Below are 115,343 nucleotides of genomic sequence, written 5' to 3'. Positions count from 1 at the left end.
GTTTTCTGATGCAATTAACTCAATGTGAGCTTCTTGGCGTTCGCCTTCAGAAGCAATCGCTTGAGCTAATTCTGGATCAAATTGAGCAATAGAAATATTGGCAAACATTAGCGGGGGTCCTATAAATTAGGGCTTTTAAGCCGTGCTAAAGATTGGTGCGTATTGTAGCATGAAGTTTGCCTTTTCACAGATTGATATTTATTTAATTATTCGTGAATTTTATTCATTCTGAATGTTCCGATATCAATGAAAATGATGAAGAATCTAACAAGCTTTTAAATAATTAAAATTTGGTATAAAAAATGGACTTCGAAAATACTCTGAACAATCATGAATTCCAACTTCCAGAAAACTGGAATTACTACATGTGTCAAATTGATGAGATGCCTGCAAGCTATTTTGTTAATTTAGCCTTGACGGAAATCGCACCTATATCACAAAGATTACAATTAATTTGGCTAGAAATTAAAATGAATCAACCTCGAGAAGATGGCTTATCTTCAAGTGAAGAATTTGACCATTTAATGGTTTTCGAGGATGAAATCATACCTAGCCTAACAGATGGAAGTCAGAGCATATATGTAGGGAGATTGACACATAATAAAGTGAGAGAATTCTATTTTTATTGTGAGGATGCGACTGTCTTATAAAATAAAATTCAACTTATCATGCAAAAATTCTCTCAATATTCCTATCAAACTGGTCACCGCGATGAACCAGATTGGTCTTCATATTTTAAATGCATGTACCCCACTCCAGAAATATTACAGACTATATCTAATCGAGCTGTTGTCGAAAATCTTCTTCATCATGGTGATCGTCTACAGATAGCGCGACCTGTATGTCATTGGCTTTTCTTCCAAAATGAAACAGACTTAGCTGAATGTGTGCTCAAGACTCAAGCTTTAGGTTTTGAAGTTGTACAAATCGATCAACTTGATGATGAACATATGAAGTTTTCTCTACAAATTTCTCGGATAGATCACGTTGATCAATATTCAATAGATCGTTGTACTTTAGAATTATTAGAGTTATGCAAGCTTTACAATGCTGAATATGACGGTTGGGAAACGGAAGTAGTTATTGATTAACAGCAAGCCCAGTATTTCATTTAGCTGAAATACTGGGCGAATAAACGCGATTTTTAAATTAATTGCTAGCAGGCATCAATGTTTTCACATCGTTAACAATATTTGAGATATTTAGCACATAAGCAGTGCCATGATCCCATTCCGCATTAGTAAAATATTGAATTTGCGATCCTTTACTTCGTGCTAACAAGACAAGACCATCCGTTGCTTCACGAGGAACTGTTGTATCTTTACCACCCTGATAAATCAGCGCAGGTTGGCTCAGTTTAACTTGTGCAGGCTGTGAATCATTCTCCAAGAAAGTCTTAACCAATGGAATTGCCATAAAATTAGTTTGAGTTCGTGGATAGTTAGCTAGACTACCATTTGTGAATGCATACGTTTGCATTGCCGCACCGAACTTCTGACCAACCTGATCGTAACAATCTAATTCTGCTCGACTTGCAATCTCATCCGTTGGTGATTTAAAGACGTTAATATAATTAAAAGTAGGTTGCAGATTTCTTATCCCTGCTGTAATTAATGCAGTAAAAGTATCAAGTTGAGCATACATTTGGATTTGCTGAGCGATAGGTGCATTTTCAACAGATTGCTCACCTTTAACTAGAATTGCTCCTAAGTTCGATGCTGGAGCTACTGCGACCGTGCCTTTATATTCCAATTTAGCGCGACTCGCATATTGCGCTGCACCTAGTGCTGCCTGCCCACCTTGAGAATGCCCTACAGTCACCCATTGACGTGAAAGCACTTTCCCCTGACTCGCCAAATAAGATCTTGCTGCAACAACAGCATCTGTTATTGAGTATGCTTCACTCTTAACATTTAAAAATGGATGTAATTCTCTCCCACTTGGTTCACCTAAACCTTCGTAATCTGGAGCTACAACAACATAGCCAGCTGCAAGAAACTTATTAATCATGTCTTGTATATAGATATTCGTTGCATTTCGACTAGGCGCACATTGATCAGCAACTCCCGTTGTTCCATGTGCCCAAACGACAACTTTCCAACCACCTGATGGCATCGTTCCCTTTGGAACGAATATCAAACTAGTCGCTAATGTTTCTTTGCCATTTTGTCCCAACATTTTATATGTCATGACAGAGCTTTCAGAAGCAAATGCCGAGAAATCAGTTTTTGTGTAAGCAACGGGCATTCCAACTACTGGATTTTTAAAGTTGTTTTCAGGAATACTTGGTTTCGATGTATAGCTTGAATCGTCACTTCCACCACAAGCTGTTAGAAGAAGGCTTGAACTCAGCATAACAACCGTTAATAATTTCATTTTCATATATAGTTTTTCCTTAACTATTTTATTTTTGATGTATCTTTAGATCTTTACTAAAGCATTTCACTGTCAACAATTACGCTTATTCGAAATGCGTTTCAAGTGTTTTCATCAGCAAAATAAGATTTATTTTTAATCAAAAAATCTAATTACCAGAGGAATATAGCGATTGCGAATCGAACACATCTTGGTTGAGGCATAATTTCGAGTAAGATATCAAATCAACTCTACTTCACTTAGGTCATGACCCAATGCAAGCTATCATTTTAGATACTGAAACCCATACATTGAATGGCTTACCGATAGAAATTGCATATGCACCAATCGAGATAGAGAGTGGTAAATTAAGTTTAGATAAAACCAAAATTTTTGATCAACTCTATCAAGTCGGTCAACCGATCTCATACGCGGCTATGGCAGTTCATCATATTCTTGAATCGGATTTGATAGATCAACCTTTTTATAATGAATTCGAATTACCAGAACAAACTGCGTATATCATTGGTCACAATGTTGATTACGATATTTCAGCAATTGCGAAATGTGGTGTCGATGTTTCCAAATTAAAGCCTATTTGTACGCTAGCGCTTGCTCGTCGCGTATGGGAAAATGCAGAAGCGCATAATATTTCTGCATTAATTTATTTAATTTCGAAAGGAAGTGATAAAGCTCGTGAAATGCTGAAAGGCGCACATAGAGCTGATGCAGATATTATTTTAACAGCCAATATTTTGATGCATATCATCCATCATTTAAATATCCAAACAATTGAACAACTCTATGTAGCTTCAGAAGAAGCACGCATTCCAAAATCAATTAGCTTTGGTAAACACAAAGGCACTGCGATCTCTGATTTACCAACAGATTATGTGCAGTGGTTAATGCGACAAGATGATCTCGATCCCTACTTAAGAAAGGCGTTAGAAAATAATATCGTCTAAAAAAGCACGTTAATTTTCAATAAGTTCAATTATTTTCTATTTACTTTATGCAAATAGATGATATTTAATAATTTGTTAACATTTCTGTCACTTTTCAACTATATCTTAATCTCCATCTAGATCTTGGCTGGGGGAGATTAAGAGATGTCACATTTTTTTAAAACGGAACTTGGACAAAATGCATTGCAACAACGCAATATCGCTTTGACTGCAAAACAACGACGACTTCTATTACTTATTGATCACGAAGACTTTCAAGAACTAGACCATAACTACAAAGAAAAAATTGCACCATCTGAGCTTGTTCAACAACTGATTGACATGGGTTTACTCGCTCAACAGGCAGAGCCAACAAATATAAAAGAAACTCCTTTGGAACAAACTGCTCCTATCATTCAATCAGCAATTACAGAACCACTTGAAAATAATCATTCAACAACACCAAGCTCTGATGAAGAAACATTTGAAAATATTGAACTTGAAAAATTACCTTTTGTAGAGATTCAACAAGTGATGATCCAAACACTAACCACCTATTGCGGTTTAATGGCTCGTCCTTTAATCCAAAAGATTCAAACAATAAAAACCGTGCAACAATTAAAAGCATGTCAAATGCAGTGGATTACCTCCTTACAAGAAAGCCGCATTCCACCGACTCAACTGAATCAAACACTTAAGCTAATTAATTATTCAGTTCAACATTTATAAGTTTGACCTTATAAATAAGATCATAATTTGAATAATTGCTCTTTTAATAAGCAAGAAATCACTTGGTGGTCATGTTTATATTTACCTATATGATTTTTTTGCCTATCATGTGGCTCGCATGCGCTCATAGCTCAACAGGATAGAGTACAGGTCTCCGAAGCCTGTGGCGTGGGTTCGAGTCCCGCTGAGCGCACCACAATCTTTTCTCAAATCATTTCAAAACTATTTCAATATAACAATTTTTTGATTGAGCTTATTATTACCTCTTCTGATGCATTCTCAATAATTACCGTATAGATTACGGTAAGTGATAAGTCTTTCTCATATTTCATTCTGACCAATTAGTTATCTAACTTATATAAAAAGTTTACTATATTAAATCGCTAACTTAATTTATTTAATATAAAGATTTTACAACTAAGCAAAGAAAGTATTTAAATAGAAATGATGATTCTCTTTAGACTAAAGTATCTTTCATTTTGACGCATAAAGATAAGTTTCCAATATAAAATTCACACGATAATTAAAGTAATGATTTATTACTTTTAAAGCATTTTATTTATGTGGGTATTACATGGAAGTCAGAGGCTACAAGTTACTTGAGTTACACACCATTCTTTTATGTGCAACAAGTTACATCAATGAAAACTTTATCTTTTCTAATCAGAATCAAATTGATGACATCAATTACGGGCTTATCGTTCATGCTTTTCTCTTAAGTGTTTTCAAAGATCAAGGCTTCTCAAACTTTAAACTCATGCAAGGAAAAAATCTTAACGCCAAAGAGCATTTTTGGTTAGAAAATGAAGATACCATAATTGATTTAACAGCTCAGAAGTCTTTAAAAGTTACAACACCTTTGATTTTAATTCCTAAAAAAACTTACTATCAAAATCACCTTCTATCGATCAATGAAAAAAGACTCATGTTAAAAAGTATCCCAAAAGAAATTAATCAAGCCATTATTCCAATCAAAAAAGTCTTTTATAAAGACTATTATTAAAAGTCAGGGAAATTATTTAAATATTTTCGATATTATTTAGATATAAATATATACCTATTTGATATCTTTAATATGTAAACGTAGTATACGGCGAATCTCTAAAACTGCCTCAGGCGTTTCTTGTATTGAGTGACCTCCATGAATCACCATTTCTGAACTCGCTCCATTCAAATGAGAACTACGATAAGGCACAATACCATCTGTCGATTGTTCAATTGAATTAGAGCTTGTTGCGTTACCAATAATTGAATGATAAAGCACTGTAGATTTAGGCTGAATTTGTTTCGTTAATGTCATGAAATTTGAGCCTAAACTTAAGTCACTTGCGCCGTTCTCAATCATGCCTTTTTGAGTGGTTTTGATTTGAACTTGACGTTGCTCTACAGCCGAATAAAAATCATTCGGCAATCTGATGATTTTACGTGCGAACTTGGTGAACCAACGATCCGCATATTGAGTCCCCTGATGCGGTGCTGCAATAAATATTGCACGTGAAAACTGAGATATAGGCTTAAATTCAAATCGTTCTTTTATTGATGGTTCGCGTTGATATTGAGCCTGTTGTGCTCCATTCATTTTTTGATAAGCAATAGATGAAATGTCAGCTTCACTAACTAAAAGTCGACTAATCACTCCCCCCATGCTGTGACCAATCAATACAGCATCTTTCGCTGCACGGCTGGAATCATCCATGTTTAAAAAAGCTTGTTGCAACAATGAATAAATCTGATAACGGCTTTCAACAATTGGCATGTTAGTCGAATAAAAAACATTCCAAACTTGATAGTTATCTCTTAAATCATCCGCTCCAATAATATCATTGGTAAGTGAAACCCATGCTTCAGGACTACTGGCGAGACCATGAATCAAAACTATGACACGTTTGTTTGGATTATAAGGCTCCAACATATACAAATGTGGCATGATCAAGTTACGTTCTTTATCAATTAAGCTCCAATATCCCAGCGCACCCAAGTTATATTTAGATAGCCATGCCCCATATGGCGCTGAATAATTGCCCGTTAGATAGTAAGAGTGCCCTTCTATATCTACACGTTTTGTTTTAAATGGATCAAATAACTGAATTTCAAAATCTGATTGATCTAATATTTCAGCAATACTGCTATTTTCTTTGGGAAATGCAATCGCAGTGATAGGAAAAAATTTGGGTTCATGAATATTTGGATTAGATTTGTTCTTATAGTATTCACGAGGATTTAAGATAAATTTCGGTTCAATTTTTTCTTCATCTCGCTCAGCCACAAACTCTGCACCAAGCCCATCCTGACGATTGATAATATTGAACCCTGAAAAGTTCATATTATAGCTAGATTTGAAAGATTTCAGTTTTAGTGTATTTAAGGCTGAGTAATTTTGCTTATTGATATGATAACGATATGGGTTCAAAGAAAAATTATTTAAACTTGCATTTTTCAGGTACAGATTCGTCAACATTTGCGAGATGGACACGTTATAAATAATACGTACTTGATTCAATCGGTAATCAAATATTCGATCTTGAGCGCTACTTTTGGACTTAAAGAGATAGACATAGCTATAGCGCAAGCTTTTATCGAGATATTGAATTTTTTGATCAATACAGATGGCTTTATCAGGCAAATGAGAGCATTTATCTGTATTGATTTCGATTGCTTTAGCTAAATAAATTTCACTAATCGCAGCATATACATCATCTTTATCATCATTAATTTGCCGGATACGTGACACGCACTCTTCAACATCATTTAAACATTGCGTTTGATTACTTTTGATTAAATAAAGAAAATTGTCCGTTTGATAACTGAATTTATTCGTGATGAGAAAATTATCGACTTTACTTTGCAAAGAAGCACTTAATTTCTGCTCTTTGAGGTTAATCGTTTGGCAAGATGTAAGTGTAAATACACTGCTTAAAGTCAAAAAAATACTCAAATAGCGCATAAACCAAACGTCCATTAAACAATGTAAATCTTTAACTGTTCTTATTTTTCCTCACAATATTGTTCAATACGTTTATTGGGGAAAAACCAAAGTACAGCTAGCACGACAAGAACAAGCAGACTCAAACGTGTATCAACTAGACTCAATAATATGGACATCGCATATAACAAAACAGATATTGCGAGCTTTTTATCTTTGCCTAATACCTTACGAACAACGGATTTATCACCTTGAGCACGAGCGATTGACCATTCGAGCATAGCATAAGACAAGGAACACATGAATAAAATGAATGCATACAAGGCTGTAGGTACTGGTGAATAATTACTTTGAGCAGACCAACTCGTTGTATAAGGGATCATCGTTAACCAAAAAATCAAATGTAAGTTTATCCAAATGATTTTTCCATTAACCTTTTCGACTAACTGAAATAAATGGTGATGGTTAATCCAATAAATTCCGATATACATAAAACTTAAAACATAGCTTAATATTCCATGAAACTCTTGTGTTAAGTCCGAAAAGTGTATGCCCTCTGGCACTTTGAGTTCAATCAACATGACCGTGATTACAATCGCAATTACACCATCAGTGATTGCCTCTAAACGGGTCTTATTCATCCTAATCCCTTCAAGACTCTGGCATGATGAATCTATTCTGTGAAGCTAAAAAAGATAAATATAAAACAGGCAAAATAAAGAAACCGACGCTCCAAAAATCTAAATAAACGTAAAGTATCGCTCCTAAGAATGCCCCAATAACAAAACCTAAAACAATACTGAGGCTATGTTCGAGTTTACTTCGATTATCAGCGGAACGATTTCTGAGAAAGTTCGAGATATCAATACCTAACTGTGTGGTATTTCCTGTCATCATCGTACTCGGACTAATATGTTTTATGAGTGTTTTACTCGATGTATTTCGAATCGCTAGAGCAATAAGTCCTAATCCCCCAGTCACAGCAATGGTGATTCCATCGGGATCAGTAAATGGTTCGAAGTAAATACCTGCCAGCATAAAAGCGGTGAGGAAAATTGCTTCTGCTAGAAATAAAGCACATAAGGTTTTGCTTTTCTGACTGCTTTTATCAATCAAATATTTCGTAATTGCTACAGTAAGAATAAATAAAGGAATAGCCGCCAGTTTAATCCATAAACCAGCACCACCTTTCACCCACGCTGCACCAGCCAACACCAAGTTACCTGTCACATGTGCTGTAAAAAATCCAAACAATGCAATAAAACCAATGGTGTCGATCGCACCACCAACGATAGTCAATAGAACAGGATCACGGCAAGTTCGCCACACACTATGTTTTTTTTCAAATTCTGTTTGCATCTTTACCACCTGATTTATTATTTCTTACACAGTTTGATTTGATTAGAAGTTTAAACGTGTAGTCAGTCCTACTACCCAAGCATCATTTAGCTCTTTAAGACCGCCAGCTTGATGTACATATTGGATATTGGGACGGAACATAATGCTCGGTGACCAGTTAAATGTGTAATTCAATTCAACGTTCGTTTCATCATATTGAATAGGTACATATGCTGGATCTTGAACATCAGTAACTTGGTTAAGTTCATTTTCTAATTTTTGACGTGTTCTTAATCTTTTATTCACTTCAGTTCGAGCTACACCTAAACTCATGGAATCATTAGGTCGGGCATCAAACATCCCTTTATATTGTAGTGCAATCTGTTGTGAGCCTAATATTTCTGAAGTCGCTTTATCATTGATATTAAAATTTAATAAAACGGATAAGCCTCTTTTGGGATTGTCTTGATGTTGTGTTAACTGTTGTTGTGCCACAAACCAAGTATTGTATTTTCCTGAGTGAACTTCTCTTTGCTCAACAGATAATTGAGCTTGCCCATTTTCATCATTGAGTACATCTATAGCATCAGCCGAGCTATAAAAAGCACCGAAACGGTATAATCCATTCAAACCATTAAATTTTGGCTTCCATACAAATTCTATAGGGATCAAAACACCTTTAGAACCATCAGTGCTTAAATTAAAACCTTTACTCTTCTTCGTATTTTCTGGATTGGATTCATAAACACCCACACTCAAACTAGAAGTAGGATTCAAATCATATTTCAGATTTGCCGCCCATACCGTAATTGGCCAGTTGTACCATAGTTCAGAGACCGTTTTCCCTACTTGTGCACCACACAATGTTAAATTTTGCGATTCACATGGGGCTGAGTTGAAATCTTCCCCCATATTCATGCGACCAACCTTTACAGTTAACCCCTGATCTTCAAATCCTTTTTGAATCCAAGCCTGACTTAATCTCCATACTGGTCCCCGCCCACTAATCTCTTGAACATTACTAAATTGCCCAGTTCTAGGGTCGGCAATACGATCTGTCGACAATGATCTGCCTTCACGTTTACTGATACTAATTTTTGCTTCGGTATTCTGCCAACCACTCAATTTTTCAAGATCTAAAGTCGTTCCAAAAGTCCATTGATTGGCATTACGAACTGTTGAATCATCATTAAAACCACCATCAATATTGGTCGCGGTTTCATTTGTGAAAGAAACATTAAAATCAATACCTTGATCTGATAGATTGTTACGTTTTCCGTTCCAATCTCCTAATAAATATTGACGATTTTGTGAATAAAACTCATCTGCGTAAATATAAGTAGGTGTAATACACACCGTCAGAACATACAAAGCAAAAATAGTTTTGTTTTTTGTTTGGTTCGGAAGATATTTCATAGCTACCCCATAAAAAAGTGAAGGAAGCTAGACATTATTTAAATCATTAACTTTAAGAAGCGTAAATAATTTTATTTAAATAAAATCTAGCTTATTAGGTTATGAGGGGAAAAAATCTTTGACAAATGGAATGAGCTTTTCACCGACAACCATGCCTAATAGTCCAACTAAGGCAACAATCGGTGGTGCTGGCGAACGAACATTTAAAACGTAATACAACACGCCAACTAATAATCCCACGCCTAGAGATAAGAGATACATTTTCATCATAAAACTCTCAGAGGTATCACGATCAAACGCAATACCTCAACTTATAAAGTTAGAATGCAAAACAAGAACAGCCTAAAGCGCCCCAAAATGATTTTTTATCTTTGACTGGAACATCGAGAACCCAAGCATGACTGTGTCCATGCATTCCACAACTATTGGTACAAGCGCAAGCTGCTGATTTGGCTTGTAATGGTTGATGAGATGGCGCATTTCGATTTTCTGTTGCTCTCCAATACCCACCAAATTTTCGTACTGGCGACCATGTTGGTGAGGCTGGGGGTAAAGGTGAATCATCTTGTTTAAACTCTGCCGCAGCATAAACAATCTTCCCACCTAAAACGGTCATCACAGATTCAATATTCTTTATTTCTTCAGGGTCAATTGAGAAATAATCATCTGATAAAACAACTAAATCCGCCAACTCCCCCTGCTTCAATGATCCTTTTACGCTGGACTCACCTGAGAACCAAGCTGAACCTTTGGTCCAAAGTTTAAGTGCAGTCTGACGATCCAATAAATTTTTCTCATCATAAAGCGGTAATCCACCCACAGTTTTACCTGTAGTTAACCAATATAGACAAACCCATGGATTGTATGAGGCAACTCGTGTTGCATCTGTCCCAGCACCAACAGGTATACCTAACTCGATCATTTTTTTCACAGGTGGTGTGGCCTTAGCTGCATCTGCACCATATCGATTGACAAAATATTCACCTTGGAAAGCCATACGATGCTGAATTGCTATCCCTCCACCCAAAGCACCAATCCGTTCAATGTTCTTTTCAGATACAGTTTCTGCGTGATCAATGATAAATCGTGTGGCAAACGGTTTACGTTCATTAACTTGCTCAAAGACATTGAGGAAACGCTCAATACTTTCATCATAAGTAGCGTGTATACGAAACGGCCACTTCTTCTCAGCAAGCAACTCTACAATACGCTCTAATTCTGCATCCATCCCTTTGGTGAATTCTGGACGAGATTCTAGAAAGTTTTCAAAATCAGCAGCAGACCATGTCAAATTCTCGCCCGCACCATTCATTTGTAAAAAAGCGTCACCATCTCCAGGAAAGGTCATCTCAGTCCATTTTTGATAATCCTGATATTCCTGACCTGCTTTTTGCGCAAATAAATTATAAGCAACACGCACTGTCATTTGCTCTTTTTGGTGCAAATGTTGAATGACATCATAATCTTCAGGATAGTTCTGCCCACCACCGCCTGCATCGATTAATGAGGTAATTCCTAAACGATTTAGCTCACGCATAAAATGACGTGTGGAATTGATTTGATCATCACGTTCAAGGATTGGTGCTTTACCCAGAGTTGAATACAAAATCATTGCTGAAGGTGTTGCCAATAACAATCCAGTTGGCTCACCTTTTTCATTGCGTTGAATTGTGCCACCTGGTGGATCAGGCGTATCTTTATTAAATCCAAGCGCATCTAAAGCTGCACGATTCAGCATGGCTTTGGCATATAAATGCAGAATAAATACTGGCGTATCTGGTGCAGCTTTATTGATTTCATCTAATGTTGGTAAACGGCGTTCAACAAACTGAAACTCGTTCCAGCCACCTACAACGCGCACCCACTGTGGAGCAGGTGTATTTTCAGCTTGTTCTTTTAATAATCTTAAGGCATCAGAAACAGAGGGTACGCCTTCCCACCGTAACTCCATGTTGTAATGCAAACCACCACGAATTAAATGTAAGTGACTGTCATTCAGACCAGGAATCACACGTCGACCATTCAAATCAATCACTTTGGTCGTCGCGGTCGACATCTTCATAATTTTATCATTGTCATCTACAGCAATCACTTTACCTTCAGAAATCGCAATCGCTTGAGCTTCAGGATGTTGAGGATTTAGAGTAGAGATTTTGGCATTTTTTAGAATTAAATCGATTTGAGACATTTTTCACTCCATCGAATTATGATGATTAAAAAAGAAAGGCATGAAAATCATGCCTTTCTATGGAGTTTTATTTTGCTGGTACAGGTGGGATCACTTCGTGTTTTGTCGTAGTACGTTCTGGTGCTTTGTGTACCATAGTATATGCGTAATCAACACCCATACCGTATGCACCTGAATGTTCACGTACAATTGCCATAACATCATCGTAAGTTTCACGATGCGCCCAATCACGTTGCCATTCAAGTAAAACTTGCTGCCAAGTCACTGGTACTACACCTGCTTGAATCATACGTTGCATTGCATAATCATGTGCTTCTTTTGAAGTACCACCTGAAGCGTCAGCAACCATATAAATTTCATAACCACCTTCAAGCATTGCACCGAAAGCAAATGTGTTATTACACACTTCCGTCCATAAGCCAGACACAATAATTTTTTTACGGTTATTTTTAGCTAAGGCATCACGAACTTTTTGGTCATCCCATGAGTTCATTGAAGTACGTTCAAGCAAAGGCGCATCAGGAAAAACATCTAACAGCTCTGGATAGGTATGGCCAGAGAAACTTTCTGTTTCAACGGTTGTAATCGTAGTCGGAATACCAAAAACTTTTGCAGCTTTTGCTAAGCCAACTGTATTGTTTTTAAGAACTTGACGATCAATAGACTGTACCCCAAAAGCCATTTGTGGCTGATGATCGATAAAAATAACTTGGCAATTTGTTGGCGATAATTGTTCTAAAAGTGATTTGTTCATTTTCAAACTCGACATAGTAACTGTAAACAATGTATTTCTATGAAAACAAATCAAAATGTAAAAAAATAGATAGCAAAATTGAATCAGTTTGTCTGCGATTTAAAGACAATTAGAAACAAACTTGCTTCGTTGCGCTAAATACATGAATATAAATTTAATAACTTTCAAATGGATAAACCATGGACAGAATCGATTGCATCAATACGTTTTTAAGCGTCGTAGAACATGGAAACTTTAGTGCTTCAGCAAAAAAATTAAATATTTCAAGAGACTTAGTCTCAAAAAGAGTTCAATACCTTGAAAATGATTTGAAGATTTCACTCTTCATCAGAACTACACGTCGGATGAACCTGACGCCTTGCGGAGAAAAATTTTATCAACATGCCAAAGTCATGATGAGTGAACTTGAGTGGGCAAAATATGAAATTAGTTATGATCAGCAATATCCCGAAGGCGAACTAAAAATTAATGCACCTCTTTCTTTCAGTCGTGATGTTCTCACCGATATTATTTCTGATTTTATTCAACAATTTCCGCACATTAAAATAGATCTATATTTGACTGACAGCTTTGTTGATATTTATGAACAACAGTTTGATCTAACTTTAAGAGTAGACGATAAAGCGGATCACAACTTTCAAAATACCGTCATTGCATCATACAAGCGTAGCTTTTATGCATCAAAAGATTATCTCGAAAGAAAAGGCATGCCACATACGATTGATGATTTAAAACAGCATGATATTTTACTTTATAGTCAAAAAAACAATCACAATAAGATTAGCTTGAGTAAAGATCAGACGACTGAACTGATTCAATGCTATCCAAAATTTATCTGCAACAATGGCGACTTATTATTAGATTTATGTACCAAAGGACATGGCATCGTCTTCCTACCAGATTTTATTGCTAAAAAATATTTTGATGCAGGTGTTATTTCTCGGTGTTTAGAGGATTATCACAGTCCTATAATGAACTTCTATGCTGTTTATCCCAATGGTCAGAATATCTCTAAAAAGCTTCAAATTTTTATTGATTTTCTGATTAAACAATTTAAAAAATTAAGCTCTTAATTTATTGATAAATTTACCTATTTAATCAACAAAGCTTTATAAAAACGCTTTAAAAACTTTATCTTGATATAGGTTCTATCTGTTTATTAATTTGTTTTCTAAATGACTGCTCAACGCTGTTCTATATATAGAACAAGATAAACCACTTTTACACTTGGTTTATTTTTTTATATCGCTCAAAATACGCGTTCAATCTAACAATGAGAGACGTTCATGACTGATGCTTTGGTGTTGAGCGATTTGTCCAAAACTTATCGTAATGGTTTTCAGGCATTAAAAGGTATTAATTTAACCGTACCTGAAGGAGAGTTTTATGCATTATTAGGCCCTAATGGTGCAGGTAAATCGACGACGATCAGTATCATTAGTTCTTTAACTAAAAAAACATCAGGTACAGTTGAAATTTTTGGCCATAACCTTGATACCCACCCTTCATTGGCAAAACAGTGTTTAGGTGTTGTGCCTCAAGAGTTTAACTTTGGTCAATTCGAGAAAACTTTTGATATTTTGGTCACTCAAGCTGGTTACTATGGAATTCCAAAAAAACTCGCTGAACAGCGTGCTGAACATTATTTAGAGAAACTTGGTCTTTGGGAAAAGCGTAACATTCAATCTCGAATGCTTTCAGGTGGTATGAAACGTCGCCTAATGATTGCACGCGCGATGATGCATGAACCAAAACTTTTGATTCTCGATGAACCTACTGCAGGCGTTGATATTGAATTACGCCGTTCAATGTGGGATTTCTTAACTGAAATGAATGAAAAAGGTACCTCAATCATTTTAACGACACATTATTTAGAAGAAGCTGAAATGCTGTGTCGTCGCATCGCCATTATTGACCGTGGTGTGATCAAAGAAGATACCACTATGAAAGGTTTCCTAAATCAACTTAATGAAGAATCGTTTATTTGTGATTTAGCAGAACCGATCGAAAACCTGCAACTCAATATTATTGGATTCAAATTCGAATTAATCGATCCAGTGACTTTAGAAGTTACGATGGATAAAGCGCATAGCATGAATGATTTATTTTTGATTTTACAATCACAAAATATTCAAGTCAGTAGTATGCGTAACAAATCAAACCGCTTAGAAGAATTGTTCGTAAAAATGGTTGAGAAAAATCTTACAGGAGCGGATCAATGAACTTTAATCAGTTACAAACCGCACTTTGGACCTTAGTCGTTAAAGAAATTCGTCGTTTTATGCGAATTTGGCCTCAGACCTTGCTACCACCAGCGATTACCATGAGCCTATATTTTGTGATTTTCGGTAATTTAGTCGGATCACGTATTGGTGAAATGGGTGGCTTTAGCTATATGCAATTCATTGTGCCAGGTTTAATTATGATGGCAGTGATTACCAATAGTTATGCAAACGTTTCTTCAAGCTTCTTTAGTGCAAAATTCCAAAAAAGCATTGAAGAATTGATTATGAGCCCTGTGCCATTACATTTAATTCTTTGGGGTTATGTGATTGGTGGTGTATGTCGTGGTGTATTGGTCGGCTTAATCGTTACTCTGATGAGTTTGTTTTTTACACACTTGGAAATCTATAATTTCTTTGTAACTATATATACAGTGATTATCACCTCGTTATTATTTTCACTTGGTGGCTTCATTAATGCTGTATATGCAAAATCATTTGATGATATTTCGATTATCCCAACTTTCGTTTTGACTCCACTCACTTACTTGGGTGGTGTATTTTATGCGATTAGTGCTTTAAGTCCATTTTGGCAAAATCTCTCTTTAATCAACCCAATTGTTTACATGGTCAACGCTTTCCGTTTTGGTATTTTGGGACATAGTGATGTCAATGTTTCATTCTCCCTCACTGTTGTCACATTATGTTGTGTTGCCCTTTATGCAGTTGCATATCATTTATTAGCTCGTGGTTCAGGAATGCGTGAATGAGTGTAGAACATTCTTTATTGGGTAAAGACACCCAGTACCCTACTCAATATCAACCAGAAGTATTATTTCCGATTGCTCGTGCTGAATCTCGCAAACTTTATGCAGATATTGAAGGTATAGCGCAAGGCACAGACTGGTGGCATGTATTTGAGATTTCATGGTTAAACCAACTTGGTTTACCACAAGTGGCTATAGGACGTTTAACCTTACCAGCCAACTCTCCGAATTTAATTGAATCGAAATCACTTAAACTATATTTCAACAGCATGAATTTCACACAATTTACATCTCAACAATTATTTGTTGAGACCGTTGAGCGTGATTTATCAGATGCTGCTGGTGCTAAAGTTGAACTGCAACTATTTCAAGTGGATGATTTACAGATTTCTAAACCCCAAGGGATCTGTATAGATGATCTGATCCCTGAACGTCTTTCAGAGCATCCAGATTCAAGCTTATTGCAGTACGATGCTGTCAGTGAAGAAAATATTGAAGTTGAACTTTACTCTCATCTTTTGAGAAGTAATTGCCCAGTAACGGGACAACCTGACTGGGGTACTGTTTTTATTCGTTTTCAAGGTAAAAAACCTTGTTATCGCAGTATATTAGCCTATATTATTTCGTACCGTCAGCATAATGGTTTTCATGAACAATGCGTGGAACAAATATTCGCAGATATTTGGCAACACTTAAAACCAGAAAAACTGATGGTCTATGCAACCTATACTCGTCGTGGTGGATTGGATATCAACCCTTGTCGAGTATCTGACTTGTCATGGATGCCCGAGCCGATCCGCTTGGCACGACAATAAAACGAATAAATTTGATATAGAGGACGTTCTTCAATGACCAGTTATTTCGGTATTCTTCCATCTGCAACGTTGAGTCAGGATATTCAACTTGCACAAGCCAACCGTAACAGCAAAGAACCACAATACCCTTTGCGTGACAAGATTTCTCTTCAACTTACTGATGAGCTGATTGACACGATGTTGGTGCATTTGGTACAGCAGTTCCCACCAAGTGACAAACGAGATACAACTGAAGAACTCGCTCAAAAGATTCGTAGTATTGTCTCTACTTTGATGAAGCAATTATTAGGCAAAGCATCGAATGAACAAGTCCTTGAATCTTTAGCTTTCATGGAAAAGAGCTTGTTTATTGATAATGAAGGTAAACAACGTATCGGTACTCAACTACCAGATGCTTTAGTTTCTGACATGAAAAAAAGCTTTGCTGAAGTAGCTGCTGGCAACGGTAAAGAACAACGTGATGCATTAACACAACAGTTCAAATCTTTTGCTGATGCGCTTATTCAACACTTCATGACTGAATACAACAAAACATTGGGTTTAGGCATGGTAAAACGTGGTGTTGCAAGTGTTGCGACTAGCGGTGTTGAAACTGCTGTACATATTGTAATCAAAAAACTTATTCCTAGCTTAAGCCAAGCTGAGTTAGATGTATTCACTAAGCATTTCGATCAGTTGCTCGTTCAGAAATAAGCTTCGAATATTCAAAAAAAAGCGACTATATATAGTCGCTTTTTTTATAGAAAAAGATGAGTCATTTTCAAACTTATATAATGTCACAATTTCTAAATTTGCATTGTCTAAATCAGTGTTTATGTTAGCATTCGCGAAGCATTGATTTACTTGATTTAGAAGCGCATGTCTCCAAGCTCACAGTACAAATTTTTACGTCAAGCACCGCGTGATGGCTTGAGTACTGCCACTCACCCTTCACGGTGGCAACAACTCCATATAGACCCATGGCTTTGCCTATTTCTGGTACTAAATGCCTTTTTAGGACTTACCGTCTTATATAGTGCTTCAGCCCAAGATGTTGGTCTTGTCAGTAAACAAGCAATGAGCTTTGGCATTGGTTTTACTGTCATGATTATTCTGGCGCAAATTCCTCCAAAAGTTTATCAAGCATTCTCACCATATTTTTATGTCTTCGGTGTTTTATCTTTAGTAGCCGTTGTTGTGTTTGGCGAAGTACGTATGGGCGCACAAAGATGGATTGATATTCCAGGCTTTGGTAGTGTTCAACCGAGTGAGTTCATGAAGATTGGCATGCCAATGATGATCGCATGGTTCCTATCTCGCAAAGCCTTACCTCCTAGTTTGTCTCAAGTCATACTATCTTTGCTGCTCATCCTCGTACCCTTTCTTTTAATTGCAGAGCAACCAGACCTAGGTACTTCATTACTTGTGCTTGCTAGTGGCATTTTTGTACTTTTCTTGAGTGGATTATCGTGGAGATTGATTGCTGCCGCTGCTGGAGTTGCTGCTGTAATCATTCCAATTGCTTGGGAGTTCTTACTACATGACTACCAACGACAAAGGGTACTTACCCTATTAGATCCTGAGGCAGATGCATTAGGTACAGGTTGGAATATTATTCAATCTAAAACTGCGATAGGTTCAGGCGGTTTTTCAGGAAAAGGCTTTTTAGAAGGTACTCAATCTCACTTACATTTTTTACCAGAAGGTCATACCGATTTTATTATTGCAGCCTATTCTGAAGAATTTGGCTTGATCGGCGTTACCCTACTTATTTTCTTATATTGCGCGATTATTTTTAGAACATTTCAGATTGGCTTACAAAGCTTCCATAACTATGGGCGTTTAGTTGCGGGAGCCTTTGGTTTGTCATTTTTTGTTTATGTATTTGTAAATGCAGGCATGGTCAGTGGTATTTTACCTGTAGTGGGTGTGCCGTTACCGTTTATGAGCTATGGTGGAACTGCAATTATTACACTTATGTCAACATTTGGACTTGTGATGTCAATTCATACACATCGATAACGAGGAATTCATAAAACACATGTTTCATCCTAAACTAAATAATACTTTTAAATTTTTAACATTGAGTGCCAGTCTATTTTTGAGTAGTAATTGGGCACAAGCAAATGAATTTTACACTCATCCAAATTATTTTGCTTTTAAACAAAAAGCGATGACTACTTATGGTCTAAGTAGTGAACAAATTGATAGTGCAATGAGTGGCGCACGTAATTTACCCAACATTTTAAACATCATGACGCGTCCAGGTGAAAGTAAGCCTTGGTATGAATATCGCTCTATGTTCTTAGTCGAAGGTACAATTCAACGTGGTGTCCGCTTTAAAAACCAATATGAAGATGTTCTGAATCGTGCGGAACAACAATTTGGTGTACCAAAATCTGTAATTTTAGGCATTTTAGGTGTTGAGACAGGTTATGGCGCAAATAAAGGCTCTTTCATCACCCGTGACGCTCTAGCAACCTTAGCGTTTGGTTATCCTCGTCGTGCTGATTACTTCAGTGATGAACTCGCAGCGTTGATCTCATGGACATATAAAGAAGGCTATCCAACCAACAGTATCGTTGGTTCATATGCTGGGGCTATTGGCTATCCACAATTTATGCCGAGTAACATCCAAAAGCTAGGTGTGGATTATGATGGTAATGGACATATTGATTTAAGAAACTCCGCAGTTGATGCAATTGGTTCAATCGCGAATTATTTAGCTCAATATGGTTGGCAACGTGATCGTCCAATTGGCTTCCCTGCTCGTTATTTAGGTAACGATCCTGAAAGTATTATTGCTAAGGATTTAACTCAACCAACTCCCTATGGTGAGCTAAAAAGATTAGGTATCGCACCTATTGACCCTTTGGTAAAAATAGATGATCTTGATTTAGTAAATGTTATTCAATTACAAGACCAATTTGGACCTATTTATTACATCACCTATCCAAATTTCCAAGTAATCACGACTTATAATAAGAGTCGAATGTATGCCACAGCGGTGTGGTTATTAGGCACTGAAGTCGCAGGAAGATAACCCGATTTTTTAAACAAAATTTAAAAGTCAATAAATTTATGGTTCAAAAAGGGTGTTAAATAATCAATTTTCATATTTTGTTACAATATTGATTGTTTTTTAATCTAAAACTGTAAGTTTTTACCCTTTTTGTAACTATTTATCGTTAAAGACTAGACACACTTCGTAAGCGCTGAATATTATCCACCCAAGAAAAGTAATTGCAAAAGTGAATAATTAGACATGTGCACTGTATTTCGATGCTGTTTTGTCGAGATAGAAAAGCATGTTCTCTAGGAGTTTATACAATGCAGTTTTCGCTGAAATATATTCTAGCGCTGACGGCAGGCTTAAGTTTAAGCCCGTTACATGCTGAAATGGTACAATCATCATCATTAACAAATGATGTTGAAGGTTCTAATTTAGCAGCCCGCGTTTTGAGCAAAGATTCTCAAAATTTTAATTCTCGTTTTTCTAACGTCAATAGTCTTTCAATCACTGAGAGTTCTGGTGACAAAGTACGTCGCCAAACAATTGCTGCTAAAATTGATATCCCTGAAGAAGAGCCTTCAGTGATTGAAAAACTTAACACTGTTGCGTCTAATACTGTACGTAAGTTTAGCCAAACTGGCGTAGCATCATGGTATGGTCGTCAATTTCATGGTCGTAAGACTGCAAGCGGTGAAACATTCGATATGAATGGTTTAACTGCTGCTCATCGTAGCCTGCCATTGAACTGTTACATTCGTGTGACCAATAAAGACAACGGTAAAAGCGTTGTAGTTAAGGTTAACGATCGTGGTCCATTCCATGGTAACCGTGTATTAGATTTATCTTATGGCGCAGCTAAGCAACTTGGTGTTACCAATGCTGGCACTGCTAAGGTAAGTATCGAACGCGTTGATGGTCCAAATTCTTAATATTTAGACTTCCAACTAATAATAAAGCCACGTTTATACGTGGCTTTATTATTTATATTATTTTTTGATTCATTTTTGACCCTCACTACTTTCTTCGCTATAGTAATGACATTATAAATTGTCAATTTAGCAAGGAGTGCAGTTGTGAAATCGATAGATGAATGGTTCGATGAATACAGCGATAGTCACCAAAACCAAACCAATAAAAAAATACATTGGGTATGTGTCCCAGCAATTCTTTTTTCAATAATTGGTATTCTTGCGCATTTCAGTACTCTCCTCACCGCTTTATTGCTTGTACTTACACTCGTTTTCTATGCTCGCTTGGATATCGTGTTAGCTGTGGCTATGGCTGCTTTGTTGGTGGTAATGGCTTGGCTTATTATTATTCTACCTGTAGGGGTAGGATTTTATATCGGCGTGTTTGTAATCGCATGGATTGGTCAGTTTTATGGTCATAAAGTTGAAGGAAAGAAACCTTCTTTCTTCAAAGATCTGCAATTCCTTCTGATTGGCCCTGTATGGTGCATGGATGCCTATTTAGCTAAGATACTACCTAAATGGAAATCTCGTCAAAATTTGGGGCTTTCAAGCTAATTTAGAGCATATTATGGATGACTAATTAGCGAAAAGAGATTATTGATAGCTTTTCCCTTGATATTTTAGCCATCCATCCACATGTTTTGCTTGTGGATCATGATGAGTCCAATGAATCACTCCTCCTTTAGGGCTATATTCATATTCTCCATAAAATTCGACTATTTCACCTTTTCTAAGCCCCTCCACCCGAGGTGCTAAATCAATGTTATGCGCCACTAGAACGGTTAAACCATTCTCCAGTTTTAGAATCATTTTTTGGTGTCTTGAACCATCATTATCATCAGCTAAAATTGCTTTTACTTCACCCTTGGATTGAACTTGAATGTTACTTAGCTGTTGTTGATAAGCTTGCATAATCTTTTGCTGATCATCAACCGTCGCTTCCTCAACAATTGAAGTCTGAACAACCTTATCGTTCAGGTTGTTTTGCTTTAAATCTATACCGATATAAGCAGCAATTAGCACAACAATAATCGTTGCAATCACTAAATTATTTTTCTGGATTTTCATGTTTAACCTTTTTATTTCAATTTAAATAGCAAAATGCCAATCATATTGATTGGCATTTTATTCATACAACTCTATCAAACTTAAAATAGACGATTCATACCATTCAACGCTGCAACACGATATGCTTCAGCCATTGTTGGGTAGTTGAATGTCGTTTCAACAAAATACTTTAATGTATTATTCGGGCTATGCATTACAACCTGTCCAATGTGAATAATCTCTGCGGCATTGTTACCAAAACAATGAATACCTAAAACTTCCAAACTATCTCGGTGGAAGAGGATTTTTAACTCACCTACGGTATCACCAGTAATTTGAGCGCGAGCTAGATGACGGAAAGATGCTTGCCCTACTTCATAAGGTACTTTTTCTTCAGTCAATTCTTGTTCAGTTTTTCCAATCGAAGAAATTTCTGGAATGGTATAAATGCCTGTTGGTACGTCTTTAATCGGTTTAACATTTTTCTCACCGACCATGTTTGCACCTGCACAACGACCTTGGTCATATGCAGCAGATGCAAGTGATGGCCAACCAATCACATCACCAGCAGCATAAATGTTCTCAACTTCAGTTTGATATTGATCATTTACCATCAACTGACCACGATTGTTTGGTACAAGACCTACATTCTCGAGTCCTAAACCGTCAGTATTACCTGAGCGACCATTACACCATAAGATGGCATCAGCTTTGATTTTCTTGCCACTAAGCAAATGTAAAACCACATGATCATCAAAGGTTTCTAGGCGATCGATTTGTTCATTGTGACGAATCAATACTCCTTGCTCACGCAAGTGATATGACAATGCATCAGCGATTTCATCATCAAGGTAGCTTAAAAGCTTTTGCTGAGTGTTGATCAAATCAACTTTATGATCTAGACCAATAAAAATCGATGCGTATTCGCAACCAATAACACCAGCACCGTAAATAATGATTTTTTGAATTGAATAATCCAAATCAAGAATTTTGTCAGAATCAAAAACACGAGGATGGTTAAAGTCCAAACCTTGTGGCTGATAAGGACGGCTACCCGTTGCAATCACAATTTGTTTACAGATAATGGTATCTTTTATGCCATCTTGACCAAAAATGAGTACGGTATTTTTATCTTGGATATACGCACGTCCATGAAAAACATCAATCTTATTGCGATCATAAAAACGTGTATGAGTATCAACTTGCTGTTGAATCACTTTATGCGCGTTGCGTAACACTTGTTTCATGGTGAATTGTTTCCATTCACCTACTTTTTGAAACATTGGATCACGCTGATAACGGATGATACTTGAAACTGTTTGACGTAAGGCTTTACTTGGAATTGTACCTACATGTGCACAGTTACCACCGAGTTGATCACGTACATCGACGATTGCTACTTTTCTACCTGCTTTAGCTAGCTTCATTGCCGCGCCTTCACCAGCTGGGCCAGAACCGAGAATGACTGCATCAAATTTTACAACATTCCCACCAACGACCTCTTTCTTACGTGGCATTCAAAGCTCCTTTATCTCTTAGCTGCTTACTTCTATATATATGATAACTAATATGCTATGGGTTGATGTATTTCTCAACCATATATTTTTATATATTCACATTTTCAAAATGAATACCTATTTCATCCTATAAACCTATAAATTTGACTATAATAATCGAATATCTCAAGCAATAGGTTGTAGAAAATAAGATGTCTGAACACCGTAAACCTGAACAGGGCATAAAACTTCGTGGCGCTGAAAAAGTCGCTAGAATTCCTGTAAAAGTTATACCTACGGTTGAAGTACCTCGTAAACCAGACTGGATTCGCGTCAAAATGACTGCACCTGAAGAGGTTCAGCGTATAAAAACAACTCTACGTTCGCAAAAACTCCATACTGTTTGTGAAGAAGCTGCCTGCCCTAACCTTCCAGAGTGTTTTGGTGGTGGTACTGCGACTTTTATGATTATGGGCGATATTTGTACTCGTCGCTGTCCTTTCTGTGACGTTGCTCATGGCCGTCCAAATGCACTTGATCCTGATGAACCTCGTCATATGGCGGAAACTATTTCAAACTTGGGTTTGAAATATGCAGTTATCACCTCTGTAGATCGTGATGATCTTTTAGATGGCGGTGCTCAACATTTTGTGGATTGTATTAAAGAAGCTCGCGCTTTGAGTCCAAAAACGCTACTTGAAATCTTAGTTCCTGATTTCCGTGGTCGCATGGATATTGCTTTACGCATTATGACTGAATGTCCACCTGACGTTTTTAACCACAATATAGAGACAGTACCTCGCTTATATAAAGCTATGCGTCCAGGCTCAGACTATCAACATTCTTTGAATCTTTTAAAAATGTTTAAAGAATACTGTCCAGACGTTCCTACCAAATGTGGTTTGATGGTGGGTATTGGTGAAACTGAAGAAGAAGTGATTTCTTTACTTGATGATCTTCGTGCTCATGATGTGGACTACGTAACAATTGGTCAATATTTACAACCATCTAAGCAACACGCGCCAATAGATCGCTTTGTAACGCCAGAAGAATTTGAACGTTACGCAGAACATGGTCGTAAATTAGGCTTCAGAAATATTTGGTCTGCACCAATGGTCCGTTCAAGCTACTTTGCAGATCGTCAGTATCATGGTGAACCTGTTCCTGCGGTTCGTCGCAAAGTAGACCCTGCTAAGAAAATTGCTGTACAAACTGTCGAAGCTTAATCAAGTTTGTATAAAATAAAAAAGAGAACAGTCATGTTCTCTTTTTTATTTTTTGATATGAGATAATCCAATTTTAAAAAATAATTTCTGTGCACTAATTAACGTTTCTTAACGAGCGTGAATTCCTCGTGAATAATTACCAATCGACACGCTACTACCAAAAAATCACTTAAAAACATTAATTTACTTTATACCCTAGTCCGCATAACCTGATTAAAGTAGAAGTGAATTTCAAAAAAATTGTGGTTTGTATTTTTTAACTTAATACATCCATCTTTTTTGGAATTTCCTCCAAACAAAAAATGAATATCAAGAAGCTTTGTCAATTTAAACCGTTCATTGGAAGACGACTTCTTATTATAAATAACTTTGAGATCAGGATAGACACATGAATAAGAAAATTACAGCTTTGACTGTTACTGCATTAGCAAGCTTTGCATTGTTAGGTTGTAATAGTGATTCAGACAATGATACCGAGTCGTCAAATGTGAATACTGGCGATACTTTAATTCTAACTGCCAATGGAATGATCAGTTCAGTCGATAGATCAATGCCTGACAAGGTTGTGTCTAACCGCAAGATTAAAGGATTAATGTCTGGAGATGAACTGGTAGGTATTGATTACCGCCCTAAAGACGGCAAACTTTATGCTGTTGGTCTTCAGGGGAACTTATATACTTTAAATCCAAACAATGGCGAAGCAATTTTCCTGAGAAAACTAATCGCCGACCCGAGCGATACTACAGATGGAAATGCATCTTTCACACAAATTGTGGGTGATGCCAACCTTATCACTGTCAATTTTAACCCTGCTGCAGATCGCCTACGTGTAATTTCTAACACAGGACAAAACTTGCGTATCAATGTTGATACTGGTGCAACCATTACAGATGGTACGATTAATTTAGCCACAGGTACTGCAGCAGTTGTTGCAGGTGCTTATACCAATGCCTTTGCTGGCACAGGTTCAACCAAACTATATAGCATTGACCAAAATTCTGATCGCATTTATCTTCAAAATGCGAACGCAGGTACATTAGGTAATTCTACGGCTTTGGGTGCAGACATTAATACAAACGGCGGTGGCGGTTTTGATATAGACCCTGTCAGCAATGTAGGTTTTGCCGCACTCAAACTCGCATCAGGCAATTATAAATTTTTTAAACTTAATCTAGCTAATGTCGGCACCTCAAGCGATGCTGTTTTTGAATCACATGACTTGAATAATAGTTTTAATAGCATGGGGATTCGTGGCATTGCATTAAAACGTTCAACCGATGCCACAGCTCAAGGCTATGGTTTAACAGCAAACAATAAACTGCTTAGCTTCGCTATTACCAATCCAAATACTGTAACTGAAAAGAGCCTCACTGGATTGCTTGTAGATGAGAAATTTATCGGTATCGATTATCGTTTTAGAACCTCAACTGACAATTCTGGCAAGCTATATGGATTAACCAATAAAGGGAATTTGTATACGATCAATACAGACACTGGTTTAGCAAGCCTCATCACTGCACTCAAACCAGCTACTGGGAGCACTTTCACAAACCTAGATGGTACAAGTTTCGCAGTTGATTTTAACCCTACAGCAGATCGACTCCGCGTAATCAGCAATACTGGACAGAACTTAAGAATTAACGTCGATACTGGCGATACTATAAAAGATGGCGATATTAACGGAATTTCTGAGGCTAAAGTTACTGCAGCTGCATATACCAATAGTTTCGCTACACCTATCGCGATGTTAGCTACAGAACTATTTGATCTTGATCAAACAGGCAAAACTCTCACTAAACAGAATCCACCAAACGCAGGCACATTAAATCTTATCGGTAATTTAGGAATCAACTTAGGTATAGACAATGGCTTTGATATTGCTGGTGGTGACAATGGCTTAGCTTTAGCTACTGTGGCAGGTGAAACTGGACCATCTGTACTTTATCGAGTCGACTTAAATAGCGATACAACAATTACAACACCTAGAGCACGTTTAGCTATCAGTGTAGATGGAACACCAAATTTAGCAGCTTCAACTATTGGTGGTAACACCACTCCGCAAGTCATCGACCTAGCGATCTTACTTAAATAAGCTAAAATCAAAAAAACCGCATCATTGATGCGGTTTTTTATTTTGCCTATAAATTTTAAGCAATATGTTTTTGTACGATAATCGAACCAACCGAATATCCTGCGCCAAATGATGAAATTACAGCATATTCACCATTATTTACCTGCTCGCCTGTACGGTGCATTGCAATAATTACGCCCGCAGAAGAAGTGTTAGCAAACTCATCCAAAATAATTGGTGCACGATCTAAATCAGCATCTTTACCAACAACGAGTTTTAAAATTAACTCATTCATATTGGCATTCGCTTGATGCAACCAGAAGCGTTTAACTTGTTCAGGTGTTAATTGTAATTTTTCCAACTGTGCTGTAATGATTTTTGCGACAAGTGGACAAACTTCTTTAAACACTTTTCGCCCATCTTGACGGAACAATTTGTCATCAACAACAGCATCTTCACTACGGTTTAAGAAACCAAAGTTATTACGGATGTTATTTGAAAATTGAGTAAACAAATGAATATCTAAGATTTCATAACCTGATTTGGTTTCAGTTTCTTCGATAATTGAAGCAGTGGCAACGTCACCAAAGATAAAGTGCGCATCACGTGTACGATAATCCAAGTGACCTGAGGTAATTTCAACATTCAAAAGTAAAACACGGCGAGCACCACATTTCACAGCGTCATAAGCTTGCTTTAAACCAAATGTTGCAGCTGAACACGCGACATTCATATCATAAGCATAGCCTTTAATACCTAATGCCGACTGAATTTCAATCGCAACAGCAGGATAAGCACGTTGCATATTTGAGCATGCCAAAATCACAACATCGATATCTTCAGCAGTGACACCTGCATTTTCCATCGCTTGTTTAGCAGCAATTACACCCCACTCGGCTTGGAGCGAAAGTTCATCATTACTACGTTCTTGTAAGCGCGGACGTAAACGTGTTGGATCTAAAATACCTGACTTCTCAACCACGTAACGGCTTTTAATACCAGATGCTTTTTCAATAAACTCAGGACTTGAACCACGTAGAGCTTCGATCTCACCTGCTGCAATTTTGTCAGCATTTTGTTGATTAAATTGTTCTACATAAGCATTTAAACTTTCAACCAACTCTTCATTAGAAATTGTTTCAGTTGGGTGAAACAAACCTGTACCTGTTATACGGATGCCCATGTAAAACTCCTGTAAAGAATGGTTCTAACTTTCATTATTGCTCAGTTTAACCGATTGCTAATCGATCCCATAGTTTTTGTAATCTAGTTGGTGAAATTGGCATCTTTGTTTTCATTGGTTGAGAAAACAAGGAAATTCTCAATTCCTCTAACATCAAATACATTTCTTTGATTTTAGGATCATTTTTAAACTTAAATACTTTGTCCATCCATGGATCGACATCATCAATTGCAGCAAGGTCACGTTGTAGATTATTTGGCAAACGATCCAAACGCAATAGCAATGCTTTTAAATAACGTGGATATTCCTGCCAAATCTCACTTGGTTTGCTATAAACAAAGTCTGCCAAAGACATTAAATCCAACTGATCCTCTATATCGTCAATACTACGACCGAATATCTCTTGATCTAAAACCAACAACTCACGACGAACTTGCTGCCATTGGGTAAAAATTTCAGTAATGTCCGTTAGTACTTTTTGACCATTGCTCAAAAAGTGTTTTTTTACATCAAGTGCTAAGGTATTAAATTCTTCAGCATTTTGTGGAAGTTGTTGGATTGATACTTGTAGAGTTGCATAAACCAACATTTGTTCGAGTTTAGCGCGCTCACCCAATGGAGAATATGCCAAAGCCAAAGGTTTAGAAATCTGCTTTTTCAATTGGCGAATCAAATCTCCAAGCTGCATATGAATCAGACGAATTACACCTTCACGATGCTGTTTAATGGCTTCTTGCTGATCATTAAACGTTTGTACAACCACACCTGATTCATCTTTTGCTTCAAGTGCAGAAAATATCTTTGTGGGAACAAGCGCTTGATACTGTTTAACTATCACTCCAGTAACCTTTTGAGAAGCTTCAAAGATAAAGCTCTCAGGGAAGGCTTGGAACTCGCCTTGCTGTTGTTTTACTGGACGATGAGTTTCAACTCGGCATCTCGCCTTTAATTCATCTAAGTCACGACCTTGAGCAATTAATTTTCCTTTTTCATCAATCACTTTGATAAAAGGAACAAGGTATTGATCGATACGTTCAAACGAGAAATCTTTTTCAGTAATCTGCTCTCCACGTAGAGCAAAAGCGAGATAGTTAAATAGATGATCACGTAAATGAACAGCATCGACACCCTGCATTAACTTTTTGGCTGTATCAGGAATTGGAACTAAATTGCGGCGTTTATCTTTAGGTAGTGCTTTTAATAAAGCCTCGATCAAATCTTGCCGCCAGCCAGGTATTCCCCATGACCATTGCTTTTCATCCACTTGAGGCAATGCTTGCACAGGAATTTTAACCGTAGCCCCATCTTCATCATGACTTGGATCAAAACGATAACTTGCTGCTAAACGTAATTGGCCGTTGTGCAAATAATCTGGAAATTGTTGCGTGGTTGGACGATCACTCATCCAGAGTGCATCATCCTCAACAAACAAATAACGGGGATTTTTTGCTTCTACCGTCGCTCGCCAATCTTCAAAACTATGTCGACTCGCTACTTCAACTGGTACACGTTCTGCATAAAATTGATAAATCGTTTCTTCATCGACCACTAAATCACGGCGGCGTAATTTATCCTCAACTCGCTCCACTTCTTCAAGTTTAAGCAAGTTATGTTTTAAAAATGCAGGTGTAATGCCTAAATTGCCAGTCGTGAGCGCATCACGCAGAAAGATTTCATGTGCAGCTGCCTGATCAACTTTCTCGAAGTTCACTAAACGTTTAGGTTCGATAATCAAACCAAATAAGGAAATTTGAGCATAAGCATTTACAATGCCACCTTTTTTTGACCAATGTGGTTCAAAATAGTGATATTTCAATAGGTCTCGAGCAGCCAGCAATATCCATTCAGGATCTATTTTCGCCAAAGTACGCAAATAAACTTGGGATGTTTCTACCATCTCAAATGCCATCACCCACGCAGTATTGGTTTTATGCAATGTGCTGGCTGGGAAAACTTTAGCTTTTTGCTGACGAACAGCCATAAAGGTATTACGTTCATCAGTTTTGTTGGCAATAAATGAAAGTAAACCAGTTAATAAAGCTCGATGTAAATTTTCATAATTTGCACCCTTTTCATTAAAACTAAGTTTTAAACCTTCTGCCAACTCTACTAATTGTTGATGTGTTTGTTTCCATTCACGCAAACGTAACCAACTCAAAAAATGTTGGCGTGCAAACTGACGGCGTTTATTTTCAGATTGAGCATCAGGGCTTGTTTGCAATATATTCCATAATTTTAAATAAAACAAAAAGTCAGAATCAGCTTCTTTAAATAAAGCATGCTTTTGATCTGCCTGCATTTGTTTATCTGCTGGTCTCTCACGAGGGTCTTGAATCGCTAAAGCACTAACAATAATCAAGGTTTCTTTGAGTACCCCAAAATGTGCTCCACCAATAATCATACGTGCTAAACGAGGATCAATCGGCATACGTGCCATCATTTGACCAACTTTAGTCAGATCATTCTTGCGTTCGTTCAAGGCACCCAATTCAATAAGCAACTTACGACCGTCATTTACCAAACGGAAATCAGGTGGCTCAATAAAATCAAAATCTTCCAAATTGCCTAGACCAAGACTTTGCATTTGCAAAATAACCGAAGCTAGATTGGTTCGTTTAATTTCTGGCTCAGTAAATTCTGGGCGACTTAAAAAGTCTTCTTCGCTATATAGACGGATACAGACACCCGCTGCTATACGTCCACAACGCCCTTTACGTTGATTGGCTGCTGCTTGTGAAATCGCTTCAATTGGCAAGCGCTGAACACGCGATCGATAGTTATAACGTGAAATACGTGCAAATCCACTATCAACCACATAGCGGATATTTGGAACGGTCAATGCCGTTTCTGCTACGTTCGTGGCAATAATGATGCGGCGACCTTTACCACCAGGATTAAAGATTTTTTGTTGTTCAGCGAGAGCTAGTCGTGCATATAAAGGTAATACCTCTGTATGACGTGGCCCATATTTTTGTAATGTTTCTTGTAGTTCTCGAATTTCTTGCTCTGTACTGGCAAAAATTAGAATATCAGCATGTTCAGGATGACCTTTTGCTTCAGCATCAGCAAAACACTCTTCAACAGCTTGAACAACGGCTCTAGGTAGATTTTCCTCAAAATCATCGAACTCATCATCATCACTACCAACAATACTCAATTCAGAAATAGGACGATAACGAACTTCAACAGGATAACTGCGACCTTCGACTTCAAAAATTGGTGCATTATTAAAATATTGACTGAACCGATTTACATCTAAGGTTGCAGACGTAACAATCACTTTTAAATCAGGACGCTTCGGCAATAATTGCTTCAGATAGCCCATGATAAAGTCGATATTGAGAGAGCGTTCATGCGCTTCATCAATGATAATGGTGTCGTATTTTGATAAGAATCGATCATTAGTCAATTCAGCTAACAGAATACCGTCTGTCATCAACCGAACGATCGAGTCTTGAGAACCTTGCTCATTAAAGCGAACTTTAAAACCAATTGACTCGCCAAGCTTTTCACCAACTTCTTCCGCAATACGTTGCGAAACGCTTCTTGCTGCCAAACGACGTGGTTGTGTATGTCCAATCATTCCAGTAAGACCACGACCTGCAAGCATTGCGATTTGAGGAAGCTGTGTGGTTTTACCAGAGCCAGTTTCACCTGCAACAATGATCACCTGATGCTTTTGAATAGCCTCGATCAAACGATCAGCATATTGAGTAACAGGCAAATCTTGGTTGAGTTTGATTTTAGGCAAGCGAGCTAAACGCTGTTTCACCTTTTGGTTTGATTGTTCAAATAGTTTTTCGATTTCTGCTGTTTCTGTTTTTTTATCTTTGCGCAGTCGATTTAAACGGTGACGGTCACGTGCCATAACCAATTGATCTACATTTAAATGACTCTGCACTGAACAGCTTTCCTGAAAATTAAATAATCGGCTATTTTACGCCTTAAAATCTTGCTATGCAAAGGTACTACAGCAATCTATTGATGATATTGCTGTAGTTCTAGTTTGGTTTTTATGATTTAGATGAATGATCAAAACGATTACGTAACTGTTTGACGTATTTTTTAAATGGCCACGCAAATTGCTTTACAAAACTATTGGGGATCTTATACCCCACAGTTCCATATACACTTGCCAAATGGTTTGGCATATAAACTGTTTTAAAAATGACATCATACAATGGGATAAATGCCGCATAGTTTTTATCAATCGCAGGTTTCTCTGAAGAGTGATGCCAATGATGAAACTCAGGGGTAGCTATCAGCCAGCGTAAATACGGAAATCTAAAACGTACATTTGAGTGGATGAATATCGCATGAAAAGAAATAAATACGAGATAAGCAAAAACGGCTGAGGTATGAAAACCTAATAAAAATATCGGTAAGGTTGCAATAAATCGTGTCATCAATACTTCGACAATATGTAAACGTGAAGATGCTAACCAATCCATATGTTCCGTTGAATGATGGATCGCATGAAAACGCCACAAGAAATTCACCTCGTGCATCGCGCGATGCAACCAATACACAACGAAATCAACGACAATCAACAATTCTATAAATTGCAACCAAATCGGCTGTGCTTGCACAAAAGGAACGATTGGATTATTCGGAAGATGAGTAATCCAATACTGAATCGGCATGACTGTTAGAAAGGTAAAGAGTTGAATGCCAATGTGACTGAACATGAAATATTTCATATCCGTCACCCATCCCACTCTAAGTATTTTTTGATGGGGATTTTTAGCAAAAAAAACCTTCTAAAGGGATAAAAACTAAAGCTAAGATCACCAGTGTCAGTACGAAATAATCAATACCTGCATAGAAAGGAATATTCGGCAATGTTGGAGCTTTAATTAACCCACATCCCAAAACAGCCGCAAATAATGCGAAACACAAACCATAAAACCCATATCGATTTTGTCTAAAAATCGCACTAAACGCACCAAAACCTACACTAAGTACAATCGCGATCATTAAACTAAAATAAAAAGCATCATAATGTTTAACGTATAGCGGACGTAGTTCTGGCATCGTGAGAACTGAAGGAAATAAAAAACATAAAGCACCGAAAATGCTTAATAATCCTAAAGACATAGATATAAATGCGCTGATCTTTCCTAAACCCGCATTGAGTTCAAGATTCTCAAATTTTTCTCTTAATTGATCTGTCATTTGTTGTATTAATTCTCTTTGAATACGAGTAATCTCGCTCGCTGTTAACTTTAATCCTGCTTAATACTTCACAGTATTTCAATACCCTATCTCAAATTCTAAACATCACAAACATTTGAAACAAGAAACATTTCGTCCAATATTTGAGCATAAACAATAATATCTCCAACATGCATGAACTTCGTGCAGAACATGGATTTTTATATAATTTTATTTTTTTCAATTTTACCCTTGAATTTTAAGGCTATCGGCTTCATGTTGTAGAGCACGATCATTTTCGATATTTGTCATTTTTGCTTCATGTGAATGGAGTCAAATGGAAATATCTTTTTTTGGGTGAAAGCTATCGATCTCGGATCATTTAATTTTCCGATTTTAGTCATGTAAAAATACTATTTCCCCAATAACTAGAAATTATTTATTCTAGACCTCGCAAACAAGTTTAAAGATAAACCTCAATCATGGAGACAATGATGAGCTTGATTAATACTGAAGTTAAACCATTTAAAGCTGATGCATTCCGCAACGGTGAATTCATTCAAGTAACTGATGCTGATCTTAAAGGCAAATGGTCTGTTCTTATTTTTATGCCAGCTGCATTCACATTTAACTGCCCAACAGAAGTTGAAGATGCTGCTGAAAACTATGAAGAGTTCAAAAAAGCTGGTGCAGAAGTTTATATCGTAACAACTGACACTCACTTCTCTCATAAAGTATGGCATGAAACTTCACCAGCAGTTGGTAAAGCTCAGTTCCCATTAGTTGGCGACCCTACACATCAATTAACTCGCGCTTTTGACGTTCATATTGAAGAAGCTGGTTTAGCACTTCGTGGTACTTTCATTGTAAACCCAGAAGGCGTTATCAAAACTGCTGAAATTCATGACAATGCAATTGCTCGTGACGTATCAGAAACTTTACGTAAACTTAAAGCTGCTCAATTCGTAGCTAGCCACCCAGGCGAAGTTTGCCCTGCTAAATGGAAAGAAGGTAACGATACAATCGCTCCATCTATCGACTTAGTTGGTAAAATCTAATTTCTAGATATAGTGATTAGTTAAAAACCACTCTTTTTAGAGTGGTTTTTTTATGCAGGTTACTCTCATATAAGCAATCATATTTTTCAATGATTCTTATCATTTTTTATTCACTAGAAAACTTCATTTTCTGATTGTCAGTTGTACAAAGTTGGAGTACTGTCAAAAGATGAGCACTTAAAGAGTTTTTTTATATGTAATAAACGATGATCACTGCGGGGGTGTAAGGTATGGAAAAATCTGTAGTCGTAACATCTTGGAAATATGATGTTTCTTCACGTTATTTAAAAATTTTCTATAACAATGGTTCAGGCGAACTTTACCACCCAGTACCAGAGTTTATTTACGATAATTTACTTCGCTCAACAGATAAAACAGCTTTTGTGCAGAAATATCTTGAGTTTGATTTACACTTTAAACGTCTTCAAATTTCTGCTTCATCATAAAAAAAGCCCTTTTCAGGGCTTTCTTCATATCATATCTATCTCTTCTGCATATTTTTCATATATTCGTGCTTCGGCATCAGGGTGTAAATTTACTTTACTCAAGTCACCGTTGTAATGCTCTACCACTCGATCATCCATAATTTTTGACCACCATGCTGGAATGAAGGCTGGTAAAAGCATGGCGCCATAACCTGCTGGTAATTGAGGTGCATTTTCAAAATGACGTAAGGTTTGGAAACTGCGTGTCGGATAAGCATGATGATCTGAATGACGTTGTAACTGGTACAGAAATAGATTCGTCACTAAATTATTATTGTTCCAGCTATGTTCTGGCAAAGTACGCTCATACTGCCCATTTTCTTTCTTCTCACGTTTTAAACCATAATGTTCAATATAGTTAACGGCTTCAAATAGAGTCACCGCATATGTAGCTTGAGTGAGTTGAAATGGAACTGAACGCATACCAAATTTCTTAAACATCAAGCCATGATAAATTGCTGACATGGCCCAACCATGAATCAGTTCATTTTCCTTGCAGAAAAATGGTAGTTTTTTGCGTTCTAAACGTTTCTTTTCTATCTCAATTGCAGATTTAAAACTTCCAATTACTGTACGTGGTAAGAACTTCCAAAAGGTCTCACCCAAACGTGATGATGCAGGATCTTCAGGTGTTGCTACTCGACGATGATGCCCATATGGATGTTCAATTCTGAAGTGGTTATACCCTGATGGCGCTAATGCAAGATGTGATAAATAATGTTCTAAACGACCATTTTTATGGCTTAATTCATGTGCAGTATTAATTGCAATACCATTCACCATACCAACTAAAGTTCCTAACAGAACTTGATCAGCTACAGATGTGCCTTTTCGACTTGCTAAGTATCCTCCATAAACGTTGGTCGCATATTGGAGTGGTATAAAAAGCTTCACAATGCGAGAGTAATATGGGTCAGCTTCTAAGTCCGCAATCGCATCTAGTGGTGGATTTTCAGTATCCTCACCAATTAATTTGTCTAGAGTTGGGATCACACCATGGATAAATAATGGTCCAAATGAGGCAAAAAACTTTTTCGATTTTTTAGGTCCAAATTGATAGCCAGCAAGTCCACTCATCGCAATAGCAGGTACTGCAAGACCAAGTAACCACAAATGACGCTTTTTATCCTTAAATGGTGTAGTTGTTTGTTCTACATCTAATTGCGCATGCATATTCATTCTAAACTCCTCAATCAAGCGTTTAATGTTTTGCTTGAATTGATTGTGTTCTTCTGAACAGTTGCTATATTATCATTTTAAGACTTCATATTATCATTTTAAGACTTTAGTGGAGATTTATTGTGCACAAACAACAAATCCCTGTTATTCCAGCTCGCTATTATTTACGTTTGATTGAGATATTGATCAGTACCAATCAATACGATAATTCAGTTTTAAATCGATTTAAGGATCAATTATCTCAAACTGAATTTTTATCAATTCAACAAATCGAACAATTTATTGAGTTAGGCTTAAGTTTACCGAATACAGAAGATTTAGCCTTTCAGTTAGGCAGAAATTTGAAACTAAGTTCACATAGCTTGGTCGGTTATGCACTTATGACCAGTCCCAATCTGGATCATGCATTAAAATTAATTGCACAATATTTCAAGCTGATTATGCCGAGCTTTAAGCTTTCCATTCAGTTTTCACAAGCGCAGCAAAAGGTGGAATTATTATTTGAACCAATTTTGCAGATGAATAAACGTTGTTTAAGCTTCCATATCGAAGCAATTGCAGTCGGATTTTATTACAGTCTATTTGAGCTTGCAGGTCAGCAATTACAACGCTATCAAATTTATTTAAGTATTCCTGAACCCTCCTACAGTGATAGATACATACACCTTGTCAAAGCTCAGTTTCATTTCAATTACACTTGGTTTACAGGGATCAGAGTTGTACTTGATCAGCAGCAATTAGCACTTCCCTTGCCTTTAGCAGATGCACATAGCTTAAAAGTTGTAGAACAACGTTGTCAGGAACAAATTCAGAAAATTTATCATCAGGGTGAAATTGTAGAGTGGATCAGTACGATGTTAAGGCAAGCGAATCAAGTTCCGACACTGACTGAATGCGCGAAAGTATTAAATATTTCAACCAAAACCCTACAACGATATTTGCAACAACAAGGAGTAGAATTTAATCGCCTAAAACAAAAGATCAGTACTGAGCGTGCAATTGAATTACTTGAAAATACATCCTTTACCATTACACATATTGCATATGAGTTAGGTTATTCCAACCCTGCCAATTTCACACGTGCATTTAATAAAATAATGGGGTGTAGCCCTCAAGATTATCGATTGGCACATACCAAAACTAACTCACTTCGTGACGACCATACATAAGCCTGCACCTATAGGTAATATAGTACTCATATAAAGTTCGTCATTTTTTATCAAATCTAATAATGGCTTCACTTCTGCTGGGTGAGAAATTACATTATCAATAATTAAAGCCCCACCTTTAGTTGACATGAGTCTTTTGAGATCATTCCAATAACCAGCATAGCTTCCGCGTTCGGCATCTAAAAGTATGAGATCATATTGCTCGGCAGATGCTGCCAAATAATCAGCTGCATCTCCCACCCAAAAATCAATATACGCTTCTAGACTAAATTCTTCTGCATATTTCTTCGCTTGTGCACTACGGAATGCATTGATTTCAAGCGTTTGAACATGACCGCCAACTGTCTTTGCAGCCTCAGCTAACCAAAGTGTTGAATAACCAGTGGAAGTGCCTATTTCTAAAATACGTTGGGATTGCTGTGTTCGTACCAGCATAGCCAATAATTTAGCGGACTCAGCTTCAATGTTCCGAAAGCGTCTTAAACGATCTGCCTGTCGAGCATCATGTTGTTTAAATTCATCATATAAATCAGCAATTCGTTTTAAAAACACCGTGCTGGTCATATTTCACTCCCGATGATGCTCAGACCTTTGGCTATCAATTATGTTGGTTGAATCAACTTAAAACGTGGAATAATTTCATCACTATCAAGTGCAACAGTTTCAGTAAACATACTTAAAGGTCGAACCCACATGGAATAATCACCATACAAGCATTGATATACAACCAACTCTTCTTCTGTTTCGCTATGTCTTGCAACATTAAATACCTGATAAAGTTGACCTTTATAGTGTTGATAAATACCACGCTGTAAAGCCATTTCACTTTCCCTTAGTTATGCCATGTAAAGATTGCAGTTATATAACAAGTTCAAAAGTATTCAAGTTTTATCTTTCAAAGCATTTAATTAACATAGGCCTATGGATTCAAAAATACGATCAAAATAATAAAAACAACCTGTTTTACCTATTTAAATAATTTGCGTACTATAGCCCCATTGAAAGAATTTAGCTGATTGAATTGCTGAGAATTTGGAGAAATACATGTTAGATCAAAATATTAAAACTCAATTAAAAGCTTACTTAGAACGTTTAGAAAGTCCAATCGAGTTAGTGGCTGCTTTAGATGAATCCGATAAAGCTGCAAAAATTAAAGAACTCGTGACCGAAATTGCTGAACTTTCTGATCAAGTTACGGCGCGTTTTGACGGTTCAAACGCTCGCCGTCCTAGCTTCGGTGTGGCTAAAGCAGGTGAACAACCGCGTGTGTTCTTCGCTGGTTTACCAATGGGACATGAGTTCACCTCTTTGATCTTGGCATTGTTACAAGTTTCAGGTTATGCACCTAAAGTGTCTGATGAGGTGTTAAATCAGATTAAAGGTTTGAACTTAACATCAAACTTTGATGTGTTTGTATCGTTGAGTTGTCACAACTGTCCAGATGTAGTTCAAGCGTTGAACTTGATTGCGATCTATAACCCTGATGCAACTGCGACCATGATTGATGGTGGTTTCTTCCAAGAAGAAGTTGAAGAACGCAAAATCTTGGCAGTCCCAATGTTGTTCCAAGACAATGAACATATTGGTCAGGGCCGTATGACTTTGGAAGAAATCATCGCGAAGTTAGATAGCAACTCAGCAGAGAAAGATGCAGCTCTTCTCAATGCGAAAGATGCTTTTGATGTATTGGTGATTGGTGGTGGTCCTGCAGGCGGTACAGCAGCAATCTATGCAGCGCGTAAAGGGATCAAAACAGGGATTGTGGCTGAACGTTTTGGCGGTCAAGTCATGGATACCATGGATATTGAAAACTTTACCACGATCCAAAAAAACAGTTGGTCCTAAGTTTGCTCAAGATATGGAAGCGCATGTTCGTGAATATGGCGTGGACATCATGAACTTACAAAGAGTCAGCAAAATCACAGGTGCAGACCAAACGGCGAATGGCTTGGTTGAAGTTGAACTAGAAAATGGTGCTAAGCTTGAGTCTAAGACCATCATTCTTTCAACAGGTGCTCGTTGGAGAGAAATGAATGTTCCTGGTGAAGCTGAATACCGTACACGTGGTGTTGCGTACTGCCCACACTGTGATGGTCCATTATTTAAAGGTAAACGAGTTGCAGTGATTGGTGGAGGTAACTCGGGTGTAGAAGCTGCGATTGATTTAGCAGGGATTGTTGAGCATGTGACTTTGGTTGAGTTTGATACCAAACTTCGTGCTGACCAAGTCTTACAGGATAAGTTAAATAGCTTGCCGAATACCACCGTTATCACCAATGCCTTGAGTACTGAAGTGGTTGGTGATGGTTCACAAGTGACAGCATTGAAGTATAAAGATCGTGCGACCGATGTAGAACACACAGTAGAACTTGCGGGAATCTTTGTACAAATTGGTTTATTGCCAAATACGGATTTCCTAAAGAACAGTGCAGTTGAACTCAGCAATCGTGGTGAGATTGTGATTAACGATCGTAATGAAACCAATGTACAGGGTGTATTTGCTGCAGGTGACTGTACGACAGTACCATACAAGCAAATCATCATCGCAACAGGCGAAGGTGCGAAAGCAGCATTATCTGCCTTTGATTACATGATTCGTTCTACGAATTAAGTCAATATCTTGTTTTGTGACCACACTTACATTTAACAATGTAAGTGTGTGTTTTTACAAGTTATCAACAAATTTGTAACTTTCTTATTCACTCGCTTTGTGTTTATATTTTCGATATCCATACATGTTGGATGCCACAACGAAAAGGAAATATGAAAATGAATAAATTACTTGTTGCGTTAGGTCTAGCTGCTACTGTTGCTCTTGTAGGCTGTAATAAAGATAAAGCACCTGAAACTGGTGCAACAACGGGTGAACATTTAGAAAACGCTGCAGAACAAGCTGGCGCTGATGTGAAAAATGCTGCTGATGCTGCAACAACCAATGTAGCTACAGCAGTTGATACTGCTGCTGATCAAATCGACGCTGCTGCTGATCATACTGCTCATGCAACTGCTGAAGCTGCTGCTAAAACCGAAGCTGCTGCACGTGATGCAACTGCCAATGTTGCTGGTGCTGTAGAATCAGGTGCAGCTGAAGTGAAAGAAAAAGCTCAACAATAATTTGTTGATAATAAAAAAGCCTCTGTAGACAGAGGCTTTTTTATTTGTACATTTTTAATTAAACAAACCTTCATCACGCATAGCAATTTGTACAGACTGACGTTCTGCAACTTTATTACGAAGCGCGATAATATTGGTATAAGGCGTTAAATCATGCTCAATATGATTTGACCAGTTTGTCAGTACGAATAAATATGCATCCGCTGGACCAAAATTATCATCAACTAGATAATCATATTCAGATTCAGCTAAATAATTATCGATATATTTAAGTAAACGATCTACTTCTGCATATGCTTTGGTCTTTTCATCATCTGTAAGTTTACCACCAAAGAAAACAGCATATGCATCATGAAGTTCCGAATTCAAATAACCCAACCATTCCAATACTTTAGCTCGCCCCATCCCTGATGGTGGAATTAAATCTTGCTTTGGATCGTGTTGTGCTAAGAATGGTAATATCGCTACATTTTCAGTCAAAATTAGACCTGGATTAATTTCTAGTGCTGGGACATAACCCTTAGGATTAATCTCGTAATAATCTGCACCTTTAGAAGTTTTATGCGTTTTTAAATCAACTCGTTCTAAATCAAAATCAACATTTATTTCATTTAAAATAATGTGTGCCGCTAACGAACATGCGCCTGGTGAATAATACAACTTCATCTCTAATCCTTGTTATCTAACTACTTATGCTCTTGAACTTCGAATGAACATCGAGAACAGATATAGATTTAAATTTATAATAGCTCTAATGCTAAAAACATCTACCCATCTACTATTAATGAATTTTTTTCTAGCTTGCAAGTTATATTCCGTGACGATTGATTAATTTATGAAAAAACAAACTGCACAATGTCACGGAATGTAGTTAAGCTCGACCAAAAAGCTTACCTAGCCACTCAAATAGAGAATTTAAGAACTCGACAATCATATTTTTCTGATTCGAATCTAGCTGAGCATCTGGTGTTTTTAAGTCTAAATCTACAATGACAGGGTCATGGTCAGATGAACGATATGGGTCTGCAGCAAAGAAAAGTTCTTTTTGCTCATCAGTTTTATATTCTTCATTGTAATCAAGTACTGTCGGCTCATCAGCATTGATATGCCAAGCAAAAGCTTTAACTACACGTTTATAGAGATTTGCATCAGCAATCGCATGATCAAGATTACCTGCTCCACCATAACCATCACTATTACTGGAAACCCCAAAGACGTAACTATAAGCGTTCGTACCCTCGCCGATTTTGCTGTCATTAAGTAGAACTTTGTAGTTGGCTTTTTCAAAACTCAAGATTGGATCTTCTTTGGCATAGCTATTCATATCACCAAGCAACAAAATATTTGGATTTTTGACTTGGGTAGGATTCTTTGCAATCCACTGAGTAAGCTGTTCGACGGCTTTAACACGAGTCGGATTCCAACAACCTTGACCATCTTTTTGATCTGCATCAAGCGAGTTCAAGTCAACGCCCGAACAACTTTTAGATTTAAGATGATTTGGAATCACTGTGAAAATTTGTCCACCATGCACTGGTTTGAATGATTGTGCGATAGTTGAACGATTCTTTTCACCCAGATCTAGAACGGCTGCTTTATTCACTGGTTGAACACGTTTGCTATTATAAATAATCGCCACAGCAATCACATCTGTGCCTAATTGATTTATACCTTCAGGAATTACATATTTCCAATCTGGTCCTAAAGCTTTGGTTAAATAAGCAACCGCACTATCACTACCATAACCATTATTGGCAATCTCCATCAAACCATACACATCAGCATCAATGGATTTTAATGCACTTATGATTTTGGCATGTTGCTTATCAAATTCAGCCTGACTGTTCGCACCACGTTCTGTAGGGAAACCATTCTTGCCATTGTCATAGTTCAACACGTTAAATGCTGCAGCACGAATATGTTTAGTTTGTTTCACAGCAATTGTCGTACGTGGATTAGTCGTGGTAACGACTTCAGGCAAGTTTACACCTGCAATTGGTTGTACACGCCAAGCATTAAAGCGATATTCCAAAATACCTTGTGCATTCTTTAATTGATATCCAGAACGTAAAGTGTTTAAAGCACTAAAGTTTTGTGGCAACCATGGCGCTCGATTTTGATTATTATAGCCATCATCAAAAATGATTTTAGAAAGCAAATTTTGTTGTGCCAATGCCTTCGCTTCATTCGATAAAGCTGGATATAGATTGGTAGGAATAAATAGGCGACCAAGACTCAGGGACAACTCACCATAACGCCCAAAATTATAGTTCTCGCTGACAGTTAAAGTTTGCGGTAATTTCACCAACATCCCTTGATAGCGTTTTGGTGTATTACCTTTATTGTCAATCAGACTCGTGAATGGCAAATTAAGATCAAGCGGCTGAATTAGAGATGCCATATTTTGATTACAGGTCTGAATGTCTTGCTGTAATTGATCAATTTGAAGTTGGTTTTGATAGTTAGTGAGACGACCGCGTAAAATCACCTCATCACCGATTTGTCCGCCTTTGACAGCACTACTCGCAGGAATATAAACAAAAATAGCATTACTCACATTAGGTGTCGCCTTGCTATCTGGCGTTTGTATATAGAAACCTGAAAATCCATTGCTATAGCGATAGTCCGCCGTGATCACCCCACGAATCGTATAATTTTGATTTTGGGTTGACTGTGCTAAGTTCGCAATTGGAGTATCCGCACTGCTACAGCTGACTGATTCATTGACTGGAGGCGTTGGTGTTGAACCTGACAAATTTGAAAAATCATTTCGATCTGACCAAGCTTGCCAAGACTGATCTAAATCAAATGGACTGGTCGGATCAACACTGATCACAGGATTATCAGTTTGTACTCGTTTAAAACTATTAGCAACACTATAGACTGTAGTGCCCCAACCTGAAGTTGGACGCTCACCTATCCGTCCAAAACGATCTACAGGTGTACCACGATAAAGTAATACAATCGCATCATCTCCATTGAATGACAGACCTGCTACTTGATTCACTTTGTTGCCTAATTGTGTTTGTAATTCTGAACGCCCGATTAGATATTTCTGTTTACTGGCTAAAGCCCCCTGTAAAGGAAATGCTGCTGTTTTGACTGTTCCCCCATTATTAAATTGTTGGATTTCATAATCTGCTAAATTTACTGTTGTCGTATCAGGATTATAGATTTCTAAACCTTTACGGTTGCTACTACCATCAACATATTGGCTAAACATGAGTTGCGCATGTGCAATAGAAAATGTAGAAGAAGCTCCTAACAGACCTAAACAAATTGCAAGCGAATGGTAATTAAAATTTTTCATAGTTTTTTACTAAGTGTTTTAAATTGCAATTAGGCTATGCAACTTCTATGACAACTCTATGAAGCTTTTTTGACAAATTTTAATCACTACTAAAAAATTTCAAGTAAATAAAACGATTTAAAAGTTTGACTTGAACACCTGAACACTTAAAATACGGCATTTCTATATTTATATCTCCAGAATCATGTCAAACGATCAGTTAGAAACGCAAATTACGGAACTCGACAATTTGCCTGAGCACCGTGAAATTGTGACGTTTATGCGTCGTTCAGCTCCGCTCAATACGTCACAACGTACTGCTTTAGAAGATTATCGTGATTTAATTTTGGAATACCCTGTTGGTGATTTACGTCAGCACTTTGAGCATCCAGAACGTCCATTAACCGTTGAAATCGGTTTTGGTATGGGACGTTCTTTAGTACTCATGGCTAAAGCAAACCCTGAGCGCAACTTTGTCGGCATTGAAGTGCATGTTCCTGGTATCGCACAATGTGTCTATGAAGCAGGCATGGCAGGTTTAAAGAACTTATTTGTATTGGATGCTGATGCAATCCAAGTATTACGTGAAATGCCAGACAACAGTATTAACTGTGTACAACTTTATTTCCCAGATCCATGGCAGAAGAAGCGTCATTTTAAACGCCGCTTCGTGATACATGAGCGTATGCAATTAGTTGAACAGAAGTTGGAACTTGGTGGGACTTTCCACGCAGCTACTGACTGGGAACCATACGCAGAATGGATGCTTGATATTTTGGACAATCGTCCTGATATGGAAAATTTAGCAGGTAAAGGTAATAGCTACCCTCGCCCTGAATGGCGTCCAGTGACCAAATTCGAACGTCGTGGGCTTGAATCTGGTCATAAGATCAATGACTTTATTTTCAAAAAAATAAAGTAGTAATTCATCAAAATTAAAAAATAGCATTAAATATCAACATTTAATGCTATTTCAACCTATTAAAAACCAACTCAATTTTAAATTTCAAATATAAAAGACAAAAAGTGAATTATTAAAACAACTTATAAAAGCTGTACCTATCAAACCTATATGCTTACTTTGTAAAATCAAATGTGTTCAAATTTACAGCCTTCTATTTACATGATCTATAAATATTTTTTGTTCATGTTTAGCTAAAATAAATAATGAATCATTTTGATCTCAAATGAAGAAATTATTGCTTCATAAACAATGAGTGCTCTATTCAGTGCAATGATTTAGCCCAAAGATGAAGATAGGTTGGTTTTATGGAAAAAACTCTGCAATGCCCCAAATGTGGTTCTACAGAAATCGAAGTACGTGATCATGACAAATTACTGAAAACTACAGGTGGCGTTTTAATGACTGCTGCTGGCACAACTGCTGGTACAGTTGGTGGTGCAGCAACTGGTGCATCAGTTGGAGCAGCTATAGGAACTGTAGCAGGTCCATTGGGTGTAATTGTTGGTGGAACTATTGGAACTTTCGTGGGTGCAATTAGTGTCGGGATTACAGGTGGCGTCGTTGGTAATATTTTCGGAAAAAAAGCGGGTGTCGTGATCGACAAGAATATTTTTCAAGATTATTTATGTCTAAAATGCAAACATCGTTTTAAACAAAAGAATTGATTAAGTTCAAGACACATTTACATAATTTCTAAGCTGATATTTAAACAACTCATATCAGCTAAATGTGTTTATAAACAATACTTAAGTTTTCTAATACAGGCATTATTCGATCTGCCCCTCTTGTTATTAATTATAAAAAAATGCAAACACGACCGAGCTTAGTTTAGATAAAAAAGATTATACAATTTATACATTTATGGTTATTTACCAGGTAAATGACGGGTCTTAATACATTCACTTAAGAGCTGATAAACATCAACAAGATCATTTCTTGCATCTTTTTCTAATAACTTATGATGCATTTTTAAAATATTTTCATCACCACGCATGGCTGGACCTGTCTGCATTTCTTTAGGGTCATTGATCGTTGCTTTTTGTGCAGTCTCCAATATCAATGGGTGAAGTAAAGAAAAATCGACCTGTTGTTCATCAACAATTTGTTTAGCAATATCATAACAGTAGTTACTAAAATTACATGCAAAAACAGCAGCCATGTGCAATGTCTGACGCTGTTGAGAGCTGTATTGGTAAACCTTCTGAGTCAAACTACCTGCTAATGAGGTGAGTAAATCCAAATCATGATTGTTTACAGCCTCGACAAACACAGGCGTTGTAGTCCAGTCAATCTCTCGTTCATAACTAAATGTTTGTAAAGGATAAAATACACCTGATTTGCCGTGAACTACTGAAAGAACTTCTAAACTTGTACTTCCTGAAGTATGTACAATTAATACTTGCTGCAAAGAAGCGCTAATTTTTTGAATAACTTGAGCTATTGCTTGATCTGAAATAGCGATGATCACTAGATCAATATCAGAACTTAATTGCTCAAAATCACTGATGGCAACAGCATCCACTAACGATGCTAAACGATTGGCTTTTTCTAAATCACGACTAAAAACTTGTACAATCTGGTGATCAGGATGGAGTACTTTTGCTAAATGATAGGCAACACGCCCTGCACCAATGAATGTAATTCTCATTTTTATAGAACCTTTTTAGAAGCGAAATAATCTACCAATAAACTCTGTAAGAAAAGATCACAATAATGAATTAACTAATTAAAATAGTTAAGCAGAATAAGTAACTTGACCTATTCTGCTCAGAAATAAAGTTTAGATAAATGTCTGAAGCACTTTGCCTTTCAAGGTTTGACCTAATAGCGGTGTATTTTTACCTTGAGATAAAATTGTTTCTTTTGAAACAGTCCACTCTAGCTCTGGATCAACCAGTACCCAACCTGCTTCTTGTTTCCAACGTTCAGTCATATTAGCAACTTTAGCAGGATTTAAGGTAACTTTTTCGACCCATTCTAAAGCATCAAAAACACCTTCTTGGATAAGCTGAACACCTAAACCGACATAGGTATCGAACGCTGTAATACCTGGCTGAGTTTCAGCAAATGGAGCCATTTTTGCTGAACTACTTAATGGTTCGTGATGGGTACAGATAGCGTCAATCACGCCCTCTTTTAAACCCTGACGCAACAAAGCTTTATCTTGTTCAGAGCGCAGTGGCGGACGAACATGTGCTAGAGAATTAAATCCATCCGTCAATTGTTCAGTTAAATGAAGTTGATGCATTGCTACATCGGCAGTTACTGGCAAACCTTTGGCTTTCGCAGCACGAATCAAATCTATAGACGCGCCACATGACAATAAACCAAAATGGGCTTTGACACCTGTTGCTTCAATCATGAGTAAATATTTAGCAATCGCAACAGTTTCAGCAATCGCAGGAATCATTGGCAAACCCTGACGCGATGCAATAAAGCCTTCATGTGCACAACCATCTTTCGCGATTTGCGGCTCTTCTGCGTAAAATACTACTGTTAAATCTAGACCAGCAGCATATTCCAGCGTGCGAATCACGACATCATCATTATCAAATGCGGCATTAGCATTTGAAACCGCAGTACAGCCGCCTTTTTTTAGACCAGCCATATTAGAAGGTTGCTTGCCATTTAAACCTTGAGTTTGAGCACCAATAATTTGAAGATAAATACCACCATCTAGTTGAGCTTTCTCGATTAGACCATGGATTAACGCACCATTATCTTGCACGATCGGCTTTGAGTCAGGAGGTGTAATTACATGCAAAATACCGTTTGCTCGCGCAGCTCTCCCCTCAGATTTTAATGTGCCATGCTGTTGTTGTCCTGGTTCACGCAAACGCGCGCAGAGATCAACCATAGTTGGCATTAACCATTTACCTTGACCATCAATCGTCTGATCAACCTGAGACGTAACATCAACAATTTTACCGTTCTCTACATAAACAGTTTTAACTTGATCTGTTTTTTGAATTGGATCGAGTACACGGACATTTTCAATTTTTACAATACTCATGTGTAGCACCCTTATACAGCAATCGCTTCAATTAAACCTTGTTCTTGGAGCTGACCTTGCATCGCAAGTGCCAATACTGCCATGCGAACCGCAATACCATTCGTGACCTGTTTTAAAATCACTGATTGATCGCCATCAGCGACACTCGAATCAATTTCAACGCCACGGTTCATCGGTCCAGGATGCATCACAATACAATCTGGTTTAGCTAAAGCAAGACGTTCTTTATTTAAACCATACAGCTTGTAAAACTCAGATTGAGATGATAATGCTGGAGAGTCGATACGTTCATTCTGAATACGTAATGCAATGATGACATCACAGTCAGTCACACCTGCATCCATTTGATTGAACAAGCGAACATGTTCACCGTATTCATTAAAACCCACAGGTAACAAAGTATTCGGTGCAATCACTCGAATGTCTTTACAGCCCAATGTCTGCAAAGCAGCGACATTTGAACGTGCAACACGTGAATGTTTGATGTCACCAATAATTGCAACGCTTAATTGCTCAAAAGGCTTTTTAGTTTCACGGCGAATGGTCAGCATATCTAGCATCGCTTGCGTTGGGTGCGCATGACGACCATCACCTGCATTAATAATTGCGACCTTAGGACATACATCTTTTGCTATGAAGTGTGCAGCACCTGAAGAGGAATGACGCACGACGAATACGTCCGCAGCCATAGCTTCTAAATTCCACAGAGTGTCACGCAAAGTTTCACCTTTAGATGTACTTGAGCGTGCAATATCAATATTTAATACATTTGCGGATAAACGTTTAGCTGCTGCTTCAAAGGTAGTACGTGTACGAGTAGAGTTTTCAAAAAATAGATTCATTACCGTGCGCCCTTCTAGAAGCGGACGATTAATCAAATTATTATTATCATCTAAAAAGCTTTGTGCTGTATCCAAAATCTTAGTCAGACTTTCTTTTGAAAGCCCCTCAATCGTTAAAAAATGCTTGAGATTTCCTTGTTGATTGAGCTGTATCTGACTCAAAGTATGCAATGTTGCCACGTGCATAAGAGATTCCTTATACGTTAAGTTAACGCATTATACAGATTTTATATTTCTTTCGTCGTTGAAGTTTTCAGCACTCAGCAAAACTTTTTAGTGGTGATCTACAATAACGATTTAATATTTTCTCTGCATGTTAATTTGATGAAAAGAAAATCAAAAAAATAAGGATGTAGAAAAAGCTCTACACCCTTGTAACGCTGTAATTATTTTTCACTTATTGTTTTTTTATTATTATCACTTATCGCAATGCACCAATATAATGGTGAGCGACTTGAGCTTTATAAATTTCTTCTTCTGTAACTTCCATAAAATAGCTTTCTTCTGTTTCTTCTAGCTTTTTATTTTCAACTATGGCTAACGTAGGCTCTGGATATAAATCTATTAATGGACGTAAACGATCAACATAGTGAGCCAACTCTTGGTCACTTGTTTCCAACGCAATTTCTATAATGTGTTTTGCATATTCTTTATTGTTAACTAAGTACATCACATCAATTACACGACTGGATACACGTCTTAAACGAACATACATTTGTGTTGCGATAGCAAAAGCTTCAGCATTTACCTTAATTTCACTATTCATGCTTTCTTTCATAAAGTCCTCACGTCGTTGGGAGAAATGTATATTCTTGATTCATCACGTAGAAAGCAAAATATGTACCAATAATTAAAAATACATTTAAACTTAAAGAATATTTTTATGAAAATTGATTAAAAATAGTAAAAATAATAGTCAATAATGCGGTCGATCACACAAATTTGCACCGACAGTTTCATTAAAAATCAGTTAAAATAGCCGATTGCTGAACTGCTTTTTTGGAAATGTGCATGAATTCTACACAACGTCTGACAAACTATTGGGTGACCTGTGCGGATGGACTTGAGACCTTATTACAACAAGAACTTGAAAATTTAGGTATTCAAAACATTCAACGCTTTGCTGGACGTTTGGTATTTAAAGGTACACTAGAAAATGCATATCGTGTTTGTATGTGGTCTAGACTTGCTTCTCGCGTGTTGTTACCGATCCACACTCACGAATTAGAACATACTCATGATGCCCGTGATGTCGCAGAAGAACTCTATGAAGGTGCAATCAGCTTTGACTGGTCTCTCATTTTTGCACCGCAAAGCACCTTCGCAGTGCGTTTACATGTTGAACGAGACATTAAAGTAAACACTCAATTTGCAACTTTACGTGTGAAAGATGGTGTTGTCGATTCGTTTATGGAAGCTGTTGGTAAGCGTCCAAGTATCGATATTAAACAGCCTGAAATTACCCTTTATGCTTTGGCTGGCAAAACTGAACATACTTATTGCTTAGATTTATCGGGTGACTCATTGCACAAGCGTGGCTATCGCCGCTTTATGACTGACGCTCCGATCAAAGAAAACCTTGCAGCTGCGATATTACTAAAAGCAGATTTAGCAAATTATCGACCTGATATTATTTTAGATCCAATGTGTGGTTCAGGAACATTTATCATTGAGTCACTCATGATACTCACTGATCGTGCACCAGGATTAGTGAGACGTTTTGGATTCAATGGTTGGCATGGACATGATCGTGATTTATGGTTATCTCTCAAAGCCGAAGCTGCTGAACGCCATGAAAAAGCGCTAGAACAAGATTTACCAACATTTTATGCTTACGATGCTGATTGGGAAGCTGTTAAAGCGACGCGTCAAAATATTATTGCTGCAGGCTTCGAAAAACTATTGGATCAAATCCAGATTGAAGAACGTACTTTAGCAGATTGGGATGATTTCCACGCTGAAGGTAAAAAAGCATTTATCGTAACGAATCCTCCTTATGGTGAACGTTTAGGTGATAAAGCATCTAACCGCTCACTTTATCTAGGTTTATCTAGCTTATTACAGAAAAATTTTCCAAATCAGCGTGCTGCAATCATCGCTGCGCAAATTGAACAAGCGGATGTTTTGGCATTTAATGACCCTCAAACATTACGTTTGATGAATGGTAAATTGCCGATCTACACTCGATTCGGAACAATTAAACCAGCAACAGTTACTCAACCATTTCTAGCGACATGGCAACCTCAACAATTTGAAAAAATTGAAGGTGCAGAAGATTTTACAAACCGTTTGCAAAAAAATATGCAAAACCTAAAAAAATGGGCTGTAAAAGAAAACGTATTCTGTTTACGTATTTATGATGCAGATTTGCCTGATTTTAATGTTGCTGTCGATCTTTATGGTGATCGATTACACGTACAAGAATATGCCCCACCAAAAAGTATTGATCCTGAAAAAGCTAAAAAACGTTTCAATTTAGCTTTAGCTGCTATTCGTGCAGTTACAGGTCTAAATCGTGATGCGATTTTTATCAAAACACGTGCTAGACAAACGGGTACAAATCAATATACCAAGCAAAGTACAGCATCAAAACGCTTTATCGTACAAGAAGGTAAAGCACGTATCTTAGTAAACTTGACTGATTATTTGGATACAGGTCTATTCCTAGACCATCGTCAAATGCGTTTACGTATTGCAAAAGAAGCACGTGGAAAACACTTCCTTAATTTGTATAGTTATACTTCAACAGCAAGCTTACATGCCGCTTTGGGTGGAGCAGCAAGCACAACGAGTGTGGATTTATCTAATACTTACTTGAGCTGGTCAAAAGAAAACTTTGTATTGAACGGATTAACTGTTGATCATGCCGATGAACAACATATGTTCTTTGCGAGTGATTGCTTTGAGTGGTTAAAAGAAGGTCATGAACAATATGATTTAATCTTTATTGATCCACCTACTTTCTCAAACTCAAAGAAATTCTACGGGACTTTTGACGTTCAGCGTGATCATGTTTCATTAATTAAACGTGCTATGAATCGCCTAACAAGTGATGGTACCTTGTATTTCTCAAACAACTATCGTGGGTTTGAGTTAGATGAAGAAATTGAAGCGATGTATCAGATTGAGGAAATTACGTCTGAAACCATCGGTTTAGATTTCAAACGAAATCACAAAATCCATCGTGCTTGGAAAATCCAACATCGACAAATCTAAGTAAATCATCCAAGAGATCGGGTTACTTGACAGTAATCCGAATCTCACCTTTGATATTTGATGATTCAAACTCATATATCGTAAAGCGATCTGGATCTTGTGCATGAGGCTTGATCGTTGCCTTTTTCTTTTCTCGCAAGTCAGCGACATTATTTTTCTTTTGTTCTTCGTATGGCGACAGAACACCATCTAAAAGCGTTTCAATACGAATTTCTCGCAAATAATTATCACTTAAAATTCGCTGAGCACGCCACCGCTCTTCCTCAGGCTTCTGAGCATCTTGTTCAGCTTTCTGAATAATATAAGGTAAGGTATTGTTTAATATAGCTGTTTGTTGAGCAAGAATCCTTTCTGATAGTGGCTGAACAGCCCAACCTTTCAAAGGCAGAGCGGTTATGAACAAAATTACACCGATATTGGTGTAATAGTGCTGCTTTTTTTCCATTGCAATTCATCCTGAATTTTTTTCTTATTTGCTCAGAAAGTATCAAGTTTTTCATAATGTCGCAATGTCATTGGTAATATTCATTGAAAAATCTGATAAATTGCTTAATACAAAAAAAGATGGTGACTTATGTCACCATCTTTTTAACTTGAAGATTTTAAAATTTAACTGAGTTTGATTTTATCAAATACCAGTTGTCCACCCTCAGCTTTAATCAAAATATTATCTCCTGGTTGGAACTCACCTGATAATATTTTTTGAGCAAGACTATTTTCAACTTGCTGTTGTATCGCACGTTTCAAAGGTCTAGCTCCATAGATCGGGTCAAAACCAGCATCAATTAACAGATCAAACGCTGTATCATCAACAGTTAAGCCCATATCACGATCATTCAAACGGGAACGTAAACGATCTAACTGAATATCGGCGATACCACGTATCTGAGCTTTTTGTAGTGAGTGGAAGATCACTAGCTCATCAATACGGTTGATAAACTCTGGACGGAAATGCTGACTTACAGCACTCATGACAACAGTTCTTACCTCATCATCAGTTGCACCTTCTCCTAATTCACGAACATCTTGTGAACCTAGGTTAGATGTCATTACGATAACCGTATTTTTGAAGTCAACCACACGACCTTGCGAATCCGTTAAACGACCATCATCCAACACTTGTAATAAGATATTGAATACATCTGGATGTGCTTTTTCCACCTCATCAAACAGTACAACGCTATAAGGTTTACGACGTACAGCTTCAGTTAAAACACCACCCTCTTCATAACCAACATAACCTGGAGGTGCACCGACTAAACGGCTAACTGAGTGCTTCTCCATAAATTCAGACATATCAATACGAATCATCGCATCATCACTATCAAACAAGAAGTTTGCTAATGCTTTAGTCAACTCAGTTTTACCAACCCCAGTTGGACCAAGGAATAAAAATGATCCACTTGGACGATTTGGATCTGACAAACCTGCACGTGAACGACGAACTGCATTCGATACGGCAACTACTGCTTCATCTTGGCCAACTACACGATTATGTAAAAACTCTTCCATATTAAGAAGTTTCTCACGCTCGCCTTGAAGCATTTTTGAAACAGGGATTCCTGTTGCTGCACTTACCACCTCAGCAATTTCATTTTCAGTCACTTTAGTACGAATGAGCTTTGGTTCCTCATTTTCTTCAGCGACTTCAGCTTGTTCCAAACGTTTTTGTAACTCTGGAATCACACCGTATTGCAAACGTGCAGCCTCAGCTAAATCACCTTCACGCTTTGCTTTTTCTAAAGCAACACGTGCTTGATCAAGTTCAACTTGAGCCTTTTTATCACCTTCGACCAGTGTTTTTTCAGCTTTCCAAATTTCCTCTAGATCATTGTACTCTTTTTGCTTTTCAGCAATCTGTTGCTCTAAATGATTAACTTCAGCTTTACTCCCCGCATCTTCATCTTTTTTCACCGCTTCTAGTTGCATTTTTAACTGAATTAAGCGGCGATCCAATTTATCTAAAGCTTCAGGTTTAGAGTCGATCTCCATTTTGATGCGCGATGCAGCTTCATCAATCAAGTCAATCGCCTTATCTGGTAACTGACGATCGGTAATATATCGATGAGACATTTTCGCAGCAGCAATAATCGCTGAGTCTAGAATTTGTACACCGTGATGTGTTGCATATTTCTCTTTAAGACCACGTAAAATTGCAATCGTATCTTCCACACTCGGTTCATCTACCAAGACTTTTTGGAAGCGGCGCTCAAGTGCAGCATCTTTTTCAATGTATTGACGATATTCATCTAAAGTCGTTGCACCAACACAACGCAACTCACCGCGAGCCAAAGCAGGTTTTAACATATTACCTGCATCCATCGCACCATCACCCTTACCAGCACCAACAAGTGTATGCAACTCATCGATGAAGAGAATGATTTCACCCTCATGCTTCGCAAGGTCTTTTAGAACGGCTTTTAAGCGCTCCTCAAACTCACCTCGATATTTTGCACCCGCAAGTAATGAGCCCAAATCCAAAGAGAGTACACGCTTATTCTTCAAGCTTTCAGGTACTTCACCATTGATGATTCGTTGTGCCAATCCCTCTACAATTGCGGTTTTACCCACACCAGGCTCACCAATTAACACAGGGTTATTCTTGGTACGGCGCGACAACACTTGAATGGTACGGCGAATTTCATCATCACGCCCAATCACAGGGTCTAACTTACCTGCCAATGCACGCTCAGTTAAATCAATCGTATATTTATTTAATGAGTCACGTTGATCTTCGTGATTATTACTCATAACCTTGTCATTTCCTCTAATATTTTCAATGACTTTACGTAAATTCTCTGCTGTAACACCAACACCATTCAAAATAGTTTTGGTTTCGCCTGTCTCCGCTAAACCCAACAACACCCAATCTGTTGATAAAAACTCATCACCAACTTTCTGTGCATAGCGATCCGCAAGATTCAATGCCTTTACCGCTTCAGGATTAAGATTAATATCACCTGTTGGGTTTGCTAATGTCGGAGCATTTTTTAAAGCTTGCTCTAATTTCTGCTTTAACTCAGGTAAGCGAGCGCCAGCCTGTTGTAATAAGCTTAAATTAGCAGGCTCTTCTAACAAGGTTGTCAGAATATGAATTCCTGCTATCGCTGTATGATCCTTACCCATTGCTAACGATTGAGCATCTGAAAGAGCTTGCTGTAAACGGTTTGTAAATTTTTCAAAACGCATTCTTGTTATTCCTCACAACAAATTTTCAACTTGTAATTAAGATGGGAACTAATTTTTAAATTTCAAATAAAATTTATATATATTTCAAAAATTTATATTAATCATCATTAATATAACTCAGTAATAATATGGGACTATAAACTCCCTATTTCAAGTATAATTTTATAAATTTTTAATGTGTTGAAATATCACAAATGGACTATTGCTTATAATTTCAATCTGACCTACTTTGACATAAATATTTTCTTGTCATTGAAAGCAATGTATTTTAATAAGTTTGTTATTTCTTCTGTTCTTATTACACTTTCATCAGTCTCAGTAGCTGAATTACCTAAAGACTCGCGTCGAGCGGGAGGAATTGCGGTAATACCATTATCAGACCAAATAACGCAGGTGTTTTATAACCATAAACCTGTTTTAATTTCCCGTGAAAATTCTAAACGATATGCTGTTTTCGGTATTCCTTTATCTGCTCCTGCTGGAATATTGAGCCTAGAAACGAATATCGCCCCAATTCAAATTGAGATCAATGCATTCTCATATGCTGAGCAACGTTTAAACGTAAAAAATCAGGATTATGTAAATCCTACTCAAGCGCAACTTGACCGCTATGCTCGCGAAGCCAAAGAACAAAATGATATTTACGACTCTTTTACAAACAGTACTTGGACTCAATTTCCCAATTTTATCAGTCCAACTAAAGGTAAATTCAGTAATTCGTTTGGTCGGAAGCGTTTTTTTAATGGAGAAGAACGTGCTCCACATTCTGGATTAGATATTCCTGCACCTGTAGGACAAAAAGTAATTGCACCTGCTGATGGTATTGTCGTTCAGACTGGAAACTACTTTTTCAATGGTAATACCATCATGATTGATCATGGTCAGGGCTTAATCAGCATGTTTTGCCACTTAAGTAAAATTGATGTTGAAAAAGGTCAAACTATTCGTCAAGGTCAACTTATCGGTCTTATAGGAAAAACTGGACGAGTGACAGGCGCACATTTGCATTGGGGTATGAGTTTAAATAATGCACGAGTTGATCCACAATTATTTTTAAAATAAAAAAGGTGATCGATATCGATCACCTTTTAGAAAATCTAAACAATCTTAAGCTTCAGCAGTTTCAACAATTTCAAAATCATGCGTGATTTCGACACCACCATCAGATAACATTTTACTTGCCGAACAATATTTTTCAGCAGAAAGTTCAACTGCTTTCTCAACTTGCTTTTCTTTGACAGCTTTTCCAGTCACAATAAAGTGCAAATGGATTTTAGTAAAAACTGCTGGAATCGCGTCAGCACGTTCAGCTTTTAGCTGACATACGACATTGGTCACATCTTGACGAGATTTCTTTAAAATGGTCACAATATCAAACGAAGCACACCCACCAAGTCCCATTAAAATCAACTCCATAGGACGTGGACCACGGTTTTCACCACCATATTCAGCGGAACCATCCATCAGCACAGTGTGACCACTTTCTGATTTCGCTTCAAAAGCAACATTCTCTAACCAATGTACACTTGTTTGCATTGCAACTACCCAAAAAACGTTATAAATTTACTCTGTTCTTGTACACTAACATAAAATGAGTTGATAAGGAATTTCATCTCTTCTGTGTAGAAAAGGCTCTAACAAGGCCTGTGCGATCGGTTTTATCCAAATTCGGAAATTTTAAGCATGACTTCAAATTTTTCACAGCTTAGCACTGATGCTTTATCACCAGGTCAATTACCTGAATCTGTTAAAGCCTTGCTAAAACGTGCTCATATTAACAGATACCCTAAACGCACCACGATTGTTGACGCTGGAACGGAATCAAAATCACTGTATTTAATATTAAAAGGTTCGGTGTCAATTATTTTACGTGAAGATGATGAACGTGAGATTGTCGTTGCATACTTAAACCCTGGGGATTTCTTTGGCGAAATGGGTCTTTTTGAGAAGAACCCACAACGTACTGCGGAAGTAAGAACTCGTGATGTTTGTGAAATCGCCGAGATTTCATATGACAACTTCCACGAATTAAGCAAACAATATCCTGATTTGAGCTACGCGGTATTTGCTCAATTAGTTCGCCGCTTAAAAAATACAACACGTAAAGTAACTGACCTTGCATTTATTGATGTGTCTGGTCGTATTGCACGTTGTTTAATTGATTTATCTTCACAACCAGAAGCAATGATCTTACCAAATGGTCGTCAGATCCGTATTACTCGCCAAGAGATTGGTCGTATTGTCGGTTGTTCACGTGAAATGGTTGGACGTGTTCTTAAGACGCTTGAAGATCAAGGCATGATTCAAACTGATGGTAAAGCAATTTTAATTTTTGATACGTCATTAGAAGAAAATGCATTTACTGAAGAAGAGTTTGACGACGAAGAATAATGGTTACACGCTTCAAGTGACTCTTAACAAAGCCAGTGCCTCACACTGGCTTTAATTTTTTGATTTATCTCAAATATCATTTTCAGTTTGATTACATAATTACAATGATTATAGAGAGATTCAGAATGTTATGCGCTTCAAACATTTTTTATAATTCTAATGAAAGATTAAACCAATAAGATACTGATTTGGAGAGAATAAGTATGAAGAAGCTGGCTTTAAGCCTTTGTGCAGCATCAGTGATGACCATTTCTGGTTGTGCTTCTTTTGCTGATATGGCTGGTGCAGATAGTGCAACTTTGAATGCTCAATCAGCACAAAGTTTCTCTAAAATGACTCAAGAAGCTCGTGCTAAAAACCAACTTGATACTAGTTCTAGCACTTATCAACGTATCAATACGGTTTTCTTACGTTTAAAACCTTATGCAGATCGAATGAATCAAACTGGACAACGCTTTGATTGGCAGCTTGCAGTGTTGAAATCTGACAACGTGAATGCTTATGTCGCACCTGGCGGTAAAGTTGTTTTCTACACAGGTATCGTAAATAAGCTTAATTTAACCAATGATGAAATCGCTGCAATTATGGGACATGAAATGACCCATGCTCTTGAAGAGCATGCTAAAAGCAAAATTGGGGCTCAAGCACTGACTAGCCTAGCCATTGGTATTGGTACCAGCTACGCAGGCGCTAATATTGGTGAAGCTGGAAATGCAGCAATTAACTTAGGTAGCCAAATTGGTATTGGTTTACCTTATTCTCGTAATCTCGAAAGTCGTGCCGATTACGGCGGTTTGATGTTAATGGCGCGCGCTGGATACAATCCTAACGCGGCAATTAGCTTATGGGAAAAAATGAATCGTCTTGATGGTCCTGGCGGTGCATCGTTCTTATCAACACATCCATCAAATACTCAACGTATTGGCGATATGCGTAAAAACCTACCAGCAGCTATGGCTGTGTACAATCAAAGTCGTCGTTAACCCATACAAAGCCACTAGATAATGATCTAGTGGCTTTTTTATGATCATAGTCTCAAGCTGGATGATGAATCTCTGCTATTTTCTCATCGTTTGAATAATTTTGATGGATCTGTGCTAATTGCTTAATCTCTCCACTGCGATGAGCAATCACCTGAACTTCCATTTTCATTGCCTCCATCACTGCAACTACATCACCTTTTTCCACCATTTGATTGTCTTCTACTTTCCAAGCTGTAATTACACCTGAGATTGGAGCAAGCAGTGATTTTTCATCAAACACTTTAACTTCTTCTATAGGTTTTACATGCTGTTGAACGCTTTGAAAATTTAAAAACTCCTTCGGCAATCCAATTTGTTGTAACTTCCCATCTATTTCAATCATGAAGCGTGCAAATTGATGATCATCCTGAATCATACTTCGCTGTTGAACTTCATATTCGTGAGAAAAATCTTGCTCAATCCATCGCGTATGTACTTTAAATTCGTCAACAAAATCTGGATGTTGCAATACTGCTTTATGAAAAGATAAAACAGTGGCTATACCTTCTATTTCAAAAGCAGCTAAAGCCCTTTTAGCTCGTTGAATGGCAATCTCACGTGTTGGTCCCGTCACGATTAATTTTGCGAGTAAAGAATCAAAATGGCAGGAGACTTCACTTCCTTGCATAACGCCTGTGTCTAGACGAATTCCAATACCGGATGGCGCCATAAATTTGGATATTTGACCAAATGAGGGAATAAATCCACGTGCAGGATCTTCGGCATTGATACGAAACTCAATTGCGTGTGTTTGAGCTTTCGGCGTAGCTTGGATTGAAAGCGGTTCACCTAATGCAATTTTTATTTGTTCCACGACAATATCTAATCCCGAAGTTTGTTCAGACACGGGATGTTCAACTTGTAATCGTGTATTAACTTCCAAAAATGACAGCTTGCTATTTTGTTGGCTCAATAAATATTCGACTGTACCAGCCCCGACATAATCAACTGCACGACATAGCTTGATCGATGAACTTACAATTTGCTGATAAATCTCATCGGATATAAATGGTGCTGGCGCTTCCTCTACAAGCTTTTGATTACGTCTTTGCAAAGAGCAATCTCGTGTTCCAACAACAACGATATGACCTAACTGATCTGCGAGAATCTGAGCTTCAATATGTCTAGGCTTATCCAAATATTGCTCAACATAACATTCGCCTCGTCCAAAGGCTGCTGTAGCTTCTCTTACGGCAGACTCATACAGGCTCGCAACTTCCTCGAGCTCCCAAGCGACCTTTAAACCACGTCCACCGCCACCATAAGCGGCCTTGATAGCAATCGGGAGGCCATATTGTTTAGCAAACTTTAGTGCTTCTTCTGCAGACTGTAGTGGTTGTGCTGTGCCCTGTACCAATGGAGCACCAACTGATTGAGCAATTTTTCTTGCTTGAATCTTGTCACCAAGTTGTTGAATTGCCTTAGGCGGTGGCCCAACCCAGATAAGCCCTGCATCTAATACGGCTTGCGCAAAATCAGCACGTTCTGAAAGGAAACCATATCCTGGATGAATCATCGTGACTTGAGCTTTTTTGGCAATTGCCAAAATTTTATTAATATCGATATAAGTTTCTTTTGCAGTTAAACCCGATAGCGCCCAAGCTTCATCCGCCATTTTGACATGTAAACTCGCCATGTCATCATCTGCATAGATTGCAACCGATCTAATCGCTAAATCTTTGCAGGCTTGAATCAATCGAACCGCAATCTCACCCCGATTTGCAATTAAAAGCTTATGTGTGTTGTACATTTATTTTAAGTCCATAAAATCTGAAATTTGTCTAAATTTAATCAAACACCCCGTTGGAATCTGCGCGATTAGGTCAAGATGATATGCTGCAACACTCGAGATGACTGGATATCCGCCTGTAATTGGGTGATCATTCATAAATAAGACAGGCTGACCATTTGGAGGTACTTGTATCGCACCAGTACAACATCCTTCACTCGGTAACTCTTTGTCGATCTCTCGCACTAGCGGTTTTTCACCACTTAATCTCAATCCAATTCGGTTACTTTCGGCACTGACTTGCCACCGCTGATTGAAGAACAATTCCAAACTATCTGTAGAGAACCAATCTGTTCGAGGACCTAAACACACATCTATAATGATTTCATCGCCTACTTTTGGTTTTGTTCGAACAAAATGATTTAACTCAACAGGATATGTTTTTAACTGAGCAGAATAAATCTGATCCCCGACCTGAATAGGTGATGTACCCAATTCTGCAAGCGAATCATAACTGACACTACCTAGAACTTGCTCCGCATATATTCCACCCTGAACTGCAAGATAGTTACGCAACCCTTCTTTAGGCTGTGTTAGATAGATCTCATCACCTTCATCTAAAGCGATTGGTTGGCATAAACTGGCTTGTCTTTTACCTGTCTCTTTATAAGTAATCCAAAGCTCACACAATGCACCCGTCACTGCGATTACAGTTGGCTGAATGACTTTAAGTTTAAGCCCGCCATTTAAAATTTCTAACACTGCTGTGTGTTTAGGATTACCAACGATTAGGTTCGCTTCAACAAAACTACTCTGATCTAACGCACCTGCTCTTCCAACTCCAAGAGATGCTACATGATGCCGACCTTGATCTTGGACTAAAACTTGTAATCCAGTATTTAATACTTCAAATAGAGCGGGTTTATGGGTTGCTAAATTTGAATGAACTAAGGTTGTTGAAACAGCGGTTTGTGTTGGGTTTCGACTAATATCTTTAAAAATCACTTGATCAGAAGGCAGTAACAACGCTGGATTTTCTCGGTGAATATCCCACATGATTTCATCTGTTCTCCCAATCAGTTGCCACCCACCAGGACTCTCCTTAGGATAAATTCCGCTGTATTCTCCTGCTAAACCGACCGACCCTGCTGTTACTTTTTTACGGGGTGAGGATCGGCGTGGGACACTACCAAATGGCTGATCATGGCTCATCAAATAAGCAAATCCCGGTGCAAAACCAATGAATGCAACTTGCCAGCAGGTTTCGGTATGTTTTCGAATCAATTGTTGAGTTGTTAGCCCTAAATGATCGGCTATTTCTGCTAAATCACAACCATCATAATGAACACCAATAACAATTTCTTTAGTTGAATTAAATCGTTTTAATTCAATTTTTTGGGAACGAATCCATTTGATCAAGCTAAGTTGATCAATCCAAATTGGATCGAAACACACCAAGACTGTTCGAGCAGCAGGAATTAATTCTTGAATATAAGGATGATTCGCTTGATTGAGTGATTGATATACTGCAATTGTTGTTTCTAAAGCATCTAATTCAATTAAAAATGCATTTTCATTGACCGATAAAAATCTCATTTCAACACTCAACGATATGATCTATAAGTCTTAAGATACAAAGCTATGTATAGCAATTTTGTGATCAGCTAAGGTTTGGCGAATCACTTTTGCCATCTGTAACGCACCTAACGAATCTCCATGCAAACAGATTGTATCGGCTTTAAGCGGTGTAAATTCACCTTCTATAGACATGACACCTTTTTTTTTGATCATATCTAATACACGCTCAGCAATCATTTCTACATCATGCAAAACCGCACCCTCTTGACGACGCGAAACCAAGGTTCCATCACGATGGTAAGCACGATCAGCAAATGCTTCTGATACGACTCTTAAACCTTGCTTTCTTGCAAATTCGATTAAGGGTGAACCAGCTAAAGCGACTAATACCAAAGACGAGTCGTAAGCTAAGATCGCATCTATAACTGCTTTTGCTTGAACTAAATTGGTAGCGATAGTGTTGTACAAAGCGCCATGAGGTTTTACATACCGAACGCTAGTGCCTGCGACTAGTGCTAGACCTTGTAAAGCTGAAATTTGATACAAGACATCTGCATATAACTCATCATATGCCACATCCATATTACGACGGCCAAAACCCACTAAGTCTGGATAGGAGACATGCGCTCCAATACTCACTTTTAATTGAGCAGCTTGCTTCAATGTTTGTAGAATACTTTTGGGATCGCCTGCATGAAAACCGCAAGCAATGTTGGCACTACTAACAATCGGAAGTATTTGTTCATCATTACCCATAGACCATGAGCCATAGCTCTCGCCTAAATCGCTGTTTAGATCAATGTACATACGCTTCCCAATTGCTACTCTTTCTTTTATTGATTTATTTTAGCAATATACTCCAACACTTTGCTTTACCAATATTTATTTTTATTAATTTCAGAATGGGATTTTATACAGAATTTATTTTAATTAAGCATCTTTTATATGTAGACACTTAGCCCCAAACTCTTAGGAGCTAAGCCATATAGATGCCTATTTAGCTAAAAGTAGATGCAACATATGCGTTGCTATCGTATGTCGAATATGATCAGGACGCTGATAAAAATAGCGCTCACTTAGACCATCACCTGATAAATCCTCTATAACTTGATAGCCAATTTCATTTACAGCTTGATGCAAATCTTTCGGTCGAAACTGACCTTTTAATGGTTCTTTTAAGAAACGGGTAAATTGTGAAACAAATAAACTCCCGAAACGCTCAACACCATCCAATTCACGATAGTCAATTGAATAATCTAAAACTACTTCACTTCCCTCGCTAGCGATTTGAGCAATACTCGATAAAGTATGTAGTGTGGTCTGTGGTTCAAGATAGTGTGTTGTACCCAACCAAGAAAAAAATGCTTTTCCATCTTGTTGAAATGAACTTCTTGCCAAAGCATCTGCAATCGACTCTTTTTCAAAATCAATCGACACAAACTCAACATTAGCTGGAATGTCACCAAATTCTTTGAGTTTCAACTGTTTTGCCGCTTGGGTATCAGGATGATCAACTTCAAAAATTTTTAAATTAGGATAGCGCTGTGCTTGTCTCAACGTGAACGAATCTAAACCTGCACCCACCAAGACATATTGCTGAGTTCCTTGCTGAATCGCCTTTTGCAATAAGTCTTCTGCATATCGAGAACGACCAACAACTTGCCCTGTCAGTAAACCTAACGTTCGGTTAAATACAGTTGAGTTCATCACTTTAACGGTGAGCGATGTTTTCAATAATTTTTGCCAACCTTTACTGGTTAGCTCAAATGCAAATGGGTCAGAAAAAACTGGATTTTGAGCATTTTGAAAATGATTCGCACGTAATGCCGCAGCCGCCTCAGCCGTTCGGCTTGATTGTCCATCTTTCATATTTATTACCTAATTTATTTGTATCTTGCAAAAAATAAGCAGCAAACTCCATCCTAAGATAAAATTTACTGCCCTAATATCACTCGACTAAAAAATTAGTTGGTCTTTTCAGTTTGATACGTCACTTGGTAATCGTTTAAATCCATCTGTTTTAAACGTTGTTTTAACTTTTTCAATGACCAAGGCCAAGCAGCAAAGTTTCGACCATTTGCATCTAAATAGTAGCTCTTACATCCACCAGCATTGAAAACAGTGGTTTTAAGATGCTTTTGTACTAACTCATTGTGCTTTTTAATCACTTCAGGTTTGATGTTTAACTTGGCAATACCTTGATCTCTAATTTTCAATAAACCATCAACGATATAATCAAGTTGAGCTTCTGCTAGACCAATAAAAGAGTCATATACCAGAACATTCGGACCCAAAACTAAGAAGGCATTTGGTACGTTTTCAATGCTTGTACCTAAATACGCTTCTGGAGAACTGCTTTTCCAAAGGTCATTTAAAATCTCACCTTTTTCATTCGCAACACGCTTGCCAATCGGTGGATGAGAGACTTCAAAACCTGTACCCCAAATGATCACATCAACTTCATGACGCTCACCATTTGCAGCAACAACAGTATTACCTTCAACCTTGACTAAACCATGAGGGATGAGTTTAGTATTTGGTTGCTGTAAAGCTGGATAATAGTTGTTTGCGAACAATAAACGCTTACAACCAATGGTGAAGTTTGGCGTTACATTTTTACGTAACTCTGCGTCTTCAATTTGGAAACGTAAAATCAGTTTAGCCAACTCACCGACTGGCTTTAACACAGCAGGATTACGTAAACCAAAGTTAATTGCATTCAATGATTGAGCAACTGCTTGGCGCCAAGTTTTTTGAATTAATGGATATTTCTCGATTAATTTTTTACTTACATCGCCTAAATCCGTATCAGGTTTTGGAACAACCCACGGCGCGGTACGCTGGAATACATATAATTCTTTAGCTTTTGGTTGAATTTGTGGCACAAACTGAATTGCTGATGCGCCCGTTCCAATGACCGCAATACGTTTACCAGTCAAATCATAATCATGATTCCATCTTGCTGAATGGAACATTTCGCCAGTAAAGGTCTCTAGACCATCTAATTTTGGAATTTGAGCTTCGGTAATTGGGCCTGTTGCGAAAATAGCTGAACGTGACAAGAACTGCCCTTTATTAGTATCCATCACCCATAAATTACGCTCATTATCCCATTTTGCACTGAGTAACTCTGTACCAAATTCAATTTTTGAACTTACGCCAAAATTCTCACTCACTTCTTCTAAGTAGTTCAAAATTTCAGGTTGACGAGCAAATAAGTGACTCCATTTTGCACTTGGTGCAAATGAGTATGAATACAAAGCTGACGGTACGTCACAACCACAACCTGGATAAGTGTTTTCACGCCAAGTACCACCAACGCGTGTTGCCTTTTCAATGATCTTGTAGTTGCTATAACCAACTTGATCAAGACGGATTGCTGTTGCAATACCTGAAATCCCTGCGCCTACGATAAACGTATCGTAAATATGCTGTGGGAGTGCTTTTTTGTCAGCAGAATTTAATTTTTTTGCTTGAGCTGTCATTCAAAATATCCTTTCATTTATTTAACTGAAATAAGCATTAATTAACCTAAAAAAAGCTTATCTCAGTAATTAAAATCTTTTCCTAAACAGGTTTTATTTCATTAATCGGTATGATGTACCCAAGAATTTTGCATATAAATTCGGAGCAGTACGTTTCATTAACCAGAATAGTTTTGCGTCAATCTGAGGGATGGTATAAAGCTGATCTTTATCCAAACGATCTAATGTCAGCTTGGCAACTTTGTCACTGGTCGTGAAGGCCAAGTTTGTCAGTGCATAGTCCAAGATACCCTTGTGCGGTACTTTTCCGTTTTTGATGATATTGGTCGGCACCAATGTTGGACATAACACATTAACTTTGATGTTATGTTTTCTCAATTCAGCTGAAAGCGTTTCAGACAAAGCACGTACCCCAGCTTTAGTCACGTTATACGCTGTCATTTCAGGTGCCGCAGTATAAGACGCTGCTGAAGCAACATTGATAATTGCACCGCGACCAAGTTGTTTAAACTTTGGTACGAAATAGTGACAACCATGAATCACGCCCCATAAGTTAATATCTGAAACCCATTTCCAATCTTCCAGAGAGGTTTCATCAAACTTACCACCCAATCCAACACCAGCATTGTTGATCACAAGTGTTGTTGGGTGTTGCATAAGTTGTTCTGCTTGGTCAGCAAGCTTTTCAACTTGTTTAGCATTTCCAACATCGCACTTTACTGCAAAAGCTTTTGAACCCAATTGCTCGATTAAGGCAACCGTTTCTTTTGCTGCATCCAAGTTAATATCGGAGCAAACCACAGTCCCGCCACGCTTTGCCAGTTCAAGTGCAAAACTACGACCAATCCCACTTCCCGCACCAGTTACCACTGCATATGCGTTTTGGCTTGGTTTGGCTTTCTTTCCAAATAATTTCATATTTGTATTCCAAAATATTGTTTCAGCTTGACCAAGTTATGCAGATGCTGCACGAACAGGTGGCACAAATTCTTTTAAGAAATAAGGTGATAACAAACCTGTTTCTGGATTTAATAAACGCTCTTTGTAATATTCCATGTATTTTGTAGTGTCATGGTCGTTTGGATGGAAGCTTGGACGTAAATATTCCAAGATATGCATAAAGCTACTACCAAATACACCTCGTTCACTACCGAATAACAAAGCTGTACTTTCTAATACATCTTTCATATAACGTGGATTGATCAAATTACTTGGCTTACGAATAAATGGCATCAAGTAACCACCTAAAGAAACACCACCTAAAATGGTTAAACTTGCAAGTAAGAATCCCGTGATACGAACCCAGTAATCGCCCGATAACTCTAGAAACACATCATAAGCAATATCTTTATGCTCTGATTCTTCGAGCATGTGCCACATCCACATCGCACGTTGTCTTTCATCTTGCGAACCAAGTAAATATTCTTCATGCTGCATCATAAATTCAGCGAGTACAGCGGTGTAATGCTCAATACCTGCCATCAAAGATAGCTGCATAGAGTGCGGTAGTTTATAAATTCCGTACTCAAACACTTTATCTGCAATCGCACGAAGTAATTCGACTGGATAACCATTCTCTTTGAGAACTTCATCATTGAATTGATTATGAATTTTTGAGTGAATTGCTTCTTGACCAATTAATGAAGTCAATCTTTGTTTCAAAATCGGATCATTAATAAATTCACGATGGTGACGAGCTGTCTCAATGACCACATCCTCACCAAAGGTTAAGAAAATCGATAAAGCATGAAAATAAGAAGTCGCCAACTCTTTATTTAAGAAGAACTTCTGATCCAACTCAGCTGGATTAAATTTGAAATCAAAATGACGAATAGGAATTGGAGCCTTGTTCGCTAAATTTTGGACAATGCCTTGATATTTAGTACTAAGTTTGTCTGAAAATACATTTCGAATAACTTGAGCGACCATCGCTTGTCACCCACAGAGAGAGTAATATAAAAATTAATAGCGGCACATCCAATGAAATGATCAAATTGTCTTTAAGATTATTTCTGCAATTTGAAACATCTCAGCTCTTAAAAAATTTCTAAGAATGTTTGTGCCAAACATTATCTCGATAAAATCTAATACTGGTCTTTATCAAGATATTCGATGCATAGTGCACTAGCAAAATATGACCAACAAGAACCAAATTGCTCATAACGAATTGATCATTTTTGCCACTCGAAAACGATAATTCACTAGCGCACTGCATCGCTTTAAATCAATCAAGCTGCCTGAACTTTAGGTGTAAACTCCTTCACAAAGAAAGGATGTAAAGCACCGCCTTCTGATAACAATTTTTTCTCGTAGTATTTAAAATATTCTGACGCATCATGATCGTTAGGATGGAAATCTCTGCGCAAATAATCAAAGATTCGAGCCTGAGTACTACCGAACACACCATCTTTAGGACTAAAGATTAATTTCACACCACGTCGAGCATCTTTCCAAAACTTCGCCGTTAACATTTCTTGCGGTTTACGCAAGACTGGAACTAATGTTGCTGAAAATGGAATCAACCCAAGAATCGTGAAATATGCAAGGAAGAATCCTGTAACACGTAACGCATAATTACCATTCAATGTTTGATAAACATCATAAGCAACATCCTTATGTTCAGACTCTTCAAGCATGTGCCACATCCACAAGGCACGTGTCTTTGCATCATCAGAAAAATAGAAGTTCTGCTCATGCGCCATCATGTATTCTGCTAACACGGCCGTGAAATGCTCGATTCCAGCCATTAGAGAAAGTTTTAATGGTTGTGGGAATTTCAAGAAAATATGATCAAAAAACTTTTCACCAAGAAAACGATACAAGCGCACTGGATAATCAAGTTCAACAATTGCGTCATTAAATTCATTGTGTAATTTAGAATGAATCGCTTCTTGACCAATCAAAGAGGTTACACGTTGTTTTAAAATAGGATCTTTGAGCAAATCACGATGGTGACGTGCTGTTTCAATCACTAAGTCTTCACCATAAGTCAAGAAAACAGAAAGCGTTGCAAAGAAAATCGTTGCAAACTGGTTATTCATATAGAATGATAAATCAATCTGTTTACCTTCAAATCCGATTGCCAAGTGTCGAATGGGTATGCTCTTTTTACTCGCAAAATCGATTTGCTCAGTTATTGGGTTGGATTTAAATAAACTCAAACCTTTGTTCAACGTGCTGCTAATCATGGCTACACCTACCTACTTCACTTGAGCGTCATTTGCCCTTTAATATTCTTTGGATTAGGTTCATCTCTTTTCGCCACACTCATTCTTTTTTAAGTTACGAAAAAAGATTCGGGAGATTTTATTGAACCTAGTTCCCTACTAGAACAAATGTAAACCGATCTTATGTTCGGATTCAATTCGGGTAAAAATGAAGATTTTTTATCCTATATTTTTCTAATATTGATACGACTCAACAAGTAATCTCAATCATAAAAATCCACAGCAATTAAAATTAAAAACAATAATTATCATTAATTTAAATAAAACATAATTAAGAAAAAATAATGAAATAATTTTATTTATCTTATCTAAGCTGGTGTTTATTACAAATTCAAAAGAATAATTTAAAAATTAGTAATTATTTTTGTTCGGATTAATTTAATAGAACTTTCATGAGATATCAGGGCATGCTAATCTGACAATATGTTCGGATTTTATTTTTCACTGAAATGGCTACTCGTAAACCTCGTCAAAATCGCTCAAAAGTTACTGTTGATACTATCATCGAAGCAGGTTTTATCGCTGTTGCTGCCAATGGAACCAGTGGAACAACGACCCGTCATATTGCTGATATTGCTGGAGTAAGTGTAGGTTCACTTTATGAATACTTTAAGAATAAAGAAGAAATTTATGATGCGATGGCCAAATCTTTTGTAAAAGAAGTATTAGATATGGTGAAAGAACTTACTCCTATCATCGTGGAAATGGAGCTTGAACCATTGTTTCAGATGATCTTTTATACGTTCCGAGATTTGCTCACACGCGACAATGATCGTTATCTTATATGTCTACGCTATGCCACAGAACTTAAATATGAACGCTATATCGGACAAATTGAAATGGCGTTGATGGAAGTGCTCATGAAATATATGATGCGCCATCCTCGATATCTAAAAGTTAATAATTTGAGCGTTACAGCCTATATCAGTATCAACAGCAGTATCTTTAACGTCGCTCGTCATCTCATCTTACCTAACCCTCAAATTAGCTTTGATGAAATGGTTAAAGGTTTAAGTACGATGATTATTAGCTATATCGAAACAGAGTTAGCAAAAGCTGAGGCATAAATTATTGATTGCCTTTAAAAAGTCTAGATATTGATAATTATTGGCTATATAGAACAAACTTATCCCCACGACAAAAACTGGCTAGAGTTAAATTTAATTTTTTTGCCATCTCAATCGCCATACTGGTTGGAGCAGAAATCGTTGCCAGCAAAGCTATGTTGTATTGGGCGCATTTGCGAATCAGTTCATAACTGGCACGACTGGTCATCACAACAAATCCATCTCCGACATCTAACTTTTGCTCAGCCAAATAGCCAAGCAATTTATCCAATGCATTATGCCGACCGACATCTTCAAATAAAGCAATAATTTGTCCATTAACAACCCAAGCTGCTGCATGAGCACCACCTGTAAGTTCACTGATTGTTTGTCTCACCTTGAGTTGTGCCATCGCACTTGGAATTTGATTTAACCAAGAAGGCTTTAAACGTGTAGAAATGCTCGGAAGATCTAAATAGAGTTGCTTCAGGCTTTCAATTCCACATAACCCGCAACCTGTGCGACCCACCATCATGCGTCGATGTTGTTTTAAAGCTATAAAAGCACGTGATGAAATCGTCATCTCTATTTGGATTCCAAGTTCATTTTGATTCATTTCAATTGCATATAGCTCATTTAAACTATTTATAATACCTTCAGAAAGACTAAATCCTTTTGCAAAAACTTCGAGATCAGCGGGTGTCGCCATCATCACTGCATGAGAAATACCGTTATAAATCAATGCAACAGGATATTCTTGAACAATATAATCCATTTCATTTTCAGACGTATTCTGATGAAAACGATGTACCTCTACAGTTTCATAGCCTAATGTATCTACCACCACAGTATTTAGTCTCCCAATCAGCTCAACAAGTATCAAATTTATTCACTAGAGATTGCTTACACGTTGATTTGCTAACTCAGGTTCAACTTCTACAGCCAAGTTAAAATGCTCAGGTGCTTTTCCAGCATGTAGTATCACAGGCACACTTTTTGATGCAGGAATTTTTGCCTGTTTGTCATGGCTACCGAGTGCGACCAATGGATTAGTCTCTGGATAATATGCAGCCAAACTGCCCACAGGTATGTTATATGGCACGATGCGAAAACTATGCACAATTCGTTTAACACCATCAGAGAATACACTTTCAATATCGACCCATTGATCTCCCTCAAAGCCTGCCGAATCGATATCTAACTGATTCATAAACAGCACTCGTCGTTGACCAAAAACACCTCTATATCGATCATCAAGTCCATATAAGGTTGTGTTGTATTGATCATGCGATCGAGTGGTCATTAAGGTATAAACTTTTTGTTGAGTATACGCGGCTGCATATTGATGTTCGGTATCTTCATACACTTCCGCCAAAGGGGTAATTAAAAATTGTGCTTTGCCACTTGGCGTATTCCAAACATGTTGATTAGCTGGATGTTCTAAATGGAAACCTCCTGTTTGATAAACACGTTGATTGAAATCATGGAATTCATCAAATACATCTGCAATCGAATCACGAATGCGATCATAACTTTCAATGTACCATCGCCATTTGACTTGACTCGTTGGTAATACTGCCTCAGCCATGCGAGCAACAATATCAGGTTCCGATAAGATATTTTCTGAGATTGGAGGATTGCGTCCTGCTGATAAATGCACATTACTCATGGAATCTTCGACAGAAATTGCTTGAGGTCCATGAAGCTGTTGATCAACTTCTGTCCGCCCTAAACATGGAAGAATTAAGGCATCTGCACCACACACCAAATGACTGCGATTCAACTTTGTTGCAATATGAACGGTCAAATTACATTTGCGTAAAGCCTCTTGTGTATACGGCGTATCAGGTGTTGCAACTGCAAAATTCCCACCTAAACCAATAAAGACCTTTACTTGACCCTCATACATTGCTTTGATGGTATCAACCACACCATATCCATGTTTTCGTGGTGATTGAATGCCAAAAACTCGATCGAGACTATCAAGTAACTGCTCACTTGGGTTTTCGTTGATACCCATCGTCCGATCGCCTTGTACATTACTATGACCACGAACTGGGCATAGACCTGAACCAGGTCGTCCAATATGCCCTCGAGCCAACATCAGATTGGCTAACATATGAATATTGGCTGTACCGTGACGATGCTGAGTAATTCCCATCCCCCAACAAAAAATCGCGGTTTTAGCATCTAAAAACATTTGTGCAATTGATTCCAAATGTTCAGGTGGAAGCCCTGTGTATTTATGAATTTGCTCCCATTCTGTTCGATCAACCTCAGCGATCATCTGCTCAAAACCAACCGTATTTTTTTCGATAAAGCTTCGATCAAATACGCTAGATTTGCCTCGCGCTAATGCTTTTTTATCCCATTCAGATAAATGCTTAAGGACCCCTAAAAGTAATGCGTAGTCCCCACCAATTTTAGGTTGAAAATAATAACGACTAATTGGTGTACTGCTGTTAGTCATCATCTCCAAAGGCGCTTGTGGGTCTTGGAAACGCTCCAAACCACGCTCTTTAATTGGATTAATTGCGACAATATTACCTCCCCGTTTAGAAACTTCTCTTAAAGTTGCTAACATTCGAGGATGGTTAGTTCCTGGATTATGACCAAAACTAAAGATAGCATCAGCCTGATCAAAATCATCTAGAATTACAGTGCCTTTCCCTAAACCGATCGACTGCTTTAATCCCACACTGGTGGTCTCATGGCACATATTCGAGCAATCAGGGAAATTGTTGGTTCCAAAGCTTCTTACAAATAATTGATATAAAAAAGCTGCTTCATTACTGGTACGTCCAGATGTATAGAAAGCCGCTTGATTGGGGTCATCCAGTGCTTGGAGATGTTTTGCAATCAGCTTAAAAGCTTCGTCCCAACTGATCGGAATATATTTATCTGACACGATGTCATATCGCATAGGATCAGTGAGGCGACCTAAATCCTCTAAATAAAAATCACTCTGCTCAGATAGCCAACTCACAGTATGTTTTGCAAAAAATTCTGGTGTTACTGTTTTACTAGTTGCCTCAAAAGCAACAGCCTTTGCACCATTTTCACAAAAGTTAAAGGCATGAGTATCTTTTTTTTCAGGCCATGCACAACCTGGACAATCAAAGCCTGTCGGCTGATTAATGTTTAATAGTGTGATTGAACCTTTTTTTAGAACATCTTGACGTTTTAGGTTACGTGCAACGCTAAGCAATGCACCCCAACCTCCAGCGGGTTGAGTATATGGCTCTATACGCGCATAACCTTGATTTTCTTGCTTGTGGATGTTTTGTTCTGAATTATCCATTTTGCCCTCATTTGAGCTTTTTTTTGTATATTGGAGATAGAATTATCACGAATTGAGATTCTTTTCTATTTATGATTTGTCGGATTCAGTTTGTTTTATTCTAATTTATGCATAGAAAAGCCTACTTTCTGTAGGCTTTTGTTTTTTTAAAGTAGATTCAAAAATTCTTATTATTCTTGAATCCTCTAGAGACTATCAGCTACCACATGAATAATTAGTAGTTGTAATTATTCCCCACTCAAAGAACATTCGAAATTAGTACGTTCCACCGTACAACGGGCACGCTTTAGTACACTCATCATCGTACGGTCATATACGCCTAATTTAGTCAGTTCGATGCGTCCATCGCGCAACATTTGCTGATAACGGCGTTTATCATCAGCTGATAAGCTACGTTTATATTTTGTCGGTATTTCCGACTCCAAACGAGCAATATTCGTAAAATTCTTATTCAACTGTTGAGTTGCCCAAGCTCGTGATTTGAGCCCAAAGCCTTGAGGAAATTTGTTCGGTCGAATAATAATATCACCCGTTAAATTAACCACGGGGAAGTTAAACATCGCCCCATTTACACTAATACCTTTTTCAATTTCTAAAGGTTTATATGCATAAGCAGGTGCAGCAATCACATCGACTTGATTTTGATTAAACTTTTTTGCAAAGTCTGAAATTTCAGATGGCACACCAACCAATTGCAAACGCTCTACAATCATCTTTTGTGCTTGATCATAATGTAAGTAAGCAAACTTTTTCCCTTTACCCTTTTCGATCGTATCAATATTTTTATCCCGTACAAAAACATAAGCGAGTCCGATTTGGACAATCACCGCAACCTCATACTTATCGCCATCCATTTCTGTAACTAGGCGATTTCTATTGCGAGGATCAAGTACATAAGTAATTGCTTTTTTGGCAATCGAATTATTCGGCACGGCACCCAGCGCATCGATTGAACCTGCGAATTTATTATATTTACGTGCTCGCATGGAGGTCATGGAAACACCATCACATTTCCCAGCATCAAAATCATTTTGCGCTTTAGCTTCATCTTGATAAGGGATGAGATTCATATCCACTTTCCATGCTTTGGCTGCCAAAGCCCACTCCTCGACGGTTTTATATGATTCTCCTGCTTTACCCTGCAAATCAAACACACAAATATCTATTTTTGCTTGTACTGATTGAAAGCCCAACATCAAGGCAATCAATAGAAATCCTTTTCTCATTTTATTTCCTATTGAATTTCAGTTAATTCATTAACTTTTTATTGTTTGCGGAATTCATTTCATTTTTTAAAATTCCGTACTCACCAAATAACTTTTCTCTCCACTCATTCAACAACTGACAAGTGTCATGCTGACTTGGATGAAAATTAGGTTTAAAGAAATCTAATAATTGTGGAACGATTCCCTGAAACATACCGCCACGTCCCCAAAAATGCTTAATACCACGCCAATTTTTGGTGATCGAAAATAATCGTTTGTCATGAGCCAATAAACGTCCATGAAACCACAAGAACATGAATGCCAAAGTGAAGGTCGTTGGAATCATCATTAGGCTGCGCTCAAGATAGTGCCCTCCAATTTGTTGATACACATCAAAAGCCACTGTTTTGTGTTCATTTTCTTCTAAGGCATGCCATAACCATATTTTTAAAATTTCTGGATCAGCCAAGCGATGCATATGATCAGCTTTCAAACAATACTCAGCAATGATAGCCGTGTAATGCTCTAAACAAACGGTGATCGCTAATTGCAGTCGATGTGGAGCGTATTCTTGTATTAAGGACAATAAATTTCCTACATCTCGGTCCAAATGATCCATTGGATAGCCTTGTGCAGCAAAGAACTTATTAAATGAAACATGCTCTTTACTATGCATAGCTTCTTGACCAATGAACCCTGCAATTTGAGCTTTTAAAATATCGCCTTGTACTTGGTTGCGATAATGTCGTACTGACTCAACGAAAAAAGATTCTCCTTTTGGAAATAGTGCAGAAAATGCAGCCCAAAAAGTTGTCATATAAGCATCATTGGCATAGCCATTGATTGGTGCCTTAGAAAAATCAAAATCCATACGTCGTGGTGGAATATTGACCTGAGCGCCAAGTGGTTTTCTACTGCTTTGTTTTTGAACTGTATCTAAATGCGCCATCACTTTTCACCCTCTAACCAAGAGACTGCTATTTTTCCTAGAAAAAACTTGTGACAATAGTTCAGAATATGTCAACTTATTATCATTTCCCGACACACATGGGCACTTCATGCAAATCACAACCAAATACAGGAACACTGTACCTGGAACATACATCGCATTGATTGCGGATGTTGTGACGCGTTGGAATGTCACAAAAGAAGAATTATTAAATGGCACAGGGATTGAACAAGCGAAGCTATTGGAACCTATGTGGCATGCTGATTTTGATCAGACAATTCATATTATTGATCGAGCGTTATTGCTCACAAAGGCACAACCATTTGCTTTTGGTTTTTATTTAGGTATGCAGATGACTGTGACTTGCCATGGACTTATCGGTTTTGCAGCACTGGCAGCTCAAGATGTACATGATGCCTTAAAAATAGCTCAAGAGTTTATTGCGCTACAGTCAACCATACATAAAATTAAATTAAACACTGATGATGAGTTTGCGTATCTATATTTTGAACAAACCACACCATATCAATACGATGAGGTGATTCAAACTGCTTTATTACTTGGTTTCGTACAAATGGGGCAAGCAATATCAGGTCATAAACTAACAGGTTTTGCTGACGTGCAATTTGAGCGTCCAGACTATTTTGAAGAACTCATGCACTTATTGCCTGGAGAGGTTCGATTTAATCAATCTTCAACCCGACTGGTTTTTAACAAACAAATTTTAGAGATTCCACTACCAACTGCTGATCCAATCACTGCTCGTCTAATGCGAGAACAATGCAAAACTCAATTACGCAATTTAATTAAACACTCAACCTTTAGCAGTCTTGTTCAAGACTTGGTTTACGATGAAGTCTTAGGAATCAGCTCAATCACGGAGATCTGTGAGAAACTTCAAATTTCAGAACGTACCATGCAAAGAAAACTCGCAGATGAACAAACGAACTTTAGAGATATTGTGGAGCAAGTCCGCTGCAACAAAGCAATCATGTTGTTAAGAAATCATAACCTAAGCTTAAACTACATTTCAGATCATTTAGGCTATACCAACATCACTAATTTCTCGCGTGCATTCAAAAGATGGACAGGCAAGTCTCCTCGCCGATATTCATAACACGTCTAAAAAAGCTTACTGTTGGACACAACGTCGGCAGTAAGCTTGAGAAAATATAAGTGATTTACAATGTCTAAGTTCATTCAGTTGATGAATGAACTGATTGAATCTTTTGAATATTCTGCTTCTGTTGTGACGGCATATAATCTGGTTGATTACTGACCGCAAGGAAGAAGAAAACTAAAAATAAGCAACCAAGTAAAATACTGATACCAACTGTTAAGTATGGAAACTTTGATTGTTGCTGAGACATATTGCCTACTCCTATTCAAATACAAGTATTCGGTTCTAAAATCTTTAAATTATGGATAAAGTTTTATAACTTGATCCATTTTGGATATGGGTCTGCATGTATTCGGCATAGACTGATAATTTTTCAAAAATATGTTCCGAATAAAACATGTCTTCAATCAAATGAGCTGCTTGTACTTCACTAAGTTGACTTATTTGTGCAATAAGTTTTGCGTTTAAAGATGAAAACAATGTACAAATATTTCGATGGAAATCATCTTTGTTTTTAAACAACAATTTCCGAGTATTTAATATTTCATCCTTTACAATACTTTCTTCACAAACTGTCTGAATGACACTAATCTTTACACTTAAGAAATCCTGCAACTGTTGAAGTTGGTGATGATTCATCGCTGATGATGTGATCAGAAAAATTTGCGAAATATCTGATCGACAGAGTGCTTTAACCAAGTTTCTAAATAGAAAGTCCTCTTGGTTTTTGGGTTGATCGACAACATCTACATAAACTTTCAGACTTTGCAGCAAATCTACGACATTCAACTTCACTCTTTTTTCTGCCTGATAATATTGATTTAATATCTTTAAAATCGAAGATGAATTGAACGTGGTATAAATCACAGGCTGATTTAAATTGGCAAGCACAAACGGCGCAAATAAATATGCTAAATTTTGGTCATTCTCATAAATTTGAGTTTGCACAATGTAAGTCACTTTCTCTTTAGCAAAACTTCTCAAGACTTTTGCTCTTAATAAAGTCGCTTCAAGATTCACATATTCAAGTTGTAATTCTTCCTTAATCAGTGATGAAGGCATACTGTCTTCAAAAACTGCTGTCATCGCATTAAGTTCTTTGGTCACAAACATCGAATACGCCCTGTCAAATCGAAACACTCTTTAGAACCATATACCCCCAATTTTGTGTTTGGAGTTGTAATCGCTCATGGTTTTATTTTGAGCGTTACTTAAAGTATTGAATAGCTACAGAGCATGCTTAAAAAAATATAACAGATGATTCGATTGGACTAAATCTGTTATAAAATCTTGATAGATTTTCATTAAAATAAAAGCAGATATCATTAGGGCTGCAAACTTCATGTATAAGTCTGAACAGTTAGCACACAATCTAAAATTACTGATCGAAAATGGCACTTGGAAGGCACATAGCAGACTTCCATCTCTACGTGAGCAAGTACAACGTTCAGGTTTTAGCTTGATCACAGTGATGAATGCTTACCAAGAATTAGAGGCACAAGGATTAATTTATTCAAAAGAAAAATCTGGTTATTTTGTTGCTGAGCAAGTATCGACCCAAATTCCACAAACACACTCAATTGTTGCATTGAATCCCAAAATTGAAATTAACTCTCTGGTATTTAAATATCTAAAATCGATTCAATCTAAACATATCAGTCCGCTGGGCTCGGCATTTCCTGATAGTCAGTTGCTCTATCCACCCAAGCTGATTCAAATCATGGGACAACTCTCCCGTAACCGACATAGTTACGACCAAACCACCAATCTTCCACCTGGGAATTTGGAACTTCGGAAACTGATCGCCCAACGTTATTGTATGCAAGGTATTCCAACCGATGCGGATGATATTGTTATCACCTCTGGAGGCTTGGAAGCACTCAATCTGTCTTTGCAAGCGATCACACAACCTGGTGATTATATTTTATTGCAGCAAACTATTTTTTATGGCGCTTGGCAGGCAGCCGAACGTTTAGGATTGAAAGTCATTACACTTCCTGAGCATCCACAGCATGGTTTTGATATTGAAGCTTTTGAACAAGTAATTAAGACGTATCCAATCAAAGTCTGCTGGTTTATGCTCAATGCACACAATCCAATTGGCTTTACAGTCAGCGATGAAATCAAATTTAAAATTGCTCAACTTTTGCATGAACATCAAATTCATTTAATTGAAGATGATGTCTATGAAGAATTGTTTTATGGCAGTCAAAAACCACTTCCAATGAAGTATTTTGATCAACAAAATTTGGTATTGCACTGCTCTTCTTTCTCGAAAACTTTAGGTTCTGGTTTTCGTATGGGCTGGGTCTATGCGGGTAAATTCTCAGAGCACATCCAACATTTACAACTGATGAGCACGATTTCTGCAAATGCACTCATCCAAAATGCCCTAGTTGAATTTTTAGCCCATCATCATTATGAAAAGCATTTAAGAACGCTCAGACGCTCATTAGAAAAGAATAAAAAACAATTTTTTCAATACCTAAAACAACATTTACCCGAAAACTGCAAGGTATATAATTATCCAAGTGGTTATTTTCTTTGGATTCAATTGCCTGAAAAAGTCAGTAGCATGCAAATCTATGAACTACTGATTCAACAACAGATTGGTATAGCACCCAGTCCGCTATTTAATGTATTGCCTTCACATCAACACTTTATTCGAATGAATTGTTCTTTTGAATGGACTGAAAAAATTCAACATGCCGTGGATCAATTTATTCTAACTATTGAGAAAGAAATCTCGATTTAACTAGATTTGGCTACGCTACGCTTTCGATATTGGCTTGGTGTTTCTCCAAAGGTCTTTTTAAAAGCACGGATAAAATTGGTCGCTTCTTCATAACCAACAATACTTGCAATATCTTGGATGCTATATTGTTTGTGTTGCAGCATTTTTTTAGCCTCCGTAAATCGCACATCAGCTAAAATCTGTAAGAAAGTCGTCCCTTGCGCCTGTAAATGTCTTTTTAGAGTTCGTTCAGACATATTCAAACGTTCAGCAATCATGGGCAATGTGGGATAACCATTGCTTGAGTTATACAATAATTCTGAGCGGATACTTTTCTGTAAATCCCTTATATTTTCTTTAACTAACCGCCCTTTATCATTTTCACAATACAAAAGTGCCTGCTGAAAAGAAACTTGATCAGCATTTTTATTTTTGCAGTTAAGGAAGAATTTAGGAAAACGAAGCCCATTTCTTTTTTGACTAAAATGTATCTTAACTTTTGAAAGCTCAATACACTGGTAATCATTGCTTTCTTCCCAATCAAGAAAGACTTCACTCTGCTCAATCAGCTCTTTTGAAAATAAACTTAAAAAATGAATTGCTCCAAAGATCAAACATTCGACTAGAAATGATCGTAATTGCGCTGATTGTTGCTCATCACCAAATCTAACAGGATGTACATCATCTAAATAAACATAGACAAAATCCTGATCAACAGTCCATTCAGGTGTGAAATTTTGAATCCGAGTACAGAAATATTGCTGACAGAGTGTCAAAGCAGTTTCAACATCAGCACAACTTAAAAATGCAAAGCCCAATGCCCCATGTGAAGTAGGACGAAGTTTGAGTCCATACTCAACACCCAAGCGATGATTGCCTGTGAGTTGTAATGCATTCACCACCAGCTTAGACCACTGATGAGCACTCATTTTGGCATCAGCATGTTTCATAGCTGATAGAACCAACCCAGTATTATGTAAAACAGTTTGATTCTCGATGCCATATGCTTCAGTAATTTCTAATAATACAAGAGCATAAGAAACAGAAATGTTTTCTTGAAACAGCCCAAAAGGATCACGCATAGCACATCCAATGTCCTAAAATGATCATTAATATGGCATAGTCTACCCTATTGGGCGAGCAGTTTATTCTGAATAATCAGTCATAGATAAATGAATAAACTTAGAGGAATTGCTTAAATGGCAAGCCTACATCTCGACAAGCAACAATCCATTTATGTGCTGACATTAATCAACGGCGATCAGGAAAATGCGCTCAACAAAGACGTTTTAGATGAATATATTTCGGTCTTTGATGAAATTGAAAACGATAAAAATAACGCGAGCCTGATTATTCGAAGTGATCATCACAAAACGTTTTGTAATGGATTAGACCTTGCATGGTTAATGCAACAATCTATCGAAGATAAAAAAGCATTTACTTCTCAACTAGAAGATATGTTACTTCGCTTAGCATTATTGAATCTCCCTGTCATTGCTGAAATCAATGGCAATGCTTATGCAGGCGGTGCGATCTTAGCATCAGCTTGTGACTTTAGATTTATGCGGTCAGATAAAGGTCGATTCTGTTTTCCTGAAATAAAACTTACCATTCCTTTTACCGATATCATTGCAGAAATTGTCCAACTGCTACCTAATCAATATGCAACTTGGGAAATGTCGTTGACAGGCAAATCGATGACAGGCGTTGAATGTTTACAAGCTCAAGTAGTGAGCCAGATACATTCTGTTGAATCCTTACAGACTGAAACTTTACGATTTGCAGAAGATATGTCACAGAAACATCGCCTGACCTATGCCGTAATTAAACGTCAATTGCGCCATCGAATTGTAGAAATTGCCAAACAACGACAGTTGTATAATCCTGAAAAATTTGCACATCCTTTTATTCTTTAACTTAATTTTTAACATGAATTAGAAATAGGAAATTACAATGAAAACTATGCAAGGAAGAACTGTTTTTATCACAGGTGGAAGTCGTGGTATTGGTCGAGCAATTGCAATAAAGGCCGCCCAAGCAGGTGCTAATGTCGTGATTGCTGCGAAGACTGCTGTCGAAACACCTAAATTATCAGGCACCATATACAGCGTTGCAGAGGAAATTAATGCTGCGGGTGGCAAGGCACTTCCTCTCATTTTGGATGTACGAGATGAGCAACAAATTCATTCTGCTATCCAACAAACAGTTGAAACCTTCGGCGGATTAGATGTGCTCATCAATAATGCAGGCGCAATCGCTCTCACGGGTGTTGAGTCAACTTCACTGAAACAATATGACTTGATTCAAACTATTAATCACAGAGCAACATTTATCTGCGCCCAAGCAGCACTACCTTACTTAAAAAAATCTTCAAATCCACATATTTTGAGTTTGTCTCCACCAGTCAATATGTCACCGAAATGGTTAGGAATACTTTCTCCCTATGCATTATCTAAATATGGAATGACTATCCTCACGCTAGGTATGGCAGAAGAGTTTCGGCAATATGGAATTTCTTGTAATACCTTATGGCCAGAAACTTATATTGCGACTGCTGCGGTTTCAAAAAATTTGGGAGAAGAAAATACCCTACAACTAAGTCGCAAACCCGAAATTATGGCAGATGCAGCTTATGCAATTTATACAACTAATCGTGGTGAACTCACAGGACAAAGTTTAACTGATGAGCAAGCTCTTGCAAGAATTGGGATCACTGAACTAGGCGGCTATGCTTGTATTGAAGGAAAGACAGAATTACAAAAAGATTTCTTTTTAGATTAACTTCTAAGACAAAAGCGACCTTAAAACTATGGTCTTAAGGTCGCCTATTGTTATTTCACCCGTATTAACCTGGGAAAATACCACGCTCTTTACGTGCTTTTAAGATACGCTCACAACCAAGAATAAATGCTGCGGTTCTTAGCGTACATACTTTCTCATTGGCAGTATTCCAAACATCATGGATTGCTTGAATCATCAGTTTATCAAGACGTTCGTTAATCTCTTCTTCTGACCAGAAGTAGCTCGACATATCTTGAACCCATTCAAAGTAAGAAACCGTTACACCACCCGCATTACAGATAACGTCTGGGACAACCGTGATACCACGTTGAACTAGAATATCATCAGCTTCAGGATATGTTGGTCCGTTTGCACCTTCTAAAACCAACTTCGCAGTTAATTTTTGTGCACGTTCAACTGTGATTTGACCTTCTAAAGCTGCTGGAATCAAAATATCCATTTCCACATCCCAGAATGCTTCATCACTGATCGCTTGCGCACCAGCAAAACCGCCCACACCTTGATTTGTTTGAAGATAAACTTTTAACTCTTCAAGGTTAATACCTTCTGGATTATAAATCGTACCTGTATGGTCTTGAATAGTTACGACTTTAGATTTGGACTCAGCGAATAAATACGCAGCTTCACTCCCTACGTTACCAAAACCTTGAACTGCGATTTTCGCGCCATCTAGAGGTAATTTGATCTTCTCAGCAACTTGTTGACCTGTGATAAACACACCACGACCCGTTGCTTTGATACGACCTAATGAACCACCTAAATGTACAGGTTTACCTGTTACAACACCTGTCACAGTATGACCTTGACCAGATGAATATGTATCCATGATCCAACCCATGACATTTGGGTTTGTACCTACATCAGGTGCTGGGATATCTTTTTGTGGTCCAATGATGTGACTAATTTCACTGGTATAACGACGTGTCAAACGTTCTAACTCACGAGGTGAAAGTTTACGCGGATCAACACGTACACCACCTTTTGCACCACCAAATGGAAGATTTAAAACTGCAGTTTTAATCGTCATCCACGCAGAAAGTGCCATCACTTCATTTAAATCAACATCTGGATGGAAACGAATACCACCTTTACCTGGACCACGTGATAAATTGTGTTGAACACGATAGCCTTCAAAGTGCTGGATCGTACCGTCATCCATTACAATCGGCACATCCACAATCAAGGCACGTTTAGGGCGCTTCAATGTGTCGATGTAATCTTTTAAATGCTCTAAGTAAGGCGCAACGCGATCGATTTGTTCGAGGTAAGTTGACCATGGACCGTTATTTTGAGAGATATAAGATAAATTAGACATTGTCTATCCTTATAAAATGAAAATAGATGGGTCAGCTCACGCCAAGCCATCAGTCAAAAATGTAGTTAAAAATAATATAAGCGGCTAATTTGGCTGTTCGATTATCCAAATCAAACCGTGGATTGCATTCAGCCACATCGAAAACTCGAATTTTTCCAGATTTCTTTATGGCTTGAAACAATGGATCAAAGACCGAAAGATCAATTCCTTTGACCGCAGGTGCACTCACACCGGGAGCAATGCTGGCACTAAATACATCCAGATCTACTGTAATGTATAACGCGTCAATTTTTTCTATAAAACCGTTAATTTTCGATATCAAATGGTCAATTTCTGAAAGCTGAAGTTGCTGATCGTATATATATTGACAGTTCAGGCGATCTGCCGTGTCAAACAAAGCTTTCGTGTTTGAATGCTTCGCGACACCGATGCACAAATAATGAAATTCTTTTTGATTCTGTTCTGATAATTTTGCAGCATTTAAAAATGGTGTACCTGAAGTCACCTGCTCTGCTTCACGCAAATCAAAGTGTGCATCAAAATTAATGATTCCAATTTTTTGCTGCGGCTCATGATGTTGGATGTATTGGAACAGTCCTGAAAAACTTCCAAAAGCAACCTCATGACCACCACCTAGAACAATCGGTTTCATTCCCTGTTGCAAACTTCGTTCAACTTGATCTGCTAACTCAGCTTGTGCCTTTTCTAGTTGACCTTGCTCACATACGACTGTACCAAGATCAACAATTGATACAGATTGGTGTACAGGTAAATTTGCCAATTGTGCTCGAATCATATCAGGTGCATCCGCTGCGCCTAAACGACCTTTATTTCGTTTTACACCTTCATCCGAACCAAAACCAATTAAGGCAAATGAAGCATGTTGTGTGGTATTTACCACATGATGGATACGTCGATGTTCTTCACCATCGCCATCATGTCGTCCTTGCCATGTAAATGAATGATTCATATCAAATATCGCTAATTAAAACTGTTTGCACTAAACACAAATTTCATTGCCATGCTGAATAATACGTTTAGGCAAATCTCCACCTAGCCAGTACACAATCTCAGATGGATGTTCAATTTCCCAAGCAACAAAGTCAGCAACTTTGCCTACTTCTAGACTGCCATGTGAATCTTGTAGTCCCAACGCATGTGCGGCATGAATAGTCACTCCTGCCAACGTTTGTTCAGGTGTTAAGCGAAATAAGGTACTTCCCATGTTCATCATCAAACGTAATGACAATGCTGGAGAAGTTCCAGGATTTAAGTCGCTCGACAAAGCAATACGAACACCATGTTTATGCAAACTCTCTAGTGGAGGAAGTTGTGTTTCCCTCAAGAAATAGAATGCACCGGGTAGTAACACTGCAACGGTTCCTGAAGCAGCCATTGCTTTGACATCGTCTTCAGTCATAAATTCCAAATGATCTGCAGACAATGCGTGGTAACGAGCAGCAAGACTAGAACCACCAAGAGAAGACAGTTGTTCAGCATGCAATTTAACTGGGAGATTGAGTGCATGTGCTGTGTTAAATATACGTTCAACTTGTGCAGGTGAAAATGCTAAATACTCACAAAATGCATCGACCGCATCCACGAGTCCCTCTTGATGTAGTTTTGGCAACATTTCTGTACAAATATGATCAACATACGCATCACTTTGATCTTTATATTCAGGAGGTAAAGCGTGCGCTGCTAAGCATGTACTGCGTACAGTCATTGGCAAAATATTTGCAATTTGACGAATCACACGTAACATTTTACGTTCATTCAGATAGTCTAAACCGTATCCCGATTTAATCTCGATGGTGGTAACCCCATCTTTGAGTAAACAGCGAATACGTTTTAGTGCTGAAGCAAGTAACTCATCTTCGCTCGCTTCACGAGTTGCACGAACAGTACTGGCAATACCACCGCCATTTGCCGCGATCTCAGCATAGCTAACGCCTTGCAAACGCTGCTCAAACTCAACACTACGATTGCCACCGAATACGCTATGGGTATGACAATCAATTAAACCGGGCGTTAACCATGATCCATTTAAATTAATGGTTTCAGCATAATTGTCATTTGGAATATCACTTTCACGACCAATCCAGTGAATGCGATGTCCAGATGTCACTAAAGCAGCATGTTCAATACTATTGTATTTCCCATCCTGCATAGTAGCGATATGACAGTTTTTCCAAAGCTTTTTCATTTTAGATCCTCTCCCTGTTCAAGAGCTATACGCTCTTGAACAGTTAGGTTATTAGCTTTCCATTTTGAAATTTTGTGGTAAATCCTGATCAACCTTGATCGCATCTTGTTTTGGTTTAACCCAAATGTTGTATGCAATACACAGTAAAACCAACCATGTAATACCGACATATAATGCAGGTCTTGAGTCAGGGAAATAACCCATCATTGCCAAGATAAACAACATGAATGCAATAGCAAATGCAGGAGCATACGGCCAACCAATCACAGGGAAATCTAGTGCTTTAATCTGTTCTTTCGACATCTTACGACGCATCGCAACTTGTGAAAGTAAGATCATCAACCATACCCAAACTGTTGCAAATGTTGCGATTGATGCAATGATAAGGAATACATTTTCTGGAATTAAATAGTTGAGAAGCACACCGATAAGTAAGACTCCTGCCATAACAATGACAGTCATCCATGGCACACCATTTTTAGAGATTTTTTGAAACACTTGCGGTGCTTGTCCACGGCTCGACATACCAAATAACATTCGTCCCGCACCAAATACATCACTATTAATCGCAGATACCGCAGCGGTAATCACTACAATGTTTAAAACTGTAGCAGCAGAACCAATACCTAGATTTTCAAAAATTTGTACAAATGGGCTACCTTGACTACCAATCTGATTCCAAGGGAAAATCGACATCAAAACAAAAATTGTTAGCACATAAAACAATAAGATACGTACTGGAACAGCGTTTATTGCTTTAGGAATAGAAGTCTTTGGATCTTTAGATTCACCCGCAGTGATTCCAATGATCTCGATACCACCAAAAGCAAATACAACTACAGATAAACACGCAATCAAACCTGCAATACCATTTGGCATAAAGCCTTCATGAATCCATAAGTTTTGAATACCTGTTGTGAAACCTGTTTGATCGGCATTGAAACCATAAATCATCAGTCCTAAGCCACCCAAAATCATGGCAACAATCGCGGTCACTTTTACGATTGAAAGCCAGAACTCTAGCTCACCAAAAACTTTGACATGAATGAGGTTAATTGCACCTAAGAACATGATCAGTGACAGAATCCAAATCCATCTAGGAACATCTGGATACCAGAAGCCCATATAGATCCCAAACGCAGTCACATCAGCCAACGCAACAATGATCATTTCAAATACATAAGTCCAACCTGTGGTAAAACCTGCAAGTGGTCCGATGTACTGTGAAGCATAGTGACTGAAAGAGCCTGAAACTGGATTTTGAACAGCCATCTCGCCTAATGCTCGCATCACGATATATATTGCGATCCCTGCAACGATATATGCGAGCAAAACTGATGGCCCTGCCATTTTAATGGCTGTTGCTGAACCGTAAAAAAGTCCCGTTCCTATCGCTGAACCTAATGCTAAGAAACGGATGTGACGGGTGTTTAATCCCCGCTGTAAAGTGGAGTGTTGTGACATTATTATCTCCAATCCTTGAGGAAATATAGTTAGAGTCGGTCACTCCATGTGACCGTTATCATGATTAGGCGTTTGATAGACTAGGTAATAGATTTGGGAGAATGAGCTCATTCAAACAACCACTTGCGAGTAATTCACTTGCCTGTTCAATATCAGGAGCGAAGAAACGATCTTCACTGTAATAAGGCACTTGGTCACGTAATACTTTTCGAGCACGTTCAAGTTTTGGCGAGCTTTTTAAACCTTCACGGAAATCAAGCCCCTGACATGCACCTAACCATTCCACTGCAAGAATGCCACGAACGTTATCTGCCATATACCACAAGCGCTTACCAGCATTTGGTGCCATAGAAACATGGTCTTCTTGGTTTGCTGAAGTTGGCAAACTATCCACACTTGCAGGATGTGCTAAAGCTTTGTTGTCACTTGCCAATGCTGCGGCAGTCACTTGAGCGATCATAAATCCAGAATTGACACCACCATTAGCGACTAAAAATGGTGGAAGTTGTGACATATGACGATCCATCATCATCGAAATACGGCGTTCAGACAGTGAACCAATTTCTGCAATTGCCAGTGCCAAATTATCTGCCGCCATCGCCACAGGCTCAGCATGGAAATTACCACCTGAGATCACATCGCCTTCAGCTGCGAAAACCAGTGGATTATCTGATACAGCATTTGATTCAATTTCCAATACTTCCGCTGCCTGACGAATTTGAGTCAAACAGGCACCCATCACTTGCGGTTGGCAACGTAATGAATATGGGTCTTGAACTTTGCTGCAATCTTCATGCGAATGTGCAATTTCACTTGAATCAGTGAGTAAGTCACGATAAGCCGCAGCAACATCTATTTGACCACGTTGACCACGCACCTCATGGATACGAGCATCAAATGGCGCACGTGAACCCAACATCGCTTCTACACTTAGACCACCACAAACCGTAGCAGCAGCAAATAAATCTTCTGCTTCAAATAAACCGCGCAATGCATATGCTGTTGAAACTTGTGTACCATTTAACAGCGCCAAGCCTTCTTTAGCCGCTAGGGAAATTGGTTCTAAGCCAGCAACTTTCAATGCATCAACAGCTGAAAGCCATTCACCTTTATGGCGAGCTTTACCCTCACCTAATAACACTAAAGACATATGTGCTAATGGTGCTAAATCTCCAGATGCACCCACCGATCCTTTAAGTGGGATATGTGGATACACTTCCGCGTTGATCAACGCAAGAATGGCATCAATCACTTTACGGCGAATACCTGAGAAACCACGTGCCAAGCTGTTTGCTTTGAGCAACATGATTAAACGAACCATCGCATCATCTAATGGTTCACCAACACCTGCTGCATGAGAAAGTACTAGTGAACGTTGTAATTTTTCTAAATCTTCAGGCGCAATTTTAGTTGAAGCGAGCAAGCCAAAACCAGTATTGATCCCGTAAGCGGTACGGCCTTCATTCACTATTTTTTCGACACATGCAACACTGGCATTAATGCCTGCGGATGCACTGTCATCAAGTTTGACTTTAATTGGATTTAGGTAGGCATGACGAAGATCTGCTAAGGTAAGTTTGCCGGGTTGAATTAAAAGTTCCATCATTGGCGTCCTGTTTTGCATTCTATTGTTCGCTTACGATGCTGCTTACACAATTGCAAAAAGCATCGTAATGTTGTTGTCTGTTTACTGCGTAATCATAGGCAAGTTCAAACCTTGCTCTTTAGCGCACTCGATCGCAATGTCATAGCCTGCGTCAGCGTGACGCATCACTCCTGTTGCAGGATCATTGGTTAATACACGAGCAATACGTGCTGCCGCTTCATCTGTACCATCACATACAATCACAACACCTGAATGTTGAGAGAAGCCCATACCAACACCACCACCATGATGTAAAGAAACCCAAGTTGCACCACCTGCTGTATTCAAGAGCGCATTTAATAATGGCCAATCAGATACTGCATCTGAACCATCTTGCATCGCTTCTGTTTCACGATTCGGACTTGATACTGAACCTGAATCTAAATGATCACGACCAATGACGATCGGCGCTGAAAGCTCACCACTGCGAACCATTTCATTAAAAGCTAAACCAAGTTTGGCACGTAGACCTAATCCCACCCAACAAATACGCGCTGGTAGACCTTGGAAACTAATACGTTCACGTGCCATATCCAACCAACGATGCAAATGTTCATCATCAGGGATTAATTCTTTTACTTTTGCATCTGTTTTATAGATATCTTCTGGATCACCTGAAAGTGCAACCCAACGGAATGGTCCTACACCGCGACAGAACAATGGGCGAATATAAGCAGGTACGAAACCTGGGAAATCAAAAGCGTTCGCAACACCTTCTTCTTGTGCCATTTGACGAATGTTGTTGCCATAGTCAAATGTTGGCACACCCATTTTTTGGAAATCAAGCATCGCTTGAACATGCTTTGCCATAGATTGTTTAGCCGCTTTTACCACAGCTTCTGGTTCAGTTTTAGCACGCTCACGGTATTCTTCCCATGTCCAACCCACTGGCAAATAACCATTAAGTGGATCATGTGCACTCGTTTGGTCAGTGACCATATCAGGACGTACACCGCGACGAACTAATTCAGGTAAAATTTCTGCTGCATTACCATGTAAAGCGATCGAAACAGCTTTACCTTCTTTGGTGTATTTTTCAATACGTGCTAATGCATCATCCAAATCAGTCGCTTGTTCATCAACATAACGTGTGCGTAAACGGAAATCGATACTGGTTTGTTGGCATTCGATATTCAATGAACATGCACCAGCCAATGTTGCTGCTAATGGTTGAGCACCGCCCATACCACCTAAGCCAGCAGTCAGTACCCAACGACCTGTTAAATCACCATTGTAATGTTGACGACCTGCTTCAACAAAAGTTTCATATGTACCTTGTACAATGCCTTGGCTACCAATGTAGATCCAAGAACCTGCTGTCATTTGACCGTACATAGCCAAACCTTTTGCATCTAGCTCATTGAAGTGTTCCCAATTCGCCCAATGTGGAACTAAGTTCGAGTTTGCAATCAAAACACGTGGCGCATCTTTATGGGTTTTGAATACACCAACAGGTTTACCTGATTGAACCAACAAGGTTTCATCCGCTTCTAAGTTTTTTAAAGTTTCAACAATTTTATCAAAGCATTCCCAGTTACGTGCAGCACGACCGATCCCACCATATACAACGAGTTCTTTTGGATTTTCTGCCACATCAGGGTCAAGATTATTCATCAGCATGCGTAACGGCGCTTCAGTTAACCAACTTTTTGCTTTCAGTTGTGTACCACGTGGTGCGCGAATTTCTACGTCACGAAATTTTGTTGTCATTGTAGTCACAATCGGACTCCTTCCTTTGAGATTTGAACCGCAAATTAAACTGCTTTTAACGTATAGCAATGTATTAACTTGTATATACATCTATATACTACACAAATCTTTTATCTTGAAAAGATGCATTTCATTCCATTTATGAAAATAAATTTTAAACATATGAAATAAATTGATTTATTTTTATTAAGACCATAAAAAACCCATACAACTAAAAATTGTATGGGTTTCAAAAAAGTGTTAATTATTTAAATTTTTGTGAGTCTAATCGCACAAACTTGTTTTTTATCCTGCTTACCAAAAGAAATACTTTTCAAGTAATTCCGATCTTTTATGATTAAACTTTCTTGATGCTCCAGATAGAAAATAGATTCATTTATTTTAATTTCTAAAGGTTCTAAACTTTGATTAAAAACAAAAATTAAATCAGCAGAACTCTTTATTTCAGAAGCAGCAGACTCGAACATCCATTCATAATCTGCATGAAATTTTTTAGCATCATATATCAGATTAAAGTCTCGAATCTTTCCATTGGGCAATTCACAACTAACCTGACTGTCTCCACTGAACTTTATCGATTCCAGATATTGTAAATGCTTCACTTGATGATCAATATTCAGCAAAATATCTTGACCTTCCAAAACCGTCAAATAGCGTTGCATACCATCAAATTTGGAAAACGAACCAGACGTTTTGACTTCCGCCATGGAAATACGCCAATCAAATAACTCAAGGCTACTCCCTTCACTCCGAGCAAGTTCAATTGTATAGCCTGCACCATTTTTCCACAGCATGCATTTATAATCTGCTGAGCTTAGATGCTGAATCATTGCGTAAATTTACCTTCCAAATAATAACGACTGCCCGGATAAATCAAACGTGCACTTGAAATCAGTTGTTTATTTGACCATGTGCGACGGCGAATCAATAGGCAGGGTTCTGTCTTATTAATCTTCAACCATTTACATTCTTGAGCCGATGCTAAAATCGCCGTAACCACATGCTCACCCTCAGTCACAGGTGCCTTTGACATCAAATAAGCATTTGGCGTAATCGCTGTAAAGTCTTGAGCTAAATAATCAGGTATCAACACTGGATCAACTAAACGATCTTCTATTTGTACAGGCACGTCATTTTCATAATGCACAATAATCGAATGAAATAGCTTTTGCCCTTCACGCATCTGCATTAATACGCTTTGTTCTGTGTTGGCTTGAATTTGTTCCAACACCAATACTTCTGCACGATGTTTATGATTTCGAGCGATAATCTCTTCGGCAATATTATTCACATGAAATAAAGCTGTGCGTCCTTGTCCTTCTGCAACAAATGAACCTACACCTTGTATGCGTACCAGCAAGCCCTCACTGGTCAACTCACGCAACGCACGATTAACTGTCATACGACTACAACCAAGCAAGTTGACTAATTCACTCTCGGATGGAATCTTTTTATTGACTGTCCATGTGCCTTCGTAGATTTTCTGTGAAATCATTTGTTTCACTCGCAAGTACAAAGGTACAGGACTGTCTTCCCCGAGTGATAAATCCAAATCAGTTTGCTTGGATGTTCTTGACATTGATTAAAACTCATACACAATACTTTGAGCTATTGTATATAGATTATCGCCAATTTGTATATACAAGCTTATACAATTAAACGTCTAAAATTAAATTAATGTTGAATTTCATTTGCTTGATTTTTGAAAATTCTAAACTTGTATAAGCCTAAACTGTATAGCGCTTACTCAAACCCCAATCTGCCAATATACGGCGATACATGGTCGAAGAACGATCCGCTTCAAAATGTGCTTCCATTGTAATATCTACAGGTAATTCTTCAGGTTTTTGAGACTCTACCATTTCCTGATCTTCTGCAAAAATTTGTGCATTAAAGTCATAAACAGCTTGCAAATCCCCAGTGGTATCAAAGTTACGTGTCAGTGGTACAAACAATCGAGTTTTGTTATGCGAGATTGGGCAACAAGCATTTAAAATCTTTAACACACCATCATTCGGAAAATGAATCGTCAATACTGCTGAGAATGGTGGATAAACATCAAAAATCCGCTCCCAAAGAAAATCATCAGGCGCTAAATGTTGCATCCCATGCGGGTAATTACTGACGTTACTGACATATTCCGTATGTAACCCATAATCGGTGCGTTCAGTTAAATATTTCGGAACAACTGGATTTTCACGGTCAGCAAACGCTTCATGATGCACCCAAGCAAAATGTGCCACATCAATAAAGCCCTCTAATTGACGACCACTCGAACCAGCAATATCCACATATGGAGGTAGAATTGCTTGGTGTTCTTCTGTATCCCATGTATCTAGTACCGGGAAATTTGCCAAGCTTTCATCTCTGCCTAAAATACTCGTCCATACCAAACCATATTTTATAACTACTGGAAATTTGGTTAATGAAAAACGATCAGAAATTTTGGTTAAATCAGGCTGCGCAGGAATTTTTGTGCATTTACCTTGCTCATTGAAATGCAAACCATGATAAGGACAAATAATCGTTTCGCCTTCAACCCAACCCTTGCTTAACGGTACACCTCGATGTGGGCAAATATCACGAACTAAATGAATGTTGCCTGACTCCGTTTTATAAATCGCCATATTCATATCAAGCAACGTGACTTGCTGTGGCTTAGTCGTTACGTCTTCAACTCGTGCTACGGGATACCAATGTTGAGCCAATATATGCCAATCCTGATCGTCAAACTGACTGTGACAAGGTTTATTTGGAAGATTGATTGAAGGAATTGCATTCATGCTTTGCTCTCATTTTCTGCTAAAGATCACGGATCTATATGGCTTAAATGCAGTGTGGAACAGAATGTTTTTTTCGTCTATTAGAATGAATTTGATCAATCATTCTAAAAATTAGAACAGTAACGGCACTAAAATTGCTTTTGTATAAATACTTATTTTTATAAAACGTACATGTAATGGCATTACCCTTTTCTCGCTTCGCTGAATATTTTATTGCAGTCGCCAAAACTGGTAGTTTAAGAAAAGCAGCGGATCAGCTTTTTATTTCTGTTTCAGCGGTACATCGTCAGATCGTTTTGGCTGAAGAAGAACTTGGTGTAGCTCTATTTGAACGTTTGCCGAATGGCTTAAAACTGACCTTGGCTGGTGAGTTGCTATATGCAGATTTGCGAAGTTGGCAAAAAGACTTTCAAATGACACAAAAACGCTTGAATGAAATCCAAGGCTTACAGCGTGGTTCAATTGATTTTGGTGTAATTTCCGCGCTCAGTGAAAGTTTTATCACGGACGCGATTCAATCCATTCATAAAGATTATCCTTGGATTAATTTCAATATTCGCGTATTAGATAGCGACTATGTTGCTGATCTCGTAATTAACGCAGAACTCGATTTTGGTTTAATCCTCGATCCGAAACATCAGCATCAATTGCAAGTCAGCTCTTTTATTGAAATGCCACTTGGTTTCGTCATTCCGAAACAACATCCCTTAGCAAATAAAGAAAAAATCTATTTCTCCGATACATTGGAGTTCAACCATATCATCGCCGCTGCACCGCTGATTATTCATGATCATGTGATGGCTTTATACAAGAAGCATGATTTTAATCCACCCCATCAAATTGAATGCAACGATATTCGTATGATGCTGTCATTGCTTAGAAATAATCTAGGCATTGGGATCATGAGTTATCTAGATGCCTATGCCTTTATTGAAAATGGTGAATTTGAGTTCAGAACGATTCACGAAAATGGACTACATCCGATTACCCTTGCCTTGTGTGTTGCACCAAAACGGCAACTCTCACGAATATCACAAATTATGATGAATCAAATCATTGAACACATGGAAGCACTAAAATTGCGCATGATTGAGATTATTCAGTAAATAAACTCGATTAACGCACCAAAATAAAACAAACAAGCATTTGATTTATATTGCTTTATTGTTTGACACACAAACAATTCATCAAGTAATTTAATGAGAAATTTCACATTTCCAGCTTCTTAGGCAAAGCCATGACACTCATAGATCAAACTAGCCATATCAACCATGATTATCCTCGAGATATGCTAGGTTATGCCAATCATCCTCCACATGCTCAGTGGCCAAATCAAGCAAAAATTGCCGTTCAGTTTGTATTGAATTATGAAGAAGGTGGAGAAAGACACATTTTGCATGGTGATGATGGTTCAGAGCAGTTCCTCTCTGAAATCAGTGGGGCTGATAGTTATCCTGCTCGTCATCTTTCAATGGATTCCATCTACGAGTATGGTTCACGTGTCGGGTTTTGGCGAATTCAACAGGAGTTTGCTAAACGTCATTTACCTATGACGATTTTTGCTGTTGCGATGGCATTACAACGAAATCCTTTAGTAGTTGAAGCAATCAAACAAAATTACTATGACGTTGTTTCGCATGGTTTACGTTGGATTCATTATCAAAATATCGATATTGAAACAGAGAAAGCACATATGGCTGAAGCCATGCAGATTTTAAAAGATTTATTTGGGGAATATCCAACAGGTTGGTATACAGGTCGTGATAGTCCCAATACCCGTCAACTCTTGGCTGACTATGATCAGATTCAGTATGACAGTGATTATTATGGGGATGATCTACCTTTTTGGACAACACTATCGAAAGAGAATGGTGAAACTCGGTCACATCTCATTATTCCATATACACTTGATACCAATGATATGAAGTTCGCCTCCCCGACTGGTTTTAATCGGAGTGAAGATTTTTTTGAGTATTTAAAAGATGCTTTTGATGTGTTGTATGCTGAAGGAGCGACTTCACCGAAAATGCTATCAATCGGGATGCATTGTCGAATTTTAGGTCGCCCTGCTCGTTTTAAAGCATTACAGCGCTTTTTGGATTATGTACAAAATCATGATCGTGTATGGATTTGTACTCGTCAACAGATTGCGGAGCACTGGTATAAATATCATCCTCTGGAGAAGTTATAGGCTTATACGCCAAAAGACTTTTCTCTAATTACATTAAGCCATCTAAAAAGATTTAACCGTTATTTATTGATAATTTGAGATATAGACACTAAAAATTTAGTTACATGAATCATGTGAATTTTAAGCTTCCAGAATTAGTCTAATTTTTTCTTTTACCTCTTCTCTTTGGCTTTGCTTCTGTCTTCTGTCTTCTGTCTTCTGTCTTCTGTCTTCTGTCTTCTGTCTTCTGTCTTCTGTCTTCTGTCTTCTGAGTAAGAATAATTTTTCCTGAGCCTAACCCTCTAACAAAGTAATTAATTAGATAAATAATCAAAAATAAAAAATAAAATATTGGAAAAATCAAAAGTAGATTAAGACAAGACTCCCATATTAACACTCCAATTTTAAAATTATAACTCAATTGAATTAAAGCACCTCGATGACTATCATCTTGTAATGTAATATTTTCAAAAGCAACAAAATGATAAAGTGCAAGAAAGAAACAACCTACAAAGATTAATGAAACAATAATTTCTTTTATTATAGGTTTTTCAAGCAATGGATACTTTTTGGAAGACTCAAATTCAATCTGAAAAAACTTACTAAAGAAGAACACTTGAAATTCATCGTTTATTCCAATTTTTTTATAAAATACAAAACAAAAGTAACAGCTAAAAACAAGCAAAATAAAAGTAGTATAAACATTTGAAAGAATAGTAAAAAATGGCAATGGACCTTGTGTTCCGATGATAACAAGCATCTCATTAGTAATATAACGATAAATATCGTATTGCTATTGGTTTTTAGGATATGCAGGAAATAAAACTAGTGGTGGGATAAATAAAAAAAATAAAAGAATGAATAATATTTTATTCTGCTTTTTTGTTTAGTTTGTTGTTCTAAGCATATTTCCAATACACTAAGAATAACAAAAAAGAAGAATTAAAAAAAATCAATAAAAAATTACGCTAGAAATACCCAGAATCCATTTCTCTTAATCATGATTCAACAACCCATCGTGATATAACCAAAGGATGAACATCACAATTTCGTCCACCACCAATACGATCCACCACTAAAAAGTCACTTTCAGCTTCCAATGTAATCAACGGATGATGCCAAACTCCTTGGTGATAGGTAACACCCTGCTTACCATTACTTAAAAAAGCAAAGATTTGCTGTTCATCTGGTTGTAAGTGATTCAAAGGTAGCGCTACGATGATGATAAATTTTTGTTGTTGTAATGGAATGAAGGATTGTGAACCGTGAGGATGACGTTCAAGCATGTCTATTTTAAACGGAATCCCTGTTGCGCATAAATTATGAAAAATACTCATACCAACAGCGGTATTATCGCCACTAATTTGAGCAACTGATAATGCATGATAGCGCTGAGTTAAACCTTGGTTAATCGCAAAAAAATCATGATTTTCTTTTTCAATCACATCACCAAAGGCGGAGAAACTCTCTTGAGTTAAAGGCTGAATTTGGATGTTTTTTCTCATATATTGAACTTCACTTTATTTTAGCAGAACGAAACTTCGTAGATTATTCTTCTCTAATCCAATGCATAATGAACATTTGCTATCGAGCTAGGCGGCATGGATGCCGCCCGTTAGGCTGTGGCATCAAGGATGTGCCATCAGCCTAACAAAAGATTTTTGTTACTTTTGATCTTTCAAAAGTAAGCAAATACCAATTCAAACATGATCTTTTTTATCAAAACTTATATGACCTTGCTCATTACTGAAGACACAATTTCATTCTGTGATTTTGCCCCACAAGCGAATCCGACTAATTCCACCATCAGGAATCATATTGACACGAATATAGTTCACTTTTTGATGCTGCAAGATTTCAGCTATATATGAGTGAATCGCGTCCATTGATAAAGGCTGCTGTTCTAATAAGTAAGACCAAAACATACTTTGAGGAATCAACTGTGCATCTGTTGCATCCTCAACATAAGCGGCTTGGATCGAACAAAATGCAGGAAAATTTCCTTTAAAATGTGCTGTATCAACTTCTATTTTTTCTACATGCCCAGTTTGTCCTAACGCAATAACACACCAATCAAAACCAGGCTCACGGCGGCGCTTGGTTTCCCAACCATCGCCCATATTAATGCCACGATCTGGGCTGAGTAAGTTATTCGGATGCCCGTAATGTGCATCACTAAATGCAACAATACGTCCACCATTTTTCAAACCAATCAGGTCAATTTGTTGGGTTGAATCTATATTTTCCAGTAGGACATTTCCGTAAACACGTAAACGAGCAACACCACCATCAGGGAAAATGTTAAGTCGAATATGAGTGATTTTATGTGCTTCGCAGCTAAAAAAATGATGATGATCAGGAGACAAAACCGAGTTTTCTAACAGTGGGATCCAAGTAATATTTTCCAGTTGATCATCAGGTGCATAACACCCTTCTATTGAGGCAGAAGCAGGATAATTCCCTGTGAAAAAAGAAGTATCGAGATCAAAGCCTGAAACTTTTCCAGTTACACCTAAGCGAACAATACACCAATCATAACCAGCTTCGCGCTTACGGCGTGTTTCCCAGCCATCCATCCATTTGCCATGATTATCAAACTTACCTTCAATAAATTTTGCAGGTTCTGGTTGTAGCATTCGTTCCGCACTTGCAAAAAACTCATCTGAACAAGACATAATGCTCGCGCCGATGCGCGCATCAGCTAAATTGGTTAAACCCTGTAAGTTATCAGGCAAAGTTACTACTTTGGCAATATGCACCGTCATTGATCAATCCTAAAAACATTTTCATATGGTTCATGTTATGCAAAATCCAGTCCAACTGGTCTGACCTGTTGTAAATAATTATCTAATTTTAACTTTGAAGCAATTTAAATTTATGAATTTTGTGTAGAATCAAATTGTTCATTTTATTTCTAGGAAACGATGTATATGAGTCCACAAGCTATGCTCAACGGAAAATCATCTCAAGTGACTGAGCAAGCGGTGGAAGTCATTCATCAACGTATTCAGGAAGGTACTTATGCAATTGACTCTACATTACCTTCCCAACGTGATCTTGCTGCCCAGTTAGGAATCAGTCGCGCTTCTCTACGTGAAGCTTTAACTCGCCTTGCTGCTTTAGGTCTATTAGAAATCAAGGCTGGTAAAGGTGTTTATGTCATTTCAAAGCATAGTAAAGCAGCCGAACAATGGGAAGGCGAACATCGAATTTCTTTAAAAGATTTTTATCAATTACGTTATGTGCTTGAAGGATTTTGCGTCCTGCTGGCATGTGAATATCTAACTGATCAAGATAAATTAACTTTAAAGCAGCATTATGAAGCGCTTGCAGATGCGATCTCAGAACAAAATTGGCAAGCTGCTTCAGAGTTTGATTATGCATTTCACCAACATATCATTGAATTAAGTCATAATCAGTCCATTATTCAAACACTTAAAATGCATAATGAATGGATTAAAAAAAGTCAGATTCTTCCCTTCGTTCAACCTAATCTAGCATTCAAAACCATTCAAGAACATGATGCGATTTTACAGGCGCTATTTAAACAAGATGCTATATCGGCTGAAAAAGCGATGCAGGCACACATTATTGGCGCTGCACAACGTGCTGGAGTTTATTTTTCTCGTCATGAGCAATCATAAAGCTCAAAAACTTAATTGTCATTTTGATTCATTTATCTAGGATCAGATATCCATACACATACTTTTTTATTTTATAGATTGATGATATGTAAATAACTTTCTCAGAGAAGCATGTTCTAGATAAAAATTTTACCCACCAAAACACCAACGCACTGCTTTAATCCAAACTTTGAACTACATTAAAACACCCAACCTATTCTTGCATTTTAATAATGCAAATTTACTGGTATGACCTGTTAAACCACAGGTTAAAATTGGCACAATTCTCGCTTAAGACTTATTAGAAATTTATAGTTCTAAAATTAGGGTCTAAAAGATGAATATTGCGATTGTAGGTGCAGGTATGGGCGGTTTGACTGCTGGTATCGCTTTAAAAAAATTTGGGCATCAAGTCACGATTTATGAGCAAGCAGCTGAAATATTACCTGTAGGAGCAGCGATATCACTCTGGTCGAACGGCGTAAAATGCCTAAATTATCTTGGTTTGACTGAGCAAATTCAAACTTTAGGCGGTGAAATGGAATCGTTAGCCTACATCGATGGTCTCAATGATCAAACCATGACTCAGTTTGATTTAACACCTTTATACAAAGAAGTTGGACAACGTGCCTACCCTGTCGCACGTGCAGATTTACAACAACTTCTCATGGAAACGTTTGGCTTAGAAAATATTAAACTGGGTATGAAAATGACTGAGATTGAAGATCAGTCTGAATATGTCAGCATTCGTTTTGCCGATGGTTCCGAGATTCAAGCTGATCTATTAATTGGTGCGGATGGAACCCACTCCATCACACGCAAGTTTGTACTCGGCCATCAAGTCGAACGGCGTTATGCTGGTTATGTCAATTGGAATGGGCTGGTTCAAATCGATGAAAAAATTGCACCAGCGCAACAATGGACAACCTACGTCGGTGAAGGAAAACGTGTCTCCCTTATGCCTGTAGCACAAAATCGTTTCTATTTCTTTTTTGATGTGCCTATAGAAGCAGGTCTACCCAATCAACGTGATCAATATAAAACTGAGCTGAAAAAATATTTCAAAGATTGGTGTTCACCTGTACATCAACTGATTGATTGTTTGGATGAACAAAAAACCAATCGCGTTGAAATCCATGATATTGAACCTTTTATGAGTTTTTATAAAGGTCGTGTCGTTTTACTTGGCGATGCAGCACACAGTACAACCCCAGACATTGGGCAAGGCGGTTGCCAAGCAATGGAAGATGCTATTTACTTGGCACGTGCTTTGCAAATAAATACTTTTGGGCTAAGTGATGCACTAGAAAGATACCAAAACAAACGTAATGACCGAACCAAAGAAATGGTATTACGTGCTCGTAAGCGTTGTGATGTAACGCATATGAAAGATCAAAAAGTGACTGAAGAATGGTATCAATCACTCTATACAGAACAAGGTTCGCACATCATGCAAGGAATTATTAGCAATATTGTGGGAAATCCTTTAGATTAATAACATAAAGTTTTAACTCCCCCCTTCAATGGGGGCTTTTTTTGTCTAATTTTAATTTTCAGAATTATAAAATTAAAGTGACTTCAAAAATTCTATACGCTGTTTCAACAGCGTGACCTGACAATCAAGATTAAAAATCATCGTTGAGGGACTATAGCCACTATCAACACTAACAAAATCACCACACTGCTGATCTTTATAATTAAACCAAGAGTTCTGAGCTGTATCTAGCTCTTTTTTAGCTTCAGTTTGTTTATAAACTTTTTTATAGATTGTATTTAGCTCAGTTCTCAACCTTTTTACTTCTTTGTCTAAACATTCTGTAGCTTCAAAAGAATTAGCTGATTTAGCACAAATCTGAGCAGCGTAAATTTCTGAAGACATGGCTAACGTTAAAATTAATAGGCTTTTTTTCATCATTATTTTTTCAATCAAGATAGTTGTTTATAAATTCAGATAAAGTCTAACCTAATTTTAGAAATTATTTAGAAATAAAATTAACTTAACATACATTTACTCTCTTTTTAGACAATCGAAAGCACTCTAATTGTGTTTTTCTAAATTTTTAAGAGCCCAACAACAAATCACTTCTAAATTATTTAGAATACTGTTTTATCTTTTCTCAAATCAAAGCTCCCATAGACCTATTCAAAAATGAATAAGTAATTTTTTAATGGTTGATGTTTAAAACGTGTGATGGATTTGGAAAATCAAGCCACTTCTATACAGCTATGAGTGGCCTGAATTAATAGGTAATGTTGTTGTTTCCACCGATTTTTTGGCGAAAGGTAAATGATTAAATAAAATATTGAGCAAAATGGCAGTGATACATGCTGAGCTAATTCCAGAATGTAATAGCGTACTAACCCATTTTGGAAACTGTGCATAGAACTCATTGTTTGCAATCGGAATCATTCCAATTGCCAATGAGGTTGCGACAATAATCAGATTTTTATGATCGTTATAATCAACTTTTGCCAATGTGCGGATGCCACTTGCCGCCACTGTGCCAAACAACACAATACCTGCCCCACCTAATACTGGCATTGGAATAGCAGCGACTAAACGCCCAACGATAGGTAATAATCCTAGAACCACCAGAATTCCACCAGCGGTTGCCACCACAAAACGACTCTTAATCCCTGTAATTGCAACCAAGCCTACATTTTGTGCAAATGCGGTTTGCATAAACGAACCAAAAATTGGGGCAACTGCACTGGACAACATATCAGCGCGTAGACCATCTCCAATCCGTTTAGAATCAACTTTGCTTCCAACAATTTCACCAATTGCGATAATGTCCGCCGTAGTCTCAGTCATAATAACTAAAGTTACGATCACCATAGAAAGTATGGCAGTGAATTCAAATACTGGCATTCCAAAATGAAAGATATGAGGAAAAGCGAACATTGAACCGTTAGCAACTTTGGAAAAATCTGCAAACCCAGCCAATGAAGCGATAATCGTTCCTAATACAATCGCCATTAAAATTGCCAGACGACTAATTAACTGACTTTTTAACATACTGAAAATAATGACTATCGCTAAAGTCATCGCAGCTAAACCAATATTTGCTGGATCGCCCCAATTTTCAGCTTTTGGATTACCCCCCATCATCCAACGAATCGCAACGGGCAATAAAGAAATACCAATCATCGTAATCACACAGCCAGTCACCACAGGTGGGAAAAAACGAATAATTTTTGAAAAGAATGGTGCGAGTAATAAACCAATCAATGACGCAACGATGACTGCGCCAAATGCTGAAGCTAATCCTCCACCTGTGGTGACAATTGCCAAAATTGTTGCAACACCAGCAAAAGAGACTCCTTGAACAATCGGCAGTTTTGCACCGAAATGCTTAAAGCCCAATGTTTGTAACATTGTTGCTATGCCTCCAACAAAAAGCGCAGCAGCAACCAACAAACCTATTTCCGAGGCTTCTAAACCTGCGGCAGCGCCAATAATGATAGGTGGTGCAATAATTCCACCATACATCGTCAGCACATGTTGCAGTCCATAAATGATGTTTTTATTCATTCCTAAATATTGATGTTCTGCAGATACCCTTGCACGAGCTTCACTGTGCATTTTATCGTTGTGCATGTAATTTTCCTCTATAAAAATTCTTTGTTAATGCATGGTGTGCCTAGCTACCTCGATAGGTTGAATAGGAAAATGGACTAATTAATAAAGGCACGTGATAGTGCTGATGAATATCCGATACTGTAAAATCGATACAAACTTTTGGATAAAAGCTTTCAATCTCTAGAGATTGAAAGTAATCGACAGTGTGGAAAATGAGCTGATAATTGCCTGTTATGAATGAATCAAGATTAAAAGCTTTAATACGACCATCTACATCGGTTAATTGCGTACCCATCGAAATATAGCCTTGCGACGTTTCCTTTAATAATTCAACAGAAACCCCTACAGCAGGTTTACCCAATGCAGCATTTAGAATATGTGTACTTATACCTGCCATTATTGAATCTCCTGCTTTAAGCGAATTAATGCAATTTCACTGAGTTGTTGTTTAACTTCTTGCTGCTCTTGTTCAGCTGAATTTTCTAAACGTCGATTGAGTTCTGTTAACATTTCTGTACCAGAACGCCCTGCCGCTCGAATCAAAAAAATATGACCAAATTTGTGCTCGTAAGCTAAATTGCCCTGAAAGAGTGCTTGTTGAATATCTTGATCTGTACCAAGCTGAACCTGTTCTTTTTGTGAAAACTGCTGCTCTCTTTCTGATAAGGTCGTGGCAGCTTTTTTTTCACCAATTCGTGGATGTTGTTCCAATGCTTCTAATATTTCTGACCATTGCCATATTTGAGCTTGTAAAGCAGCAGTTTGATATAGTTCTTCAGCTGAACCAAAAGGTCGTTGCAGAACAATACTTTCAATCCATGATGGAATATGAACGCATGGTTTTAATGCTTCAAATGCTTGCTCATCATTTAAAAGATTAAATCGTTCTAAATTCATTGTTGCTCCAAATTATTTCATTGTCAGACTGGTCTGACCAGATGATTTATATTTAAGCAATGAACATGCCAATTTCATAACTATAAATTTGAATTCTAAAAATAAAAAAACCTGCAATAATTGAATTATTGCAGGTTTTCAAAGTGAATTTTTAAACAGTTATTGCAAGCTGTACGCAATCACATAATCACCATGATCGGGAGATTGTCTTGCACCACCCGCAGTAATCATCACATATTGTTTACCATTATAGTGTATAAGCCTAAAAACAGCTCATTAACATACTCGGATATCAAATTATCCTAACCCTACCAAGTATCTCTTAAGATGCTTGGCTGATTCCTGCAAATCTACCAACTCACATTGACCCGTCTATTAGGTGCAAGACAGCCGATCAGCTGATTATCACGATTATCCCCTGCACATTGTTGATACACATCAGTTTGGCTATTGGCTTGGATTTGAATACGTTTTTCATCAATACCTTGGTTTCTCAATAATCTTGCTACGGTATTTGCCCTTTGAGACGATAATCGATAGTTATATGCAAATTTTCCGAGTGGATCAGTAAAACCCGCAACAATAATTGGAGTATTTTTATTATCTGATTTTATTTTTTGAGCAATTTCTGCAATGGAACTTCCACCTACCTCAATCGCATTTTCATCATAACGATCAAAAGCAAAGAAAATGCTAGCGGATCTTACTTCACTAGCTACCGTCTCCTTCACTGGTTTTTCAGGTATTTGATTGTTTTCACCCCATGCCAGTAGACCCTCACATGCTTCTCCCTTCCACGATAAACGTTCAGAAATATATTTCTTGTCAAAATCAATTCTGAGTTGGCAACGCTGATATTTTTGTGTTTTAGGAATACGGATATCTAATACATAATTCCACGTTCTCACTGCAAATAAGCCTTCATTGAATTGAGGATTACCAAGTAAATGTCGAATTTGATCTTTAGTTAAACCTATATCTAAGCGAGCAACATTATCTAGTTCATAGCGTTTTACTTGTTTTAGATAACTTTTTTCAACTTTAGGAAATGTAACTCCAGCATTCAAATTTTGTTCAGCTTTTGCTGCAAATGTGTGTGTAGAAAAAATTCCAATGGTAGATGCAGCAATCATGCATAAAATATTCTTTCTCATCATGTACTCCGTATTATTTTGAATTTGTTGAGGAGAGCACAGACACTCTCCTTTTTCTTTATTTTATTAATCAAGTACAGTACTGACACCGACTCGAACCAGAGCACCACCTTGACTACCAATTGCAGCACCACTTGTAAGTGACCAACGACCATTATCTGCTGTTTTTCTTAGTGTTACACCCACTGCATTTTGGCTATTGTAATAACCTGCTCCCACGGCTAAAGAGACTTTCCCTGGCACATACGGTGCTTGCTCAAGTGCAGCGTTTGCAGCAATACCTGCAGACATTTTTTCTTCTAGGCTATCAATACGATTATTAGTGTTATAAAACACTTGTTCGATTTTATTACCGAGATCAATATTTGCCTGATTTAGAGCACCTAATGCATCACCAACATTATTGTATGTACCATTATTTACGTTATATGTAGGTGCAGTGAACTTACCATTTTCATATTTAGCACCACCACCTAAAGACGATGTAATATATTGATTTGATGTATTAAGTTGAGAGCCATTCACCGCCTCTTTTGATAAGCTGTTTACAGCACCATCGGAAACATTGCTAATCACTTTATTTCCAGCATTAATGCCAGCTTTAGTAATTTGAACGTCACCGACCGTAACATTATCGGCTTTAATGTTTTGAGCAGTCACATTTTTGAAAGTAACATCATCCGTCGTAGCAACCGTATATTCTGTACCTCCAGTGCTGTTTGTACTTGCTACGACTTTCATATTTTGGCCAGCTTTCACTGTGGTATGCTGACCTGCTTTTTGATTGATCGACTTAATCGCATCATTAATATTGGTTTCTCCAGTGCCACCAATATTCACAATCGTACTTCCATCACCACCAACAAATGCACCATCACCCAACATGTTATGTAACTGGCTACCATTCACTGCGTCTTTGCTGTTCTGAGCAATACTACCTTCAGCAACATTGGTGATTTTCTTGCTACCCGCATCAATACCATCCTGTGTAACACTTGGACCATCTTTTATCGTCAATCCATTGTTATTCACTGTTGTATTGCCTGCTTGAAGGCTATCAACTTTTATATCTTTGGCGAGATCGACAGTGACATTATTACCAGTATTACTCACTTTGATATTTCCATCTTTATTCGCAAAATCAACAGTATCAGTTGGTTTGACTTGACTAGAGTTTTGACCATTAGTGGTTAAATTCCAACCTTTATTGGCATTTTGTGCGGTATCATTAATTGATTTGATCGCATCATGGATGGTACTTTCACCTGTATTACCAATATTATTATTAGTAAATTTACCTGTGTTCGGATCATAGGTCGTTGTACCACCGATGATATTCTTCACACCATCCCCAACAGCAAACAATTGACTACCATTGATAGCATCAGTTGAAGTCGAATTCACATCTCCTTTGGCAACGTTGATAATCTTGTTATTGCCTGCATTGATGCCTGTTTTACTGATACTTGGGCTGTTGGCAACCACATTACCGCTACCATCAACAAAACTCAGACCATCACTATTTATTAATGTGCCACCTGCATTGACACTATTCACCGCTAGATCTTTTGATAGCTCAATTGCGATTTTTCCTTGATCAACCTTGGTCGTGATATTGCTATCTGCACCCACTACTTCAACGGTTTCTCCAAGTTTCTTTTGTACCGCATTACCATCAGCTGCCGTTAAGCCAAAGCCACTGTCAATTAAACCCGTTTGGATTTGTTTGAGCTGTTCTTCTGTCGCTGCTCGTCCTTGGGTGGCAAAGTCTGCACTGTTGGTGTCTTTATTGGTTAAACCTTCAAGGGTGCCTTTGCTGGCATCTAATGTAATTGTATTGGCAGTGTTGTTAACTACCAGTTTGCCTGCTTGCAGTTGAGTTTGGGTGGTACCATCGTCAATATTGACACCCGTTTGACTCAGTACAGTTTTGTTTGAACCTGTACCCGCAGTCACGGTGTCTATATCCAAATCTCTGTTCAGACTGAAATCAATCGTGGTTGTTCCATTACCATCATTCACTGCTGTGGCTTTAAGGTTGCTTTCGCCTGTCGCTAAGCCTATATCAACCGTGTCTGTTGGTTTGACTTGTGTTGATGCTAAGTTGCTGTCTGATTTAACGTTCCAACCTTGATTTGCATTCTGTGCTACATCACTCACTGCTTTAAGTTGTTCTTCCGTTGCCGCTTGTTGGCTGTTATAGATTCCGTTTGGATCCCATGTGGTATTGCTCAAGCCATTAATTCGTCCTGTCATCCCATTAATCGTGACTGGATTACTGCCTGTTCCTGAACCAATCGTGACTTGGTTCGCCAAACTGATATCAACATTATTGCCTGTGTTGCTAATAACTAGATTACTGTCAGCATTGGAAATATCCACGGTGTCATCTGGAGCAACATTACTCTTGCTCGATAGGTCTTTATTGGTCGTGAGATTCCAACCTTTGTTTGCAGTTTGTTGTACTTCATAGAGTTGACTACCATTGATAGCATCGGTTGAAGTCGAATTCACATCCCCTTTGGCAACATTGGTAATCTTGTTATTGCCTGCGTTGATGCCTGTTTTACTGATACTTGGGCTGTTGGCAACTACATTGCCACTACCATCCACAAAACTCAGACCATCACTATTTATTAATGTGCCACCTGCATTGACGCTATTCACATTTAGATCTTTATTTAGACTGAAATCAATCGTGGTTGTTCCATTACCATCATTCACTGCTGTGGCTTTAAGATTGCTTTCGCCTGTCGCTAAGCCTATATCAACCGTGTCTGTTGGTTTGACTTGTGTTGATGCTAAGTTGCTGTCTGATTTAACGTTCCAACCTTGATTTGCATTCTGTGCTACATCACTCACTGCTTTAAGTTGTTCTTCCGTTGCCGCTTGTTGGCTGTTATAGATTCCGTTTGGATCCCATGTGGTATTGCTTAAGCCATTAATTCGTCCTGTCATCCCATTAATCGTGACTGGATTACTGCCTGTTCCTGAACCAATCGTGACTTGGTTCGCCAAACTGATATCAACATTATTGCCTGTGTTGCTAATAACTAGATTACTGTCAGCATTGGAAATATCCACGGTGTCATCTGGAGCAACATTACTCTTGCTCGATAGGTCTTTATTGGTCGTGAGATTCCAACCTTTGTTTGCAGTTTGTTGTACTTCATAGAGTTGACTACCATTGATGGCATCGGTTGAAGTCGAATTCACATCACCTTTGGCAACGTTGGTAATCTTGTTATTGCCTGCATTGATGCCTGTTTTACTAATACTTGGGCTGTTGGCAACCACATTGCCGCTACCATCAACAAAGCTTAAACCATCACTGTTTATTAATGTGCCACCTGCATTGACGCTATCCACATTTAGATCTTTATTTAGACTGAAATCAATCGTGGTTGTTCCATTACCATCATTCACTGCTGTGGCTTTAAGATTGCTTTCGCCTGTCGCTAAGCCTATATCAACCGTGTCTGTTGGTTTGACTTGTGTTGATGCTAAGTTGCTGTCTGATTTAACGTTCCAACCTTGATTTGCATTCTGTGCTACATCACTCACTGCTTTAAGTTGTTCTTCCGTTGCCGCTTGTTGGCTGTTATAGATTCCGTTTGGATCCCATGTGGTATTGCTTAAGCCATTAATTCGTCCTGTCATCCCATTAATCGTGACTGGATTACTGCCTGTTCCTGAACCAATCGTGACTTGGTTCGCCAAACTGATATCAACATTATTGCCTGTGTTGCTAATAACTAGATTACTGTCAGCATTGGAAATATCCACGGTGTCATCTGGAGCAACATTACTCTTGCTCGATAGGTCTTTATTGGTCGTGAGATTCCAACCTTTGTTTGCAGTTTGTTGTACTTCATAGAGTTGACTACCATTGATAGCATCGGTTGAAGTCGAATTCACATCCCCTTTGGCAACATTGGTAATCTTGTTATTGCCTGCGTTGATGCCTGTTTTACTGATACTTGGGCTGTTGGCAACTACATTACCGCTACCATCCACAAAACTCAGACCATCACTATTTATTAATGTGCCACCTGCATTGACGCTGTTTACTTTTACATCATTGGCTAATTTAACAGTAAGTTTGTCATTTCCATCCGCAACCACACCAATATTATTTTCGGAAAGTTTAGAGCCATCAGTTATTCCACCTACGATATTAAGTGTTTGTCCCAACTTACGGTCAACTTTGGTACCTGAATCAGCTTGAAAACTTAAAGGGGTATTTGCCAAATCTTCAATTGCTGAATTCGTTTGATACAACTGGCTACCATTGATTGCATCCGTACTTGTAGCACTTATTCGACCAGCTGCAACATTTACAACAGTACGCTCTTTGCCTGCACTGCCAATACTGACACTTGAGGAACTAGTTGGTGTTCCTGCAAAACTATAAGTCGTTCCATTTATAGTGGTACTTGTTGTTTGAACATAATCTGCAGATTGCGAACCGCTACCAATTGCAACAGCATCATTATGTGTTACTAAAGTGTTAGCCCCAATTGCGACACCGTTATTTGCAGTAGCTTGCGCATTTAAACCTTGTGCGATTGTATTTGAATTTAGTGCTCTAGCATTAAAACCTTGAGCGATCCCAGCCTCACCTGTTGTTAGGGCATTTGTACCTGTTGCAATTGCATTATTTGCAAGCGATTGAGCATTATTTCCTTGCGCAATTGCATTTTGATTCAAGGCCTTAGCAGATACACCTTGAGCCAAAGCATTTTCTCCATCAGCTTTCGCTTGTTTTCCTAGAGCGATTCCATTTTCACCAATCGTTTGGGCATCTAAACCTATCGCAATTGCATCTTTTGCTTCAACCTTTGTGTTTTTACCAATTGCTATTGTATTTTCTTCGGTTGCTCGTGCTGTATTACCCAATGCGATCGCACTTTGGATTTGTGCAAAGCTGTCAGTACCAATCGCAATCGTATTTGAATTTAGATTGTTATCTATCTCTTCTTTGGTTGGATTTGCTTTACCTGATATCGCATTATTCCCCATAGCAATTGCATTATTTGCATAAGTTGTTGCTTTAGTTCCTGTTGCGATCGAATTAGCGGAAGTTGCAGCCGCTTGAGTACCAAAAGCAAGTGCATTATTTGCAGATGAAGTGGCTTGAGTCCCCAAAGCATAAGCATCTGAAGCACTTGTTCTTGTACTCACACCCAAAGCTACAGAGCGATTTGAAATAGCTCGAGCATCATAACCTTGTGCAATACTTTCTTCACCTCTTGCAATGGTATTCGTACCTAAAGCAATCCCTTTACTGCCTGTAACTAAAGCAGATGTACCAACGGCCAAAGCATTATCTATTTTATCCAAACTTGTTTGCGGTTCTGATTTTGCACCCTTACCAATCACAATACTATTTTCACCACGGCTAATTGCTTGTTGACCAATCGCAACTCCCGAAGTGTCATAAGCAATTGTGCCTGTTGAACCTATGCTGGTTGTGTTGTCGCCTAATGCATAAACTTGGGAGCCTATAGCCGTACTGTTTTTATTCTGTGCAATTGCCTCTGGCCCAATCGCTACAGCATCAACACCTGAAGCCCCTTCATTATTTCTATTGCCGATCGCTTCTGATTTAACACTCACATATTTCACACGGCTTTCTTCGATTGATTTTTGCATTTGATCAAGATTGACTGCATCCGTACCAACTTGCCCAGGTGCTAAACCACTAATCACCGTATTTGGTCGAAGATTAACCTGTGTTGAAGTGGCATCTGTATATGTAACTGCATTATCTAGACTTGGTAAAACGCCACCACTGGTAATTGCACCCAAAGCCTCGACGACAGTGTCGTATTTGTACTCGACCCCATTGGTATCTTTTAGCGTAATTTGTGAATAATTTCCGTTGCCATCGACTGAGACATTGCCACCAATCAAATTTCCAACTTTGTCTTGAGCAATCTTTAATTGTCTAACATTCACAGCGTCATAATCATCAGCACCGTCATCAACATGCGCTACACGACGATTAAATGCAGCCATACCACCTGAACCATCAGAACCTACTGATACAACCCCTTGAGTACCAATTTGCGTCGAAGTTAAATAGCCTGATTGGGTTGCAGCCTTAGTTGTCGATGCGACAGAATTCCCACCTAATGCAATACTATTGTCTTTTGACCATGAATTAATCCCCACAGCGACACCATTGTCAGAGTTATTTTTTGTTCCTGATCCATCATCCACTCCTTCAACTTTAGAACCTGCACCAATAGCCACAGTCCCTTGATCCGATGCATTGGCTAAATAACCAAGTGCTACAGCGGCTTGACCAGTATATGTTCTACCCCCTACAGCGGTTGAGTGATCTGCACTTCCGCCATTTTGATTGGATAGATAGCCAATACTTACATTTTCCTCACCTTTAGAACTTTGTCCTGCTTGTGAACCAATCGCAATATTGTAGTTTCCAGACGTTCCATTAGATGCCTGTAATCCAATACCAATATTTTCGTTTCCTTTAATATTTTGACCTGCGCTGGTTCCGATCGCGATATGATTTTGATTACTATTGCCTAGATTATTGCTGGTTCCAGCACCTGCATTTGCACCAATCGAAACTGAACTGGTGCTATTAGCTTGGGCACCGACACCTAAAGCAGTTCCATTGCCAGCACCCGCATTTGCACCACTTCCCAGAGCAGTGGCTGAACCTGCAGAAGCCCGTGCTGATTGCCCAATTGCTGTTGAGTTCGTACCTGTTGCCTCTGATCCAGCTCCAAATGCACTTGCGTTTTCAGCGCTAGAGAGTGAATTAGCCCCTACCGCGATTGCCTTACTGGTATTTATGCCAGTCACTTTTGCAGCATCACCAAGCGCGATAGAACTCGTAACTTCTTTTGTATCGACTGTGGCAGCTTGTCCTATAACCGTATTTTTATTACCTAAAGCTTTGCTGTCTTTACCGATTGCTATAGATTCAACGCCATCCGTAGGTGTAGTGATACCATCATCAACAGTACCCACTACAGCATTGTTACCTATTGCAATCGAATCTTGTGCAGCAATGTTGGTTACTGCTTTAGGTCCAACGGCAATAGAATCAGTACCATCAGCGACAGAATCATCAAGCGTTGAAGTTGCATGAAAATACTTTGCGCGATCAATACCCGCGTTCAATAAGTCTTGTTGGACTTGATAGAGTTGATCACCAGTTACAACTTCCTTTGATCCCACACTTAAATTTGCATTTTTAGCAACGGTAATCTGACCATTATCAATCACCACACCATCTACCGTCGCCTTATCAAACTCAACTTCTGGTTGAGTAGAGACAGTAATATTCGTGCCACTTCTTGTTATTGAAATATTTTTACCATTAATAAATTGAACAGTATCTGTCGATTTTATCGCTGATTTAGTATCACCATTGGTTTGCAAACTCCAAGTTTGATTAGATAAATCATTTACAGAAGTTTGAACATTCACAATATCACCTGCATTTTTAGACACAGATGTGTTGAGCGTATTGATCTGAGAGGTGTGATTTGAAACGGTAGAATTTATAGTTGAAATGTCATTCGTATTTTGAGCAACTTTATTATCTACTGTCGTTAATTGACCAAATGTAGCAGCATCACTACTGTCGACCCCATCGGATAAACCCGTAATTTTATTATTCGCACCATCAATAATGATGCTACCTACATTAACTTGATTAAATGTAACAGTATCTGAAGTCGAAATCGTATGCTTTATATTGAGTGGATCAGTACTATCAGTAGTGACTTGTATATTATTTCCCTCAATTAATTCATCAGCATATAAAAAAGTATTACCAACTGTTGCATGAATAATAAGAGATCCAATGACTATTTTTAACCGTTTTGATTTAGTTCTTGATTTAGCGAGTTCCGAAACAGCCACCCATATACCAAGTGAAGCATTCCAAACCAATTTATAAACTTTATTCATTGTTGTTACACCTTATCGATTTATGTATGTTTTTGTTAAAATATTAAGTTTCGATAAACTATAATCAAAAACTTATTGAAGAATGCGTAATAAAATTGAATAATTTCGATGTATTTTTGTTTTTTTATTTACAATTAGTCACAATAATAGACCAAAAGGTAAAACCCTATGAAAATATTTAAATTAAATCCTCCACCCAAGACACTGATTAAATCCGTTTAAAACCCTAAAAAATAATACTTTATAAAGATATTAGTCATCGATTAATGATGCTAATTTTTATTATTTAAAAAATAATTCAAGATATAAAACCAAGTAAATAACTAGGATTTTCTAATTTTCATTAGCAGCTTTACCCACCCATAAAATTAAAATACACATGTATTTATTTAAATAAATTTCACTATTAATCATCATCAAACTACACACAAAAACAAAATGTAATTTTATGTAAGATTCAGTAAATAAATATTAATAAAATATAATCATCTATAGTTCCCGAGCATATTAAAAACCAATAAAGCAATGAAATTAAAAATATTTTTTATCAATCATTAAAATTTATAAAAAAAATTCAAGTTTGCATGAAATACTTCAGAACTGTATTTTAAAAAAACTTGAAAAATAAATAAATTTCAAAGCTAAAGATAGATCGAATAATAAAAGTGAGATCGAAAAATGATTGAATGGTTACAAGGCGAGTTAAAACACAGCCCTGAAATACTCTTATTTTTATCATTGGCGATTGGTTTCTGGATTGGACAACTTCAATTCGGTAAATTTCAATTCGGTGGTGTAGCAGGTTCATTACTCGTTGCAGTTGGATTAAGTCTTCTAGGCGTTCCTGTAGACAATGGCGTAAAGGCCATATTATTTGCGTTATTTATATATGCAGTTGGTTTTGAAAGTGGTCCTCAGTTTTTTAAATCCTTAGGTCCTCAATCTATCAAAGAGATTTTGCTGGCCGTATTTATGGCAGTTTGCGGTCTTATCACTGTGCTGATTATGGCAAAACTCTTTAATCTAGACAAAGGCTTAGCGGCTGGATTAGCAGCTGGCGGTATGACGCAATCTGCAATTATTGGAACCGCTGGTGATGCCATTTCACGATTGGATTTACCTCTTGCAGAGATACAAAAACTGCAAGCTAATGTCGCGATTGGATATGCCGTAACTTATATTTTTGGTTCATTAGGCGCCATCATTATATGTGTGAATCTCCTACCGAAATTCATGGGTAGAGAAATTCATGATGATGCCTTAAAAGCACAGTCTGAACGCTTGAAAGGTGCATTTGAACTTGCTCCTGGGCAAGAGTTGGCTATGCCAGAAATTGTTGGGCGTATTTATAAAGTTAAACAAGCAAGTGGGTTATCCATTGCTGAGTTAGAAAGTGTTCAACCAAGTATCACGCTAGAACGACTTAAGCGCAAAGACCAACTAATAGATGTATCACCTGAATTGGTACTACAGACTGACGATATTATTTTAGTTGTTGGTCGACGCGCGAGTATTGTTTCTATCGCTGATCAAATCGGTACAGAATTACAAAGCTCTCAAGGCATGGAAATGGTAATGGATACATCAGATGTCATTCTGAGAAACTCCAAATATATCAATAGAACCCTTGGCGACATTAAATCCAACACTCCCGAATATTTGAAACATGGCATCTATGTCCTTTCTATAAAGCGTAATAACGAGACTCAAGTATTAAGCGATGAAACTATTTTAAAACAAGGTGATGTGATTACTGTCTATGGTACTAGAAGCGATTTAGATCGTTTAGTGAAAGAAGCAGGTAAAGCATTACCAGAAAGTTTAAAAACAGACTGGATTTTTCATGGTGCAGGTTTGGTTGTTGGTCTACTGATTGGTTTATTCGTTATTCGTATTGGTGATGTTCCCTTAACTCTTGGAGCTGGTGGTGGTGCTTTACTTTCAGGTCTGCTATTTGGTTGGCTACGCAGCCGTAACCAAGTGCATGGCAATATGCCTTTGGCCGCCTCTCAACTGCTCAAAGATTTAGGTTTGGCTGGGTTCGTTGCAGCTGTAGGTTTACAGTCTGGTTTACAAGCCATTCAAACGATTAAAGAAAGCGGTTTATCTCTATTCATGATCGGTGTCGTGGTGACTATCGTTCCTTTGATAATGTCGATGTTATTTGCACGCTATGTATTACGTTACGACAATGTTGCAGTCATGGCAGGAGCTTTATCAGGCTCGCGTAGTGCCAATCCTGCTTTCGGTGGTGTACTCGATAAAGCAGGAAATTCTATTCCTACGGTTCCATTTGCCATTACCTATGCTCTGGCAAATGTTTTTCTAACCCTGCTCGGCCCACTGATTGTTGGTTTAGCTTAAAAAATAATTTTACTTACTTCACTATAATTAAGGAGACTTCCCATGGGGAACGTTGATTATACAAAATACTCAAAACTCAGTCCTTTTGAACTTAAAGATAATTTGATTGAACTAGCACAAAGTAGAACTGATCGTTTGATGCTGAACGCAGGTCGTGGCAACCCTAACTTTTTAGCTACCTTGCCACGTCGAGCATTTTTCCAATTAGGTTTATTTTCTACTACTGAATCAGAATTTTCATTTTCATATATGCCAGAAGGTCTAGGTGGGTTCCCCCGTCCTGTCGGATTGCAATCTCGATTTGATCATTTTGTTATGGAAAATCGAGATAAACCTGGTGTTGTATTCTTAGGTAAAGCGGTCTCTTACGTCCGTGATCAACTTGGCTTAGATCCAGATGCATTTTTACTTGAAATGGTAGAAGGGATTTTAGGTTGCAACTACCCTGTTCCAGATCGAATGCTTCGTATCAGTGAAACTATTATCAAAGAATATATTTTGCGTGAAATGGGTGTTCAAGGAATGCCTAAAGATAATGTTGATCTGTTTGCCGTTGAAGGCGGTACAGCAGCAATGGCCTATATATTTAACTCATTAAAAGAAAATAAAATCATCTCAAATGGAGATCATATAGCCATCGGTTCGCCAATTTTTACACCTTATCTTGAAATTCCAAAACTCAATGATTATCAGCTTGAAGAAGTATTAATCGAGGCAGATGCAAATCTTGGATGGCAGTATCCTGAATCCGAGTTAAGAAAACTTGAAGACCCATCAATCAAAGCATTTTTCTTGGTTAATCCGAGCAACCCCCCTTCAGTCAAAATGAGTGATGAAGGATTAGCGATACTCGCAGATATTGTAAAAAAACGTCCTGATTTAATTATTTTAACTGATGATGTATATGGAACTTTTGCAGATAATTTCAAATCTCTCTTTGCAATTTGTCCAGACAACACGATTTTAGTTTATTCATTCTCTAAATACTTTGGTGCAACTGGCTGGCGACTAGGGGTTATTGCCTTAAGCGACAATAATATTTTGGATAAGAAACTCGCTGCTTTATCTAAGAAAGATAAAAAAGAATTGGAGGAGCGCTATTCGTCATTAACCACAGACCCAACCAGTATTAAATTTATTGATCGCTTAGTTGCAGACAGCCGCAATGTCGCCCTGAATCACACCGCAGGGTTATCGACCCCTCAACAAGTTCAGATGGTTTTATTTGCTTTATTTAACATGATGGACTCTCGTCAAAGCTATAAAAAAGCAGTGAAATCTGTCGTAAGAGAACGTGATGCTGCGCTTTATCGTCAGTTAGGTGTGGAAGTCCCTCAAGATCCAAATGCAGTGGACTATTACACTTTAGTTAATTTAGAAAACACATCTAGAACATTATATGGTGATGAATTTGCCGACTGGATCATGAAAAACAAAAATCCAACTGAACTGTTATTTAGAGTGGCAGACGAAACTGGTGTTGTGCTCCTCCCTGGTTCTGGATTTGGGGTGCAACATCCATCTGCGCGAGCATCATTGGCAAATTTAAATGAATATCAATATGCTGCAATTGGTGAATCATTACGACGTTTTGCTGAAGAGGCTTATCAAGAGTTTCTAAAAACCAAGAAAAGTAAGAAATAATATTATTAAATTCCAAATCAATCGCTTAAGAGCCACTATATAGTGGCTCTTTTGTTATGTTTCATCGCTATAAAAGCATGGTTTTTCAAGTTCACGTCATATTCACACCTTCACGTCTAACATCAAAATACGGA

95 protein-coding genes, 1 tRNA gene and 3 pseudogenes (1 of these 99 running past the window's edge) are annotated in these 115,343 nt (G+C 37.9%); 39 read left to right on the top strand and 60 right to left on the bottom strand.

The genetic code is table 11. From position 1 onward, the window contains the following. Positions 1–108, bottom strand: partial view of a serine hydroxymethyltransferase gene (gene glyA / locus H2677_RS06840; protein ID WP_004915215.1) — the 5' end (the start) only. It extends 1,146 nt beyond the left edge of the window; 108 of the gene's 1,254 nt are visible here — the first part of the coding sequence; it begins with the start codon at positions 106–108; the stop codon falls past the left edge of the window. A gap of 194 nt (positions 109–302) precedes the next feature. On the opposite strand from glyA, the gene H2677_RS16025 reads away from it, so the two are divergent. Both H2677_RS16025 and H2677_RS16020 read left to right on the top strand, forming a co-directional pair. Then, entirely contained in the window at positions 303–650 is a 348-nt protein-coding gene (locus H2677_RS16025) for a DUF695 domain-containing protein (protein ID WP_228301672.1), read from the top strand. Positions 651–668: 18 nt separating this feature from the next. Then, positions 669–1,091 carry a ribonuclease E inhibitor RraB gene (locus H2677_RS16020; protein WP_228301671.1) on the top strand — a complete coding sequence of 141 codons (423 nt, stop codon included), beginning with the start codon at positions 669–671 and terminating at the stop codon, positions 1,089–1,091. 58 nt (positions 1,092–1,149) lie between these two features. Here H2677_RS16020 and H2677_RS06830 read toward each other — a convergent pair whose 3' ends face one another. Then, a complete protein-coding gene (locus tag H2677_RS06830) occupies positions 1,150–2,382 on the bottom strand; it encodes an alpha/beta hydrolase (protein ID WP_212639450.1) in 1,233 nt (410 codons plus the stop codon). Between the two features lie 248 nt (positions 2,383–2,630). On the opposite strand from H2677_RS06830, the gene H2677_RS06825 reads away from it, so the two are divergent. From H2677_RS06825 to H2677_RS06810, 4 genes are all read left to right on the top strand, one after another. Further along, positions 2,631–3,320 carry a putative quorum-sensing-regulated virulence factor gene (locus H2677_RS06825; protein ID WP_075696585.1) on the top strand — a complete coding sequence of 230 codons (690 nt, stop codon included), beginning with the start codon at positions 2,631–2,633 and terminating at the stop codon, positions 3,318–3,320. Positions 3,321–3,464: 144 nt separating this feature from the next. Further along, positions 3,465–4,028, top strand: a complete 564-nt coding sequence (locus H2677_RS06820) for a hypothetical protein (RefSeq protein ID WP_212639449.1) — start codon at positions 3,465–3,467, stop codon at positions 4,026–4,028. Between the two features lie 120 nt (positions 4,029–4,148). After that, a tRNA-Arg gene (locus tag H2677_RS06815) sits at positions 4,149–4,224 on the top strand. 378 nt (positions 4,225–4,602) lie between these two features. After that, complete coding sequence (locus tag H2677_RS06810) at positions 4,603–5,031, top strand: hypothetical protein (RefSeq protein WP_212639448.1); 429 nt, start codon at positions 4,603–4,605, stop codon at positions 5,029–5,031. Positions 5,032–5,085: 54 nt separating this feature from the next. Here the strand turns inward: H2677_RS06810 and H2677_RS06805 are convergent, their stop codons facing one another. From H2677_RS06805 to H2677_RS06775, 7 genes are all read right to left on the bottom strand, one after another. Continuing rightward, positions 5,086–6,972 carry a lipase family alpha/beta hydrolase gene (locus tag H2677_RS06805; RefSeq protein ID WP_212639447.1) on the bottom strand — a complete coding sequence of 629 codons (1,887 nt, stop codon included), beginning with the start codon at positions 6,970–6,972 and terminating at the stop codon, positions 5,086–5,088. Positions 6,973–7,013: 41 nt separating this feature from the next. Next, positions 7,014–7,592 carry a TMEM175 family protein gene (locus tag H2677_RS06800; protein WP_004953688.1) on the bottom strand — a complete coding sequence of 193 codons (579 nt, stop codon included), beginning with the start codon at positions 7,590–7,592 and terminating at the stop codon, positions 7,014–7,016. A gap of 10 nt (positions 7,593–7,602) precedes the next feature. Continuing rightward, positions 7,603–8,310, bottom strand: a complete 708-nt coding sequence (locus tag H2677_RS06795; RefSeq protein WP_130576350.1) for a YoaK family protein — start codon at positions 8,308–8,310, stop codon at positions 7,603–7,605. Positions 8,311–8,352: 42 nt separating this feature from the next. Beyond that, on the bottom strand, positions 8,353–9,705 hold the full coding sequence (locus H2677_RS06790) for a carbohydrate porin (protein ID WP_212639446.1): 1,353 nt from the start codon (positions 9,703–9,705) through the stop codon (positions 8,353–8,355). Between the two features lie 99 nt (positions 9,706–9,804). Continuing rightward, the gene (locus H2677_RS06785) at positions 9,805–9,972 is read right to left on the bottom strand and encodes a DUF1427 family protein (protein ID WP_080630817.1); all 168 of its coding nucleotides are present in this window, start codon (positions 9,970–9,972) and stop codon (positions 9,805–9,807) included. Between the two features lie 52 nt (positions 9,973–10,024). Further along, positions 10,025–11,893: an amidohydrolase gene (locus H2677_RS06780; RefSeq protein ID WP_212639445.1), complete on the bottom strand. Its 1,869-nt coding sequence runs from the start codon at positions 11,891–11,893 to the stop codon at positions 10,025–10,027. Positions 11,894–11,960: 67 nt separating this feature from the next. Next, positions 11,961–12,647: a hydrolase gene (locus H2677_RS06775; protein WP_004953675.1), complete on the bottom strand. Its 687-nt coding sequence runs from the start codon at positions 12,645–12,647 to the stop codon at positions 11,961–11,963. A 179-nt stretch (positions 12,648–12,826) separates the two neighbouring features. Here H2677_RS06775 and H2677_RS06770 point away from each other — a divergent pair, with 179 nt between their 5' ends. The 9 genes from H2677_RS06770 (at position 12,827) to H2677_RS06730 (ending at position 20,969) form a co-directional block, all read left to right on the top strand. Continuing rightward, on the top strand, positions 12,827–13,720 hold the full coding sequence (locus H2677_RS06770; protein ID WP_212639444.1) for a LysR family transcriptional regulator: 894 nt from the start codon (positions 12,827–12,829) through the stop codon (positions 13,718–13,720). Positions 13,721–13,933: 213 nt separating this feature from the next. Then, complete coding sequence (locus H2677_RS06765) at positions 13,934–14,869, top strand: ABC transporter ATP-binding protein (protein ID WP_087540944.1); 936 nt, start codon at positions 13,934–13,936, stop codon at positions 14,867–14,869. Then, on the top strand, positions 14,866–15,639 hold the full coding sequence (locus tag H2677_RS06760; protein WP_004953671.1) for an ABC transporter permease: 774 nt from the start codon (positions 14,866–14,868) through the stop codon (positions 15,637–15,639). The genes H2677_RS06765 and H2677_RS06760 overlap by 4 nt, the downstream gene beginning before the upstream one ends. Beyond that, complete coding sequence (gene queF / locus H2677_RS06755; protein WP_212639443.1) at positions 15,636–16,451, top strand: NADPH-dependent 7-cyano-7-deazaguanine reductase QueF; 816 nt, start codon at positions 15,636–15,638, stop codon at positions 16,449–16,451. Before H2677_RS06760 ends, queF begins: the two co-directional genes overlap by 4 nt. Positions 16,452–16,484: 33 nt before the next feature. Continuing rightward, positions 16,485–17,144: a hypothetical protein gene (locus tag H2677_RS06750; RefSeq protein ID WP_004915166.1), complete on the top strand. Its 660-nt coding sequence runs from the start codon at positions 16,485–16,487 to the stop codon at positions 17,142–17,144. A 165-nt stretch (positions 17,145–17,309) separates the two neighbouring features. Then, a complete protein-coding gene (rodA, locus tag H2677_RS06745) occupies positions 17,310–18,452 on the top strand; it encodes a rod shape-determining protein RodA (protein WP_004915164.1) in 1,143 nt (380 codons plus the stop codon). Positions 18,453–18,471: 19 nt separating this feature from the next. Further along, on the top strand, positions 18,472–19,473 hold the full coding sequence (gene mltB, locus H2677_RS06740) for a lytic murein transglycosylase B (protein ID WP_004953667.1): 1,002 nt from the start codon (positions 18,472–18,474) through the stop codon (positions 19,471–19,473). A 287-nt stretch (positions 19,474–19,760) separates the two neighbouring features. Beyond that, on the top strand, positions 19,761–20,372 hold the full coding sequence (locus tag H2677_RS06735; RefSeq protein ID WP_004679681.1) for a septal ring lytic transglycosylase RlpA family protein: 612 nt from the start codon (positions 19,761–19,763) through the stop codon (positions 20,370–20,372). 144 nt (positions 20,373–20,516) lie between these two features. Then, on the top strand, positions 20,517–20,969 hold the full coding sequence (locus H2677_RS06730) for an Mpo1 family 2-hydroxy fatty acid dioxygenase (protein ID WP_004915160.1): 453 nt from the start codon (positions 20,517–20,519) through the stop codon (positions 20,967–20,969). 39 nt (positions 20,970–21,008) lie between these two features. Here H2677_RS06730 and H2677_RS06725 read toward each other — a convergent pair whose 3' ends face one another. Both H2677_RS06725 and sthA read right to left on the bottom strand, forming a co-directional pair. Continuing rightward, positions 21,009–21,482 carry a DUF3465 domain-containing protein gene (locus tag H2677_RS06725; protein ID WP_212639442.1) on the bottom strand — a complete coding sequence of 158 codons (474 nt, stop codon included), beginning with the start codon at positions 21,480–21,482 and terminating at the stop codon, positions 21,009–21,011. A gap of 80 nt (positions 21,483–21,562) precedes the next feature. Continuing rightward, positions 21,563–22,978, bottom strand: coding sequence for a Si-specific NAD(P)(+) transhydrogenase (gene sthA / locus H2677_RS06720; protein WP_004915155.1), 1,416 nt, complete (start codon positions 22,976–22,978; stop codon positions 21,563–21,565). Positions 22,979–23,169: 191 nt separating this feature from the next. Here sthA and lipA point away from each other — a divergent pair, with 191 nt between their 5' ends. Next, positions 23,170–24,183, top strand: a complete 1,014-nt coding sequence (gene lipA / locus H2677_RS06715; RefSeq protein WP_004682327.1) for a lipoyl synthase — start codon at positions 23,170–23,172, stop codon at positions 24,181–24,183. 388 nt (positions 24,184–24,571) lie between these two features. Then, positions 24,572–26,275 carry a DUF4394 domain-containing protein gene (locus H2677_RS06710; protein WP_212639441.1) on the top strand — a complete coding sequence of 568 codons (1,704 nt, stop codon included), beginning with the start codon at positions 24,572–24,574 and terminating at the stop codon, positions 26,273–26,275. Between the two features lie 55 nt (positions 26,276–26,330). On the opposite strand, the gene H2677_RS06705 is transcribed toward H2677_RS06710, so the two are convergent. The 3 genes and pseudogenes from H2677_RS06705 to H2677_RS06695 form a co-directional block, all read right to left on the bottom strand. Continuing rightward, positions 26,331–27,437, bottom strand: coding sequence for a beta-ketoacyl-ACP synthase III (locus H2677_RS06705; RefSeq protein WP_004953654.1), 1,107 nt, complete (start codon positions 27,435–27,437; stop codon positions 26,331–26,333). Positions 27,438–27,483: 46 nt separating this feature from the next. Continuing rightward, complete coding sequence (gene hrpA, locus H2677_RS06700; protein ID WP_212639440.1) at positions 27,484–31,338, bottom strand: ATP-dependent RNA helicase HrpA; 3,855 nt, start codon at positions 31,336–31,338, stop codon at positions 27,484–27,486. A 112-nt stretch (positions 31,339–31,450) separates the two neighbouring features. Next, positions 31,451–32,612 (bottom strand): annotated as a pseudogene (locus H2677_RS06695) (sterol desaturase family protein). Between the two features lie 473 nt (positions 32,613–33,085). Here H2677_RS06695 and ahpC point away from each other — a divergent pair. Next, positions 33,086–33,649, top strand: coding sequence for an alkyl hydroperoxide reductase subunit C (gene ahpC, locus H2677_RS06690; protein WP_004953644.1), 564 nt, complete (start codon positions 33,086–33,088; stop codon positions 33,647–33,649). A 230-nt stretch (positions 33,650–33,879) separates the two neighbouring features. Beyond that, complete coding sequence (locus H2677_RS06685; RefSeq protein ID WP_020899936.1) at positions 33,880–34,095, top strand: KTSC domain-containing protein; 216 nt, start codon at positions 33,880–33,882, stop codon at positions 34,093–34,095. Between the two features lie 24 nt (positions 34,096–34,119). On the opposite strand, the gene H2677_RS06680 is transcribed toward H2677_RS06685, so the two are convergent. After that, positions 34,120–35,313, bottom strand: coding sequence for an alkane 1-monooxygenase (locus tag H2677_RS06680; protein ID WP_004953641.1), 1,194 nt, complete (start codon positions 35,311–35,313; stop codon positions 34,120–34,122). A 122-nt stretch (positions 35,314–35,435) separates the two neighbouring features. Here H2677_RS06680 and H2677_RS06675 point away from each other — a divergent pair, with 122 nt between their 5' ends. After that, on the top strand, positions 35,436–36,482 hold the full coding sequence (locus H2677_RS06675) for an AraC family transcriptional regulator (protein ID WP_004915140.1): 1,047 nt from the start codon (positions 35,436–35,438) through the stop codon (positions 36,480–36,482). On the opposite strand, the gene H2677_RS06670 is transcribed toward H2677_RS06675, so the two are convergent. Together H2677_RS06670 and H2677_RS06665 are read right to left on the bottom strand one after the other, a co-directional pair. Beyond that, the gene (locus tag H2677_RS06670) at positions 36,459–37,046 is read right to left on the bottom strand and encodes an O-methyltransferase (protein WP_212639439.1); all 588 of its coding nucleotides are present in this window, start codon (positions 37,044–37,046) and stop codon (positions 36,459–36,461) included. The genes H2677_RS06675 and H2677_RS06670 overlap by 24 nt on opposite strands. A gap of 38 nt (positions 37,047–37,084) precedes the next feature. Then, positions 37,085–37,303, bottom strand: coding sequence for a DUF1653 domain-containing protein (locus H2677_RS06665; protein ID WP_212639438.1), 219 nt, complete (start codon positions 37,301–37,303; stop codon positions 37,085–37,087). Positions 37,304–37,526: 223 nt separating this feature from the next. Here H2677_RS06665 and ahpF point away from each other — a divergent pair. Together ahpF and H2677_RS06655 are read left to right on the top strand one after the other, a co-directional pair. Beyond that, positions 37,527–39,093, top strand: a pseudogene (ahpF, locus tag H2677_RS06660) (alkyl hydroperoxide reductase subunit F). A gap of 158 nt (positions 39,094–39,251) precedes the next feature. Then, the gene (locus H2677_RS06655) at positions 39,252–39,596 is read left to right on the top strand and encodes a hypothetical protein (protein WP_004915129.1); all 345 of its coding nucleotides are present in this window, start codon (positions 39,252–39,254) and stop codon (positions 39,594–39,596) included. Positions 39,597–39,650: 54 nt separating this feature from the next. Here H2677_RS06655 and H2677_RS06650 read toward each other — a convergent pair whose 3' ends face one another. Together H2677_RS06650 and H2677_RS06645 are read right to left on the bottom strand one after the other, a co-directional pair. Next, complete coding sequence (locus H2677_RS06650; RefSeq protein WP_004915125.1) at positions 39,651–40,262, bottom strand: glutathione binding-like protein; 612 nt, start codon at positions 40,260–40,262, stop codon at positions 39,651–39,653. Between the two features lie 205 nt (positions 40,263–40,467). Beyond that, complete coding sequence (locus H2677_RS06645; protein ID WP_212639437.1) at positions 40,468–42,906, bottom strand: ExeM/NucH family extracellular endonuclease; 2,439 nt, start codon at positions 42,904–42,906, stop codon at positions 40,468–40,470. A 184-nt stretch (positions 42,907–43,090) separates the two neighbouring features. Between H2677_RS06645 and trmB the strand changes: the two genes are divergently transcribed. Together trmB and H2677_RS06635 are read left to right on the top strand one after the other, a co-directional pair. Further along, positions 43,091–43,807 (top strand): tRNA (guanosine(46)-N7)-methyltransferase TrmB, encoded by a 717-nt coding sequence (gene trmB, locus H2677_RS06640; RefSeq protein WP_004662584.1) that lies wholly within the window; start codon positions 43,091–43,093, stop codon positions 43,805–43,807. Positions 43,808–44,154: 347 nt separating this feature from the next. After that, on the top strand, positions 44,155–44,514 hold the full coding sequence (locus tag H2677_RS06635) for a hypothetical protein (RefSeq protein ID WP_004915115.1): 360 nt from the start codon (positions 44,155–44,157) through the stop codon (positions 44,512–44,514). Between the two features lie 200 nt (positions 44,515–44,714). Here the strand turns inward: H2677_RS06635 and H2677_RS06630 are convergent, their stop codons facing one another. The 4 genes from H2677_RS06630 to H2677_RS06615 form a co-directional block, all read right to left on the bottom strand. After that, entirely contained in the window at positions 44,715–45,497 is a 783-nt protein-coding gene (locus H2677_RS06630) for a Rossmann-like and DUF2520 domain-containing protein (protein ID WP_129262586.1), read from the bottom strand. Between the two features lie 132 nt (positions 45,498–45,629). After that, on the bottom strand, positions 45,630–46,862 hold the full coding sequence (locus H2677_RS06625; RefSeq protein WP_212639436.1) for a dihydroorotase: 1,233 nt from the start codon (positions 46,860–46,862) through the stop codon (positions 45,630–45,632). A gap of 11 nt (positions 46,863–46,873) precedes the next feature. Continuing rightward, on the bottom strand, positions 46,874–47,890 hold the full coding sequence (locus tag H2677_RS06620) for an aspartate carbamoyltransferase catalytic subunit (protein WP_212639435.1): 1,017 nt from the start codon (positions 47,888–47,890) through the stop codon (positions 46,874–46,876). A 235-nt stretch (positions 47,891–48,125) separates the two neighbouring features. Then, the gene (locus H2677_RS06615; RefSeq protein ID WP_004915099.1) at positions 48,126–48,482 is read right to left on the bottom strand and encodes a hypothetical protein; all 357 of its coding nucleotides are present in this window, start codon (positions 48,480–48,482) and stop codon (positions 48,126–48,128) included. A 233-nt stretch (positions 48,483–48,715) separates the two neighbouring features. On the opposite strand from H2677_RS06615, the gene rlmKL reads away from it, so the two are divergent. After that, the gene (gene rlmKL / locus H2677_RS06610) at positions 48,716–50,920 is read left to right on the top strand and encodes a bifunctional 23S rRNA (guanine(2069)-N(7))-methyltransferase RlmK/23S rRNA (guanine(2445)-N(2))-methyltransferase RlmL (RefSeq protein ID WP_212639434.1); all 2,205 of its coding nucleotides are present in this window, start codon (positions 48,716–48,718) and stop codon (positions 50,918–50,920) included. 22 nt (positions 50,921–50,942) lie between these two features. On the opposite strand, the gene H2677_RS06605 is transcribed toward rlmKL, so the two are convergent. Continuing rightward, positions 50,943–51,365 carry a hypothetical protein gene (locus H2677_RS06605; RefSeq protein ID WP_004915093.1) on the bottom strand — a complete coding sequence of 141 codons (423 nt, stop codon included), beginning with the start codon at positions 51,363–51,365 and terminating at the stop codon, positions 50,943–50,945. Positions 51,366–51,529: 164 nt separating this feature from the next. Continuing rightward, positions 51,530–54,109, bottom strand: a complete 2,580-nt coding sequence (clpB, locus tag H2677_RS06600) for an ATP-dependent chaperone ClpB (protein ID WP_168153760.1) — start codon at positions 54,107–54,109, stop codon at positions 51,530–51,532. 261 nt (positions 54,110–54,370) lie between these two features. Here clpB and H2677_RS06595 point away from each other — a divergent pair, with 261 nt between their 5' ends. Next, positions 54,371–55,171 carry a M23 family metallopeptidase gene (locus H2677_RS06595; RefSeq protein WP_212639433.1) on the top strand — a complete coding sequence of 267 codons (801 nt, stop codon included), beginning with the start codon at positions 54,371–54,373 and terminating at the stop codon, positions 55,169–55,171. A 45-nt stretch (positions 55,172–55,216) separates the two neighbouring features. Here the strand turns inward: H2677_RS06595 and H2677_RS06590 are convergent, their stop codons facing one another. Next, complete coding sequence (locus H2677_RS06590; protein WP_004953612.1) at positions 55,217–55,645, bottom strand: OsmC family protein; 429 nt, start codon at positions 55,643–55,645, stop codon at positions 55,217–55,219. A gap of 147 nt (positions 55,646–55,792) precedes the next feature. Between H2677_RS06590 and crp the strand changes: the two genes are divergently transcribed. Together crp and H2677_RS06580 are read left to right on the top strand one after the other, a co-directional pair. Beyond that, positions 55,793–56,500 carry a cAMP-activated global transcriptional regulator CRP gene (gene crp / locus H2677_RS06585; protein WP_004915082.1) on the top strand — a complete coding sequence of 236 codons (708 nt, stop codon included), beginning with the start codon at positions 55,793–55,795 and terminating at the stop codon, positions 56,498–56,500. Positions 56,501–56,703: 203 nt separating this feature from the next. Further along, a complete protein-coding gene (locus tag H2677_RS06580; protein WP_004915079.1) occupies positions 56,704–57,483 on the top strand; it encodes a M48 family metallopeptidase in 780 nt (259 codons plus the stop codon). A 52-nt stretch (positions 57,484–57,535) separates the two neighbouring features. On the opposite strand, the gene H2677_RS06575 is transcribed toward H2677_RS06580, so the two are convergent. From H2677_RS06575 to H2677_RS06540, 8 genes are all read right to left on the bottom strand, one after another. Further along, positions 57,536–59,272 carry an acetyl/propionyl/methylcrotonyl-CoA carboxylase subunit alpha gene (locus tag H2677_RS06575; RefSeq protein WP_212639432.1) on the bottom strand — a complete coding sequence of 579 codons (1,737 nt, stop codon included), beginning with the start codon at positions 59,270–59,272 and terminating at the stop codon, positions 57,536–57,538. Next, positions 59,273–60,847: a 5-oxoprolinase subunit B/C family protein gene (locus tag H2677_RS06570; RefSeq protein ID WP_212639431.1), complete on the bottom strand. Its 1,575-nt coding sequence runs from the start codon at positions 60,845–60,847 to the stop codon at positions 59,273–59,275. 30 nt (positions 60,848–60,877) lie between these two features. Beyond that, entirely contained in the window at positions 60,878–61,636 is a 759-nt protein-coding gene (locus H2677_RS06565; protein ID WP_212639430.1) for a LamB/YcsF family protein, read from the bottom strand. A gap of 186 nt (positions 61,637–61,822) precedes the next feature. Next, positions 61,823–62,698 carry a class I SAM-dependent methyltransferase gene (locus tag H2677_RS06560; protein ID WP_212639429.1) on the bottom strand — a complete coding sequence of 292 codons (876 nt, stop codon included), beginning with the start codon at positions 62,696–62,698 and terminating at the stop codon, positions 61,823–61,825. Between the two features lie 95 nt (positions 62,699–62,793). After that, complete coding sequence (locus H2677_RS06555) at positions 62,794–64,314, bottom strand: flavin-containing monooxygenase (RefSeq protein ID WP_004953594.1); 1,521 nt, start codon at positions 64,312–64,314, stop codon at positions 62,794–62,796. Positions 64,315–64,407: 93 nt separating this feature from the next. Continuing rightward, on the bottom strand, positions 64,408–65,232 hold the full coding sequence (locus H2677_RS06550; protein WP_004953592.1) for an SDR family NAD(P)-dependent oxidoreductase: 825 nt from the start codon (positions 65,230–65,232) through the stop codon (positions 64,408–64,410). Positions 65,233–65,268: 36 nt separating this feature from the next. Then, positions 65,269–66,243 carry a metal-dependent hydrolase gene (locus tag H2677_RS06545; RefSeq protein WP_017395081.1) on the bottom strand — a complete coding sequence of 325 codons (975 nt, stop codon included), beginning with the start codon at positions 66,241–66,243 and terminating at the stop codon, positions 65,269–65,271. Positions 66,244–66,542: 299 nt separating this feature from the next. Then, positions 66,543–67,502, bottom strand: coding sequence for a metal-dependent hydrolase (locus tag H2677_RS06540; protein ID WP_004953589.1), 960 nt, complete (start codon positions 67,500–67,502; stop codon positions 66,543–66,545). Between the two features lie 488 nt (positions 67,503–67,990). On the opposite strand from H2677_RS06540, the gene H2677_RS06535 reads away from it, so the two are divergent. Beyond that, positions 67,991–68,608, top strand: a complete 618-nt coding sequence (locus H2677_RS06535; RefSeq protein ID WP_004953586.1) for a TetR/AcrR family transcriptional regulator — start codon at positions 67,991–67,993, stop codon at positions 68,606–68,608. Between the two features lie 37 nt (positions 68,609–68,645). Here H2677_RS06535 and fdhD read toward each other — a convergent pair whose 3' ends face one another. The 4 genes from fdhD to H2677_RS06515 all read right to left on the bottom strand — a co-directional run bounded on the left by fdhD (position 68,646) and on the right by H2677_RS06515 (position 74,042). Then, positions 68,646–69,434 (bottom strand): formate dehydrogenase accessory sulfurtransferase FdhD, encoded by a 789-nt coding sequence (fdhD, locus tag H2677_RS06530; protein ID WP_212639428.1) that lies wholly within the window; start codon positions 69,432–69,434, stop codon positions 68,646–68,648. A 45-nt stretch (positions 69,435–69,479) separates the two neighbouring features. Continuing rightward, positions 69,480–71,888 carry an FdhF/YdeP family oxidoreductase gene (locus tag H2677_RS06525; protein WP_212639427.1) on the bottom strand — a complete coding sequence of 803 codons (2,409 nt, stop codon included), beginning with the start codon at positions 71,886–71,888 and terminating at the stop codon, positions 69,480–69,482. 227 nt (positions 71,889–72,115) lie between these two features. After that, complete coding sequence (locus H2677_RS06520; RefSeq protein WP_212639426.1) at positions 72,116–73,114, bottom strand: putative solute-binding protein; 999 nt, start codon at positions 73,112–73,114, stop codon at positions 72,116–72,118. Between the two features lie 22 nt (positions 73,115–73,136). Continuing rightward, positions 73,137–74,042 carry a metal-dependent hydrolase gene (locus tag H2677_RS06515; RefSeq protein ID WP_212639425.1) on the bottom strand — a complete coding sequence of 302 codons (906 nt, stop codon included), beginning with the start codon at positions 74,040–74,042 and terminating at the stop codon, positions 73,137–73,139. A 109-nt stretch (positions 74,043–74,151) separates the two neighbouring features. On the opposite strand from H2677_RS06515, the gene H2677_RS06510 reads away from it, so the two are divergent. After that, positions 74,152–75,159: an AraC family transcriptional regulator gene (locus tag H2677_RS06510; protein WP_212639424.1), complete on the top strand. Its 1,008-nt coding sequence runs from the start codon at positions 74,152–74,154 to the stop codon at positions 75,157–75,159. Between the two features lie 79 nt (positions 75,160–75,238). Here the strand turns inward: H2677_RS06510 and H2677_RS06505 are convergent, their stop codons facing one another. Both H2677_RS06505 and H2677_RS06500 read right to left on the bottom strand, forming a co-directional pair. Further along, complete coding sequence (locus H2677_RS06505) at positions 75,239–75,412, bottom strand: cbb3-type cytochrome oxidase assembly protein (RefSeq protein ID WP_171265895.1); 174 nt, start codon at positions 75,410–75,412, stop codon at positions 75,239–75,241. Between the two features lie 44 nt (positions 75,413–75,456). Then, the gene (locus H2677_RS06500; RefSeq protein WP_212639423.1) at positions 75,457–76,275 is read right to left on the bottom strand and encodes a thioredoxin domain-containing protein; all 819 of its coding nucleotides are present in this window, start codon (positions 76,273–76,275) and stop codon (positions 75,457–75,459) included. A 229-nt stretch (positions 76,276–76,504) separates the two neighbouring features. Between H2677_RS06500 and H2677_RS06495 the strand changes: the two genes are divergently transcribed. Next, complete coding sequence (locus H2677_RS06495; protein ID WP_212639422.1) at positions 76,505–77,917, top strand: aminotransferase-like domain-containing protein; 1,413 nt, start codon at positions 76,505–76,507, stop codon at positions 77,915–77,917. On the opposite strand, the gene H2677_RS06490 is transcribed toward H2677_RS06495, so the two are convergent. Then, positions 77,914–78,978, bottom strand: a complete 1,065-nt coding sequence (locus H2677_RS06490) for an AraC family transcriptional regulator (RefSeq protein ID WP_212639421.1) — start codon at positions 78,976–78,978, stop codon at positions 77,914–77,916. The genes H2677_RS06495 and H2677_RS06490 overlap by 4 nt on opposite strands. Positions 78,979–79,095: 117 nt before the next feature. On the opposite strand from H2677_RS06490, the gene H2677_RS06485 reads away from it, so the two are divergent. Together H2677_RS06485 and H2677_RS06480 are read left to right on the top strand one after the other, a co-directional pair. Then, on the top strand, positions 79,096–79,812 hold the full coding sequence (locus tag H2677_RS06485; protein ID WP_212639420.1) for an enoyl-CoA hydratase/isomerase family protein: 717 nt from the start codon (positions 79,096–79,098) through the stop codon (positions 79,810–79,812). 37 nt (positions 79,813–79,849) lie between these two features. After that, on the top strand, positions 79,850–80,677 hold the full coding sequence (locus H2677_RS06480) for an SDR family oxidoreductase (RefSeq protein ID WP_212639419.1): 828 nt from the start codon (positions 79,850–79,852) through the stop codon (positions 80,675–80,677). A 64-nt stretch (positions 80,678–80,741) separates the two neighbouring features. Here the strand turns inward: H2677_RS06480 and H2677_RS06475 are convergent, their stop codons facing one another. From H2677_RS06475 to H2677_RS06435, 9 genes are all read right to left on the bottom strand, one after another. Continuing rightward, a complete protein-coding gene (locus H2677_RS06475) occupies positions 80,742–82,013 on the bottom strand; it encodes a Glu/Leu/Phe/Val family dehydrogenase (RefSeq protein WP_004959222.1) in 1,272 nt (423 codons plus the stop codon). Between the two features lie 49 nt (positions 82,014–82,062). Beyond that, entirely contained in the window at positions 82,063–82,983 is a 921-nt protein-coding gene (gene hutG, locus H2677_RS06470; protein ID WP_212639418.1) for a formimidoylglutamase, read from the bottom strand. A gap of 30 nt (positions 82,984–83,013) precedes the next feature. Next, entirely contained in the window at positions 83,014–84,219 is a 1,206-nt protein-coding gene (hutI, locus tag H2677_RS06465; protein ID WP_212639417.1) for an imidazolonepropionase, read from the bottom strand. Between the two features lie 51 nt (positions 84,220–84,270). Then, a complete protein-coding gene (locus H2677_RS06460) occupies positions 84,271–85,683 on the bottom strand; it encodes an amino acid permease (RefSeq protein WP_212639416.1) in 1,413 nt (470 codons plus the stop codon). Between the two features lie 64 nt (positions 85,684–85,747). Beyond that, positions 85,748–87,286, bottom strand: coding sequence for a histidine ammonia-lyase (hutH, locus tag H2677_RS06455; protein WP_099948493.1), 1,539 nt, complete (start codon positions 87,284–87,286; stop codon positions 85,748–85,750). A gap of 84 nt (positions 87,287–87,370) precedes the next feature. Continuing rightward, a complete protein-coding gene (gene hutU / locus H2677_RS06450) occupies positions 87,371–89,038 on the bottom strand; it encodes a urocanate hydratase (protein ID WP_212639587.1) in 1,668 nt (555 codons plus the stop codon). A 248-nt stretch (positions 89,039–89,286) separates the two neighbouring features. After that, positions 89,287–89,868, bottom strand: coding sequence for a HutD/Ves family protein (locus H2677_RS06445; RefSeq protein WP_212639415.1), 582 nt, complete (start codon positions 89,866–89,868; stop codon positions 89,287–89,289). Next, positions 89,865–90,617, bottom strand: a complete 753-nt coding sequence (gene hutC, locus H2677_RS06440) for a histidine utilization repressor (RefSeq protein ID WP_039047261.1) — start codon at positions 90,615–90,617, stop codon at positions 89,865–89,867. Before hutC ends, H2677_RS06445 begins: the two co-directional genes overlap by 4 nt. Before the next feature lie 148 nt (positions 90,618–90,765). Then, positions 90,766–91,821: an aromatic ring-hydroxylating oxygenase subunit alpha gene (locus H2677_RS06435; protein WP_212639414.1), complete on the bottom strand. Its 1,056-nt coding sequence runs from the start codon at positions 91,819–91,821 to the stop codon at positions 90,766–90,768. A gap of 176 nt (positions 91,822–91,997) precedes the next feature. Here H2677_RS06435 and H2677_RS06430 point away from each other — a divergent pair, with 176 nt between their 5' ends. Both H2677_RS06430 and puuE read left to right on the top strand, forming a co-directional pair. Then, entirely contained in the window at positions 91,998–92,927 is a 930-nt protein-coding gene (locus H2677_RS06430; RefSeq protein WP_212639413.1) for a LysR family transcriptional regulator, read from the top strand. A gap of 131 nt (positions 92,928–93,058) precedes the next feature. Continuing rightward, on the top strand, positions 93,059–94,012 hold the full coding sequence (puuE, locus tag H2677_RS06425; protein ID WP_212639412.1) for an allantoinase PuuE: 954 nt from the start codon (positions 93,059–93,061) through the stop codon (positions 94,010–94,012). Between the two features lie 139 nt (positions 94,013–94,151). Here puuE and H2677_RS06420 read toward each other — a convergent pair whose 3' ends face one another. The 3 genes from H2677_RS06420 to alc form a co-directional block, all read right to left on the bottom strand. Further along, positions 94,152–94,751 (bottom strand): hypothetical protein, encoded by a 600-nt coding sequence (locus H2677_RS06420; protein WP_212639411.1) that lies wholly within the window; start codon positions 94,749–94,751, stop codon positions 94,152–94,154. A 238-nt stretch (positions 94,752–94,989) separates the two neighbouring features. Then, positions 94,990–95,496, bottom strand: a complete 507-nt coding sequence (locus H2677_RS06415; protein ID WP_212639410.1) for an ureidoglycolate lyase — start codon at positions 95,494–95,496, stop codon at positions 94,990–94,992. 255 nt (positions 95,497–95,751) lie between these two features. After that, on the bottom strand, positions 95,752–96,756 hold the full coding sequence (gene alc, locus H2677_RS06410) for an allantoicase (protein ID WP_212639409.1): 1,005 nt from the start codon (positions 96,754–96,756) through the stop codon (positions 95,752–95,754). Between the two features lie 165 nt (positions 96,757–96,921). Here alc and H2677_RS06405 point away from each other — a divergent pair, with 165 nt between their 5' ends. Both H2677_RS06405 and hpxO read left to right on the top strand, forming a co-directional pair. Beyond that, positions 96,922–97,635 (top strand): FadR/GntR family transcriptional regulator, encoded by a 714-nt coding sequence (locus H2677_RS06405; RefSeq protein WP_212639408.1) that lies wholly within the window; start codon positions 96,922–96,924, stop codon positions 97,633–97,635. A gap of 316 nt (positions 97,636–97,951) precedes the next feature. Beyond that, complete coding sequence (hpxO, locus tag H2677_RS06400; protein ID WP_212639407.1) at positions 97,952–99,109, top strand: FAD-dependent urate hydroxylase HpxO; 1,158 nt, start codon at positions 97,952–97,954, stop codon at positions 99,107–99,109. Between the two features lie 72 nt (positions 99,110–99,181). On the opposite strand, the gene H2677_RS06395 is transcribed toward hpxO, so the two are convergent. From H2677_RS06395 to H2677_RS16015, 7 genes and pseudogenes are all read right to left on the bottom strand, one after another. After that, positions 99,182–99,529: a lysozyme inhibitor LprI family protein gene (locus tag H2677_RS06395; protein ID WP_212639406.1), complete on the bottom strand. Its 348-nt coding sequence runs from the start codon at positions 99,527–99,529 to the stop codon at positions 99,182–99,184. Positions 99,530–99,838: 309 nt separating this feature from the next. After that, positions 99,839–101,215 carry a nucleobase:cation symporter-2 family protein gene (locus H2677_RS06390; RefSeq protein ID WP_212639405.1) on the bottom strand — a complete coding sequence of 459 codons (1,377 nt, stop codon included), beginning with the start codon at positions 101,213–101,215 and terminating at the stop codon, positions 99,839–99,841. Positions 101,216–101,258: 43 nt separating this feature from the next. Next, positions 101,259–101,594 (bottom strand): hydroxyisourate hydrolase, encoded by a 336-nt coding sequence (gene uraH / locus H2677_RS06385; protein WP_212639404.1) that lies wholly within the window; start codon positions 101,592–101,594, stop codon positions 101,259–101,261. Beyond that, the gene (gene uraD / locus H2677_RS06380) at positions 101,594–102,094 is read right to left on the bottom strand and encodes a 2-oxo-4-hydroxy-4-carboxy-5-ureidoimidazoline decarboxylase (protein WP_212639403.1); all 501 of its coding nucleotides are present in this window, start codon (positions 102,092–102,094) and stop codon (positions 101,594–101,596) included. Before uraD ends, uraH begins: the two co-directional genes overlap by 1 nt. 159 nt (positions 102,095–102,253) lie before the next feature. Then, positions 102,254–102,340: pseudogene (locus H2677_RS16205) on the bottom strand (hypothetical protein); the annotation flags it as partial. Between the two features lie 104 nt (positions 102,341–102,444). Further along, a complete protein-coding gene (gene tpgA, locus H2677_RS06375; RefSeq protein ID WP_212639402.1) occupies positions 102,445–103,248 on the bottom strand; it encodes a trimeric autotransporter adhesin/peptidogylcan-associated protein TpgA in 804 nt (267 codons plus the stop codon). A 66-nt stretch (positions 103,249–103,314) separates the two neighbouring features. After that, the gene (locus H2677_RS16015; protein WP_228301670.1) at positions 103,315–111,201 is read right to left on the bottom strand and encodes an ESPR-type extended signal peptide-containing protein; all 7,887 of its coding nucleotides are present in this window, start codon (positions 111,199–111,201) and stop codon (positions 103,315–103,317) included. A gap of 678 nt (positions 111,202–111,879) precedes the next feature. Between H2677_RS16015 and aspT the strand changes: the two genes are divergently transcribed. Further along, on the top strand, positions 111,880–113,565 hold the full coding sequence (gene aspT / locus H2677_RS06325; protein ID WP_212639401.1) for an aspartate-alanine antiporter: 1,686 nt from the start codon (positions 111,880–111,882) through the stop codon (positions 113,563–113,565). A gap of 42 nt (positions 113,566–113,607) precedes the next feature. Beyond that, entirely contained in the window at positions 113,608–115,209 is a 1,602-nt protein-coding gene (locus H2677_RS06320; RefSeq protein ID WP_212639400.1) for a bifunctional aspartate transaminase/aspartate 4-decarboxylase, read from the top strand. Positions 115,210–115,343: the final 134 nt, after the last annotated feature.

The organism is Acinetobacter junii, assembly GCF_018336855.1.
Taxonomy (GTDB): domain Bacteria; phylum Pseudomonadota; class Gammaproteobacteria; order Pseudomonadales; family Moraxellaceae; genus Acinetobacter; species Acinetobacter junii.
The sequence above is the reverse complement of the archived record's forward strand: the minus strand, read 5'-3'. Positions and strand labels throughout refer to the sequence as shown.

Coding starts and splice junctions, on each gene's coding strand:
- H2677_RS16025 (WP_228301672.1), top strand. CDS start 303: ATGGACTTCGAAAATACTCTGAACAATCATGAATTCCAACTTCCAGAA.
- H2677_RS16020 (WP_228301671.1), top strand. CDS start 669: ATGCAAAAATTCTCTCAATATTCCTATCAAACTGGTCACCGCGATGAA.
- H2677_RS06830 (WP_212639450.1), bottom strand. CDS start 2,382: ATGAAAATGAAATTATTAACGGTTGTTATGCTGAGTTCAAGCCTTCTT.
- H2677_RS06825 (WP_075696585.1), top strand. CDS start 2,631: ATGCAAGCTATCATTTTAGATACTGAAACCCATACATTGAATGGCTTA.
- H2677_RS06820 (WP_212639449.1), top strand. CDS start 3,465: ATGTCACATTTTTTTAAAACGGAACTTGGACAAAATGCATTGCAACAA.
- H2677_RS06810 (WP_212639448.1), top strand. CDS start 4,603: ATGGAAGTCAGAGGCTACAAGTTACTTGAGTTACACACCATTCTTTTA.
- H2677_RS06805 (WP_212639447.1), bottom strand. CDS start 6,972: ATGCGCTATTTGAGTATTTTTTTGACTTTAAGCAGTGTATTTACACTT.
- H2677_RS06800 (WP_004953688.1), bottom strand. CDS start 7,592: ATGAATAAGACCCGTTTAGAGGCAATCACTGATGGTGTAATTGCGATT.
- H2677_RS06795 (WP_130576350.1), bottom strand. CDS start 8,310: ATGCAAACAGAATTTGAAAAAAAACATAGTGTGTGGCGAACTTGCCGT.
- H2677_RS06790 (WP_212639446.1), bottom strand. CDS start 9,705: ATGAAATATCTTCCGAACCAAACAAAAAACAAAACTATTTTTGCTTTG.
- H2677_RS06785 (WP_080630817.1), bottom strand. CDS start 9,972: ATGAAAATGTATCTCTTATCTCTAGGCGTGGGATTATTAGTTGGCGTG.
- H2677_RS06780 (WP_212639445.1), bottom strand. CDS start 11,893: ATGTCTCAAATCGATTTAATTCTAAAAAATGCCAAAATCTCTACTCTA.
- H2677_RS06775 (WP_004953675.1), bottom strand. CDS start 12,647: ATGAACAAATCACTTTTAGAACAATTATCGCCAACAAATTGCCAAGTT.
- H2677_RS06770 (WP_212639444.1), top strand. CDS start 12,827: ATGGACAGAATCGATTGCATCAATACGTTTTTAAGCGTCGTAGAACAT.
- H2677_RS06765 (WP_087540944.1), top strand. CDS start 13,934: ATGACTGATGCTTTGGTGTTGAGCGATTTGTCCAAAACTTATCGTAAT.
- H2677_RS06760 (WP_004953671.1), top strand. CDS start 14,866: ATGAACTTTAATCAGTTACAAACCGCACTTTGGACCTTAGTCGTTAAA.
- queF (WP_212639443.1), top strand. CDS start 15,636: ATGAGTGTAGAACATTCTTTATTGGGTAAAGACACCCAGTACCCTACT.
- H2677_RS06750 (WP_004915166.1), top strand. CDS start 16,485: ATGACCAGTTATTTCGGTATTCTTCCATCTGCAACGTTGAGTCAGGAT.
- rodA (WP_004915164.1), top strand. CDS start 17,310: ATGTCTCCAAGCTCACAGTACAAATTTTTACGTCAAGCACCGCGTGAT.
- mltB (WP_004953667.1), top strand. CDS start 18,472: ATGTTTCATCCTAAACTAAATAATACTTTTAAATTTTTAACATTGAGT.
- H2677_RS06735 (WP_004679681.1), top strand. CDS start 19,761: ATGCAGTTTTCGCTGAAATATATTCTAGCGCTGACGGCAGGCTTAAGT.
- H2677_RS06725 (WP_212639442.1), bottom strand. CDS start 21,482: ATGAAAATCCAGAAAAATAATTTAGTGATTGCAACGATTATTGTTGTG.
- sthA (WP_004915155.1), bottom strand. CDS start 22,978: ATGCCACGTAAGAAAGAGGTCGTTGGTGGGAATGTTGTAAAATTTGAT.
- lipA (WP_004682327.1), top strand. CDS start 23,170: ATGTCTGAACACCGTAAACCTGAACAGGGCATAAAACTTCGTGGCGCT.
- H2677_RS06710 (WP_212639441.1), top strand. CDS start 24,572: ATGAATAAGAAAATTACAGCTTTGACTGTTACTGCATTAGCAAGCTTT.
- H2677_RS06705 (WP_004953654.1), bottom strand. CDS start 27,437: ATGGGCATCCGTATAACAGGTACAGGTTTGTTTCACCCAACTGAAACA.
- ahpC (WP_004953644.1), top strand. CDS start 33,086: ATGAGCTTGATTAATACTGAAGTTAAACCATTTAAAGCTGATGCATTC.
- H2677_RS06685 (WP_020899936.1), top strand. CDS start 33,880: ATGGAAAAATCTGTAGTCGTAACATCTTGGAAATATGATGTTTCTTCA.
- H2677_RS06680 (WP_004953641.1), bottom strand. CDS start 35,313: ATGAATATGCATGCGCAATTAGATGTAGAACAAACAACTACACCATTT.
- H2677_RS06670 (WP_212639439.1), bottom strand. CDS start 37,046: ATGACCAGCACGGTGTTTTTAAAACGAATTGCTGATTTATATGATGAA.
- H2677_RS06665 (WP_212639438.1), bottom strand. CDS start 37,303: ATGGCTTTACAGCGTGGTATTTATCAACACTATAAAGGTCAACTTTAT.
- H2677_RS06655 (WP_004915129.1), top strand. CDS start 39,252: ATGAATAAATTACTTGTTGCGTTAGGTCTAGCTGCTACTGTTGCTCTT.
- H2677_RS06650 (WP_004915125.1), bottom strand. CDS start 40,262: ATGAAGTTGTATTATTCACCAGGCGCATGTTCGTTAGCGGCACACATT.
- H2677_RS06645 (WP_212639437.1), bottom strand. CDS start 42,906: ATGAAAAATTTTAATTACCATTCGCTTGCAATTTGTTTAGGTCTGTTA.
- trmB (WP_004662584.1), top strand. CDS start 43,091: ATGTCAAACGATCAGTTAGAAACGCAAATTACGGAACTCGACAATTTG.
- H2677_RS06635 (WP_004915115.1), top strand. CDS start 44,155: ATGGAAAAAACTCTGCAATGCCCCAAATGTGGTTCTACAGAAATCGAA.
- H2677_RS06630 (WP_129262586.1), bottom strand. CDS start 45,497: ATGAGAATTACATTCATTGGTGCAGGGCGTGTTGCCTATCATTTAGCA.
- H2677_RS06625 (WP_212639436.1), bottom strand. CDS start 46,862: ATGAGTATTGTAAAAATTGAAAATGTCCGTGTACTCGATCCAATTCAA.
- H2677_RS06620 (WP_212639435.1), bottom strand. CDS start 47,890: ATGCACGTGGCAACATTGCATACTTTGAGTCAGATACAGCTCAATCAA.
- H2677_RS06615 (WP_004915099.1), bottom strand. CDS start 48,482: ATGAAAGAAAGCATGAATAGTGAAATTAAGGTAAATGCTGAAGCTTTT.
- rlmKL (WP_212639434.1), top strand. CDS start 48,716: ATGAATTCTACACAACGTCTGACAAACTATTGGGTGACCTGTGCGGAT.
- H2677_RS06605 (WP_004915093.1), bottom strand. CDS start 51,365: ATGGAAAAAAAGCAGCACTATTACACCAATATCGGTGTAATTTTGTTC.
- clpB (WP_168153760.1), bottom strand. CDS start 54,109: ATGCGTTTTGAAAAATTTACAAACCGTTTACAGCAAGCTCTTTCAGAT.
- H2677_RS06595 (WP_212639433.1), top strand. CDS start 54,371: ATGTATTTTAATAAGTTTGTTATTTCTTCTGTTCTTATTACACTTTCA.
- H2677_RS06590 (WP_004953612.1), bottom strand. CDS start 55,645: ATGCAAACAAGTGTACATTGGTTAGAGAATGTTGCTTTTGAAGCGAAA.
- crp (WP_004915082.1), top strand. CDS start 55,793: ATGACTTCAAATTTTTCACAGCTTAGCACTGATGCTTTATCACCAGGT.
- H2677_RS06580 (WP_004915079.1), top strand. CDS start 56,704: ATGAAGAAGCTGGCTTTAAGCCTTTGTGCAGCATCAGTGATGACCATT.
- H2677_RS06575 (WP_212639432.1), bottom strand. CDS start 59,272: ATGTACAACACACATAAGCTTTTAATTGCAAATCGGGGTGAGATTGCG.
- H2677_RS06570 (WP_212639431.1), bottom strand. CDS start 60,847: ATGAGATTTTTATCGGTCAATGAAAATGCATTTTTAATTGAATTAGAT.
- H2677_RS06565 (WP_212639430.1), bottom strand. CDS start 61,636: ATGTACATTGATCTAAACAGCGATTTAGGCGAGAGCTATGGCTCATGG.
- H2677_RS06560 (WP_212639429.1), bottom strand. CDS start 62,698: ATGAAAGATGGACAATCAAGCCGAACGGCTGAGGCGGCTGCGGCATTA.
- H2677_RS06555 (WP_004953594.1), bottom strand. CDS start 64,314: ATGACAGCTCAAGCAAAAAAATTAAATTCTGCTGACAAAAAAGCACTC.
- H2677_RS06550 (WP_004953592.1), bottom strand. CDS start 65,232: ATGAAATTATTTGGAAAGAAAGCCAAACCAAGCCAAAACGCATATGCA.
- H2677_RS06545 (WP_017395081.1), bottom strand. CDS start 66,243: ATGGTCGCTCAAGTTATTCGAAATGTATTTTCAGACAAACTTAGTACT.
- H2677_RS06540 (WP_004953589.1), bottom strand. CDS start 67,502: ATGATTAGCAGCACGTTGAACAAAGGTTTGAGTTTATTTAAATCCAAC.
- H2677_RS06535 (WP_004953586.1), top strand. CDS start 67,991: ATGGCTACTCGTAAACCTCGTCAAAATCGCTCAAAAGTTACTGTTGAT.
- H2677_RS06525 (WP_212639427.1), bottom strand. CDS start 71,888: ATGGATAATTCAGAACAAAACATCCACAAGCAAGAAAATCAAGGTTAT.
- H2677_RS06520 (WP_212639426.1), bottom strand. CDS start 73,114: ATGAGAAAAGGATTTCTATTGATTGCCTTGATGTTGGGCTTTCAATCA.
- H2677_RS06515 (WP_212639425.1), bottom strand. CDS start 74,042: ATGGCGCATTTAGATACAGTTCAAAAACAAAGCAGTAGAAAACCACTT.
- H2677_RS06510 (WP_212639424.1), top strand. CDS start 74,152: ATGCAAATCACAACCAAATACAGGAACACTGTACCTGGAACATACATC.
- H2677_RS06505 (WP_171265895.1), bottom strand. CDS start 75,412: ATGTCTCAGCAACAATCAAAGTTTCCATACTTAACAGTTGGTATCAGT.
- H2677_RS06500 (WP_212639423.1), bottom strand. CDS start 76,275: ATGTTTGTGACCAAAGAACTTAATGCGATGACAGCAGTTTTTGAAGAC.
- H2677_RS06495 (WP_212639422.1), top strand. CDS start 76,505: ATGTATAAGTCTGAACAGTTAGCACACAATCTAAAATTACTGATCGAA.
- H2677_RS06490 (WP_212639421.1), bottom strand. CDS start 78,978: ATGCGTGATCCTTTTGGGCTGTTTCAAGAAAACATTTCTGTTTCTTAT.
- H2677_RS06485 (WP_212639420.1), top strand. CDS start 79,096: ATGGCAAGCCTACATCTCGACAAGCAACAATCCATTTATGTGCTGACA.
- H2677_RS06480 (WP_212639419.1), top strand. CDS start 79,850: ATGAAAACTATGCAAGGAAGAACTGTTTTTATCACAGGTGGAAGTCGT.
- H2677_RS06475 (WP_004959222.1), bottom strand. CDS start 82,013: ATGTCTAATTTATCTTATATCTCTCAAAATAACGGTCCATGGTCAACT.
- hutG (WP_212639418.1), bottom strand. CDS start 82,983: ATGAATCATTCATTTACATGGCAAGGACGACATGATGGCGATGGTGAA.
- hutI (WP_212639417.1), bottom strand. CDS start 84,219: ATGAAAAAGCTTTGGAAAAACTGTCATATCGCTACTATGCAGGATGGG.
- H2677_RS06460 (WP_212639416.1), bottom strand. CDS start 85,683: ATGTCACAACACTCCACTTTACAGCGGGGATTAAACACCCGTCACATC.
- hutH (WP_099948493.1), bottom strand. CDS start 87,286: ATGGAACTTTTAATTCAACCCGGCAAACTTACCTTAGCAGATCTTCGT.
- hutU (WP_212639587.1), bottom strand. CDS start 89,038: ATGACAACAAAATTTCGTGACGTAGAAATTCGCGCACCACGTGGTACA.
- H2677_RS06445 (WP_212639415.1), bottom strand. CDS start 89,868: ATGATTCAGCATCTAAGCTCAGCAGATTATAAATGCATGCTGTGGAAA.
- hutC (WP_039047261.1), bottom strand. CDS start 90,617: ATGTCAAGAACATCCAAGCAAACTGATTTGGATTTATCACTCGGGGAA.
- H2677_RS06435 (WP_212639414.1), bottom strand. CDS start 91,821: ATGAATGCAATTCCTTCAATCAATCTTCCAAATAAACCTTGTCACAGT.
- H2677_RS06430 (WP_212639413.1), top strand. CDS start 91,998: ATGGCATTACCCTTTTCTCGCTTCGCTGAATATTTTATTGCAGTCGCC.
- puuE (WP_212639412.1), top strand. CDS start 93,059: ATGACACTCATAGATCAAACTAGCCATATCAACCATGATTATCCTCGA.
- H2677_RS06420 (WP_212639411.1), bottom strand. CDS start 94,751: ATGCTTGTTATCATCGGAACACAAGGTCCATTGCCATTTTTTACTATT.
- H2677_RS06415 (WP_212639410.1), bottom strand. CDS start 95,496: ATGAGAAAAAACATCCAAATTCAGCCTTTAACTCAAGAGAGTTTCTCC.
- alc (WP_212639409.1), bottom strand. CDS start 96,756: ATGACGGTGCATATTGCCAAAGTAGTAACTTTGCCTGATAACTTACAG.
- H2677_RS06405 (WP_212639408.1), top strand. CDS start 96,922: ATGAGTCCACAAGCTATGCTCAACGGAAAATCATCTCAAGTGACTGAG.
- hpxO (WP_212639407.1), top strand. CDS start 97,952: ATGAATATTGCGATTGTAGGTGCAGGTATGGGCGGTTTGACTGCTGGT.
- H2677_RS06395 (WP_212639406.1), bottom strand. CDS start 99,529: ATGATGAAAAAAAGCCTATTAATTTTAACGTTAGCCATGTCTTCAGAA.
- H2677_RS06390 (WP_212639405.1), bottom strand. CDS start 101,215: ATGCACAACGATAAAATGCACAGTGAAGCTCGTGCAAGGGTATCTGCA.
- uraH (WP_212639404.1), bottom strand. CDS start 101,594: ATGGCAGGTATAAGTACACATATTCTAAATGCTGCATTGGGTAAACCT.
- uraD (WP_212639403.1), bottom strand. CDS start 102,094: ATGAATTTAGAACGATTTAATCTTTTAAATGATGAGCAAGCATTTGAA.
- tpgA (WP_212639402.1), bottom strand. CDS start 103,248: ATGAGAAAGAATATTTTATGCATGATTGCTGCATCTACCATTGGAATT.
- H2677_RS16015 (WP_228301670.1), bottom strand. CDS start 111,201: ATGAATAAAGTTTATAAATTGGTTTGGAATGCTTCACTTGGTATATGG.
- aspT (WP_212639401.1), top strand. CDS start 111,880: ATGATTGAATGGTTACAAGGCGAGTTAAAACACAGCCCTGAAATACTC.
- H2677_RS06320 (WP_212639400.1), top strand. CDS start 113,608: ATGGGGAACGTTGATTATACAAAATACTCAAAACTCAGTCCTTTTGAA.